The following is a 115,343-nucleotide window of genomic DNA, read 5'->3' on the forward strand; positions in this document are numbered from 1 at the left end:
CTGTTCTCCTCAGTTGCGAATACCAAATGGCTTGGCCCTTAAAAGTCCTGAACTGGAACATCAGTAGGAGGCACTATACTCACCGTTGAACTCGGCACAAGAAGGCAGATACGTGTCCATGAAGACCTCCAAACGAATAGCTTCGCAAGCCGGCGAGCAGCAACTCGCAGGCTTTATCAAGAAATTCGACTCGAAAAACGCAGCGTTGATTCATTCCGTGCGTAAAGTACTGCGCAAGCGTCTAACACAGCCAATGACCTCGTTTACGACAATTACAACTTCTTCGTGATTGGGTACTGCTCGACCGAGCGACCGTCCGATTGCATCCTCTCCATTGCTGCAGGCGCGAACGGAGTGGGGCTTTCGTTCTATCACGGAGCCACACTACCCGATCCATATAAATTGCTCCTCGGCAGTGGCATCCAGAACCGTTTTATCAGGATCGAATCGGCGGCGACGCTGGCGCGTCAAGATGTTGAGGAACTTATCGCAGCCGCCATCAAACAGGCTGGAGTGCCTCTAAGTGGGAGCGGCAAAGGCAAACTGGTCATTCGATCGATCTCGAAAAAACAAAGGCCACGCCGTAAAGCCTTCGGCTAACAGGCTAACACAATTCCGGGCGAGTCGTAGGCAATCCGGAAGTGATCCGCCCAAGCTCAGTGAATGACAAATCGCCGCGGAGCGTTTCCACGGACAACTCTCAAAGCGCGGTTTGGCCTGATCTCGTAAACCGGAATGAATCGGCGATCTTGAACTGAGTTCTTCGCATCTCCAACGGGCGCGCTGTGCCGCAGCTACTCCGTGATCACACGATCCGCCCACTCCACCAGTGAGAGAAAGATTGTCGGATTGCCAAACTTCGCTCCCCACGGATCCAGGTCGGTTTGTACAACCGACCGGGCTCGGCAGCAGGCACCGCACGCGTAGATGGGAACGCGTCGTCCAACAACCTTCGTGAGGGTCTCCTCAAGACGGCGGCATCGTACCGTCGAATCGCTCAATCAAAACCGGGTCACAGATATGCTGGCGTTCGTATCTCAGCAGTTCGCCCTCATCATCGTCCGATGCCACGGTCGCGATACATCGCAGACAAATGGAGTCCGTAGTTCTGTCCAGATTCGAACGATGAGCGAATTTCGGAGAATCTGCCATTCGATGTTGCCCCAAGTAGAAAGCGGAAGAATCCCTCCAATGTCATTAGCTTGTCACTATGCAGCCACAATATTGGAAGCTTTGGGTCTGTTTGCGAAACACACTCTGCACATTACAGGTCTGCCTTGCGTCGGCTTGAATGGGACGGTTGTTTGCCCCCCGCACTCCGAACAAGTAACGTGGGTTTCGACTCGACGCCGACCTGTCGTGGCCTGCCTCTTAGCCTTGCATTGCTTACAGTGTTTCGGCTCGTTGACAAACCCCTTCTCCCGAAAGAACTCTTGTTCTCCCGAAGAAAACACAAACATCACACCACAACCTGCACACAGGACATCTCGGTCAGCAAAAGGCATAGTCCCCTCCACACTCAGCAGATTCAGAGAAGGGTCAACGGGGTGGGGACAGCAGTCCCTCTGTGAAAACTGGATGCGTGTCCGGCATCTTATACCTTTTTAATCTGGATAGTATGCCAGTTACCGAACGTAAGTGTGAATTGCACCAATGAAAGGGCATTGGCACATCTAATCGGCACCTCTTCGGCTGTTCCAGCATCTCAACCGGTTTGGCTTGAAACCACTTCACGCGTTAAAGAGAGGTAGCCAAATTGATTAAATCGAATAGGGAGACCGTTACATTACTAGCGAAACTAATGGGTTGTGAAGTCTCGTCCACGGTCAGCGTCATCAAGGTATCCCTACCGGAGTTCAGAATCACGGGATTCGTCTGCTGCGAAGTTTCTTATGATTTACCAAATGAAGAATACTTCGTCATCCTCGGACGTCGCACCATGCTTGTGCGAAAGAAAAACGGTGACTGGGTCCAAGGTGGATTATGCGCATGGGCGGTCTTCACGTTGGAGAAAGCGATGGAAAAGCACTGCGATGAAGGAAGGGGTCTGATGGGGCAATACAAAAAGAAACTAAACGATTGGGGCTCAGCCGAGGTGAACAAGCGTGCAGCAGAGTTAATCGTTGGAGGAGTCGGGCACGCGGCATCGTCAGAGATTATGAAACGCCTTAAGGACGCGGAATATTCTCTCCACAAAGCGCGACAGATTTATGTACTGCATGTGGCGAACTGTCTTGCGTGCAGCCGGAAGCTGTTGGTGCCCATTTAGAGTGAATACCTCCTACTTCATTTGGTAATCCGTACTGCCAGATTGGTTATCACGCGCCTCTGACTTATCTGGTAATTACAATGGGTCTCCGTCCGGTCTCGGAAACAGTCGATGCACTTCGAGGAATGTTACGAGAATCGGAAGAGAACCTCGCCACTAGAAATGCCCAGTCCGTTGCGACCGAATTGGAAGACATCCTTCGGCAACGCATAGACGACCTAGAAGTCGGCGAATTCTCAACCCGGCCACGGCAGAGGGAACAGAACAGCCCTCTCCGGTAGCGAGTCCCGATTTCCTAGTGGACGAAAAAATGCAAATCGAGCCAATTGAAGCGTGGCGCTTGTTCACTGGATGTGGCAACCTCTCAGGGAATCTCCCCGCATCTAAATGTGGGTGTATCGCTGCTGCTCGAAGCTGTCGACTACGGTTCGGACAGCAGGACACAGACCCGGCTGCATCCTCGCAGCCGGGTCGCCAAGGCGCTATCCGCTACTCTAAGCCAACCCCCGGAGAGCATGACGGACAGCGCACTGACGGCCCTGTTCAATACCTAGAAAACTCTCCGAAATCAATAATGAAAGTTTGGTCTTGAAATAGTCCGCGCCTACCAGTTGGCGGGCTTGCTGGCTAGGGCAAATCCCGGCCTTGACCTCGGGGCATCCCGGATGTCTAAGCCCTGCATCGAACCGATTTTGATGCCTTCTCGCCTTTCTTCCGAACTCTTACGGTCTCTTCGTGTCACGTTGCAGAAGATTGACGAGGACTTTCCATCGCAAACGGACGAACTCGTTGTTGCTGCGCTAAAGCGTCTCCTGCTTTTGCGCGTAGCGGAACTTGAATCAGCCGGAACGGACGAGTCAAATTCAACCGATGAGCCTGAAGGCGTTGAGTCCGGTTCCGTCGTTTGGCTGCGTCTTCGCTCGGGTTGACGCCTCTTTAGGCGAACTTTACCCCCAGCATGGTCCCGGAGAAGCAACTGCTGAGCCGCATCATTGTACTTTCGAGCGTTCAAATCCTGGGAGTATCGATGACGCGAGACGACCGCCGCCCAAATTGAACAAGAAGTCCACCAGCGCGTCGAAGTTCCACTGAGTGAACCTAGACGAATCGGAGAACGACGCTCTCAGCGACCGGTACGTCACGATGGAGCAAGCTGGTCGCCTTGTGACTCTGTCACACCAGAGGAGAAGCGTCAGGCTTTTCGGAGAAGTTTGTCATCCGCGAACGCATCGAACGGGTGGAAATTATCAGCGACGTAGTACACAACGACTGTCCCAATGAGCGCATCCATCTCAGGAGCAGCAATCCGCCGATTTACCTGCTGCATTTGGACATACGTGGGCAGGTTCCTGTATGAAAATGGCGGCATGACCAACGACGAACACAGCCAGGCGCTTGAACGGCTGCACGGAAAAAGATGGGCGGGGTTTCTAGAGATGCTCGCCCGGACTGATTCCCTTTGGACGACTGAGGAGTTGGAACAGTTGAGATCCAGCACGGAATGGGTACCGGGTCTACTCGTTTGCCCCGGCCTCAGTTTCGCGAATATGCGGCTCGCGAAATCATCCTCTGGCCGGTCGATGTAGACATGCTGCGTATCTGACTGAAGCATGGCACGTTTGCCCGAATTCCAAATAACGGTCCAACCTCGGTCAATCGAGCCTTTGATGCCCACTCCACGGTCGGAGTTGGCGATCATTTTCAAGCTCGGTCAGTTCTAATGCGCTTCTTCCATCGTAAGAGATCAACGATGACATCGGTGACCATCGCACCGGGCAGAACTTTCATGAACGCCTGGCTCGCGAATGGGGCCTCGGGTTTAGGAATCTCAATTCGCTCCGCTCCACGCTCAAGGATCAGGAGTTCTCCCGAATTCGAGATGACCTTCCATGCCTCAGCCACAAATCACCCGTTGATAGATATTTTTTACATTGTATGGAGCCAAGCCTGTAGCTCGTTCGTGCGCGTGAAGGCACGAAGGTAATCGCCGCGCTCCTGCTTTCGTGCATCTCATGAGGCCAGGAAGGAATCATGGCCACTCCAAACAAGCCCCTCGCTCCCGATCCAGAGACCGACATCGACAGCCCCGAGATTCACGACATTCCGCTGAGGGATCTTGGGACCGGGGAAGAAGAAGCATTGGACCCCGAAGAAAGAAGAAGAGCTCGACGAAAACATCGAGCGTGGGGACATCTAGGACAACCGCTACTGCTCCCGCAGGATGACAGGTGCTTCGCAGAAGACGACGAATTTGCCGTCTTCCCGTTCCTCTACTGTGAAATCGTGGATCGCGTATCTTTCATTACTTGATTGCTTAATTATTTATGGATTCGAGGGAACAGAAAGGCTCTCGTCTTAGCCGCTGCCCGCCTCGAATGAGAGTCTTTATCTATTCCACGCCCACCAAAGGGAAGGATGCAGCTCAACAGAGATCACTTCGGCCGCTCCTTTTGTAGAGGAGTTCGTTAACCTGTGGTTGAGCCAACATGCCGCTCGACAATCCTTCCTAAAACCACAAATCTGGAACAGCAAATCGTTCTGGCATTCTCCCTGACAACCACTACTCACTCCGAAGAGCCACGATAGGGTCAATCTTCAGAGAGCGCCGTGACGGGATGTAACACGCCAAGAAGCCCACAAGACACATCGTCAACACGATACCAAAGAAAACACTCGTATCAGCAGCATTTACCTCAAACAAAAGAGAAGAGAGGAGCCGGGCAATGCCAAAGGAAAACGGAACACCAATGCCCAAGCCAACTAAAAGCAGGAGGACGCCACGCCTGAGAAGCAGATACAGCACGTCGCTCCGCTGCGCGCCGAGCGCCACGCGGATGCCGATTTCATGCACGCTCTCAATGACCGAATAGGACATAGTGGCATAGACCCCTGCAGTTGCCAAAACCAAAGCGATCACACCCAGAACACTCATCATCGCCGCGACGTATGAAAGTTCAATTACTTGGTTCGAGATGACTTTTCCGAGAGTCTGTACTTCGTAAACGGGCTGTTCAGCATCGAGGTTGGCCAACCGACGCCGCACAACCGGAGCAAGTTGCAAGACATCACGCAATGTGCCAATTGCCAGGTACGTAGATTGCATCGGGAACTGCTGGTAAGAGACATACATTGCAGGAGGCTCCTGCTTCGACCACGGATCGTATTTAATGTCGCCCACCACGCCTACTATCGTGAGCCAAGGATGTGCCGAAGCATCGTCCCCTTGCCGGATATGTTTCCCGACAGGATTCTCACCGGAAAAATATCTCTGTGCGAAGCGATTGCTTATCAGAGCGACAGCGGGCGTTTCGGAGCCGTCCGAGTCGGTAATGTAACGGCCCTGAAGCAAGGGCACCTTCATCGTTCGAAAGTTATCTGGACTCACCGATTCCAGGATGGCCGAACGGAAATCACCCGGCTGGAGCGGGCGCCCCTCGATACCGAATGTAGTAGTTACTCCGCCGTCTCCGAAAGGAACATTTGTTGCGAAGGCAACGGAATGGACCCCAGGAATGGATTGCAGGTCGTGCAGCACACGCTCATAGAATTCCGCTTGCTGCCGGGGAGCCGCCTACCTCGAACCAGACAGGTTGATGCGCATGGTCAAAATATTCTCCGCATCGGGAGGACCATCGCTTCCAATCAATGTCACGACTCCTTTAATCATCAGGCCCGCTCCAACCAGCAGAACGACAGACAAAGCGATCTCACTGACAACGAAGAGGCTTCGCAGAATATGCCAGGAGCGTCCAGCCGTGTTGCTGCGGCCACCTTCCTTTAACTGGTTCGTAATACCCATGCCAGCAGTCTGAAACGCGGGAGCCAACCCGGAAAGGATGCCGCGCCAATGGCGATCAAAAGTGTAAACAGCAGGCCCTCGGGTTCGAGGCGAACATGTTGCCACGCAGAGATGTAACGGCTGATCTCAGCGGGCATCTAGTGCCGAAGAAACTGAATTCCAATGACAGCGAAAAGCAGCCCAAGGATACTCGCTGCCATTGCCAGCAACACACTCTCCGTTAGTAACTGCCGGATAATGCTCCAGCGTCCCGCTCCCATCGCGCTGCGAATCGCAATTTCCCTTCTCCGGCCAGGCGCGCGGGCAAATTGCAGGTTGGCAACATTGGCACAGGCGATGAGCAACACAAAAGAGACAGCTCCGGAGCAAGAGGACGGCAAACCGATCCGTAAGATCAGTAGCTACGAAATGCCGTGTCATTCTATGATTTGTCAAATGGTGAGGTTCTCTGGAACAAATCGCGCGATGCGACTTCAACCTGCAACAAGCCCCTGACTCCTCCGGTGGACAGACGCAGGCACGCGGACCCCCAAAAAATTGACGTTCCGGACACGCGGGGTAACAGAAATTCCCCAGCGTAGATTGGCTCCCGAGAGTGCCTACGTTAAGGGTCGATCAGGTTCATCCGTTATGGCTCCACGGAACGCGGACCGCCTAGTTCTATGTGGATTTCGGGGCCATCCGCCACAAAACAACCAACGACACAAAAGTCGGAGAGCATCCGCAGCCAGGGCGTTCTCTCTCTCCCTTGCTTGTGCGGCCTCGGACCGATCAGAGCTTCGAGATTATCGCGGTAGCTTGCGCTGCGCAGATGGTCGAAACGCAAACGGTTCCAGTCCGCATCGTCAACCTCAGCGACGCCGAAGCATTAGAGGCGCAGCTAATTGAATTATCTATAGTCGTCAAGAAGTTTTTCTCTGGTGTAGCGCGGTTGCACGTTGTTTACATGTAAACAACGTGCAACGGTGATTCTGGCCCGTGGAAGAATCACCAACTCGACCCGAAGCGGCAAGCTGGGCCGGCTTGTGAGGTCAATAATTAAAAGCCGAATATGCTGAGGAATGGTTTGTACAAAGTAGATGGATATGCGGGCTAAAGCAATTTCATTGTAGACACCGATTTTTGTGCGAAGTAAGGCCTTGTCACTCTGCTCTCAATGCTCGCATCGGGTCCATAGACATCGCTCGTCGCACAGGGAGGAATCCTGCTACTCCGCACACCAGAAGTAAGAGAATGGCGCTTCCGGTGAACATCCATACTGCACTTCCACTCACGTTCGCCGTCCGAATCAGCAATCGCATTCCAGCCCATGCTAACGGTATTCCTGCTGCGATTCCAAACCCTGCCAGAGCAGCCAAACGGAGCAACACAAGCCTTGCAAGCTTTCCCTTATCTGCTCCCAGCGCGATTCTGATTCCCATCTCGCGTGTCCTCTGCGTCACAGAGAATGCCAGCACTCCATACAAACCAACAGCGCTCAGGAATAGGGCCAATCCAGCCATCGTCACCGCTAGTGTTGCCATCAATCTCTGCTCAAACAGCGATGAATCAACCTGATCCTGCATGGTTTGAAGTCCCTCGATGGGCAAGCTGTGATCCACGTTCATCACTCCTGACCGAATACGTGCGGTAAGGTCTTTCGGCTTGCCACTTGTGCGCACATAAAAGGTTGCAGGATACGAGTGTCTCATCTCCCAGATTTGATCATAGGGTATATAGAGAAACGGCGCCCCTGGGTTGCCTTGCAGGTTTACAGAACGAAGCACCGGCACAACACCTACAATCTGAGTATCAGGTTTAGAACTGCCTCCAAAGCCAACAAGTCGCCCAAGCGCCGCACCCACCTGCCCTCCGTAATAGCGCTTTACGAACTCTTCATCGACCATTGCCACCTTTTCCGACCCGGTGCGATCCTGTGGGGTGAAGTTGCGTCCGGCCAACAATGGAATTTGCATTGTTCCCAGAAAATCCGGCGTGATCCAGTTGAAATCCGGCACAATTTCTTCGTTCGGCTGCGCCGAATAGCCGCTAATGACAATATTGCTACCGCTCTGGTCGCCGGACAGCAAGGCCATAGATGAGTAACTCACGCCGCTCACTTCGGGTAGCCGGCGCAGCCTATCGACGATTGCCTCATATTCGTTTCGCACCTGCCCTACATGCTTGCCAAGAACAGACGCATCCACTGAAAACATGACCAGGTGCGTGGTCGAATAGCCCGGATCAATCGAGCGGAGTTGATAGAGGGTCCAGGCAAATAAGCCGGCACACGTCAACAACACCACGCTCAATGCGATCTCTCCAGCTATCAACACGTTGCGAAAGCCTGATCTCGCTGTCGTTGCGTTCCCTTCGGAATGCAAAGATTCGATCAGGTCTATCTTCATACTACTCAGAGCAGGCGCGACGCTAAACAAAACGCTCGTCACGACGCCCGAGACGCCAGCGAATGCCAGTACCTGCCAATCCATTTGGAATGTCAAGGCGTCTCGCAACGTGCTCGATGTAGGGATCATTCCCAGAATTACGCGCAAGCTGATGGCGGCGAGGATCAAGCCTGCGACGTATCCAATAAGACCGAGCATCATCCCTTCCACGAACACCTGCCGAAACAATTGCCCGCGGCTCGCGCCCAGTGCGCCTTGTAAAGCCAGCTCGCGCCGTCTTCGCACTGCCTTCACAGAAAGCAAAATCGCTAAGTTTCCACACGCGATTACCAAAACTACAAAAACCATCCAAAGCAGTACTCTGACAGGCTCGCCGAGCAGACTCTCCAGGAATGGGAGGCCTCGGGCACCACTACTCAGCGAAAGATGCGTTTGCATCCATCGCTCTTCAAAATCACCGCCCCGATGTTTTTTGGCCAGGACTGCTCTCCGCCAATCCAGCCAAATACCGTTTAGCTCAGCTTCGGCCTGTTGCTGCGTCACATCGGCCTTTCGTCGTCCGATCAGCGTGATCCATCGCCACAGTTCGTCCGGCAGTCGGTCGCTGCCGGGAATCATCTGGTTTTGAGTTGCTATCGGGACAAAAAGTGCCGGGATATATTGGTTGGTAAGGCCGCGATAGTTCACTACGCCTACGATCGTGAAGAGCTTGCCGTTCAGACGCACGATTCGATTTAGAATTGCCGGATCGCCTCCGAAGTGACTTTTCCAATAGGTTTTACTGACTACTGCGACGGGATTGCCTTTGTGATAGATATCATCTGCCGGCGTAATGGCCCTGCCAAGGATAGGACGAACTCCTAGGACATTGAAGTAGTTACCGGCTACGAATTCGGCGATAATGTTCTCTGCCGTATCTCCAGTCGTCAATGTAACTGAGTCAAATGCGGTTGCCGAGAGCCCTTGCAGCGTATGAGTTCCGTCACGCAAGGAGAGATATGCCGGGTAGGAAAAATAGAGCGAGTTATCGCCCCAAGAGCTCAACGATCCTTCTTCGGCCGCCGATTTCTCGCTCACTACGACCAATTGATTGGGGTTTTGAACCGGCAACGATTGCAGTAGCACTTGATTAAAGACACTGAAGACGGCGGTGTTCGCACCGATGCCAAGTGCCAACATCAGAATCGCTATGGCAGCAAAGAATGGATACTTCTTGAGTTGCCGAAACGCATAACACACATCTTGCCGGAGGCGGCCCACTCGCAGCCACCCCCACTGTTCGCGCGTTACATCCCTAACCAACATTACATTTCCAAACTCACGAAGTGCAGCCTGCCTTGCAGCATGTGGCGATTCGCCGCGGTCGACACGATCTTGTACGGCCATCCGGAGATGAGCTTCAATTTCATCCGATAGCTCCGACTTGCGAAACGTTAAAAGTCTGCTTAAGAACTTCATGCCTCATCTCCTTCCGGCTCTCGATGCATGATCGACCCAATCGCTTCTACCGTCCGCTGCCAGCGGCTAAGATCGGAAGCCAACTGCTTCTTCCCAGCAGCGGTGATCTGGTAGAACTTTGCGCGCTGTTTGCTTTCGGTATGTTTCCACGCCGAGCGCACCCAACCTTGTCGTTCCAGCCGATGAAGCGCGGGGTATAACGAGCCCGTTTCGACCTGAAGAGCCTCTCCAGAATGCAGGCGGAGAGCCTGCACTAAGCCGTAACCATGTTGAGGACCCCACCGCAAGGTCTGAAGGAGAAGCATGTCAAGCGTCCCCTGAAGCAACTCAATCCGATTTTGGTACCGACTCGCTCGTCCCATAGATGTAGGAATCCTACCTCCCATGGGAGTAGGTTGTCTACTGCCATATCGAATCCCCCGGATTATGATGCGCTGGGATACCCCTACCGGGTTTCTGTATAGATGCCTTAGTTCGCTGTTCGCTACGTTCAGAGTCGATGGTCTTCGATCGTGAACTTGAGACCAGGCGGATGACAAAGCCCCTGACACCCACTTCACGATGTTTAACGTAGCGACTGTGTTGAAAGCTTGCCGTAGGCGATTTCAACTTGTTCAGTGAGATCTCGATTCTTTTCTTCAAGAGCTTTTATGCGCTGACGCAGTGTGGCGATGACACGTTCCTGAGACAAGAGTCTGCGACCGCAAACGTTGTTTTCAGCATGGGCTGTTGATGGGTGTCGCAGCTTCATGATTCGATCACGAATTGTTTTGGCGCCGTATAACCACGCTGTGGAGACATTGGCCTGAGCAGCAACGCTGCGGAAGTTGATCTCAGCTTCCGTTGTTTGCATACGACGGATGGCGGTCTGGGCTCTTTCCATCGCCCCGTCGCTGCGCAGCTGGGTACTGCGTTTCAGCCCCTCTATATTTCTAGGCACGGACTCCCTCCAGAGAAGTAATTATGTTGACGAGGTTTGTTCGTTTTCGCTCGTTCATCTCACTTTGTCGCACCCATCCGTTCGCATCCGCTTTCGCGATGACTCGCTCCGTCTCGTGGAGCTCGGCTCGATGCACTTCGAGGAAGGTGGCGTCCGTTCGGAAGTGAGCGCAATTGATGCAGGCGTTCGGGTGAGGACACGGACCAGCCACGATTGGGATCGCGCAGTAGCCGTTCGTCAGAGCTTGAGCCAGGACGCTGCGAGTGAACCACTGCAGATCGGCCGTGTCGTTGGCCCCATCCTCTGCAACCACTTTGCCGAGACATCGATCAGCGTGCCCTTCAGATACTCCGACAGTTTGTCCTTCATGGTGGCGTCGTGGATATGGGCGTAGCGGCTCGTCATCTCCGGACCCTTGTGGCCGAGATAACGCAGGATGATGTGGTGTGGAACTCCGAGATTGACCATACGGGTTCCAACGGTGTGACGGAACTGATGCGCCTGGAAGCGGAACAGCTTGCCGTCCGCTCCGCGTATGTCGTGATCGTAGGCAAGGCGATTGATCCTGTGAGCGAAGCTGGCCTGCTTGAGAACCCCTCCTTTCGAGTTTGGGATGAGGAGCGCCGACTCTCGAAGCCTGCCGCAACAAGCTGATGTAGCCACTGTCGCGAGCGGTGATGCTTGGCTGTTGGTTTCCGTTCATCCTGTTGGTTGTGCCCGGTTTGTATATTCCCAGAGCCATCAGATATTTGCGATACATTGCCTGCCAGTCCGGGAAGCTGAGGCACATCAGAGACGCTGGCAAGTCATTCAGACTGTTCAGCCACCGGATCATCAGATGAACCTTAGTCAGCTCCTGTGTACCCCGCCACTCGCCACCGGAGAACTTTTTCCAGCACACATACTTCAGCTCACCGTAGCGCCGCCTTATGTCGTCAACAACATAACATTGCTTATGTTGTCCATTTTGTTTATGTGAAGATGGGGTCGGCCGAGAACACACTGGAGAACTTGACTCCGGTCTCGAAGCGTGAGTTGCACACGATTCGCTCGCCGAACTGCAGGCGCCTGAATTTCTGCCTCACCAATGAACGAACAACGAAGTACCCTCCAGCTTCCAAGGCTGAATCGACTGGGGACAGGATCAAGCGGCGGCTGGAAGCCCAAGCACCCTACATGTTGTCTTCCCAGTGGAACTGTGGAATACTCCTGTTGGTAGCCAAAATGAAAGATGCGAAGCAGAAAACGACCAGGAGCGTACACGCCAACATCTGCGGCTTGCGGAACTGATGTATAAATGAGGGAGAAATACTTCAGATTCACCCGCCGAACGGATTGGAAGATACAGTTGTTGGCGTTCTGGGAATTCTAGGAAAACTTTGTACGCGGTTTGTACGCAGATTTGGCAAACATAGCATTCTGCTCGTTTCTGGCATTCACAGAATCAGTAAGTTGAGCGTTTTCAATACTTATGACGGGTTCGACTCCCGCCGCCTCCACCATTCCTTTCAATACCTATGCCTAGTGTGGGCCGGGCTGGCAAGCCCCGCTTAACAGTTAATTGCCGACCTGCCGATACCGCACAATCAGCAGCGTGAGATCATCGGCTTGTCCTGCACCTCGAGAGAAGTCTTCGACTGCATCCAGAATTGTTTTCATCACCGTCTCGATCGAGGCCTGCGCACATTGCACCGTCACTTCGTTGAGCCGCTCGAAGCCGAACAATTCGTTCTGCGTGTTAGCGGCTTCCACAATGCCGTCAGAGAACAGCACCAGCACGTCGTTCGGTTCCAACTGGACCCGCGTCGCCTCGTATATCGCCTCGTCTGCCAGCCCAACGGGAAGCGTTCCTTCCGTGTATAGATCGCTCACCTTGCCGTCGCGAATCAGCAGCGGCGACGGATGCCCCCCATACAGGTACTCGAGCATTCCCTCTGCATCGATCCTGCCGAAAAACATGGTCGCGCAGCGTCCCACCGATGCGTGCTCGCACAGGAAGCGGTTCACGTGGTTGAAGACTTTCTCTGGAGCCACGCCAAGGCTCATGCCGCTCAGCGCCCCTTGCAGCATCGTCGTGAGCAGCGCCGCACCCAGTCCCTTGCCTGTCACGTCGGCAACCAGGAAAGCCGTCGACTCGTCGCTGAGCGGGAACACATCGTAGTAGTCACCGCCCACCCCGTGGCATGGCAGATGTATGCCTTTGACCTCCAGATAGGGAAATTCGCGAAGTCCCTGCGGCACCAGTCCTTGCTGAATTTCGCGGGCAATCGCCAGTTCCTGTTCCAGCCTTCGTTGTTCGCGTTCCTTCTCCACCAGGCGCGCGTTGTCTAGAATGCTCGCCGCCTGCGCACTCAGCGCGTCCAGAATCTGTCGGTCGACATTGGAGAACGCGGTCGTGCGCCGCGAGTCGAGATACAGTGCACCCAACAATCGTCCTGCCAGCGTCTCGCTCCCATCGGCATTGGCGTGGGCCACAGCATATAGCGGAATCGCGACTACCGCACGCAGCCCCTGGATCACCACGCTCTGCGCGCTCTTGAGGTTGAGATCGTCCAGGTTCAAATCGTCGGTGATCGCCGCCGCGCGCTTGCTCACCGCCTGCCGCAGCGCGGTCTGGCTTGGCGCAATACTCTGCGCCGCCAGCGTCGTGCCGCCGCGACCCCGCGCCAGCCGCACGGTCAGCACGCCCTCGTCGTCCGCCTCAAGCAATAGTCCCCGCTCTGCGTTGGTCACCGACATCGCGTGATCCAGCATGGTGCCAAGCACCGACTCCAGCGGCAATGCCGAGTGCAGCAGCGACGTGGCCTCGAGCAGCAGGTTGAGCCTGCTCAGGCCGCCGGCGCCGGTGGCCGTTTCGATGGCAGGCAGCGAGCCAAGCCGTGTCAACATGCTTTCTACATAGTGCTCCGCGGGCCGCCGGCGGAAAACGATCTTCGGACTGCTCTCCAGTCCGAACTCGATCATGTCGCCGTCCGTGAGCATGATCTGCACGATCCGGCGTCCGTTCACCCAGATTCCCGGCCGATGCCCGCGATCCTTGAGAAGGTAGCCGCCATCGACCTCCTCAATAACGGCGCAGCGCCTCGAGATACGTGGATCTTCGAGCACCACGTGATTCCCGGTATCGCTCCCGCGCCCGATGAGAAACGGCGTTCGCGAAACGACCACCGATTCAGCCGCGCTCTCCGGCCGCGACACTTCAAGAATCGTTTCGTATTCCTGGTTCTCAAGCATAAACTTGCCCAGCTTTTGATCTTAACCCTGCGGCTCGCACGTTGTTTTCGAGAATAGACGTCGGATCATGCGTCCCGCGCATGCTCAGGCAACGATTCAGCCGAGGCAACGCAGACTGCGAGTATGCGTCGCAGGTCTCCCCAATCGGTAACGGGGAGCGGTTACCAAAAATAGAATGCGCATTCTTAAACTTTACTTTTCAATAGATATTCCACACGCTAAACTTACGGCGCATCCACCATAGGCTCCACCTAGTCCCCAGGAGATCTCAAGTATGACGAACCAGTCCACTGGCTCGGCCTCTCGCGGGCCTTTCGCGCGTCTGTCACTGTCCTTTGAGAACTCCTTGAAATCTCAATCCAAAACTTCAAGGCGGAGCCTTGCGCGTGTGCCTGGCGTTGTCGCGTTGGTGGCGGCGCTTATGCTGGCCTGTGCGGTCGGCGCGTCCGCGCAGGCGCCGACTCTGTTGCCCAATTGGAATCAACTGTCGCCGGCGAACAACCCTGGCGGGCGTTTTCAATCCTCGCTTACGTACGACGCGGCGCGTGGCCAGATCGTATTGTTCAGCGGCAACGTCGAGCCCAATGACACATGGCTGTGGAACGGGACGAATTGGACACAGGCATTCCCGTCAACAAGCCCACCCCAGCGCTTCAACCCAGCGATGGTTTTCGATGCGGCGCACAACCAGGTGGTCATGTTCGGAGGAAGCGCAGACAACCTCGGCCTTTTAGGGGATACCTGGGTGTGGGACGGGACCAACTGGACGGAGGCAAGTACCACCGGCCCCTCTCCGCGTCATGGCTCGGTCATGGTCTACGATGCGGCACACAGCCAGGTGATCTTGTTTGGAGGGTCGGATGGCACCGGCGCTCAAAACGACACCTGGGCATGGAATGGAACCACATGGACGAGGCTGATTGCTTCAAGCCTCAACTTCCCGGGTCAGCCGTCTATGCGCGACTACTTCAGCATGGTCTACGATGCCGCGCATAGCCGGGTGGTCATGTTTGGAGGAGAGCTCAACAACACCAATTTCTATTCCGACACGTGGCTATGGGATGGGACAAGTTGGAGCCAGGCGTCGCCTACGAACCAGCCTCCTGGTCGTTACGGCCAAGGCATGGCTTACGACGCAGCGCTGGGGCAGACAGTCATGTTCGGAGGGGCGAACGGCACCTCCCAGTTCAATGACACCTGGGTATGGGATGGCACCAACTGGACTTCGGAACCGACTCCCACCGCTCTTTCTGCGCGTATCGTTCCCAACTCCATGACCTACGATGCGGCGCTGGGCCAGGTGGTTTTGTACTCCGGGTTCAATCCAGACACCGGCACATGGGCGTGGGGGTTCCCGGGAAATTTCGGCAACATCAATGTTTGTCCCGGTGGGTCGTCCACACCCGCCCCGTGCAGCAGCACGATCCCATTCACATTCAGTTTCTCTCATGATTCCTCAATCCTCTCGATAAATGTCGTGACGCAAGGCGCAACCGGCCTCGACTTCACCCAGGCCAATGGCGGCAACTGCTCCGGTACCCCTCTCGCAGGCAGTTCCTGCACACTCGACGTTACGTTCACCCCGCGCGCGCCCGGGTTGCGAACAGGCGCGGTGCAGCTTTTGGTCAACAGCCAAGGCGCTGATCAATTGACAACCATTCCAATCTACGGCGTTGGCCAGGGAGCAGTCGCTTCCTTCAGCCCGCTTTCGACCTTGGTTGAAAACGCCGGGACGTTGAATGGCCCGAAAGGCGTCCTGGTTGATGCTGCGGGCGATCTTTTCGTCTCCGACTACGAGGGCAGCAAGGTGGTCGAGGTCGGGCCCAGTACGAGCAACCAGATCGTGACTATAGCCCAGTTTCCAGAAGTTTCGAGGCCGCAGGGACTGGCGATGGATGGAGCGGGCAATCTTTACGTCGCCGATACCGGCATCCCCGGGGTAGTGAAGATTCCGTGGGGATGCACCAACTCGACCTGTCAGCAAGGGGTGCCGAATCCGCTGGGCCTGACCGGGCAATTTGGAGTTTCGGTCGATGCGCAGGGCGACGTTTTCGTGAGCGCTTATAACCAGAATGAGGTCGTCGAAGTTCCAGTCAACGGAGGCGCCCAGACCCCGGTGTACAGCGGCACCACGCCGATTGGTACTGCGGTGGATGCGGCGGGCGATTTGTTCGTCGCCGATGCTGGTGCCGCGGCGGTTGTGAAGGTCCCTGCAGGCTGCACAAACCCCGGTTGTTATGTACCGATTGGCAGCAATTGGTCCACGCCGCAAGCCGTGTCGCTGGATGCCGCGGGTGATCTCTATGTGGTGGACAGCGAGCTGCGTGAAGTCGTGGAGTTTCCTTCCGGCTGCATCAGCAACAACTGCCAGATCACAATAGCGAACGCGGCCGAAACCTCACTGGGCAGCGGATTCCAACCGTGGGACGCGGTTCCAGATGGCCAGGGCAACATCTACATCGCCGACCATGGCAATGTGCGCGTCGACGTGATCCTCCAGCAATTTGCAGCCTTGAATTTCTCTGCGTCTACCGTGAACAACATTAGTGGCGACAGCCCTCAGTCTGTTCTGTTTCAGAACATCGGCAACCAGACGCTGACAGCTGCCGGCCAAGGCCTGGTTTTCTCAGACCCCGACTTCACCCGGGTCGCCGGCCTGGGCTCCCCGGCCGACTGCACGAGTACCTTCTCGCTCGCGCCCGGAGCACCCTGCAATCTCAGCGTTCAATTCGACCCATTGAGCGCGGGACCGCTAACCGGCAACGCTATTTTCTACGACAACGCCCTCAATAACCCAGCTTCTTCCCAATCTCTCTCCTTCAACGGCACGGGGCAGGCTGCGATTCCAAGCTATACACTTCTTGTAAATGACCTGGGCTCGGGAGCCGGCACAGTAACGGACCAATTCTCGGCGATCACCTGCAGCGTTCCGGTCAGAAACAACACGGCATGTTCAGCAAGCTACCAATCCGGAACCCCAATAACTCTGACGGCAACGCCGTCGGCGGGCGCTTCATTCCTGGGCTGGGGCGGAGCCTGCTCGAGCTTTGGTACGAGCCCCCAGTGCACCTTGACCATGAATTCTGCGATGAATGTCAGCGCGAGTTTTGGCACGGCTAGCTTCGGCAACATCAACGTCTGCTTATCGGGAGGGCCGGCGCCGTGCAACACCACGATGCCTGTGATTTTCAACTTCACCGCGAGCAGTACGACGGTCGGATCGGCCAAGGTCGTTACGCAGGGCGTGAGCAACCTCGACTTCACGCTTGCTAACACCGCTGGCAGCAACTGCGCCGGCAACACATGGACCGCAGGCACTTCCTGCACGATACTCGTCACTTTCGCTCCGCGAGGTCCTGGATTGCGTTCGGGCGCAGTGGAGCTCTTTGACAATTCAGTCCCGGCCAATCTAGTGGCGACCGCACTGATCTCTGGGATTGGTCAGGCCCCGGAGGTCGTCTATGGCCCAGCATTCAGCGGCGCCACGATTCTCGGCGGCCCATCCCTCGAAAACGTGCTCACAACTACGGGCTTTACGCCCAACCCCCGCGGCATGACAACGGATGTGGCGGGCAACGTGTATATTGCTGACCCATCCAACGGGCGTTTGTTGATGCGGGCTCCGAACGGTACGACGACGACCGTGGGAACACTCAGTTCCCCGCAGGGTGCAGCGATCGATGGAGCAGGCAATCTCTTCGTTGCGGACACCGGATTGCGGGAGGTCGTGGAAATTCCAGCCGGTTGCACGATTGCCACCTGCCAGGTTCCCGTCTACGCATCGCCCTCGGCAAACCCGGTCGCCGTGGTGGTGGATGGGCCGGGCGATCTTTTCATCGCCGATGCGTCAGCCGGCGGGGTCGTGGAAGTTCCGGCCGGTTGCGCAAACAGCAGTTGCTATGTCCCGATTGGCAGCGGATGGCACACCGTGAACACCCTGGCACTGGATGCCGCTGGAGATCTCTTCGTCCCAGACACCTTCGCCGGATCCCTCTGGAAGATGCCGGCAGGCTGCACCACCAATAGCTGCCGGGTCACAGTTGGTCCCGGATGGACTGCTCCCCTGGCTGTAGCCCTGGACGCCGCCGGCGATCTCTTTGTGTCGGATAACACGGCGGCTGGCGGAATGGGCCAGTTGACTGAGGTTCCGGCCGGATGTTCCAGCAGCACCTGCGAAATCGCACTGGTCACCGGGATATTCGCCTACGACCTGACTGTGGATCAACTCGGCCAGGTTTATGCCGCAGATGGAGGCAATCATCGGATTCTGCAGATCAACCAGTCACAACCGCCGGCGGAGAGTTTTGCCACCACGAACGTGGGCTTCACGAGCACCGACAGCCCGCAATCGTTCACACTCTTGAATGCCGGCAATCAGACATTGAGCGCCGTGCTTCCGGGGTTCGCCGCAACAGGACCGAACTTCTACCAGGTGAGCGGCTCGGGCTCGCCGACCGATTGCTTTTCAAACTTCTCGCTGGCGCCGGGCGCAGGGTGCAACGTAAGCCTCAGCTTTATTCCACAGGTCGGCGGTAGTCTCACCGGCACTGCGACCGCGACGGACAACAATTTGAATGCTGCTTCAGCTACGCAGACCTTCAACCTCAGCGGCGTGGCGTTCGAGCCTGCAGAGCCGTTGAATCTGACGGGCGCTGGAACAGGCAGCGGATCGGTTGTGGCCAGTCCCACGGGGATCAATTGCAACATAATCGGCGGAGTTGTCTCCGGAACATGCACATCAAGCTACCCGGGCGGAACCGGCGTGTCGCTGGAGGAGGTTCCATCCGCGGGAAATACGTTCACGGGCTGGGGTGGCGCCTGCGCGACCGCAGGAACGGGCCAGTTCTGCAACCTGAACACGAACATAGGTTCACCGACAAATGTCACCGCGAGTTTCTCGCCGGTCGCCACCAATTTTGCGGTCACATTGACAGAAGTGGGCACCGGCGCCGGAACTGTATCTGACAATCAGTCGCAGATCAGCTGCATGAGAGCCAATGGAACTACCACGGGAACATGTTCGGGAAGTTATGCCGGCCCGGTGATTCTGACGGCCACTCCAACCGGCAACTCGATATTCGCGGGCTGGGGCGACGCCTGCGCGGGTTCTGGAGCGAACTTGACGTGCAGCCTGACGGTGAGTTCGCCGCTTAGTGTCACAGCGAGTTTTGTGGCGCCGGGGGCAACGCAGGCGGGATCGCTCATGCCGATTACTGCGGGATTGGTTTACGGGCAGGGCGGCAGCTTCACCAGCGTTGCTCCAAACAACGGCGGGGTCGCTAACGGCTTTTCTTTGCTGAGTAATGTCACCGTGGACGTCAGCGGCAATCTCTACGTGGCTGACGGCGGGAACAACAGAGTGTTGTTCTATCCGCGCGGCAGCACGACCCCGAGCAGGGTCTACGGGCAGAACGGCAGCTTCACGAGCAATTCCCCGAATATCGGCGGAGCAGTCAGCGCTAACGGCTTATCCAACCCACTCGGAGTAGTCGTGGACAGCAGCGGCGATCTCTATGTCGCCGATCAGAACAACAATCGAGTGCTGTTCTATCCCGCCGGCCAAATCACGCCTACGCGAGTCTACGGGCAGCCCGGCTTCAATACAGGCGGCCAGAATATTGGCGGGATCAGTGCCAGCAGCCTGTTTGACCCATGGGGCCTGGCTGTGGATGCCAGCGGCGGTCTGTACGTGGCCGACTACGCAAACAGCCGGGTGCTGTACTATCCCGCGGGCAGCACGACTGCCACACGCGTCTATGGTCAGAATGGCAGCTTCACGAGCAGTTCCGTGAACCTTGGTGGTGTCAGTGCCGATAGCTTGAGCCAGCCGACGGATCTTGCGCTGGACGCGAGCGGCGATCTCTACGTTGCTGACATCTTTAACAATCGCGTTCTGTTCTATCCCAACAACAGCACCACCGCGACACGTGTCTATGGACAAAATGGCAGCTTTATTTCCAACTCTGCGAACAATGGTGGGGTGAGTGCCAACAGTCTTAATAACCCGATGGGCCTGACCCTCGACAGCACAGGCGATCTTTACGTGATCGACCGCTCGAACAATCGGCTCTTGTTCTATCCCTTCGGCAGCACAACGGCGACGAGGGTCTACGGACAGGCAGGCAGCTTCACGAACGGCACGGCAAATAGCGGCGGAATCAGCGCGAACAGCCTATCTCAACCGCTTTCAGTCGCTGTTGATCCGAGCGGCAACCTGTACGTAACGGACTTCGCCAACAACCGTGTGCTCGAATACGGGACCTTCGGCAACGTCAATGTTTGCCCATCCGGTCATAGCACACCGGCGCCCTGCAGCAGCGCCGTCACACTGAGCTACTATGCTCCTTCGACCACGACGTTTGGCACGACCCCCCAGGTGGTCACGCAGGGCGTGTCCAATCTCGATTTCACGCTCGGCAGCGGCAGCACCTGCATTGGTACCACCTCTGCGGGCACTTTGTGTGTAGTCAATGTCAACTTCACGCCGCGCGCGCCGGGATCGCGCATGGGCGCAGTCACGCTTTACGACTTCACGAACGCTCCTGTTACCACCGCACTGCTTTCGGGAACCGGCCAGGCGCCACTAGCCGTCTTCGGCCCGGGCACGCAGAGCACACTCCCGCTAAGCGGGTTGGTTGGCGTATCCGGCGTGGCGGTGGATGCAGCGGGCAATGTCTTCGTCTCAGAGAGCGCGGGGGCGGTTAAGATTACGCCGAATGGGGTTCAGTCCACGGTGCCCACGAGCGGTCTGTCTCCGCACGTATACGATGTGGCTGTGGATGGATCGGGGGATGTCTTCCTCGCGGATACCGACAACAACCGGGTGGTAGAGGTTACACCCGGCGGCGTCCAGACCACGGTGCCCGCCACTGGACTGCTAAATCCAACTGGCGTGGCGGTAAATGGATCGGGCGATGTCTTCATTACGGATCGAGACAACAACCGGGTGGTAAAGGTTACGCCCAGCGGCGTCCAAACCACGGTACCCACCAGCGGAGTGATCCGTCCTTACTATCCGGCAGTGGATGCCGCGGGAGATCTCTTCTTCCTGGATTCTGGAAACGAGCGAGTGCTGAAAATTACCCCCGGCGGAATTCAGGTCCCCGTACCGATAAACGGATTGAATGAAGGCAACGGAGTGGCGGTCGATGCAGCAGGCGATGTCTTCGTCTCTGATCAAATCAACGACGTGATTCTGGAGGTTACCCCCAGCGGTGTCACGACGACGGTGCCCACCAACGGTCTGCATATTCCCGCAGGCTTGGCGGTGGATGCGGCCGGCAATGTCTACATCGCTGATAATGGACAGACCCTTGTGTACGAGGTCAACCGCTCGACGGTACCATCGTTGGGCTTTGCCAACACGAATCTAGGCAGCACGAGCAGCCCCCAGGCAGTCTCGGTTCAAAACATCGGCAACCAACCGCTGACAGGCTCGCTGGCCTTAAACCTTGGCGGGAATTTTACGGAAAACTCAAATCCCGATTGCTCAGGTGCATTTCCACTGGCCCCCGGCGCAACCTGCGGAGAGAGTTTCAGCTTCACGCCTCTGGCTCCCGGCTTGCTGAGCGGCACAGCGGTCTTCACTGACAACGCTCTGAACGTCACCTCTGCTACGCAAACCATTAACCTCGGCGGTGTCGGCGTACCGGTTGTACTGACCACGACGACTGTCCCCAACGTGGTTTCGCTGACGCAAGATGTGGCAACGACCTCGATCACCGCGGCAAGCCTGGTACTGGGAACGGTGAGCACTGCATCCAGCAGCACGATTCCTCTGGGCCGTGTGATCAGTCAAAACCCTGCGGCGACGACGATCGTCAATCTCGGAACTGCGGTGAACCTGGTCATCTCCAGTGGTGTCCCGGTGACTACGGGTACACCGAATCCGCTTACGTTGCAGAATAACTACTTCGTCACCGGGGATTACGTCGCTGCGGGAGTCACTCTGCGGGGAACCGGCACGGGCGGCATAGCCACCGGCAACATCAACATTCCCAACCAGGGTGTTCCCGATGGTGCGGATATTATTGAAGCTTTCCTGTATTGGGAGACGATCGAGAGTACGCCGACGGCTTCAGGCGGCAGCGGCACGTTCGATAAGTTTCCCATCACGGGACAGCAGATAGGCACCGACTTGCCGAATCCCGACGGTTCGGGGAATGGGACGCTGCGCGTCTATCGCGCCGACGTAAATGCCTACTTTGCGGCACAGCCGAACGGGATACGCTCCGTCACGAGCAGCCCTCATTCGGTTTCTCTGCCGGACAGCGGAGGAAACGGATTCCCGCTCACCGAAGGAGCCAGTCTCGTTGTCATCTATCGGGTCCTGTCTCCGAACTTCCCTCTCAAAGCCGTGGTGATCTATGACGGTTCGGCGCTACCCAGCGGTTCATCTACCCAACTGATGCAGGGATTCTATGACGCGCTCGGCGGAACAACGGGAGAGAATACAAATATCTTCACCGCCGGTGGAACTTGGAACACCAGCACCGGTTCTGTTCAGCTCCCGACGCATGCGAGCCAGTACTCAGCGACGCTGGGTTCCAACAGCGCCTATGCTGCGGTCATTCTCAGCACGCCTGTATCGAACAGCGATAATGACGGCATTCTGGATGCATGGAAGGTCGGCCCCGGTGCGCCTGATTTTCACACCGGGCAGCCGGGCTATTACGACGTGAAGACCGGGTTATGGGTACCATTGCCAGGCGCTGCGCACGGCCAGAAGGACCTGTTCGTTCAGCTCGACTACATGTGTGGCACCGTGAATCCAGACGGATCGTGCAGCGGGGAAAATCTGTTCCCCTCGCCAGACGCCACCACCGGCAAGGACCCGCTGGCGATGGTCCAGCAGGCCTTTGCCGCGAATGGCGTGCACCTGCATCTTGAGATTGGCAACGCCGTGCAGGAAGACATTTGCGCGGACAATGGATCGCAGCTTTGCCAGTTCCCCGGCCAGCCGGGCGTGATCAGTTGGAAGAACAGCCTGGAATTTTCGAAGCTGTGGCCGCGCAATCTTGCGGCGTGCGCGGCGGGTGGCGATTGCACCGCTCGTTTCCCCTATGGGCAGAAGGACAGCTATCACTACGTTCTATTTGGGCACTCGCTGGCGATCCCGGCATGGAACACGCGTTACGGGACCTTGACGTCGATCAACGTGGCAGCAGGGGGTGTAACGACGATTGTCACCGCCGACCGCGGCAGCGGGATTAACGCTTGTCCAAGCCGCATCACAATTTCCGGCGTACTTGGAAATCCGAGCCTCAACGGGGTGTACAACACTGCACGCTGTACCGATTCGAAGACAATTACCGTCAATACTCCTAACGTCCCCTCGTGGAGCTATCCCAACACAACATTGCCTGAGCCTGTCATTGGTTTAACCTCTGGCACCATTACCAGCATCTCCGGTTACTCCGATCTGGGTGGGGCTGATTCAGCTGTCACTCTGGGCCTCTGGTTGAGTGCTCCGAACCAGGACATGAGCAAACGCGCCAACGTCATCGCCGGCACGCTGTTCCATGAAATCGGACACACGCTTGGCCTGAGCCACGGCGGCCTCTACTACGACTCCAGTAATTACGTGCCCACGTTTGAAGCCAATTGCAAGCCGAATTACCAGAGTTCGATGAACTATCTTTTCCAGCTCGACGGAGTGGGACCGAATCGAGCCGTTGCTTTCTCCAACCAGACGCTCACCCAACTGGACGAGGACTCAGCGGGTTCAGTGACCCAGCTGACCGCCTCCAGTGCGGCCGCGACGTTCCCGACCTCGGCCTGGTACATTCCTTTCGTTTCCGGTGTGTCGGCCGGCAGCGCCGCCACGCTGCACTGTGACGGAAGCCCTATCACCGGTCCTCAAGCCTCCCGCGTGGATGCCTCGATTGCACCAATCACTCCTGCCTGGACGAATGGACAAGATATCAACTTCGATGGTCAGGACAATGTGAAGATGCGGGGCTTCAACGACTGGGCCAACATCGACCTGCGCCAGGTCGGCGCCACCGGTGGTGAATATGCATCGCTGGCAAGCGTGCTTTCGTTCGGATCCATAACGCCGCAGAATATTGGCGCGAACGGGACGGTAGCGCTTGGCAGCGGCGGCACGGTTACCCTGGGCAGCGGCGGAACGGTGGCCCTGGGCAGCGGTGGCACGGTGACGTTGGGCAGCGGTGGCACCATCACGCTTGGGAGCGGCGGGACCGTAGCGCTGGGTAGCGGTGGAACAGTCACACTTGGCAGCGGCGGAACGGTGACACCTGGCGCCCTCGGCACAGTTGCTTTGGGCAGCGGCGGAGTCGTGACGATCAATGGTAGCGGCACGATCACCGACGGCGGCACCACAACGCAGGTTTCCTCGGCAGGAGGCATCTACTCAATTGGCAGTGGTGGCATCATTGCGCTGGGCAGCGGCGGGACAGTCACGCTGGGCAGTGGCGGTACGGTTACCCTGGGCAGCGGCGGAACCGTAGCGCTCGGCAGCGGCGGAACCGTAACGCTAGGAAGCGGTGGAACCGTCACACTTGGGAGCGGCGGAACGGTAGCTCTGGGCAGCGGTGGAACAGTCACCTTGGGTAGCGGTGGCACAGTAACGCTCGGCAGCGGTGGCACGGTAACGCTCGGAAGCGGCGGCACAGTGTCCGGTAGCGGCGGCACCGTTGCGCTGGGCAGCGGTGGGACAGTCACGCTCGGTAGCGGAGGCACAGTGACGCTAGGTAGCGGTGGAACCGTGGCGCTTGGAAGTGGAGGAACCGTCACGCTGGGCAGCGGCGGGACGATCGCGTTGGGCAGCGGCGGGACGATCACGCTGGGTAGCGGCGGCACGGTGACACTAGGCAGCGGTGGCACCTTCACGCCCTCGGGCGGCGGGACTCCGACAGTCGTTGGCCCGGGCTTACAAACCTTCAGCAGCGGTGGAACCATCACGCTCGGGAGCGGCGGAACTGTCGCTCTCGGCAGCAGTGGCGGGACAGTGACCCTGGGCAGCGGCGGTACGGTCACGTTAGGCAGTGGCGGGACCGTGACCCTGGGCAGCGGCGGGACCGTGACCCTGGGCAGCGGTGGAACGGTGACACTGGGCAGCGGCGGCATTGTTGCGCTCGGCAGCGGTGGCACTGTCGCACTCGGCAGTGGCGGGACAGTCGCACTTGGCAGCGGCGGCACGATCGCACTCGGCAGCGGCGGCATTGTCGCCCTGGGCAGTGGCGGGACCGTGACGCTGGGCAGCGGCGGCTCCCTCGCCACCGAGTTGACCTACGAAACCGCCAACTCGATTGTTCGTCCGCCGTCCAACCCCACGGAGACGTCCACGCAGGCAGGTGTCAGGATCGACTGGACCGCGCCGGATTTTGGCGTCGTTGCCAGCTACACGATCTATCGCAGCTCTGATGGCGCCCTGCCCGTCGCGATTGGCACCGTCAGCGGTGCGAATGGGAATCCGCCACCGACGGAATTTCTTGACATACATCCGGACACAAAGGCTACGACCGTGGTGTACACGATTGCGACCAACCTCGCGTCGGTACCTATAGATCCGACGCCACGCCAGAGTGCGCCGTCTACCCCGGCAGTGCTTAAGAATGATCAGACCATCACCCTGGGCGCCTTGCCGGCTTCTGCCCTCGTTTCAACGCAAGCCACGGTCACTGCGACTGCAATGTCAAATGGCGTTGCGAATGGGCTGCAGGTGAACTTCAGCACGACGGGACCCTGCTCCATTGCCAACCAGTCGATCGCAAACGGTGTGTCCTTGGCGACCGTGGCTCTCACCAGCACGGGAAGCTGTACCATCGTCGCGTCGCAACCGGGCGCTACTACCTTCAACGCGGCCACGTCCGTGTCGGGAGCGTTCCCGATCCTGGGGCAGTCGCAAACACAGACAATTTCATTTACCAAGGCTCCTCCGGCAAGCGCACCCTTCAACAGCAGCTTCACGGTTGCGGCCACGGGCGGCGCCAGCGGAAACCCGGTGACTTTCACCAGCTCCGGCGTGTGTACCGTTTCTGGCGCAACCTACACCATGACGAACAGCACGGGAACATGTACCGTGATCGCGAACCAGGCAGGCGATGCGAACTTCGTAGCGGCGACCCCGCTAACGCAGAACGTGACCGCGACTGGACCGGTGGTCACCGTGTCTCCGTCCAATATCAACTTCGGCACGGTGAATTTGGGGAGCATCACTACGAAGAACATCACGGTGAGCAACACCGGAACGGGGCCCGTCACTATCAACCAACCCATCCTTTCGATCGTGCATGGAGGGACCTCCAACGAATTTGTCGCAGTGAATCTCTGCCCGACGCCACTAGCCGCTGGGAAGAGCTGCACAATCACGATTGCTTTCATCGCGGGACCGTTCTACACACCGCAATCCGCGACCTTGGAGATTATGGACAATGCTCCAGGCAGTCCGCAGCCGGTTACGCTGAGCGCGCTGGTTCTGATTCCGCAGTCGATCACCTTCACCACGAGCCCTCCAGCGAGCGCTGCAAACAAGAGCAAATTTACGGTGGTGGCGACGGGCGGAGCGAGCGGAAATCCGGTGACATTCACGAGTGCCGGAGCCTGCAGTCTCACTGGGACAACACCGGGCACGGCAACCTACATGATGAACAGCGGCACGGGAACATGCTCAGTGATTGCCAACCAGGCAGGCAATTCTACCTACGCGCCAGCGGCGCAGGTTACGAAGACCGTAACTGCGACTCTGACTGCGCAGACAATCACGTTCACCACCAATCCTCCGGCAAGCGCCGCCTACAAGACTAGCTTCACGGTGGCGGCCACCGGCGGCCCCAGCGGGAACCCGGTGAAATTTACCAGTTCCGGGGCGTGCAGCAATTCAGGCGCAACCTACACGATGACCAGCGGCACGGGAACGTGCTCGGTGATTGCCAACGAGGCGGGCAACTCGAGCTACGCGGCAGCACCGCAAGTTACCAAGACGGTGAACGCAACTCAGCTCGCACAGACAATCACATTCACCACGAATCCTCCGGCAAGCGCCGCCTTCAAGACCACCTTCACGGTGGCGGCCACGGGAGGCGCCAGCGGAAACGCGGTGAGCTTCACGAGTTCCGGAGCGTGCAGCAATTCAGGCGCAACCTACACGATGACCAGCGGCACGGGAACATGTTCGGTGATTGCCAACCAGGCAGGCAATTCTAACTATGCCGCTGCAACGCAGGTCACGAAGGCCGTAACGGCGACTTACTCTCAGGCAAACCTCAATCCAACGAGCCTGAATTTCGGGACGGTTAGTTCCGGAAAGAGCAGCTCACCCAAAACCGTAACTCTCAGCAACACGGGAACGACGCCATTGATCATCAGCAGCATCGGCTTCACGGGTACGAATCCGAGCAACTTTGTGCAGACCAACACTTGCCCGAGCCCGTCGAGTTCGCTCGCCGCGGGCAAGAGCTGCACAATCTCGGTGACGTTCAAGTCCGGCGGCAGGGCAGCCTCCGCCAACCTGGCGGTTACTGACAACACTCAGGCCGGCACGCAGACTGTTTCGCTATTGGGGGACTAGCTGTATCCACTGGCAGACAGTAGACGCGCATGCAGACGAGGCTCAAAGGCTGAGAACGACGGGTGCCGGTAAACGCCGGCACTCTTTCTTGTTGCCTCGTTGTCGGCTTTTTCGGGTCTGCTTCCAGTTGGTGGATTATTCGTATCCGTGGTTTATTGACCGATACGGTGTCGGATTTCGGGAACCAGCGGATCTTCCGTAGATTTCCCTCGGATGCTGAGATAGGTCTTATAAAATTCCGCGAACCCCTCGCTCTTCATCCCTTCTCGCACGCGCCCCTGATCGTAATACACAGGCGGAAAATAGGCGTAGGTCGGAACGTTATCCATAAACAGTTCGATCGCTTCGCCTCGCCGCTTCACACATTGATCAAACTCTGAGTCAGCCTCTGTGAACGCTCCCGCATCCAGATAGGCCCGTCCCAGTTCGAAGCGGCCGATCCAGGTATCCAGCAGGTTGTTTGCGGCTGTGATTTGTTTCACTGCTTCATTCGGATCTTTTCGCTTCAGTGCGATCATCCCCTCGATGATTTTCCCGTAAGCCTGCGACTCGCTTGTCAGTGCGGAGGAAAGGCTCGCCGCGAGCTTTTGCGCTTTGGCGAGATCTCCCGCATCGATATAGATGCTCGCCGCCAGGAACTCAATCTGGGTAGACTGGCTGCTTGCCAACGCGTTGCCAATGTCAGCGAGCGCTGCCGCATGGTGTCCTTGCAATTCATCCATGTTTGCAAGCGCCGCATACTTTCTTGCAGCGTTGTCGGCCATCTTCGCCGCTACATCGGCGGTGGCTCCTTGTGTGAGCATGAGCGCCGCCTCTTCATACTTTCCCTGATAGGCATCAAGATCGGCTAGTCCAGCGGTCGCGGTAGACACACCCAGCGGGCCAAACTTCTCAAGCTGATGGTAGGCTTCGGCCGCTTTCTCGATCTGGCCCTGCCCGAGTTCCGCTTCGGCGAGCACCAGGTAGCCCTGCGCGGCCGACGGACTGATCTCCAGCGCCGCGCGCGCCTCTTTTTCACTCGCCGCAAAATCGCCGGCAAAGGCACTGATGAATGCCAGGTTCAGCCGCGGCCCCACTCCCTTGGGGACAATCTGAACGGCGTGTTGCGCCGCTTCAAGCGCCTTCGGCGCGTTGCGCAACTGCACATAGCAACTGGCAAGGTTGTTCTGACCGACGCGATCGGCGGGATAGCGCGTGACCAACTGAGAATATTCTTGAACACATTTTTGCCAGTCGCCCGTGGTGAGGTAGTACAGTCCGCGGTTGCGATAGCGTTCCCGCTCGGTCATGCGGTCCACGTGTTCCATCGCCATCTTCATGTACTTCACTGCGTCCCCGGGCCTCCCCAGATTCTGGGCCATGGCTGCCATCCCCGTGTACGCCCGCGCAAACTTTGGATCCAACTCCGCGGCCTTCTGGAACGAATCGAATGCCTCCTGGAACTTACCCGCGAACTGTTCATCCACACCGAGAGCATCCTGGTGAACGGCCTCCAGCGATGCGGCCGTAAACCCTCCGCTGACTTCACCGAACTGAACCGAGGCGGGCGTAGTGTCGCCGAGAGCCTGGCGAAGTGGCGCAGCCAGCTTGGGAAGGTCGCTCAGGATCTCCTGCTTGTTGGCAACGGTGACATCCGCTTTACCGAGCACCTTGCCGCTTACGGCATCCAGTGCGATCGCCGAAATATCATATTGGTCGCCTCGCAAGCTGATGTCGCCGGTAATGACCGTGTTGACGCCTTGGTTCACGGCCACAAGCCGCGCCGATTGCTCGTCGAGCTTGTCTGAGGGATTGGGAAGTTTGCTCGCCAGCTTACGCGCATCTCCGCGACTGTAGGCGTTGATAAAGCTCGCGCCTTCCAGGGCCACACCCAGCATCTGCTCCAGCGTGTTATCCAATACCGGATCGCCGGTATGGTTCGCAAAGTCGCCAACCAGCACCGAAACCGGGGAATGTGCCACTGTTGTTGCGGACTGGTGCCTCCCGATAACGTACCAGGCAATTCCGGCAGCGATCGCCACAATTAGACCGCCCGCGATCGCGAGGCGAGGCCAGGGAAGCTCTCGAATGCGGTTCAAGCGCAACTGCGCCGAAGATGCGGAGACCTTCTTTCCTTCGCCTCTGCCTTGCCAGGCGCGGAGATCCGCATCCAGGGCTTCAGCATTTTGGTAGCGGTTTGCAGGGTCCTTCTCGAGACACTTGCTGACGATGTTGCTCAGCTTTCCAGGGATGTGCTTGTCGATATCCGCCAACGGAACGGCGCGTTGTTGCGTGCGCTTCAGTAAGCTTGCGATCGCGCTTTCGGCATAGAATGGCGTGACTCCGGCAAGCAACTCATACAGAATCAGGCCGAAGGTGAAGATATCCGAGCTGGCCTTCACATCGATGCCCTGCGCCTGTTCGGGAGACATATATTCGATCGTTCCCAACATTGCGCCGGCCCGCGTCATTCCATCGCCAGAGAATGTCCGCGCCAACCCGAAGTCCATGACCACCACGCGGCCGCTTTTGTCGCGCATGATATTGCCCGGCTTCAGATCTCGATGGATGATTCCTTCCCGGTGAGCGGCGGCCAACCCGCAGGCCACCTGTTCCATGATGCCGACCGCTTCCGCGATGTCCAGCTTGCCCCGTTGACTGAGGATCTGATTGAGGTTTTCACCCTCCAGATACTCCATCGTGATGAACTTTGTCTTTCCCGCTTCTCCGATATCGAAAATACGGATGACATTCCGGTCCGTGACCTGGCGCGCAAGGATCAGCTCTTGTTTGAAGCGCTGCAGAATCTCGGGATGATCCGCCATCTCCGGCCGGATTACTTTGAGCGCGACCTCCCGCTCCAGTTCAAGGTCGCGAGCTTTGTAGACGGCGCCCATGCCGCCTTCCCCGAGCAGTTGTAGAAGTTCGTAGCGTCCGCCCAGCAGTTCGCCAATCCTGGATTCGGCAGCACTGGCTTGAGGATTGGCAATCGTGCCGGGAGGAGTGGGCGCTCGCGGGGGAGGGGAAGGTCGAACCAAAGTTCCCGGCGGAATGGTGTCGTTGGGATCTACCACCTTGGCTTGGAAATCAAGAATGGTGGCGTCGGCGTCCACCGGCTTCGCGGTGGGATCAAATCGGGAGGAAGTGTCGATGATCGTAGCGTTGGGATCGAATTGTGGTCGCTTCTCCGAGAGATTTGGGATGTTTCCGGAGGAACTCTCACCGGCAAACGGAGTTCCGATGCCCGGAGGGCCGGGCTTTCTGGGGAAAGGCTTGTTATCGGGCCGCTTGGAGTCACTCATGTTGAGTTTTCAGAAACTGCCTGGAGCTAGAGGAAGAGACAACCCTGCCGGACGGGTCGTAGAAACGACCAAATGTTGACATCCCCTTAAAATCATATACCTTTTGCACTTAAACGAGGCTGTCCCGTACATGTGACCGCTATAGATGTCGATCTTCCATCAATGCCGGATCAGTCACTTCCGACAGTCCACCAGCGCATGGTTCGAGCGGACTGATAATTCTGAGGCGTCGCTCCTAGTTGGGATTGCCGATTACCACCGCACCCCAGGTGTTCGTATTACTCGATCCAGCGGTAATGGTGGTCGTCGCCCCGTCGACCTTGCATCCTGCCGGAATGGCTTGGTCGCTTTGAACTGTGGCGATACAGATTGGGGTTCCTGCAAAGGGCGAAGCGAGACGAAAACTACAGAAACGGGTGCCATTCATTGTGCACGTTCCGGCAAATCTTCCGCTTCCGGCTTGGTCGAGATGCCTGGCAGCCGTCAACTCCTGAGTCAGCACTCCCGGATGAACGCCAAAGAGCCAAGCAAAATCACACCGCAATGCCAACTCTTCCGACGGCATGAAACGCTGTGACTATCTTGCGCGACTGTTCTGCATCTCGCAAGATTGCAGGCGGAAACAGCACCAATTCCTGAGTATTACCGGGAAGGCGAAATGCGCGTGTATCATTTAGGTATCCAGGAACAGCAATGAGAATCCTGGTTCACGACATAGGTTTTTTGGACACGGTGGGGATGACTAATCGCGGTCTAGCGCCATCCGGTTATTACGACGAGTATTATTCTTCAAGGGATTGGCGATGGTACCGGGGACTCTTGGCATTTGCCATCCAGCACTCTGAGCCCGGCCCTATCTTGGACGTCGGCGCAGGTGTCGCCCAACTTCTCGAAGCGGCACATCGATGGAATCTGGAATGTCTTGGGCTCGAAGGATCTGCTGAAGCGATTGCCATTGCGCGGGGCCGCTGTCCATCTTTGAATCTAAAGCAGCATTTTCTCAGTGACCCATTCCCTTTGGGCGATTGCACATTTCAGACAATTTACCTGAACCAGGTTATAGAACATCTTGAGCCTGCCGTCGCCGAAGCCTGTGTATCTGAATGTTACCGGGTGCTGCGGCCAGGCGGATTGTTTATTGTGATGTCCCCGAGCAAATTCAACAAGCATGAACGCGATGCCGACCCTTCACACATCTGCTTATACTCCCCTAGTTCTCTTAAGAGTCTTCTCGCGTCGAGAGGATTTACAGACATAAGTCAGCTTGACACCCCGTTGGATATCATGGGGAAAAACGCTATAGGCAGGCTGATTATGAAGGTGATTTTTAGAGTAACCAAATGGGAGCGCCTGAGTTGCAGCGCAAATTGCATGGCGTGGAAGCCCGGTACGTCTCGGTGAAGACAACTATACGAGAATTCTTACGCTATAGCTTCATCGCCTCTCCGCGACTCCACGTGGTCCTGCATTGCGCTAAGATTCGCTGAGCGGCGTGGCCGTCCCAGAATGGAATCGGTTTCCGCTCACGTCTCTCGCCGCCAGCGATCAGTTGCAACACACCAGCGCGAAACTTCTTCCAGTCACCAGCGATGAGTGTGTTTGTGCCGCGTGTTAGTGTGATTGGCCGCTCTGTATTATCGCGCAAAGTAAAACAGGGAACGCCCAGGGCCGACGTTTCTTCCTGTAGACCTCCGCTATCCGTGACCACGCAGCGGGCATGGGCCAGCAGGCAAAGAGAATCGAGGTATCCGAGAGGATCGACGAGCCGAACCGATGCGGGGAAAGAAGCCTCTCCGGGGAGGTCTTCCAGTCTTGCACGCGTTCGCGGATGGACGGCAAATACTACGGGCAGACGCTCCGCCAGCCACTTGAGCTGGTCGCAGATCTCCGCCAGCGCTTGCGGGTCGTCGACGTTCGAAGGCCGGTGCAGGGTAACAAAGGCGTAAGCTCCCGGCAGCAGGCCGAAAGTCGACCAGGATCGCAATTCAAGGGCGCGCGGCAGCATGCGGAAGAGCGTATCGATCATCACATTGCCCACCAAATGAATCGCTTCTCTCTGGCGTCCCTCGCGCAGAAGATTCTCGACGCCGGATTCCTCGGTAACAAAGAGCAAATCTGCGATTGCGTCGGTGACGATGCGATTGATTTCCTCCGGCATAGTGCGATCAAATGAACGCAAACCAGCTTCGACGTGCGCTACCGGTATATGTTCCTTGGCTGCCACCAGTGCGCATGCCACGGTCGAATTTACGTCTCCCACGACCATGCACATGTCAGGGCGGTTGCTCTCAATCCAGGTGCCGTATCGTTCCATCACCAGCGCCGTTTGGGCAGCATGGGTGCCGGAACCGCTGCCGAGGTGAGTAATAGGCGTCGGCAGTCCAAGTTCCTTGAAAAAAACCTCAGACATGGCCTCATCGTAGTGTTGGCCCGTGTGCACAAGGCGGAGCAGGAGCTCGGGGAACTCGGATGCTACAGCACAAAGCGCCGCGACCTTCATAAAATTTGGGCGCGCCCCAGCGATAAGGTCAACCTTGATCAATTAGCTCTCCTTCTGACTCGAAACGCCATAGGTTCTACGGTAAGATTCTTCAGCTGCTTCGCGGCCGAGTCTGAGCGCCGCTCTCCGGCAAAGGTCTTCTCGATCTCCAGCGGACAAGGGCGCTAGGAATTCTGGCAGAGATCCAAGTTCAGTCACTAGAGCATTGCCCAGTTCGCGACCGATTTGTACAGATTGCTCGACCGCATCAGTCATGATAACGGGCAGACCTGCGAGACAGTATTCGGCGAACTTGACCGGCGAGGCAACACGGTTGATGGCATCTCTGCGGCGAAGTAGAATACCGAAATCGGCGGCATTCAAAAATCCATTTACATCCGCAATGGTTGCGGAAAGCACGCGCAGGTTTTGTTTGGGGATCCCATCCAGAGCATGATGAGCCGCCTCGCTGTTCGGCGTAACGATAAGAAAGACCGCGCCAGGATCGCTCGCCAGGACTCTTCGAAAAAGTGCAACCGACTCGTCAAAACACTGGAAGAACGAAATCGAACCTGAATAGATCAATACCTTGCTTCCGGGCGCAATTTCGAGTTTGTTGCGGACGGAATTGCGCAACTCCGACGAAAAATGGAAAAGCCGGGACGACGCCACACAGGGAATGATCTCGAATGGCATCCCGGAGGATGCGCCAACGCTGACTGAACGCAAAGCATCACTGACAAAGATAGCCCTCGTGCAGAGTTTTCGTACCGCTGTTCGCTGTACCCGCATGACCATGCACCGGAGGGTTACAAGAACACGTCTGAGCAGACTGGGATTGCTAAGGGAGAGACGATGCTCAGCGACGGTATCCCCGCGACAATCCCAAATCAGCTCAAATCCGAAAAACGGGCGTACCAAACCGCAGATAAAGGCTGAGTAATCCGTGCGCGCGTGGATGAAGCCAGGAGGAAATGAAGCCTTGCGCAATGCTCGCCATAAACGCCAGGTGTTGGCAGCGTCGGACAAAATCAGGCCAAAGCGGGAAGCACGAAAGACGCGGATCCCCACCCCATGCCGAGCAGCAAGAATTGGTGCACGTTCACAGGAGAGCTCATAGTCTTTCTGCGTTAGGGCAAATACCCAGACTTCCATCTCTACGCCAATCGCGCGCATGTCATGAACGTGAACCACGATCTGTGATTCAAAGATCGTTGGCGCAATTTCGTGGAAGACGACAAATAGGCCGCGATGCGTACATTGAACCACGGAGTTACTCTGTGGAGAGTCAGCGATTTGGGCATCAGGCTGCGTCATAACTCGGTCGAAACTCTCCAAATGACGGTTGGTTTAGGCACTCATGCCTTGCGCATGGCCAGATGCAGGGCATCAAGCAGTTGGCGGCGGTTGAATAGCCAACTGACCGCCGTGTAAAGTAGAACTCCCGTGAGCACCAGAAAGCCCAACAGAAGAGCGCGCGAATTAAGATGAAGGACTTTGTCGAGCAATAGAACCACCGCTGCCATGACCAGACTGGCAAAGAGCGGACCTGCCAAAGGCCTAAACAGTTCCCGCAGTCGCATCTTGAGAAGGCGAAGAGAAATGAGCAGGAAGGGAAGGGTCAGCAGGATTGAGGCGATGGCATACGCCGTGGTCACTCCCAAAAGTCCCCAGCGCAGACCTACAACGAAAGCAAAAAGAACAATCACGCCGCTAAACACGCCCCACTTAAACATGACGTCGGTGCGTCCCTTGGTTTGGAGAATGGCGCCGCAGGTGGCTGCCACGGACTCCACCATGCCTATAGGCGCCAGGATACGGATCAAGGGAATAACGCCCGCCCAGTGGGGGCCGAAGACAACAAGGATGAAGGGCTCCGCTAAGACACAGACGCCCGTCATCAGCGGAAACGTAACCAGTGCAATCAGGCCTCCGGTGCGCGCGAACGCAGCCCGGAATCGAGCGTCGTCGTCCTGCATGCATGAGTAAACGGGATACATTACCCGGCTAATTACGGTGGTGACACTCTGCAGTGGATAGAGCATGATGCGATAGGCCAAAGCGTAAATGCCGAGAGGAAAGGGACCCAGGAATCGTCCGATCAGCAGATTGTCCGCGTTACGTATGACGTAATTGAATACATTAAAGCCGGTAAGATTCAGGCTGAAGCTGGTAAGACCAGAGAGCGCGCGCCACGAAAAGGTCATGCTGGGCTTGAATTCCTCAAAAATCCACAGCAGCACCGTCATGAAAGTCGTGCTGGTCAATAGCTGGGCGACCAGAGCCCAAACTCCGAAGCCGGACTTAGCAGTGCTAATGCCGGCAACTGCCCCCGCGAGCACGCTCGTCAATTCCACGCCCGCCAGTATGCGAAACGCGAGCTTCCGCTCCAGAAGCGCCTTGTGAAGATTGCTTAAGCCGGAAATGAAAAAGCCAAGAGCCAGAGCGCGCATGATGCCCGTGAGGGTGGGCTCGCGATAAAAAGCTGCAACTGCGGGGGCAGTGAACACCAGGAGCAATGTACCAAGCATGCCCATGGCAACATTGGCCCAGAAAACGGTGGGGAGCAGCTCCGGGTCAAAAGCACGACTGCGTATCACGGCTGCGGCAGTTCCCAGGTCTTTGAAGATAGTGATGAAGCCGAGAATAACGGCAGCCATTCCCAGGAGCCCGAAGTCGCTGGGAGGCAGCAGACGAGCCAGTACCACCATCGTCAGCAACTGGGCGACCTGCTGTCCGCCTTGGGAGACAAAGTTCCACTTGATTCCCGAGCTGGCAGAAATTCCCAGATTGGATGAAACGGGTATCTCGGAAAGCGGGGGAGCCGGAGGGCTCATCGGGATCTCGGGCAGGTTGGGACGAGAGGTCATTTCTTTACCTGCGCGATCGACGATGCAGCACGCGTCGGAGATCCTGTCCGGTTCGATACGACCTGCGCATAAATCTGCGCCAGTCTCTGTCCCTGTATGCGTGCGTTGAAGTTTTCTTCTATATGCTGTCTGGCTTTTGCCAACTCAGCTTCCCAGTAGCCGGCGCTGTTCACCAGCCTGCGCAACTCGCTGACCAGACCCTCTACATCGTGCTCCGCAGCAAGACGGGTATCTTCAGGGAGAAGATTTGGGATATCGCAGTGGCGCGTAGCGACAATCGGCATACCGCTTGCAGCCATATGGAGGATGCTGACAGGAGCGCCGCCCTCGGTATCGCCATCATCTGCAGTTACACTGGAAGCCATAAAAACGTGATGGCTATATGCTTCCCGCATCAGCTCCGCATAGCTGAGATAGCCAGGCAGACGGGTCCGGGAACGCAACCCGTTCCGATCGAGTGCCTCAAAGATCCACCTCTTTTCATTCTGACTGTTTTCTTCGTGCGTAGCGTCGCCGACCAGGGTCAGATCCACGGCTATTTCGCGGTTTAACACACCAAGTGCGTCGATGGCATCGGGGATACCCTTCTTTTCGCGGAAGGTCGACGCGATCAGAACCGACAGCGGTTCTGCCCGTTTCCAAAGGCGTGGCCGATAAGCAATCTCTTGCACGCGTACGCCCAGGTGATGCACCTGCACTTTTTCTTCAGGGCAACCCAGAGCCGTAATGCAGCCAGCCATGTGCGGTCCCTCGCAGAGAATCCGATCTACGCTTGCGAACAGGTCTAGATAGCGCGTCTTCCAGCTAGGATCTACGGTGGGCAGGTGATTGACATCCAGTCCGTAAAACGTGGTGACGTGACGCACTCCCAGCTTCCTAGCCAATTTCCGATCAACCCAGCCAGTGTTGCCAAAGTGGGAGTGCAATACCTCCACTCCCGTCATTCTGCATATGGATTCTGCATAACCGTGATAGCGTCGTAATCGCATTTTACGTAACACGTCGTCCCAGGATCGGCGCAGTCCGCGAACTTGTTCGAAGCTGTGCAAATGCCCCTCGGGCAGCGGGAATTGATCCAGGTTGGAGACGATTTCACAAAAAACATGGCTGACAATCTCATCGGGCAGCAGGCTGACTTGATCGTAGAGCCAATTCTCGGTCTGAGGCAGCCAGCATGTCACAGATTGCCCAACCGTAAGGTTCGTCATCTCAACCGCGTTTTGCACTGATGTTTATTCTATGTGCTTAAACCGCCCTGCAGCTCGGCCGTCGGAAGTTGGAGATTTCGACTTGCTGCATTCTGTGTCTGGCTCTGTTCGCACGCACGAAAGGCGGTAAATGTAGCGATATGCCCCCCGATCGAGGATCTGAGGGCGTGAAAAGTGCTTCATGCTGAATCGCCTGGACATGAGGACAGCATTGATGCACTGTTGCCAACAGTCAAATGTGATCGAAACATCGTGTTCCGAAATGCATTGGCTGCATGGGTGCAACGTACTGATAGAATTACAAGATGGTGCGGCGACGGTTGGCCTCCGCCGTCCTGAGCGGCGCCTGTGAGGCTGCTACCTAGTATCCTCTAGCCAGCAGCCATCAACTTCCAACCATAGAATGGTCCATCCTCACCACGGAGGAGCTGACGAGATTTGATAATCGGAGAAGGCAATACAACGGCTGTAACATCGCCAGGTCTTTCCAGTGATTGCGATACGGGGCATCAGGAAGACCGCATATCCGTCCTCGATCTGCTCATTTTGTTCTTTGAGCGAAAGCTGGCCATTTTCTGTATAACAGCAGGATTTGCTGTTGTTGCAGTAGTTCTCTCGCTTGTGTGGCCGAAGAGCTACACCGCTACAGTGACCCTGCTTCCTCCGGATCAGAACTCTTCCCTGGAAACCATGATGGCCGCACAGATGGGCGGTGCAATTGGCAGCCTGGCCAGTATGGCCGGCAGCAGTCTTGGGCTCAAGAATCCCAATGACATGTACGTTTCGCTGTTGAGGGGGCAGACTGTGGAAGATGCGATGGTGCAACGCTATGGCCTCATGCAGGAGTTCCATCAAAAATACGTTTCTTCCGCGCGCAAGGTGCTTGATGGCCGAACGACAATCGACAGTGGTGCGAAGGACGGTCTCATCCGTATCTCGGTCGAAGATGCGGATCCGCACCGTTCTGCCGAACTCGCCAATGGCTTTGTCGAGCAGTTCCGCAACCTGTCGGAACATCTAGCCATCACCGCGGCGGCGCGACGCCGCCTTTTTTTCGAACAGCAACTTGGACAGGCCCAGGAGAAGATGACTGCCGCTGAGGAAGCGCTGAAGGAGATGCAGCAAAAATCGGGTCTGATTGAAATCAACAGCCAGTCCAGAGCCCTGATCGAATCAGCGGCTGCGCTCCAGGCCCAAGTCTCCGCGAAAGAAGTAGAGATACAGTCAATGGAAACTTTTGCGACGGGTCAAAATGCACAGTTGATCCAAGCGAAAGAAGAATTGGCAAGTTTGCAAGCGCAGCTGGAGAAGCTGGGGGGGACGGCGGCTGATCCTGATTCGCTGATTATTCCCAAAGGCGCAGTAAGCAAAGACAACCTCGAGTATGTTCGCAAGTTGCGTAATGTCAAATTTGGCGAAGAGGTCTACATGATCATTGACCGTCAGTATGAGCTCGCCAAGCTGGATGAAGCCAAGGAAGGACCGCTCGTCCAGGTGGTCGATCCTGCTCTGCCGCCGGATCTGCGCTCCTCGCCAAAGCGGGGCCTTATGGTTGTCGTGATGACGTTTTTCGGATTTTGGTCTGCCCTCTTCTTCGTGTATGGGCAGTACAGTTGGCAGCGCTGGAAGCTCGATCCGCGTTTTGCGTCCAAGATCGATCGCCTGCGTGCAGCAATTCCATCGAAACGACGCACCGCTTAGCCCGTCTGCCGCTATGAAGGAACATCAGGCTCCCGAAATCGCAATGCCCACCATGGCGGTTTCCTCATGCCTGGCCCCTCCGCACGCGAGAGTTGCGGCGGTCGTCGTTACTTATTTTCCGCAGGAACGCCTCTTGTACCGCCTGGTGAGCAGTATTGCCGATCAGGTAGACGTGATCCTGTTGATCGATAACACCCCGGGGTCTCAGGCACAAGATCCGCGCTCAGCACTGCCGTCATGCAGGGATTTGCGCTATCTCCCCCAGGGCAGAAACCTGGGCGTTGCGTCTGCTTTCAACGTGGGCATCGAAGTGGTCCTCAAGGCAGACTACACACACATCATGATGTTTGATCAGGACAGCATGCTGCCTGCGGGCGGGGTCAAAAACTTACTCCATGCCGAGCAATGTCTTCTCGATCAGGGGCGGCGGGTGGCTGCCGTTGCGCCGCTTTATGTCGACGAAAAGAGCGGTAAGCGCGTTACGCGGGTCTTCTGCAAAGGATTTAAGGTGCATCGGATTCCCATCGCCAGCACGGAAGAGAATCCCGTCGAAACAGATTCAGTCATTTCATCGGGGGCTTTGATCAAAACGAGTATCCTGCGCCAGGTCGGGCCCATGCTCGATCTGCTCTTCATCGATTTTGTGGATACCGAATGGGCGTACCGCGCCAGCGCTCTGGGCCTGTGCTGTTACATCGTCCCGCAGGTCATCATGACACACAGCATTGGAGATCATGCGAAAACCTTGATGGGGAAGACGTTTTATCTGCACAGCGCAACAAGGGACTATTACATCGTCCGCAATACTATCTACCTGCTTAGAGGAAACCGGATGAGCCGGGATTGGCGCCTGGCAAACCTGGTAGCTCTTCCCAAGTACATCATTTCTCGTCTCCTTCTCGCGCCCGGCAAGATGAAACGCTTCTTCTTAATGCTGCGCGCCTTCTATCAGGGTACAGCTGGGTCGATGAGGAACTTAATGTAAGATGACCCCCTACCTCGATCTGTACTTTGTCGTGCTCTGCGGAGTACCCATTGCCTGGATGGGCGACACAGCAACTCGGCGCGGACTTCAGAAGCTTTACTTTGTATTTCTATGGATCGTACTTTCTGTATTTGCAGGGAGCCGGTCGTTATCTGTGGATCGCGACCTGCAAACGTATTTCGAGTGGTTTCAGGCCATCGCCACCAACCAGGCCACTGCTGCGGAATGGCTGCGCGACCCCTCCTTTGGCGTCATCTCGTATTCTCTTTTTCATCTTGGCCTCGGCTTTCGAGCGGTCGTTCTGACGTATGATCTGCTGGCAGTTGGCGCGCTGATGGCGGTAGCGGTCTTCGGCGTCGCGGAACGCTGGAGTACGTTGGCCTTCTATCTCCTGTTCTGCCAGTATTATGCAGTTGCAGAAATGACCGAACTTCGGTCAGCTGTGGCCATCCCTCTCATGACGTTGAGCATCCTCGCAGCCTGCCGGAAGCGATGGCGACTCTCTGCAGTTCTTCTGCTGGTAGCAATTTTCTTTCATTTCTCTGCGATATTGGCCCTGCCGGTCTGCATATTTCTCTTGGCCGGGATACAGTTTCGCTCTCGCCTGTACATTGTGTTCCTGGTCGGCGCGGCTATCGTCGCATATATTGAGCTATCCCCTCTTCTTGCTCTTCTCTCGAATCTCTATCGGCTCTCGGAGTACCTGAATGGGGGCGAAGAGCAAAATGACCTGAAGGCCATCTCCTGGTATGCCTTGCTACATCTGATACCAATTGCAATCGCGGTCTATTCATGGAAAAAGCTGTCTCTGCAGATTCGTGTGGCGGCGCTACTGAGCAGCTTCGCCATGGCCTGTTTCTTTATGCTCAGTTGGAATACTGGCCTCGCCACCCGGCTGCTGTATTTATTCGACCTCTTTTGGATAGTATTGTGGGTCTATGATCTGGACAGGATTGAAGGGGCGCGCACTTATCTCTATACGTTCTTGATGATCGCACTCGGCTTGGCTCTGTACGTCAAATCCCTACAATATCTTTCTCCGTATTCGATCATTCAAATATGACCGTATCCGGGTGGCGGAGATGCGAGTAGCAGAGATGGTAGAACAGACCGATACGAGTCGGAGGCAGGGCATTACGATCGCGGCGGTCGTGGTCTTGTACTATCCCCACGAGGCGATCATTCGCAGGTTGTTGGGGAGCCTCGCTGACCAGGTAGATGTCCTCTATGCCATCGATAACACACCGGGATCAGAGGGGCTATGGCCTTTCGGGCCCGGGCAGAAAGCTTTCTCTGTCACCTATGTTCCCTTGGGGAAGAATCGGGGCCTTGCCGAAGCTCAGAACATCGGAATTGAGATGTGTTTAAGCGGTGGTTATTCTCACGTGCTGTTGCTTGATCAGGATAGCGCCTTGTCTCCTGACATGGTGAACAAGGTATTGGCTGCGGAGCAGACTCTTCGGAAAGCAAACCCAAAAATAGCCGCAGTCGTGCCGCAGATTCTGGATGGAAGAACGGGCCGGCGCCCATGTGCCTATAGATATGGATGGCTTGGCGCACGAAAGCTGTATCGTGATGTGGATTCGAGCACTCCAGTTCAAACGGATTTCTTTATTGCGTCTGGTGCCCTCATCAGGACGGCTGTTTTCCGAGAACTCGGCATGATGCGAAGTGACCTTCTGATCGATCATGTCGATACCGAATGGGCATTGCGTGCACATACTGCCGGATACCGGAGCTATTGTGTTCCCAACGCTACGCTGATCCACAGCCTTGGGGATGGATCCAAGAGGATACTGGGGAAAGATGTATACCTGTACTCGGAGATCCGCTATTACTACCGGCTTCGCAACGAAGTATATTTATCGAAACTCCCAACCATGGGATGGAACTGGAGAGTCTACATTGTTCCGATGATCCCGTACCACTTCGTTCTGTATTCGCTGCTATCGAAGAATCGTCTTCGAGTTGCCCGTCTCTTGATGAAGGCAATATGGGATGGCGTGAATGACAAATTAGGACCTTCACCTGGTTTCTAAATTTAGAAGAGGTACAGAGCCTTTGAATTCGTAAGACGCCAATTTCCGTATGTGCACCGAAGAGGGTTCTGTTGGAGCAGTTTTCCGAACTTGATGGGCCGCCAACCAAAATGAGCGGCGACCACGTGAGCAACAAGATGAAGATCGCGATTCTCGGAACGCGCGGTATCCCGGCTCGCTATGGCGGATTTGAAACTTTCGCTGAAAAGCTATCGATTGGACTGGTGGAACGCGGGTTTGACGTGACCGTGTTTTGCGAATCGGGCGACACTTCAGCACCTGCTACTCTTCACGGCGTGAATCTTCGATATGTGGTGGCTCCTGCGATCGGCTCACTGCAGACGATCCTCTATGATGCGCGGTGCCTATGGGAGGCTCGCAACGGATATGACGTCGCTTATATGCTTGGCTACGGAGCAGCACCTTTATGTTTGATTCCGCGAATTTGGAACACAGAAGTATGGATCAATCCCGATGGACTTGAATGGGCACGCACCAAATGGGGATGGATGGCGCGTACCTATTTCCGAATGATGGAGTGGGCCTCTGTGCGAGTGGCCAATCGCATCATCGCAGATGCCGAGGCAATCGCGGCAAGCATTTCAAGCCGTCATGGGGAACTCAAAGCGTGCAGCGTGATTCCGTATGGCTGCGAGGTCATCGAAATGCCTCCTCCCGTGAAGCCGCTGTTGGAGTGGGACCTTGAACCAAACAGCTATTATTTGCTCGTTTGCCGGCTTGAGCCTGAGAACCATGTGCGGGAGATTCTCGAAGCATTTCAGCGTTCGCATAGTAAGAGGCAATTAATAGTTTTGGGCAATCATCTCTTACAGACCCGGTACGTTGAACAACTGCGCTCTATGCAGGACCCGCGAATCCGTTTGATTGGCGCTGTGTATGATTCTGCAAAACTGACCTGCCTGAGATACTACTGCTTTGCTTATCTGCACGGACATTCAGTGGGGGGAACGAATCCCTCGCTGCTCGAGGCGATGGGCTGTGCCAACCTGGTCTTTGCACACGACAATCCATTTAACCGCGAAACGTTGGGACAATGCGGATTCTATTTTAGGGATCCCCTGGAACTCGCCCAAGCCATCGACCACGCCGAGCACGAAGAGGATGATATTAATCGACTCCGAGAGGCAGCCAAATCGCGCGCGCACACCTACTATCAATGGAAGGACATTATTGACAGGTACGCGACGATGCTAGAACGACCGTCCGCAGAATCCGGCGAGAACCGACATCAGCAACCATAGACCAAAAAGCTCCTTCGTTAATCGATATTTACTAATCCTGGGTTATCGCGAATCCGTCAACTCGTCCACGCGTTGAACGAATTGGCAAGTGCTGAGGTGCATTTCAGGAAAAATCCGGCTGTACAATTCGTTGACGAACTCTTCTTTTTGATTCCACGTGAGACGCTTCGATGCCTTCTGAGAGGCCATAGCCATCTTGTACCGACGGTTCTCATCTAGCCCTATTGATTCGATCGCACGGGCAAAATCGCGGGTAACCTGATCAATCCTGTTAGGGGCGATTTTGATTGCGCAATCGTCATTGACGGCATCTCTGAATCCCATATGGTCAAGGCAAATGACGGGTAGTCCGTGTGCCAATGCTTCGACAATCACAGTCGACGTTGCGTCATATAGACTCGGCTGTACAAAACAATGGCCTGATCTCATGACAGAAAGCACCTCTGAACGCGGAAGCCTTCCGAGAAAGCTGCAGCGTTCGCTAATTCCCAGCCTGTGAGCAAGTGCCTTCCATTCGCCTTGAAGGGGACCATCGCCCACGGCGATCAGTCGCCAATCAAGATCCGAACCTTCGAGTTGGCCAAGCGCAAGCAGTACAAGGTTTAGCGCCTTTCCGGGCTCACAATTCCCGCTCCATACGATCTGTAATGGCTCCCCGCTGATTCTGTGAGCCGGTGCCGCATCTTCCAGTTCCGGCGTACTCACTTCGCATGAGACCGCAACCTCTCTGCCACATAACATATGGATTCTACTCGCCACGCTCGTCGTCGCCGCAAATATGGCCCGAGCTCTGGAGGCCGCAAGTCTCGGTCGTCTAGCCAAATACATGGACCATGCTACCGAAAGATTCTTCAGAATAAAGAAAGGGCGCGCCCTAAATGGCACGGCATTCAAAAGGCGCAGAGGAAAGAACGTTAGTCCGCCAACGGGCCCCCACACAAAGGGCTTACCAAGCTTCCAAAGGTATCCTGGTTCACGGAATCCGATGCAGTTAAGTTGGTGAACCAGATCAAAATCGATTTGCTCGTCCAAGGTCCGAGCGAGACGGTATGCTCTTCGCTGCCAATTCCTGTATATCGCGTAGCCTCGAATCGGATCGAAAAGGAATTCTAATGGCCTGCATTTCCACGGGACGTAGTGAAAACTCACATTTCGCATCACGTCGGGATGTTCACGGAAATATTCCTCCGTGGCCTCTCTGACAGCTTTTCCTTCTCGTTCCGGACCTTCTGTAATCAGCCACACTTTGTGCCGCGACGCGATTGCACGCACATAGTTCCACCCAACCGCAGATTCGGAGCCCTTGAGCGGGCTAAACGCATGCGCGGACACCAGGACTTTGAGTGGTCTCGACTGGGTCACTGATGATCTCCGAAGTGTTGACTCCGCCCGTCAACAATCGTGAAGCTACTCCGACTCAAACCGGTCGCCAAGCACTCGCACAGAATCGGTGGCAAGGTCCCCATTGGAATATCCCGGTTGTTTCGAGAGATGATATTCTTCACGACTTTAGGTGAATGTCTTGATTTTTGTTTTGCTCCGATGAGGTTGATCGAAACGCTTCAGTATAACAATCCTAACCATTCGCTGCTGGAAGCCATGGGGTGCGGCAATCTGATCGATGCCACGATAATCCCTTCAACCGCGAGATCTTGGGTGAATGCGGCGTGGGCTTCGATAATATTGTCAGTTTGACCGAGCCTTCTCTGAACAAGTCCGATACCGACTGCCAGCTCGCGTGGCCTGAAACTGGATCGTCAATCTCGAAAAATTCGTCGTAGAGTGTGAGGGCGGGCGCGCCAGCGTGGGACTATCCATTCTTGAGTTCTGCATCACGTGTTAGTTATCGCGAACAGCCAGCGCGTACAGATCTCTAGGGCTTTCGACCGCTTCCTTTACGCCCAATCCAACATGAGTCAGCATCCTCACCATCAACTCCAAACTAAAAATATGATGATGGAGCGCCCGGTTCTGATAGTTATCAATGCTGCGCGCCCTGAAATCGTCCAAGGTTCCTGCCTGTGGGTCTCTGGACAAATCGTGTAATGCAAAAATCTCGTCAAGGTGGGTCAGGTCGTCCTCAGCTGTACTGTTCTGAAGATCCTGCAGAAGATGCTCAAAAGCAGTGACAGGGCGTCGGTGATCAAAGTTGCTTTTGGGGTTGGGGAGGATAAGAACGATAGCCCCACCAATACGCACGACTCTTTTCCATTCCAGTAATGCCTTCAAGGGATTGGCGATATGCTCCAGGCAATTCGAGGACAGCAGGAAGTCATAGCTTGCCGGTGGTAGGGCGGATAAATCCGTAGTATCGGATATATATTGAATTCCCTTGCGATTGCAAAAATAGTTATAAGTCCTTCCCGCAAGGATTCGTCCTTCCCAGAGGGTGTGCTGGAAAACGTTGACCCCGTCCAGATCGGAAACATAGGGATAGAGAGGTAGGGTAGTCCGAAATTGCGAACTGGGCCCTCCTATCTCAATCCCTCTTTTTCCCTTTACGTAGGATAGGTAGAGTTTGTGTGCGGGCAGGCGCTTGCCGCTATGTTTGAACAAGACGAAAGTGTCCAACATAGACTTTGGGAGCATGTTCCTTATGCGAGCCCTTATCGAAGTATCCACCATGGCATGTGCTCCAAGTTTACCCGACCGCAATGACATCAAGATTGCTTGGAGCGGGTTCAAGATGAGCAAGACCCTGGAGGGATATGTGCTCGCAAGGGAAGTCAGCTATTAAAGTGATCTCTTTCTCCCCGCGAGAATCGAGATTTCTTCTCCGACATCGGTGTAGGTTGAGATTCGCTGCAGATCGATAGAAGGAAACAGCGACTGATAGTAACTTGATGTTCGAAAGAACCAATACTGCCCATCAGGTTTTTGCGCTGTGTTCTCGACGAGAAACAGTAGTCCCCCCGGCTTGAGCACCTCTTCAAGACGTCTAGTTGTAGTTGTCAGCGCCGGTTCCGTTATTCCTCCGAGGACCAAACAAGCCCATACTGCATCAAACTCGATCAAATCCTCCGGGATGATGCCGACAGGTATGACTCGAAAAGTAACATTGGAGGCTGGATGTGCAAGTTGAATAAGTTTCTCGGAAATATCAACTCCCACCGCCGAGCCGTGAACGGTATTCGCAAGATCCTCCGTGAAACGGCCGGGTCCACACCCGAAGTCAAGGACCGTCCGCTCCGATCCCAGCAGTTGCTCCGAGAAAAGCGGGAGGAGAGTCCTCTTTTGCGAGTCGGTAACCTTATCGAACTCAGTTTCGTGATACGCCAGGTTGAGGACGCCATGTCTTCCATGCTTTTTGGCACGCGCTTCCCAATACTTCTTTCCATCGAAGTGCTGGTTATGGCTTGACGCGGGGCGAATTCGCGCAAGAAGGCGCTTAACGATAGAGTACCCGTCTCGTCTCTCGAATAACGTCTTCAACATCGTCGTCAGTCAACTTAGCGGAGAGGGGAAGGCTTACCGTTTCTCTTCCGACGCGGGTCGCTTGGGGAAATTCTTCTGGCTTCCATCCCAGAGTGTGCTGGTAGAAAGGGTGTTCTGTCAAGCTCAGGTAGTGGACACCAACGCCAATATTTCGGGCAGTCATGGCACTAAGGAAGGCATCGCGATCTATTCCGGTTTTCGCTTTATCGACGAGGATAGTATAGAGGTGAAATGCATGGCGAGTGTCGGCTTCCGGATCAGTTGGTAACCCAATTGGAAGGCTCTCGAACGCCGCATTGTAGCGTTGCCAGATCTCTCGGCGCCGTTGCCAATATGCGTCGATTCGCTGCAACTGGTGGATTCCAATCGCCGCCTGCATATCCATCATGTTGTACTTGAAACCGCATTCCACGACCTGGTAGTGCTTATAACCGGAATCGCCAAATCTCTTCCATGCATCTTTAGTCATTCCATGCAAACCGAGGATTTTGATGCGGGCGGCATCTTCCTCCTTCTGTGCTAATACCATCCCGCCTTCGCCCGTCACAATGTTCTTTGTTACGTAAAAACTGAAGCAGCCAAAATCGCCGAACGTGCCACATTTGCGCCCTTTATACTCGGTTTCGATGGCATGGGCGCAATCCTCGATAAGCTTCAGGTTATGGTGCCGCGCAATATCGCAGAGTCGATCCATGTCGCAAGGACGACCGGCAAAATGAACAGGCAATATCGCCCGGGTACGCGCGGTGATCTTGCGCTCCACTTGCTCTGGATCGATATTGAGAGTATCCGGATCGATGTCTGCCAGAACCGGAATTCCGCCCGCATGCAGGATTGCGTTGGCCGTGGCGCAGAAGGTCATGGGAGTTGTAATAACCTCATCGCCAGGCTTGATCCCCGCTGCAAGAATGCTCAGATGCAGCGCGGCCGTGCAGGAATTGAGTGCTACTGCGTTCGACACCCCTTTGTATGCGGCAAAGTCGTGCTCAAACTGCGCCACGCGAGGGCCGGTTCCTAACCAGCCGGATTGCATGACCGAAACCACTTCATCAATTTCAGCTTGTTCAATTAGTGGAGAGCCAAAAATAAGGAATTTTTCTCTTTTGCCATTCGTATGCATAATCGTCCCTATCCTACCACCGCGCTGTGTCCCCCTCTGTCTCTCACATAGCCACGGAGGCCATGAACTCCCAAGCTCAAAACGGAGAAGTTTCTGGGTAATTGGGTCGCACTCAGGCACACGGTATTTTCAACTCCACGGCCACGTGACAACCGAAGTTCGGCGAGCTGCGGCGCAGATCCGCTGCCACGTTCAAACTCACACCGCCGGAGTCGCGCACCCGCTTCGCCTGCGGCTGGGATGACCTTGTAGTGCTTGCCGCGCACAACATGCGTCGCCGAGTAAGGGGTAGTTATTCTTGATGGCCTGCCGGCCGGCGGTTCGCCCAGGTCAGGATTTCGCCTCGGGCCGCGGGGGCAAGCGGGGTTCCCGCCCGCAGATCAATCTCCTGAAGCGAGCGATTCATCCCCGGAAATGCTCAGAACGCTGGAGGGCAAAACGATGGGAGCGGGCGCCTTGGTCTTCAGCCGGCTGCTGTGCATTTCGGCTGGATCAATCTCCAGCACGCTGCAGATCGTTTCGCTATCCCAGCGGCGCATAATTGTGTCGAGAATAAGTTTCAGGTCAGACGTGAACGTTGCACGCGTCATATACTCCCGATCGAGCCGAAACTTGGCCGGAAGAATGACCGTGTGATAGAAGCCGTCCAGACGATGGTTGGGCAGCTGCACGAGAATATGCTCTTCGCGAGCGAATGCAATGGTGGCCGCGCCTGTGATTCCCGGCCGGCATCTGAGTTCGCCCAACTGATGCTCCGGCAGCTTGGGCCTTGGGCCCACCAAGCTCATATTCCCGATCAGCACATTCAAGAGCTGAGGCAACTCATCCAGCTTCCAACGGCGAAGAAAAGGGCCGATCATCGTGAAGGACTGATTGCCCGAGGTCGTAACCTTGCAACGAGCGCCGTTTGCGCGATGCTCCATGGTCCGAAATTTCAAGATCGTGAAGGTGCGGCGGTTCATTCCAGTGCGCTTCTGTTTGAACAGAATCGGCCCCCTCGACGTAAGTCGGACTGCCAGTCCAAGGATCAGAAAGACCGGGAGCAGAAGGGGGAGCGCGAGGAGCACACAACCGATATCGAAAATCCGTTTCAAGCCTGACTGAGACCAACGGCTTGCGCGGTCTTCGACAAGGCACAACGACAAACGAGCGGCAGCTTCCGGCTTTCCGGCAAACAACGCCTTCTGCGTTGTCTTTTTGCCCTCTTGCAGATCGATGGAGCCAGGGGACAGGTTCTTCGAACCGTTCGAGGCAATCACTACATTGGTGCTCAATTAACCCTCCGCAGGTTGAAAGCAATCGATCCAATGCGCAGGACACGCCAAATTGAGCGTGCCGCAAATGAAGTCGTGGCTATGTCGTCAGTTTCCAGCAATCCCGGAACGGGCGTTCCTTGGCCGGGTTAATCACGTAAGATCGGACTTGCACAGCTTCCATGACTGCGGACATAAGGACAACAACTTCCAAAATCTCTGGGTGATTCTACCGAGAGAATAACATCATTGAAGGAAAGATCAGTTACCAGTTTGCGAATATTCGTCCCCGTGGTAACGAGAATCGTGATAACCATCACATTTCAAATACTGGAATGCGCTTGATCGGCTGTTTACTCGCAAAGTACCTTATGCCGGCATAATCCGTACTTATCCCATTTCATTAACGGGACCGTCACAATGCTAAAAACTGTTGACAACCTTGGGTTTGCTGCTGTTCTCGAAATCGCTATTGAAGTTCGACGCGTCCCGCCGAAAGAGCTCGCGATGTGGCTATGGAAGCGTGAACTTTCACGCTGCATGTGCCACTCTGGGTTCCACGGAATCCACAATAAGACTCAGCACGCTTTCGAGCGCGATTTGAATAGCAGGCACCCACGAAACTGGCATCAAACCTGCCTCCTCCGCTACCGCTGGTAACTGAATGCCATGTTAGACTCATGACTATGGTTCCCTCACATCCTGGTGAAAGAAATACCCGGGATTCCCGCGCGATAATGACCATTTTCCGGCCCTTTTTGAGACACAAGATGTCGAGATTCCTTATCGTTTTTCTTCTGGTTGTCTCGCTTGCCGCCTGCCTGAACGCGCAACAGCAGCCGACACAGAGCCCCTATGCCGACCCGACGCAAAACCCGAATCTGGGGGCGCAGGTTCCCGGCTCAGTTGACTGCACAGATCCTTCACAGATCGGTGCGCCCGAGTGTTCTTCGCAAACGCCGGGCGCGGTCCCAAACCAGAATCCTCAAGTGCGTTTCCCCCAAACCGATAGGTTCGGCAATCAGCCTGCGCGACCCAACGGGAACTACTCCGACACGGAACAACTGAACCGGCAACAATTCCAAAGGGGTCAAACCCAGGAGCAGCGTCAGCTGGCGCCCCTCACGGAATTCCAGAAGTTCGTCGCCTCGACTACCGGTCAGGTCCTTCCCATCTACGGGGCAAACCTGTTCCAACGGGTTCCTTCGACCTTTGCTCCCGTTGATTTGACCCCGGTGCCTCCTGATTTTGTGATAGGCCCAGGAGACGAGCTTCGCATTCGCGTCTGGGGGCAGCTGAGCTTTCAGGCAAATGTTCGCGTGGATCGTTCCGGAGATATCTATCTTCCCCAGGTTGGTCCGGTTCATGTTGCTTCCGTTCCATTCGCTGAACTCGACGGTCATCTGCGATCCGCGATTGGCCGCGTCTTTCATAACTTTGACCTAACGGTCGATCTCGGCCAGATCCGCTCGATCCAGATATACCTTGCCGGAGAGGCGTTTACTCCCGGCGTCTATACCGTCAGTTCGCTCAGCACTCTGGTGGACGCGCTCTTTGCCGGCGGCGGACCCAATTCGCAGGGTTCTCTCCGCAATATTGAGCTACGCCGAGGCAGCCAGATCGTTACTCACTTTGACCTGTATGATCTGCTGGTTCGCGGCTATAACACGACCGATGCCAAGCTCCTGTCGGGCGATGTTATCTATATTCCGCCGGTCGGCCCGCAGGTTGCCATCACGGGCAGCATCAAGAGTCCGGCAATCTACGAGCTGCTTCCTGGGGAGCCCCTCTCCGCGGCTCTCAATAATGCGGGGGGCGTTTCGACGGTAGCTTCCGCGGCTCGCATTTCTGTGGAACGGATCGAGGACCACAACGAACGCCAGGCCATGGAGATTGCATACGACAAGAGTGGACTTGAGACTCCACTCGCCGACGGCGACATCCTGCGCATTTTTTCAATCGTGCCGCGCTATGGCAAAACCGTTGTCCTCCGCGGTAACCTCGCGACCCCAGGAAGATTCGCATGGCATCCCGGAATGCGGCTCAGTGAACTCATACCGGATAAGGACTCGCTGGTGACACGGGACTACTGGTGGAAGCGGACGCAGCTTGGTTTGCCAGCTCCGGAGTTTGAGCCGACGCCTGGATTCCAGAATCTTAGACAGCCCTTCGATGGCAACGCCGTGTCACTCAAGCCGCCTGTGCAGGACGAACAAAGATCCCCGAATGACATTCAGGATTCGCAGCAGGATCGGTCGGGTTATTCGCAACAGGATCGGTCGGGTTATTCGCAGCAGGATCGGAACCTGGCTGCTCAGCAGCGGGGGTCGAGTTCCTCGCTGGGAGCGCAGCAGTCCTCAATGCAACAGCCCCGGCCCGCGCAGCGCACGACCGTCCGCCTTCTCGCTCCCGACATCGATTGGGACTATGCGACGGTAGAGCGTATCGATCCAGAGACACTGAAAACAACGCTGATCCCCTTTGATCTCGGTGGCCTTGTCCTCAAACACGACGCCACACAGGATCTCGAGTTGAAGAGTGGCGACATTGTCTCTATCTTCTCCGAGGCTGACATTCATGTACCTCTCGCGGAACAGACAAAGCTCGTTACCCTGGACGGCGAGTTCGTGCACTCCGGCGTATACAGTGTGCGGCCGGACGAAACCCTGAAGGAACTCGTGGAACGCGCCGGCGGCATTTCGCCCAAGGCCTATCTCTACGGTTCAGAGTTCACTCGCGAATCAGTCCGCGCCATTCAGCAAGCCCGTATCGATGAGTACGTGCAGACTCTGCAGATGCGCATCCAGCGGTCGAACCTCGCGCTGGCATCGTCCTCCACGTCCACTCCGCAGGACATCGCCAGTGGCACAGCCGCGCAGAGCAGCGAGCGCGATCTGCTTTCCGCGCTTCGCCAGATCCGCGCCACGGGCAGAATCGTTTTGACGCTCAAACCCGACAGCACCGGCACGGGCAGCCTTCCTGAAATGACCATGGAGAACGGCGACCGCTTTGTCATTCCGCCGGTTCCGGCAGTCGTGAGCGTCATTGGCGCGGTGTATAACCAGAATTCCTTTTTGTATGTGCAGGGGCGACGCGTTGGCGCATACCTGCTGCAGGCCGGCGGACCGAATCGGGAAGCGGACCGAAAACATGCGTTCATCATCCGCGCCAATGGCGACGTTATCAGCCGCGATGCGGGCAAGTCTATCTGGGTTGATGAATTCGCTAAATTGCGTCTCGACCCCGGAGATACGATCGTAGTTCCAGAAAAGACTTTCAGACCGTCAGCCCTGCGCGGTGTGCTCGACTGGACGCAGGTTTTCTCGCAATTAGCACTGGGTGCCGCGGCGATCAACGTAATTCACTAGGGTTGAATCGGGAACTCTCTCGGATGGCGCATGATTCTTCCGGGAAGAACCTTTTTCGCGCTTAGTCCCTTGGCGTGCCTAGCGGGTGCGAGATATCGAACGTCGAGAATTGCCGGTTCTGTCCGGTGATCTCGGAGCGCAGTTCGAGCCAGAGCTCATTCGGAATCTTGAGGTAGACCTCAACCACCGCAGGATCAAACTGCGTGCCCGAGCAGCGGATAATCTCTTCCCGTGCGGCGTCAAAGGTGCGCGCCTGGCGATACGGCCGGTCGCTGGTGATGGCATCGAGCGTGTCAGCCACCGCAAATATGCGCGCGCCCACAGGGATCGCCGAACCCTTCAGCGAACTCGGATAACCCGTCCCATCGTAGTGTTCCTGGTGTGTGAAGACGATCTCGGCGGCTTCGGCGAGAAAAGGAATCTTGCGCAGCATCTGGTAGCCGCGCGCGCAGTGTTCGCGCATGACCTCCTGCTCCTCGGGGCTGAGCTTGCCTGGCTTGCGCAGAATGTCGTCGGGAATCGCCATCTTGCCAATGTCGTGGAGAAAGGCGCCGCGTGCAATAACTTTGATCTCGGCCGGCGAGATGCCCATCGCTCGGGCCAGCGCGATCGTGTAAGCCGTAACGCGCTTGGAGTGGCCCTCCGTCTCGGAATCCTTCAGGTCGAGCGCATCGCCGAGTGCCTCGAGCGTCACATCGTAGGAGTGCTCCAGGTCTTCCATCGCCTGGCGCAGCATCTCGGTTCGTGCCCTTACCACTTGTTCCAGATTCTGCTGGTAGGTGCGGCTCTCCTGCAAAGCCTGCCGATGCTCGAGCGCGCGCTGTACCGTGGCCACCAGGTGTTCGCGTTCGAAAGGCTTCAGAAGATAGTCGTACGCGCCGCGACGCATTGAGTCGATTGCCACACTGATGTCGTGAATGGCCGTGACCATGATGACGGGCAGATTCGGATTCTGTGCGTGAATGCGCTCCAGAAGAGCCAGTCCGTTGCCTTCCTGCATCACGATGTCCGTCAGGATTAGCTCAAAACCGTCCTGGTCAATTGCTTCCAGGGCTTCGCGTCCACCCGACGCCACCAGGACCTCGTATCCCTGACGCTCAAGCGTAGCGGAGATCATCGAGCGAACGTGAGCCTCGTCATCCACCACGAGGATGCGTGCCGACTTGCGCGCCTTCAGGTTCGCGCGGGTGTCCGCATTTGCCACAAGCCACGCCGACGGCGATGCGTCCTGCCCTTGCAGCTGCGACGCCAACCCTGCTTCTGTCCCGGTTTCCCGCCAGTGCTCAGTCCATCTGCGGCGGGGCAATCCTCTTAATTTAGGTACTAGCATTTCTCACAATGGGAAGCTCTCTCTTCAGAGAGATACATCGTCGCAGATCGCACGATAAATAGGAGATTTCCGAAAAATTCACGACGGAATCCTCCCGCGGAGGGATTGGTATCGGCCTATCCCGTATTCATTTCAACGCATCAACCGATAAAACTCTGTGAACGTAACAAAAACTTACGCTTACCCAGCCAGTGGCGCAAGTCCTCCGTTGCAAAGTACCAAAGTACTAAAGTGTTATACATTTCTGTAGAATCTGTCCGCTACCGTACACAAAACTTTGGGCCGGATCACAGTGAAGGTCTACGGGTCTCGCCGTCTCGCCCCCGCAGGTCTACTTCTGCTCCTCCTCCTCCCTGCGCGCGCGTCGGGCCGCGGCCCATCCTTCCTTGGTCACCTGCCGGGAACGTCCCACAGCCAGCGCCCCCGACGGCACATTTCGCGTGATACACGAGCCGGCACCAATATACGCTCCGTCGCCGATCTCGATTGGCGCCACCAGTGTCGAATCGCTGCCGATGAACGAGCCTTGGCCGATGCGCGTGACGTGCTTATGCACCCCGTCGTAATTGCAGGTAATCACGCCCGCACCGATGTTTGTGCCAGCGCCCACTTCAGCGTCGCCTAGATAAGTGAGGTGATTGGCCTTCGCGCCTTTGCCCAGTTTCGCCTTCTTCGTCTCGACAAAGTTGCCCACATGCGCGTCCTGTCCGATCTCGCTCCCCGGACGCAGGTGTGCGAACGGCCCAATCCGTGCTCCATCGGCCACCGTGCTTTCACTCAGAACACATCCTTGCCGAACCAGGACATCGTTGCCCAAAGTGCAGTTCTCAATTACGGAATAGGAACGTATGCGGCAATCCGTACCGATTCGTGTTGAACCGAGCAATTGCACAAATGGCTCAATGATCGTGTCCGGTTCGACCTGCACTTCGGCGTCGATCACGCACGTCTCCGGCCGAAATATGGTGACCCCTGCAGCCATCAAGCGATTGGCAGTGGCCGCACGAATGCTTGCGTCAAGCGCGGCAAGTTCAGCAATCGTGTTGACGCCCAGCACCTCCGTCGCGTTGACAGCCTTCAGTGCCGCGACCTTCTCGCCGGCCGAATGTAGCAGTGCCACCATGTCAGTAAGGTAGAACTCGCCATGGGCGTTGTTGTTGGTAAGTTTATCCAGGTGCCTCAACAGAGGACCCACCTTGAATGCATAAATTCCCGAATTGATCTCGCGAACTGATTCCTGCTCCGGCTTCAGAGCCTTCTGCTCCACGATGGCATCGACCTCCGCCCGATCCGGCGAGTGGCGAATAATTCGGCCATAGCCCGCTGGATCCTCCTGCACGGCAGTCAGAATCGTCATCGACGCACCTTCCGCCAGGTGAAGCGTCATCAGGTGCTGCAGCGTATCTGCCTGGATGAGCGGCACGTCGCCGGAAAGAACAAGGATGTGCTCGTATCCTCCAATCGCTTCTCGAGCGCACTGGATGGCGTGCCCCGTTCCGCGTTGTTCCTTCTGTTCGATGAAGCGCACATCGGTTCCCGATACCGCTTCGCGCACGCGCTCTGCCTGGTGCCCGATGATCGCGAAGATATCCTCGGCTTCCGCCAGCTTGCCCGCGGTTGCGATCACATGGCTCAGCAGGGGCTTGCCGCCAACCTCGTGAAGCACTTTCGGCCGACGCGATCTCAGCCGCGTGCCTTTGCCGGCGGCCATGATTACGACCGCCAGCTTCGGTGTTGACCGTTTTGACTTGCCCGCTTCCTTGCTCACTCTTGTCCTTCCGCCCCGCCGCTCTTGTTGTTTGGTGCGCCGGGAATCGTGATGTCAATCTTGTGCAGCGGTCCCATTTTCAATTCATCCAGCCCCGGCTTGATCTCCGGACCGTTGCCAACCACCAGCACAGCGTACGTATCCGGATGAATGTACTTCTTCGCTGCCACATTCAGATCGGCGACCGTGACCTTTTCCAGCGCTGCCTTGTAAGTCTCGAGATAATCCGGCGGATATCCGTAAAACTCCAAACGCACCCGCTCCGCGAGCACCTTGTCCTTGGTGTCATAGCGGAACAGGAACGAATTCAGGATATTGTCCTTGGCGCGCTTCAGTTCCTCCTCGGTGAACGGCTGCGTGGTCAAACCGTCGAGCACCTTGTAGGTTTGCTGAATTGCCTCGACCGTCGTTGCGCTCTGCGTCAATACCACCGCCTGGAAAGTAGCCGGATGATCCCAGCCGAACGCCAGCCCTCCCCCAACTTCGTACGCAAGACCGAGCTGCGTGCGCACTTTCTGGAAGAGCCTGCTCGCAAAGCCGCCCGCGAACACATCATTCATCATCGCGATGCTGGGCACATCAGGATCGTGCCGGTCGATTCCCAGCCCCACGATCTCAACATTGGATTGATTCACATCTGCTTTATCGATGAAATAGACGCCTGGAGTCGGCCCATGAAACACTTCGTGCCGCGCCGGATTGGGCCGCGCCTGCGGCAGGCTCTCGAACGTCGCCCGCAGCCTGGCTTCCATCGCGGCAGAGTCAAAGTCGCCGCTCACACTAATGATGAGCTTTCCGCCGATGGAGTGGTCGTGCCATGCCTGCAGATCGGCCACCGAAACTTTCCCGATGGTCGACAACTCCGGTTGCCGCGCATACGGGCTGTCGGCTCCATACACCAGCCTGGCAGCTTCGCGCCCCGCAATTTGTCCCTCGTCATCGTTGCGCCGTACGATTCCCGTCGCAGTTTGTTGCTGCGCTAGTTGCAGCTTCTGTTCGTCAAACTTCGGATGGAAAAGCAGGTCCATCGCCAGGTCATAGACCTGGTTGGTATCCGCCTTCAGCGAATCCCAGGAGACCGCGGTTGAATCTTCATCTCCCCCGGTTTCGACGTGCGCTGCCTTCGACTCCAGCAGATCGTCCATCGCGTCGCCGCTCATCTTCCCCGTGCCGCTCGTCCGCCATGTCTGCCCGTAGAGATCGATCAGCCCGCACTTCGCCGCATCTTCGTCGCGCGAACCTCCGGGAATCAGGACCGATCCGGAAACAAATGGCAGTTCATGATCCTCTTGCAAAAAGAGCACGATGCCATTCTTCAACTCGATCCGCTTCGGCTGTTGCGGTTTGAAATCATGCAGGCGCGGAATGGGAATCTTCTCCCAGGGCTTGCTCTGCTGCGCGCCAGCAAGAGCCGGAACGAGCGGCAACAGAATTGTCACGCTAAGAAATGCAATTCTCCCAAAGGATATTTTGGATCGACGCGACTCTACTGGTGCGATATGCCGGGAGCCCAACTCTTCACTGTTCACTGTCGACTGTCCACTGTTGAGCCTCACTGTGCGCCTCCGTCGTTCTTCGCCGGCGCTGCCGGAGCCTGCGTCTCGATCTCGGCCGAGGTCCGGTTTGAGGCGACGAACACCTCGTTCGCAACGCGCCGGATATCCGCCTTCGTCACCTTGTCCACGCGATCAAGCTGCCGAAAGAGTTCGCGCCAGTCGCCGTAGCGGGTCTGAGACTCGGCAAGAGCATTCGCCAGGCCCTGGTTGTCCGCGAGTCCGCGCAGTAGATCCGCCCGCGTGCGTGTCTTGTACATCGCAAGCTCGGCATCGGTGACATCGGCCGTCTTCAGCTTTTCAATCTCCTTGTGAATTGCGCTCGCCATCTCCGCATCGGTGTGGCCGGGGAGCGGGAGTGCGCCGAATGTGAAGAGATTGGGGTATTTGTCGCCGGGATAATTACTGGATCCCGCTGCTGCTGCGGCAATCTGCTGGTCGCGTACAAGACTTCGATAGAGACGCGAGACCCGGCCGTTTGACAGGATGTCGCTGATCGCGTCATACACTGCATCGTCGGGGCTGCGATAGTCCGGACGATGATACGCCTCAAAATAAATGGGCTGGCTGGGATCCCTGATGATGACCGACTTTTCGGCAAACTGCTTCGGCTCGACCGTCGTCATCTCCAGCGGCTTCGGTCCAGCGGGAATCTTGCTGAAGTACTTCTCCAGGATGGGCATCGCCTCCGTAGCTTTTACATCGCCCACCACGGCAATCACGATGTTCGATCCCACGTAATACTTCTTGTGAAAAGCCATCGCCTCCGACGCTGTAATCTGGCTGACTTCGCTAGGCCAGCCGATCCCGGTCCGCCCGTAGTTGTGCGCGACATACGCAGTTGCAGCCAGCTGTTCGAGTAGCCGGCCCTGGGGGTTGGAGTCGATACTCATCCGCCGCTCTTCCAGCACTACCGATCTCTCCTTGTAGAACTCGCGCGGAACCGTGTCTGCCAACCGGCTGCTCTCCAGCCACGCCCACAGCTCAAGCCGATTCTCCGGCATCGACCAGTAGAACATCGTGTCGTCCAAACCCGTTTCGGCATTCAGCCCGTGTGCGCCGTTGCGCTCCGCTACATCGGTGAACTGGTTCGGGACGACGAATTTCTCCGCTGCCGCCTGTGCCTTGGTGAAGGCCGCTTCCAACTCTTTCAGTTTTTCGGGGTTGCTTCCCTTTGGATTGCGCTTTTCTGTTTCGACCGCGTCGTCCGCTGTTTCCACGTTCGCCAGGGCCGCCTTTTCCGCCGCATAATCCGTAGTCCCGATCTGGCTTGTGCCCTTGAACGCCAAGTGCTCAAACATGTGCGCCAGCCCGCTCTCGCCGAAGGGATCGTTCACATCACCCGCGTCCACAAAAGTGCTGTAACTGAAAACCGGCGCCTCCGGTCTCTCGCAGATCAAAATTGTGAGTCCATTCGGCAGCACTTTCGTCGTGATCCGCTGCTCGAAACTTTTCAGATCCTGCGCCGTACTGGCCAGGCAGGCCAAAAACAAGGCCGCAAAGACGGCTGCCACCGCGAGCCGTCCCGGCAAATTCCTTGACATCGTTACTCCTCCGGGTGGGGTGCGAACGCACTTACCCCTGCATCCAAGCTAGTTTGGCGCGCAGGTTGAGTCAAACCGCGATCCGCGTGAACCCGTCGTACGCGCGCCGCGTATCATCTCTCAACGGATGAGGTTTGCTTATGCGTCGGTGGCTGTTTCTTCTCTTTTCTGCGGTATTGATTGTCTTTGTCGTTGCCTGCGCCGCAATCTGGTTGATCGAGTTCTATCCCCGCCACGGATCGCATCCCCCACTCCAGCTTGCCCGTGGCACCCTGGCCATTGAACACGCAAAAATCTACGTTTCGCCCACCGCTCCGCCCATCGACGACGGTACCGTGCTGGTGCGCGACGGCCTCATCGCGGCTGTAGGCAGCCAGGTCGCCGTTCCCGCCGACGCCACTATCATCCCTTGCGACCACTGCGTCGTAACCGCCGGCTTCTGGAACACCCACGTCCACTTCACCGAGCCCAAGTGGACAATGGCGCAATGGAAATCCGCCGACACCCTCAATCCGCAGCTTGCCGACATGTTCCTCAGCCGCGGCTTCACCACCGTCATCGATCTCGGTTCCAATCCAGCCGATACCTTCTCCATCCGCCGCCGCATCGAGAAAGGCGAGCTGACCGGCCCCTACATCTACACCGCCGGGACTGCGCTCTATCCGCCCCACGGCGCCCCGTTCTATCTGCGCGAATCCATGCCCCGGTGGATGGTCATGATGCTACCTCAGCCCGAGATGCCGCAGGACGCAACGCGTATCGTTCGCCGCAACCTCGCCTCGGGCGCAGACGTCACCAAGCTCTTCACCGGCTCATGGGTCGCGCGCGGACATGTGCTGCCAATGCCCTTGAACATTGCCCGTGCCGCAGTCACCGAGAGCCACCTGAACGGCAAGCTGGTCTTCGCCCACCCCTCCAACCTCGCCGGTATCCAGGTCGCAATCAATAGCGGAGTCGACGTGCTGGCCCACGCCGCCGACGACACCCAGGGTGTGGATGCAGCCCTCCTCAGCACAGCCATCGGCAAAAACATGGCCATGATTCCCACGCTCAAGATGTTCACCACCACCGTCACCACCGACCCGCATTACATGGACCCGATCTGCGCTGAGGTGCAGCAGTTTCATCAGCTCGGCGGAACCCTGCTCTTCGGAACCGACGTCGGCTACATGGCCGACTACACCACCGATGGAGAATTCGTGGAGCTCGGCAGAAGCGGCCTCGACTGGAAGACCGTGCTGGCGATGCTGACCATCAATCCCGCCACTCGCATGGGCGTCTCCGACAGCAAAGGGACACTACGCCCCGGCGAGCTCGCCGATCTCACCATCCTCGATGCCGACCCCGCTGATACGCTCACAAACTTCTCCCGTGTGCACGCCGTAGTGCGCTCCGGACGCGTGGTCTGGCAGCGATAGCGGCGCGAATCATGCCCGGATCCATGTCCTATACTGAATACTGCGCTTCCGGCGGCTCCGGCCTGCCGGGAGTCTTGTTGTTATGAGGGTTTTGTCTTTGAGCAAGAACCAAAAATCCGCCGCCTCCAACCCTCGCCGCATTCGCTCCACCACCGTCATCTGCGTGCGGCGCAATGGAGTGGTGGTGATGGCCGCCGACGGGCAGGTCACAATGGCCGACCACGTCCTCAAGCACTCCGCCAAGAAGATTCGCCGCCTCTACCAGGAAAAGATTCTAGCCGGATTCGCCGGATCGACCGCCGATGCCTTCAACCTGTTCACGCGCTTTGAGACCAAACTCGAACAGTACGCCGGCAATATCAATCGTGCCGCCGTCGAACTTGCCAAGGACTGGCGCACCGACAAGATGCTCCGCAACCTCGAAGCGTTGCTGGTCGTCGCCGACAAGGGCCAGACGTTCCTGATCTCCGGCTCCGGCGACGTGATCGATCCCGACGAGCCTATCGCCGCCATCGGTTCCGGCGGAAGCTACGCCACCGCTGCCGCGCGCGCACTGATGGAGAACACCGAACTCGACGCCCATGAGATTGCCGCCAAGGCCATGAAGATTGCCGCCGACATTTGCATCTACACCAACGACAGAATCACGTTCGAGGAGTTGAAGGGCTAGGCGCCCACTCATGGCCATTTACCTTCCCGCATCCGCCGAAGAACAGGACCTCTCGCTTGACGAACTGACTCCGCGCGAAATCGTCGCCGAGCTCGACAAGCACGTCGTCGGTCAGCGTCCGGCCAAGCGCGCCGTGGCCATCGCGCTGCGCAATCGCCAGCGCCGCCAGAAGCTTCCCCCTGACATCGCCGACGACATCATGCCCAAGAACATCATCATGATTGGGCCCACCGGCGTCGGCAAAACCGAAATCGCGCGCCGTCTCGCCAAGCTCACCAATTCGCCGTTCCTCAAGGTTGAAGCCTCGAAGTTTACCGAGGTAGGCTACGTCGGCCGCGATGTCGAATCCATGATTCGCGACCTCGTCGAAATCGCCATCGACATGGTGCGCGAAGAGCGACTCGAAGAGGTGGAAGACAAGGCCGAGATGAACGCCGAAGAGCGCCTCCTCGACATCCTTCTGCCGCCGCCACCAGCCACACCGCCGGCACAGGAAGGCCAACTCACACTCCCTGGTTCCGACAGCTACCAGCGTTCCCGCGAAAAGCTGCGCCAGCAGTTCCGCGAAGGCAAACTGGACGACCGCACCGTGGAACTCGACGTTCGCGAGCGCAATTCGCCGCAATTCGGCATCATCTCGAACCAGAACCTTGAAGACATGGAGATGAACCTCAAGGACATGCTGCCCAACATCTTTGGCGGCGGCTCGAAGAAGCGCAAAATGAAAGTCGCCGACGCCTTTGACTACCTCGTGCAAGAGGAAGAAGGGCGCCTCATCGACATGGACCAGGTCAATCGCGTTGCTGTTGAGCGTGTCGAATCCAGCGGCATCGTCTTCCTCGACGAAATCGACAAGATCGCCGGACGCGAAGGCGGCCACGGCCCCGACGTCAGTCGCGAGGGCGTCCAGCGCGACATTCTTCCCATCGTTGAAGGCACCACCGTCAACACCCGCTACGGCATGGTGCGTACCGATCACATCCTGTTCATCGCCGCCGGCGCCTTCCACGTCTCCAAGCCCAGCGACCTCATTCCAGAACTGCAGGGACGCTTCCCGATCCGTGTCGAACTCAAGTCGCTCACGGCCGAGGATTTTCTCCGCATCCTCACCGAGCCGAAGTCTTCGCTCACCAAGCAATACTCCGCTCTGCTTGAGACCGAGGGCGTTCGCCTTGAGTTCGATCCCGAAGCCTTGCGCGAAATGGCTGAATTCGCCTTCAAAGTAAACGAGCAAACTGAGAACATCGGCGCCCGCCGCCTGCACACCATCATGGAGCGCGTGCTCGAAGATGTCAGCTACCTCGCACCGGATGTAGCCCGCAATGCCGGCACCCCCGAGCAGGCCGCAGCCCTCACCAAGGATGGCGCCAACGAAGCCATCGCTCCGCTCCCTTATCACGAACGCGCCACCGCCTCCGGTCCGGAAAAGGTCTTCACCATCTCGCCAGAATACGTGCGCCAGATGGTAGCTGCGGTCGTTAAAGACAACGACCTGAGCCGCTACATCCTCTAGGGCTACTTTAAGAATTCACATCAGAACGAGGGTGCCCCATCCAAGCTCCGCCTGGGTGGGAAGGCGCGACCCAATATCACTGAAGACTGAGTGCAAAAATGAGATCAAAGGTGAGCTTTTTGCCTGTTTGAAAGGGGGTCTTCGGGTTCAACATGATTGGGGAAGTTGTTACGCGATAAGATCTCCCATTTACGAAAATAGAATTCAACTCAATTTGATGCCCATGTTGCGCATCACCACTCACGAGCCCGGCACCCGTCGCTCCCGCAGGGATGACGAGGACTCCGTTGATTTGCACGGGTTCGCTGAAAGTGACCGTGAAATCCCGCCCTTTCGTCATGTTCGCGCTCACTACCTGATCAAGCTGCACTGTAAATATCGTCGTCGCAGGGATCGTAGTCTTGCTGCTTCGGGTGGGACCATCCTTTGCAAGTGCCAATCCCTCCTGTGCCGTCGCGCAAACGAAAAGAAAGAGCATGGGGATGGCGCAAAAAGGTGTGCGTAACGTTCTCATCATGATCTCTCTTTCAGGGCTTATGCGCGTGGCACTGGGAGACGGCATCCACCGAACCGTGGTCCCTTATGAGCAAATGGGATCATGCATTTCGAACGCATTGCAAGTGACTTAGGTCTATGCTACCTCCGCTCCTGCTCGGCACGCGCGCTCAAACCAAGATCAGCGAGTTCTACCTGCACACTCCTGCATCCTCGCTTGAACCCTGCCAGGAACAGTGAGACGATGGCAATCACGAGTGACTTGGGAGAGATTGTGGATGGAGGCGTTCAGACGCACACCGGGAGTGGAACGAGACCTGTAAATGGTTCACCGCCTTCCATTGTCGACACTGCTGTCGCAGGTGCTCGTCGCCTTCACCATCGAATTCGACAATGAATTCGAGCATCGCGTTCCCCACCGCACCGCGAACTTCGGTGGATCGCGGCCCGACCCCTACCTCGTCTCAATGGTCATGTGGCTCATGGTGCTGCGTTACGTTCCGGAGCAGGGAGTTACCGCCGGCGAACTGAAGCATCAATCCGGCCTTTCCAAGAAACAGCTTCGTCAACTCCTCGAACGCCTGAGCAAATGGTGGGGATACGTAACGATCCATCCCGCCGCCAATCAACCCGAATCTGCGTGGATCGTCCGCCCCACCGCCGGCGGTCTCAGAGCCATCGCCGTCTGGCGAGACTTGACCGCTATCATCGAGCAGCGGTGGCACGAGCGCTTCGGCCACGACTCCACTCGCGATCTCATCCAAGCCCTCGAAGCAGTAGCAAACCAGCTTCATCCGGATATGCCGGACTATCTGCCAATCCTCGGTTACGAGTTAAAGAACCACATCTCCGAATATTCTTCATCACCGCTCCTCGCCGACAACCAATCCTGCTCGCTGCCGATCCTTCTGTCCAGAATCCTGCTCTCCTTGGCGATCGAGTTCGAAACCGAAGCCGACTTCTCGCTCGCCCTCTACGCCAATTTTCTGCGCATCGCCGCCGAACAGGAAGTTCGCGTCAAAGACATCCCTCGTCTTTCCGGCGTCTCAAAGGAAGCCACCGCCATGGCACTCGATCGCCTGCAAAAGCTGGGCTTGGCCGAAGTCAAAAACGAATCATCCGCAAGCCGTTTCAAGGGCGTCGCGGTCAATGCCGAAGGCCGCGACATGGCCGCTGCCTGCGCACGGCATCTACACATGATCGAGAACCGCTGGCAAGAGCGATTCGGCGCAGTGCACATCACGAGGCTGCGGGCATCGCTCGAATCCGTGATTCAAGCCGAATCCACCGAGGGCCCCACACTTCTCATGCAAGGCATCGCTCCATACCCTGACAACTGGCGCGCGATGGTGCCACCGCGCGAAATCCTGCCGCACTATCCGATGGTGCTCCACCGCGGCGGCTACCCCGACGGCAGCTGACCGCCCCTCAGATCCGGCCAATCCTCTGCAGCATGGTTTTCGTTGCGAGACACCAAACTCCTGTGCTAATTTCGTCTCGTACCTCGGCAGTCCGCGCCGTAGAAACAATCAGCGGGCTCTACCTGCACTCTCCTGCTCTGAGGGATTGTGGATGGAGGCGAATCGAGCACCTGGGAATGGTGTGCTTGCGCTCCGCGTTCGCGTCATCGTTCCTTCGACTCCACGCATCCCAACGCAGAGGAGAGACGCATGAGCCCATCCGCGCAGCACCACGCCATCAACTACATCGAGTTCACCACCACCGACATCGCCGGCACCAAGGCCTTCTACGAGAAAGCCTTCAGCTGGAATTTCCAGGATTACGGACCCGATTACATCGCCTTCGACAAGGACCATGCCGGCATCGACGGCGGATTCCGCAAAGGCGAATCTCCGCAACAGAGCCCCAGCGAGACCGCCCCGCTCATCGTCCTCTACTCCCAGGACCTCAAAGCCACACAGGACGCCATCATCGCCGTGGGCGGTTCCATCACTGTCCCCACCTTCGACTTCCCAGGAGGAAAACGCTTCCACTTTTCCGATGGCCAGGGCAACGTCCTCGCCGTCTGGTCTGAATAACTCCGGTAAAACAAATGCCCCGGCGGCCAGCCAGCCCCGGGGCAATTTCTGTTCACTGTCCACTGATCACTGTCTTAATTCAGTTCCGGCGCCGGCAACGCCTTCCGCTTTCTCAGTTCCTCGCGCACCAGCGACAACCCCAGAATGCATCGTTCGAATCCATCCGACAATCGCGCGAAGAGCGGGGCCTCCTTCTCGTACTCGAACATGTTGAATTGACTCACGATGAAGTAGCTCTCCTTGCCTGCGTGGATCAGTTCCGAAAGACTCGGATGCGGCACACGGCGTCGCGTACCCGCAACGTTGGCCTCGGGGTACATCCCGCCGACAAACAGCGCATAATCGCCGATGTACTTGCGCATGGCGCGCTCCGCATCGAACGAGGTCGCAGTGCCATTCACCGGATCAGCCGCCAGAATCATCGTCTCCAGCTCTTCAATCGGATGCCCCTCGGCATCGCGCACCTGGTAGAGCCTGTCGGTTTCTGAGAATTCGCAGAGCAGCTGCGCTACGTATCCCGTCACGTCGGGATCATGCAATCCCAACTTGCCTTCGTAGCTGTTGCGAACAACCTGCTGAAAGAACGGCTCAAGTGGATGACGCTGGCTTTGCATACAAACCTCCCATAAGGCGCTCGCGCGCAATCGGCACTGCCTGTTGTGCAATGGCCGGTCGCGGTCAACGTGCAGCCGGAGAAACCAGCCACCACCCGATTTACATAGTGTTGACACAGAGATTAGCCGAAATGTTGCTACGACTAAAGAGGGAACCCAAGTTTGTTGGCAGAGTGGAATGTCAATTGCAACCGGCCGTAACACAGATCGTTGACCCCAGGGACATTGTGCCTGTCCCTGGGGCTCGAACCACCAGACCACTATAGGACTGCTTCTTTCAAAAATTAAGGCTAATGTACAGGTGCTGGTGGATTTATCGTTCGCCACAATTCCCTGCGGGCAATGGCGAGACCAAGAATGCAATGCTCAAACGAATTGGAAAGTTGCCCGTACAATGCAGCTTCTTTCTCATACTCAAACACGTTGAACTGGCTGACGATGTAGTAGCTTTCTTTGCCCACGCGAATCAGTTCGGCCAAAGTCGGCTTCTGCGAATTGCTGTTCGGATCAGAATCGATCGCCTCGGGACACATCCCGGCAAGAAAAAGCGTGTAGTCGCCGATGTACTTCCTGATCGAGCGCTCGGCGATGAACGATCGCGCCGTGCCATGAACCGGGTCAGAAGCACGCACCATCTCTTCAAGCTTCTCGATCGGCCGCCCCTTCGAATCGTGCAACCGCAAGAGGTTGTCCGTCTCCGTGAATTCGCAAAGCATGCGAGCTACATAGCTGGTGATTTCCGGACCAAGCCCAAGCCGGCCTTCATAACTATTCCGAACTGCCTGGTGGAAGAACGGTTCGAGAGGATGAGATTGCACCTGCATGCGGGTCCCCAAGTATCGCGATGCTCGGAAACAATAGGGTTCGGATGCAACGTGCGCAGCCCGGAAACCCGCCCGGCCATCGCTGGATTTTTCTTGCTTGAAAAGAACTTTAGCGGAATTGTAGCACCGGATATGTGAGGTAAATCACTTCACCAGCGGTGAAGCATCCGTTGGTAACCATTCATAGAACTGCTCGTGTAAACGGGGTGTTGAGCACCCTCTGGGGGCGCGTGCCGTCAGATATAAACCGCAATTTGGATGTTCACAACATCACCCGCACCATCAGAGACAAACCGCGCCTTGAAAGGGCATGACTTCAGTCATGCCGTAAACGCAGCCGCATGAATGGGGGCTTTAGCCCCTGAGAGAAGTTCCGTCAACCCGTAACCGCCGCAGCCCTGCTCTAAGCAATCGGTAGCGCAACGCGAAACTCCGTCCGGCCGCGCTTCGACTCGACCTCAACTGTTCCGTCGTTATGCCGCACCAGGCGGCGGACAATATCAAGCCCAAGACCCGTCCCATGTCCCATCGGCTTGGTCGTAAAGAACGGATCGAAAACCCGCGCCAGGTCCTTCGCCGATATCCCCGGCCCATCATCGATGATGCTGACAATAACGCGATGCCCTTTAAGGCTCGCGTGCACAGCCACGCGGCCTCCGTGGCTCACTGCGTCCAACGCGTTGTCAATCAGGTTTCCCCAAATCTGGTTCAGCTCGGCAGCAAAGCCAAGCACCGGTGGCAGGTCGACCTCAAGTTCGACGGCCACCTCAACCGACTTCTCCCGCGCCTTCGACTGCAGCACTATCACCGTGTTGTCGAGGCTCGGCCCCAGGTCGACAGACTGGGCCACAATCGCCTGATCCATGTTTGTGAAGCCCTTGATCGCCATCACCAGGCCGGAAATGCGCATCGCGGCGCCCTGAATTCCAGAAGCCAGCCGTCGAGCGGCGCAGCCAACGGCAGCCCACCGCAGAACCGCATTCAAGGCGGATCCTGACACCACTGTAGCGAGCTGATCGAGTGCCTCGAAAGTCACTTCAGTGTCGGCCAGCATCGCCGCATTCGCGACGTCCAACTTGTGGCGTACAAGCCAATCGACAATTGCCTCTTCGCGATCCGACTGCTCCAGGCACGTCCGCACCGCCTGTGTCTGCGTAGCCATGCACGACGCGAGAATCGCATCGACGGCAGCCAGTTGCGCATCGCTCAGCCTTGCCGCGCCGAGCGCGCGCGTTGCCTTCTCGGTGTCTTCCAGTCGGTCCTCAAGCAGTGCGGCACTGCGTTCAATCGCCGATGCGGGATTATTCAATTCGTGGGCCAGCCCCGCCGAAAGCTTTCCCAGCGAAATCATTTTCTCGTTAAGCAGGTCGCTGGACGTAAACAGTCGCGCGCGATCGAGCATGGTTCGCACCAGGATCGACGTGATTTCAAAGCATTCGTGCGTCAGGGCGCGAAGGTGCTCCCGGTCGAGCGCCAGAATCTCCGTGGGCTCCTGCGCAACTGCATCTCCCGGCGGGTTCACCAGCCGCGAGTAAGGCAGCACCCCCGACACATCGCCCGCCCGCCATTCAATGATCTTCTGCATGCCGGAGCCCCGGTCGGCCGACAGCGAGACATGCCCCGACAGCACCACGTAGAGTCCGTCAACCTGCATGCCTTTATGTGACAGCACTTCGCCGGCTTTGAGGTGGCGAAGAAACCCGTGCGCAGCCAACCAAGCCAGCTCTTCGCGGGGCGCTGTTCCCAGCGTCTTATGTTCTGCCAACCGATCGATGAGATCGCTTGCGGTCATGCTCATGCCGTCTCTTAATGCAATTCCGATTATTCCTAATCAAGGTACCAGATACCAAGCGGAAGCAGCCGGAGCAGGTTGAAGCAATAAGGCAGGGTGCCCCAGGTCTGGATTTTTCAGACCTGGGAAAGCAACCAGGTTCGCGCCATCGCCAACAAAAAAGGCAGCCCGAAGGCTGCCCTTTTTTATCACAATTTCATTTGGCTTAGACCGTAGCCGGCGCCCTCGATTCCAACTCCGCCAGTCGCTTCGCCAGCAGTTTCTCCAGGTTCACCAGCGCTGCCGAGAACCCGTCGATGCCTTCCTTCAGCTTGTCCGTCGCCATTCGATCTTCCGCATGCATCTTCTTGAACGTAGCCTTGTCCATGACGATCCGCTCAATCTGCATCGACTTGGCCGCTGCCGGATCGAGCTTGCGCGGCAAATCGCCCTCGGTCTTTTCCAACTCTGCCAGGAGTTGCGGCGAAATCGTCAGCAAGTCGCATCCGGCCAGTTCCTTGATCTCGCCGATATTGCGGAAGCTCGCGCCCATCACCTGCGTCTTGTAGCCGAACTTCTTGTAGTATTCGTAAATCTTCGTCACCGACTGCACGCCCGGATCATCGGCGCCCTGGTAGTCCTTGCCCGTGTCCTTCTTGTACCAATCCAGAATGCGGCCCACGAACGGCGACACCAGCGTTACGCCCGCTTCGGCAGCGGCCACCGCCTGGTGAATGCCGAACAGCAGCGTCAGGTTGCAGTGGATGCCTTCCTTCTCCAGCACCTGCGCCGCCTGAATACCTTCCCACGTCGACGCGATCTTGATCAGCACATGATCGCGGCCGATATTCGCCTTGTCGTATTGCGCAATAATGCTGCGCGCCTGCGCAATCGTGGCTTCGGTGTCGAAGGAGAGGCGGGCATCAACTTCCGTCGAAACACGGCCCGGCACGATCGCCAGGATTTTCTTGCCGAACGCAATGGCCAGCCCTTGAAATGCCAGGTTGGCAACATCCTTGTCGCTCGCGCTATCGCCCAGCTCTTTCTTGGCGTCCATGATGACGCTATCGACTATCGGCTGATACTGCGGCATTTGTGCTGCCGCGGTAATCAGCGAAGGATTTGTGGTGGCATCGGTGGGGCGAAACTTCTCCATCGCTTCGATATCGCCGGTGTCGGCAACAACGGTCGTGTACCTGCGCAGTTGTTCTAGCAGATTTTGTGGCATTTTTCCTCCTGGGGAAGGGGCCCCAGCGCATTCGTGCGCCCGGCTCCAGTGTACCGCTCTTTAGGATGCCGATGCAGCCTCCCAAGTTTCGTCCCGAAAGCCTACTCTATTCCGTGCAACTCCTTGATGAATCGAGAACCTTTGCAGCCGTTTTTGCGAATTTCATGTGAACAGGTGGGTAAGATGGCTGCCAATGGCGATGGGATTGAAGAGGATGAAAAAGAGCCGGGAGGAACTGGACCAATTTCACTCAGACTGGAATCGAGGGACGAGAGTCAGATTCTTGCGCCTCAAATCTTGGACAAAACCACCGTAAGAAATTCGTAGAAAACTCGCGCCGGAGGCGCAAAAGGTCGTTAGCCCCGTGCTTCAGCATGGGGTTAACGACGATTAAATCGAATCGAGTCCCGTAGGGACGATGCCCGATCGGATTTCAAGGGCGAAGCCCTTGGCTAGTCTTTCGTCTCACGCTGCCGCAAACGTATTTGTCAAAACACCCAGCCCACCAATCGACACGTCCACGCGATCACCATCCTTCAGCGGCCCCACTCCCGCCGGCGTCCCCGTCAGCAGCAAATCCCCCGGCTCAAGCGTAATTGCCGCCGTGATATACGCAAGCAGCTCCGGAATCGAAAAGATGAAATCCAATGTCGACCCGTGTTGCTTCAATTCGCCATTGACGCGCGTCTCCACCGTAAGGCCTTTTTCCGGATCCACCTCGCTCGCCACCACCGGTCCCACCGCGCAGAACGTGTCAAACCCTTTGGCGCGCGTCCACTGCCCATCCTTCTTCTGCAAATCCCGAGCCGTCACATCATTGGCAATCGTGTATCCGCGCACATAGCTTCGCCAATCGGTACCCGCCTGCAGCCTGCTCGCCCGCTTGCCGATCACCAGCGCCAGTTCTCCTTCAAAATCCACCCGCTCCGCTTGCGGCGGCATCAGCACTGTGCCCTTGTGCGCCAGCAATGACGAGAGCGGCTTGAAAAACAGAAGCGGTTCCGTCGGGACTTCGTTTCCCAGTTCCTTGGCATGGTCGCGATAATTCCGCCCCACGCAGAGTATCTTCGACGGCGTCACCGGCGGCAGCAGATCCGCATCGTTCAGCGGCAACGGTTCAAAATCGAATCCCGCCGGATCGGTCACCAGTTCCTTGGCTGCAAAGGCGCGCGCATGCGCCAGGTGAAACGCCAGATCCTCCTCCGGCGCTGGCGCCAGATCCACGATCCATTCCTCGCCGCCACGGTCCTCCACGAACCCGTACATAAGGTGATTCTCAAATCGAAAACGGCAATACTTCATCTTGTCTCCTTGCGTTCTACTGCCGAGGCACCGTCTCCTCGGCCTCAACTGAACGCGCGCTCTCGCGGCCGTTCTTGTCCACCGCGCTCACAGCATAACGATACGAGTGCCCCGGTTGAACATCTGCGTCATGAAACGCCGGAGCGATCGACGGAGTAGCCGGAGAAACCCGTTGCCATTCCCCATCGCCCTCGCGACGATAAACAACATAGCCCGCCAGCGCCGTATCAAGCTCCGGCTGCCAGCTCAAATCGATTGCCGGTCCTCCGCCATTTTCTCCCGCCGTCGCCACCGCCGCCAGTCCCGCGGGCACATCCGGCGGAAACACATCTTTCGCATCAACATCGAATGGCGCGGAAATCTCCCCCGCCAGTTCCAGAGTCTTTCCCTCCACATCCACGCGGCTCACGCGTTGTGCCCGATATTCATAGCTCTCGCCCATACGAATCGTCGTGTCCATCGCGCGTCCCTGCGCCGCGCCTTCCTCCACCAGCAGCGTCGCGTTGATCGCCTCCGGCGCTGGCGCCAGTGCATCATGCTGCGTTTTGGTCGCTGGAGGAGTCAGCAATTTCCTCTGCAGCCTCACCGCCGCTGTTTCGCCATCCGCGGTCCAGGTCAGCACCAGGCCCTGCTTGTGCATCTCCGCCTTCAATCCTTCAACAGAACGCGGAGCCTCGCCCGCCAGCACCCTTGCCCCATTCGACAAACCCGCAGACCGGCCCTTCTTATTGCGCAACTCCACAAAATAGCTGACCGGCCGCGCCGAACCGCTCGTGAGCGATCCCGGCAGAGCATCCGTAAAACTCCCCGGCTTACCCGCGGCGACACTCAAGTCCGTCCCCACCTGGTTGCACGCTCCGCTTCCTTCACGCCTGCAGATACGCACGGCCGCGTCGGCTTTCAATGCAGTTTTATCGGTGTTGCGCTTCGGCATCGTCCACGTCAAGGCAACGTGGTCGCCCGTGCGTATCGCCGACAGGTCTTCCACGGGAGCCGCCAGGTTGAGCGATGGAGGCTGCGGCGCACCTGGCGTTCCACACCCCGAAAGCAATGCGCACAACATTAACGCCAGCACAGCCCAGGACTTGCGCTCAAACAAAATCATCGCTTTCAGTTTAACGGAGCAACATAGGGTGGCACTCGGAGGTACAAAGGCATGCCGCCATCAGATTCCGAATTACTTCGCGGCGGCGGAATTCACCCATTAACTCCCTGCTAAGATCACTGGAATCTCGGCCGTCTGTCAAAGCTAGTCCAACGGACCGTGCAGGCCGCGACAATCCATAGAGAATGGACTGCCGCCGCGCGTGACAGGGATTTTCCGCGCCAACAAGTCGATCACTTTTCTCTTAGGTTCGCGGGCAACCGCCAGCCGGCCATGCGTTCCGACTTTAATAGCAGATAGAAGTCGTAGCTCTCGTCGCCCAAGCCTGTGCGGTTTCCAACTCTGGCCAACTCTATGGCCTTACCACTGTCGATCTCAACCCTGCCGCCGCCTTGCAACGCAGAGGTGACACTCGATGTGCATGACTCAGTGGGAGACTCGGCAATCACTGGCAAGGCCGGCACAGACGTGTCCTCCACACTGAAGGCCAGTGCGGAGGCCAAATTGGCCACTTCGTTTGAAGCGTCTCGGGCCGTCAGCGGTTCCAGCCCCCATCGCCATTCGATCAGCTTGAGCACCGAGGTGTGATCGTAGAGCAGTGAGTTGACGCGCGGGCTGGCTGGATTGCCGCGTGCAAACGGAGAAACGATCAGTGTGGGAACCCGGCAGCCCAGCAGCGCCTTGCCGTCTACCAGGTCTGTGTCCACCGCGTTAGGCGCAATCACGCGCGGCGGTGCAACGTGGTCAAAGAACCCTCCCCATTCGTCGCGATTGATCACCAGCACGGTGCTCTTCCAATGAGGGCTTGCGGCAAGCGTGGTGATTACGTTGCGCAGAAAAAGCTCTCCATTGCGCATGTCTGCGTGAGGATGATCGTCGGCGCCCGTGCCGTCATCCAGAAGCGTGAATGCCGGGTCGACGAATGACACAGCCGGCAGCCCACCGCTGGCCGCATCCACCGTGAACTGTTCGTAAAGGCTCGATATGCCCAGATACTTTGTTCCCCATACCGCGAGATACGGGACATTCGAGTAGTAGTAATGGCAACTCACGCCGGCAGCCAGCAATCGGTCCCAGATCGTTGGCAGCGTACAAAGGTCGTTTGTGTTGCTCAACCGATCGGTTTGAGCGGAATGTTGAAAGATACGATTGGGAGTGGTTGAGGTAAGAATCGACGAGAAGTAGTTATCAAGGGTGGTGAAATTCCGCGCCAGCGCTGCGAAGAGCGGTAGATCCGCCTCTTCATAGTAGCCAATGCTGAAACTGTCGTTGGCGCCGGTGCGCAGCCAGCCGTCCATCTTGCCGCCGTTAATCCCCGTCCGCCCTCCGGCATAGGTGTGATTGGGGTCGGGATGAGTGCAGCCTACGTAGAAGTCGAGCCGCTCAGTGGGCTGCGCATTGCCATTCTTGTCTGGAAAAGAGAGCCCGGCCTGGCGCCCATTGGCGTTGGGCAACCAGCCCAGCATGTGATCGAAGCTGCGGTTCTCCATCATGACCACAACCACATGCTCGATGCCGGAGAGTTCCGGGATCGGCAAGGTGCCATCGCCAGCATTGATATGCACCTTGCTGCATGAAACGGTGCTTGCCAACGCAGCGGCTGAAACGCCGGCCGCGCCTCGCAGAAATTCTCGGCGGTTCACGCTCATCGGTCCCTCACACCGGACCCGATAGCCGCGACCGGCCACCGGACGCAGCGGGCGTGCTTCGATCCGAAGACAATTGGGGGAATTGTACCCCGAATTGAAATGAGAGTTGTAATTGGGTAGTGACAAGGTTTCGCAAACCTTGTCACTACCTGTAATTGGGGATCAATTATTGCCGCAAGCCGTCAAACACCGGCTCATGCTGTGCCTCGCAAAATGGCGATCTGTCTTCCAATCAGCTACAGGAGCGGTGCATCCCGACAACTCATCGTCAACCCCGGTGCTGCGCCTTGAATCGTCGCGCCTTCATGCGATTGCCGCAAATCTTCATATCGCACCAGCGCCGCGTGTGGTTCTTGCTCGTATCGAGAAAAAGCCACCGGCATTCCGCATTGCCGCACTCGCGCAGGCTGTGCATCTCGTCCGAAGTCATGAGCTCCGCCGCGCGAAGCGAAAGCAGCCACAGCAGCAGTTCCGCAGGGGCAGGGGATTGGGTCAACTCCCACGCAAGCTTGTTCCCGTTCCAGTGCAAATGTTGAGATTCCCTCGCTTCTCTGAAATAGCGCTCCAGCAACTTGACCGACGAAGCAGAAGGGTCTTTACCGTCCAACACCGCATACAACACCCGGGCAGCAGCCTCTCGCAATTCCCGCACCGACTCGATGACCTGTCCGCCCTTGTTCGCACTCACATTGCGCAACATCCGCCGTACCTGCACATTGCTCATCAAGCCCGACTGCTCCACAAAATGCGCCAGATCGTCGAAGTCATTCAATAGCTCTTCAGGCGGAGGCTCCTCGCGAAAGCGCCAGTCCAGCGTGTTGATCAGGTCCAGTGCTGGATGTCCTGCAATGAGCTCGAAGCTGGGCTTTGCCGTCCGAAAACCTGCTCCATTTGCCGAGCTGTTCGCCACAGATAACCTCTCAAACCATGTTGACAGGTTATCTCGAAGATGTAAACATGGTAACTGTCTATGGCTAATTCAACGGTTACCATTCGCGCCGAAGACAAAGGATCTCGAGCCTACCGGATTCGACTGCTCCTCTCCTTCTTCGCCATCTATATTCTCTGGGGCACCACGTTCCTCGCGATCCGCATTGCCGTCGAAGAACTTCCCCCGCTCTTCGCCGCAGGAACTCGCTTCTTCACCGCCGGCGTGCTGCTCTACGCCTTCATGCGCGCCAAGGGCGAAGCCAAGCCAACGCTATTGCAGTGGCGCAGCCTCACCATCATGGCGCTCCTCATGTTCGTCGCCGAATACGGCCCGCTCTTCTGGGCAGAGAAGTACGTGCCCTCCGGCGTCGTCTCCGTGCTCGCCGCCACCCTCCCCATCCTCACCCTGATCATCGAGATGATCATTCTCCGCCAGCAGCGCATGCGCCCCATGCTGGCTATTGCCACCGTCCTCGGATTCGCAGGTGTTGCCGTTCTCCTCATCCCTGGCGGCAAGCAGCATCTCGCCCTCGTTCCCTGTCTCGCGATTCTCGCCGGCGCCACAACCTGGTCACTCGGCTCCGTGCTCACCCGCTCCATGAACCTGCCCCAATCCCGCCCCATCACCGCTGGCGCAGCCATGATGCTCGGCGGCGCAATGCTCCTCGCGCTTTCTGCCGGCTTCGGCGAAATGCATCCCTTCCCGCACATCTCCCTGCGCGCCGTCGGAGCCTTGCTTTACCTCATCGTCTTCGGATCGCTGCTGGCCTTCACGGCCTTCGTCTGGCTGCTTGCGCACATGCCCGCCACGCGCGTCTCCAGCCACGCCTACGTCAACCCCATCGTCGCCGTGGCTCTCGGCTATTTCATGGCTGGTGAAGTCATCACCGGCCGTATCCTCGCCGGAACAGCCCTCGTCCTCATCAGCGTCTTCCTGATCCTGCGCCGCGACTAAGCACAAATCTGGGTGCCCCAGGTCTCGCGTCTGAGACCTGGGAAGGGAAGTCTCGAGCTACAAAGAATTTCGAGCTACAAAGAATCCATTCACTCCACCCGCAGCGCCATCATCGGTTCCACGCGCGATGCCCTCATTGCGGGCAGCCACACCGCCGCCAGCGCCACTGCCGCCAACACCAGCGGCACCGCAATGAACGCCGTCGGATCCCACGTCTTCACGCCGAACAGAAAGCTTGCAATCAGCCGCGTCAGTCCAAACGAAGCGCCGATCCCCAGCACCATCCCAATCAGCGTCAGCCTCATGCCGTCCCATACCACCAGCCTGCGAATCGTCGCGCGGTCCGCGCCCAGTGCCATGCGAATCCCGATCTCCTGTGTCCGTTGCTGCACCGAATACGCGATCAATCCGTAGATCCCGATGGCCGCCAGCACCAGCGCAATCGCTCCGAAAATCGACAGCAGCATCATGTTGAAGGTCTGCCGCGATGTCGTCCGCGACACAATCTCCTCCATGGAGCGGATGTGCGCCACCGGAAACCCTCCGCTGGCCTGCCGCAATTGCTCCGAGATCGCCGCGCTCAGCTGCTTCGGGTCTCCATGCGTGCGAACAGCCCAGCGCAGCGGAACGATCTTCGCATTCAGCGCCGTCATTGCATCCAGAACCTGCGAGTCCGGCACAATCATCAGCGGAGGCGTGTCCTGATCCAGCCCGCCATCATGCGTGTTCCCCACCACGCCGACAATCAGCCGCGCCGGCTCTTCAAACGGTGGCCCCATCCCCTTGGCGATCAGAATCTGCTGTCCGATCGGATTCTCCTTCGGGAAGTACTGCTTCTCGAACGCCTCATTAATGATCACCACGCCCGGCGAAGAGCCCGTGTCAGCATCGGTGAATTCGCGGCCGCGCAACACCGGAATCCGAAATACTTTGTAGAAATCCGGCGAAGCCTGCATCCATCCCGCGCCCTGTTGTCCCTTCGAGGGATCGACGGGGCGTCCCGCAATTGCGAACGGCAATCCGAACTGCCCATCCACCGGCAGGCAGCATGTGAATGCCGAGCTCTCCACTCCCGGAATGGCATCCAGCCGCTGACGCCCATCGCGCGAAAGCTGCGCAATGGCCGCGGTCTTGCTGAATCGGTCGCCATTCATCGACATCTCCATCGTCAACACGTTGTGCGGATCAAATCCGGCATTCACGGCCCGCAGCGCAACAAAAGTGCGAATCAGTAACGCCGCTCCCACCAGCAGAACCAGGGCCAGAGCAACCTCCGTAATCACCAGCAACGATCGCGTCTTCCCCTGTCGAAATCCCGTGCCCGCCCGGTTGCTGCTCTCCTTCAGCGTTGAATTCAGATCGGTACGCGAGACGCTGAACGCCGGGAAGAGTCCGAACAGGATTCCCGTCGCGCAAGCCATCGCGAGCGTGAAGCCAAGCACACGCCAGTCCACCGCCACAGCCGCGCCGTCTTCGCCGATTCGTGGCAGTCCCGCGGGACTGATCGCGAGCAGCCACCGTACTCCCAGGAATCCCAGCGCGAGCCCCAGAACCCCGCCCCCCAATGCCAGCAGAACGCTCTCCGTCAGCAGTTGCCGGATCACGCGCACCCTGCTCGCACCCATTGCCGCGCGAATTGCGAATTCGCGTTTGCGCCCCGTCGCCCGCACCAGCAGCAGGTTGGCCACGTTCGCGCAGGCAATCAGCAGCACCAGGCCCACCGCTCCCAGCAGAATCAGCAGCGACGTCCGCGCATTCCGCACAATCGAGTCGCGCAACGGCTGGACGGCAAATCCTCCTTTCGGATCCGCCGTCGGAAACTGGCGCCGGAAATCAGCGTAGGCCAGCTTCATCTGCGCGTTGGCCTGCGCAACCGTCACGCCGGGTTTCAGCATCGCGGCTCCCAGAAAGAAATGTCCCTGGTTCGTGCTGTTCGGTTCAAACTGGAACGGAATCCAGATATCTGCCTCCGGATCCGACGCGAAATCCCGTCCCAGCACACCAATAATCGTGTACGGCTCACCGCCCAGCGAAAGTGCCCTCCCAACGACATTCGAATCTCCGCCAAACCTTCGCTGCCACAAGCCGTAACTCAGCACCACCACGTGCCCGCCGTTCGGCGAGTCTTCCTGTTGCGTGAAAGTCCGGCCGAGCATCACCGGCGCGCCGAACACGCGGAAGTAGCCCTCCGTTACGTGGATCCCATGGATCAGCTCCGGCCGGTCTCCCGTGAGGTTGAACCCCGGTCCTGCAAAATCGTAGGCCGCCACATCCTTGAAGATCGAAGTCTGGCGCTGCCACTCCTGGAACTTCGGAATCGACGCGCCCGGGCCGCTCCCCTGCGGAGACGTCAGCAGGATCTGCATCATCCGATCCGCGTCCGGATACCCAAGCGGCTTCAGCAGCACCGCATTCACTACGGTAAAAATCGCCGTGTTCGCCCCGATCCCCAGCGCCAGCGCGGATACGGCGGCAATCGTGAATCCCGGACTCTTGATGAACAGATGCAGTGCATGTTTGACGTCATTCCAGAGGTCGCTCATATTGACAACTCCGTTTCGTGATTGCCAGAGATCAACTTACCGGGGGAAATGCGGACACGTTCTAGACGTGCAACTATAGCTCCTGGTTAACCGCAAAACAGCTGATTTGTGACGGATGGGCCACCCCCATGCCGTATCCTTGCCTACGTTATTGAAAGGGTCCCGGCTCAGTGCTTATCTTCGCCGCAATTCTGGCCATTTTTGTCTATGGAATGATTGCCGCCATGCTCGGCACCATTCTGCCCGAGCTGTCTGAACGCTTTCACCTCACCCCCACGCAAAACGGCACCATCGCCTTCGTGCAGGCTCTAGGCCTCATCGTTGCCTCGCTCGGGGTTGGCCCGCTACTCGATACGCAGGGCGACAAGCTCGGCCTCATTCTCGGCCTCGCCTGCATCGCCGTCGCACTCTTTCTTCTCCCGCGCTCTACTGGATTCCGCCCGATCCTGCTGCTGATGTTTCTCCTCGGCATGGGTGGCGGCATCGTCGTCACCGGCGCCAACTCGCTCGCCAACAGCGTCGGCGGCGAACACAGCGCCATCGCCCTCAACCTCGTCAATCTCTTCTTCGGACTGGGCGGCCTTACCACTCCCTTCATCGCCGCCAACATCTTCAAAAAGAACTGGGTGCGTCTCTGCTACACGGTCGCCTCACTCACCGTCGCAGCGCTCGTCGTGCAGGCGTTCTCGAAAATGCCTGCCCCCAGCGGCAACGCTCAATTCCTTCTCGCCGACGTAGGCCCGATCCTCGGACGCCCGTTGCTCTTTATGCTCGGCCTTTTCCTCTTTCTCTACATCACCTGTGAAGTCGGCGTCTGGAACTGGCTCCCGCGTCACCTCATCGCCCAGGGCATTCCCGAGTCGCGCGCACTCAATATCCTCTCGCTCGGATTCGCGCTTGGCCTCCTCATCGGCCGTGTCGGTGTCTCGCCCATCCTGGCTCACGTGTCCCCGATCAACGTCACACTCGGGGCATCCATCGCCATGGCCATCACCACGTTTCTGATGCTACAGACCAACAAGCCAGGTCCGGCCTTTGCCCTCGTATTCATCGCCGGCCTGTCGATGGCCCCAGTCTTTCCAACCACGCTCGCCATTACTGGCGCTGCGTTTCCGCGCATGACCGGAACCGCATTGGGCTTCGTCATTACCTGCGGATGGGTCGGCCTTGCGATTAGCTCCTGGATCATCGGCGCCATCGCAGGCGGCGACCCCAAGCGGCTCAAGAAGGCATTGTTGCTTTTTCCCGCCTCCGCCGTCCTGATGGTCGTGCTGAATCTCGCAATCCGGTCGGCATTGCGGTGACCATTCATAGGGCAAAGAACGCGGGCGCCCCATCCATGGCGCAGTATTATCGCGGCATGGGTGGGAAAGCACGAACTGACCTCCGGGAACGGTTCCGCCCATGTTCACTACGTTCGAAATACAATTAGGGCACATTCATGACAGCCAGCACTTTTCCCGATTCGCTCGCATCGTCCAACGATCGCACCCGCCGGCGCTACAACCTTTTCCTGCTTCTCGTCGCCGGTCTCGGCGGCCTCCTCTACGGCATCGATGTCGGCATCATCGGCGGCGCACTTCCGTATCTTGAAGCCACATCCAAGCTCGATCCGTCACAGCTCTCCATCATCGTGGCCGCGGTACTGCTCGGCAGCGTGTTCTCCACGCTCTTCGCCGGCATGCTCGCCGACTGGATGGGCCGCAAGCCCATGATGATTCTCAGCGGACTGTCCTTCATTCTCAGCATCCCGGTCATCGCTCTCTCGCAGGGATACTCGTCGCTCTTCTTCGGACGGCTCCTCCAGGGCATGAGCGGCGGCCTCATCGGCATCGTCGTCCCGCTCTACCTCGCCGAGTGCCTCTCCGCGTCGACACGTGGCAAAGGAACTGGCGTCTTCCAATGGCTGCTAACCTTCGGCATCGTCGCTGCCGCCCTGATTGGCATCTTCTTCAGCTACCGCGTTCAAGCAGTCGCCCACCTGGGCGATCCGGCGGCGCTTTACAACTTTAAGAACCATGCCTGGCGCAGCATCTTCTGGGTATCTCTGCCTCCCGGCGCGCTCTTCGTCATTGGCGCCTTCATGGTGACCGAATCGCCCCGCTGGCTCTATCGCCGCAACCCCGAAAAAGCACGCACCGCGCTCCTCCGCTCCCGTTCTCCTGAACAGGCAACCATTGAGTTGCACGAGATGGAGACCGCCTCAAAACCGACCGCTCCCGCCGGAGCAAAAGTCCGCGATTCACTTCTGCGCCGCAAATACGTCATCCCCTTCCTGCTCGCCTGCGTCATCCTCGCCTGCAACACCGCCACCGGCATCAATTCGGTCATCGGATTCAACACCAACATCCTTCTCCAAAGCGGGCTGTCCGACCTCCAGGCACATTGGGGATACGTCCTCTTCACCGCATTTAATTTCTGCTTCACGGCGATCGGCATGATGCTCGTCGACCGCAAGGGCCGCAAGTTCCTCTTTGTTCTCGGCACCAGCGGCATCATCCTGTCCATGGTCACCGTCGGAACCTTGTTCAAGCGCACCGAACGCCAGACTGTCGATTGCCGCAGCCAGATTCAATCCCTCGTCACTCCGGACCAGCAACTGACATTCCAGTTCAACCAGGCCGAAGCTCAACGCCTGCTCGCAGCCAGCGGCTCTACCAGCGACGACATTCAGCCCGGCCGTGCATCCTTCGCCATCATCTTTTCCTATGGAGACTTTACCGGCACCACGAGCTACGTCCGTTCCGACGATCCCGCAACCCCGCCGCTCAAAATCTCACGCGACGTCGCGGTCCCAGCCAACAAGGTACAGGCCCTCTTCAGCAATCCCTTTGGCGACTATGAGGCCGCGAAATTGGCGCCCCTCAAAATCGAGAAGGCAATTCTCGGCCCCGTCCCCAGCGAGAATCACGGGTGGCTCGTTGCCATCTTCATCTATCTCTTTGTCGCCTTTTACGCCACCGGCCCCGGAGTCTGCGTATGGCTGGCTCTCTCTGAACTCATGCCTACCCGCATTCGCTCCAACGGTATGAGCATCGCACTGGTCATCAACCAACTCGTCGCAGCGACCTTGCAGGCCATCTTCCTGCCCTTCGTCAGCAAACACAACTACTCCTCGATGTTCTACTTGTTCGCCGGATTTACAGTCGTCTACTTCCTGACCGCCGCATTCCTGCTCCCCGAAACAAAGGGCAAGACCCTCGAAGAGATCGAGGCCTTCTTCGACAAAGGCGCCGCGCATTAGGCCGTCAACGCCCGCTCTAAGTTGGAGATCCGATGGAAGCAGAACAATCTCAAGCCAACAACCGTGGCGTGTTGAGAGCGTACGGTCTGGTTATTCTGATCGAGCTCGCTGTTGTTGCGCTGCTTTGGGCGTTGCACGTTGCCACGACGGTCCTGATTGCGATACCCGTGCTTGTCCTCATAGCTGCTTCGTTTGACCGACAGCTCACTGGCCCCACTGAGTATATTCAAATCACTTCTTCTGCGTTTGAACTGCGGATCCGAGATCGATATCGCTCTGAATGCAGCCAATTAGCGAACTCAGGTTTCAGTCCACTGTTTTTTTGGCATAAATATACCTGTAGTTCATTGAAAGCAAAACCTTTACCCTAAGAGACGGGATAATAGGGGTACCTCTCAATCACAACTTTCGCGCACCATCTCGATCGAATCGGAAGGGCGCGGCCATCGCTATGCGAAACTCAAAGGGCAATTGCGAAGCTCCAAGGAAACAGAACTGACTTTCCGTATCATCCTCGAGAAGCCTCCGGGCGGCGTTGACTTCGCCCTGCAAAAGGGCAAAGGCAACAACTACGAAACCGTCCAGAAGCAAAGATCCGGAGCCCGCGATCTGCGCTTCGACTTTACGGCCCGAGCCGTACCCGGCGCCAAAGGTGACGATCCGAATCTCCTCGGCCCCTTCGTTCAAGGCCCCTCCGGCGCACGATTTGTCTACCTCAATATCGGCACCGCTGCCGGTCAAATCGATTCAAACTGGAGTAGACGCCTCAAGATTCCGCTCACCGGCGTCACGGCCGAAATCCTCAAACGCGTAGAGAAAGATCCGACGTTGATCCTGGAAACCCGCGTTCCCGGCACCGGCAAAGACGGCGGCCCCAACTGCGCCACCGTAAAACCCTTCGCCGGCTGGAGGTTAGTCGAGTCCTCGCGAAAGTGATGGAGTGCGCGAAAGGCACCCTTGTTCGGAAGAGAGGCTGCAAAGCCTTCAATCGAAGCCACAAAAAGCGACTGTCATGTTGAGGGGAGCGAAGCGTATTCGAAATATCTGCTGTGAAAATTCAGACATCGGCACAACCGAGGGTGCCCCATCCAAGCTCCGCTTGGGTGGGAAAGCACAAACGTACCAGCGCTGATTTTCATTCCCTCGGTCTCTGGTTCCCCGCCCTACGCTTCAATCACAGCCTTCGAAAGATTTCGCGGCCGGTCCACATCGACCCCGCGCTCCAGCGCCATCGCATAGCTGAAAAGCTGCAGCGGAATCACTTCCGGAATGGGCAGCAGGTGCTCACTGGCCGGCTCAACAAATACGCAATCCGTTGCCAGCGATGCCACGTCGCGGTCGCCCGTGTTCGCAATCGCAATCACGCGCGCCCCCTGCTTCTTCATATCGGTCAGCAATTGCAGCGTCTTTTCGTAGCGAAGTACCGAATCGTCCACGTCATGATCCACCGTCGCCAGCGCCACCAGAGGCACGTGCTCGCCGACCAGCGCATTGGGTCCATGCTTCAATTCGCCCGTTGGATAGCCCTCGGCCTGCACGTACGAAGATTCCTTCATCTTCAGCGCGCCTTCACGCGCAATCGCATAATGCACGCCGCGCCCCAGGTACAGGAAGCTTCCGGCATCGTTGTACTTGGCAGCCAGCGCCGTCATCCGCTCCCGCCAGCCCTCAAGCTGCCGCTCGATCACGCCGGGCAAAGCGCAAAGCTCCGCGATGCGCGCCTTCAACTGCGCGCCATCAAACGTGCCAAGGCGACTGCCCTCAAACAGCGCCAGCAGATATAGCGCCGTAAGCTGGCAGGTAAAGCTCTTGGTCGCCGGAATCGCCAGTTCCTTGCCTGCACCCAGCTGCATCGCGGCTCCGGCCTCGCGCAGCATCGTGCTGCCCACCACGTTGGCAATGGCCAGTGTCTGCTGTCCGCCATTCTTGGCGAATCGCAGTGCCGCCAGCGTGTCTGAAGTTTCGCCCGACTGCGAGATCACCAGCACCGACGGCCGACGCGGATTCACCGCTGGCCTGCTGCTGTACTCGCTCGAATACTCCACATCCACTGCCAGTCCGCAAAGGTCTTCAAAGATGATCTCCGCTGCCAGCCCTGCGTGGCGGCTCGACCCGCTCGCTGCGATCAGCACCTCGCCCCGTGCGTTCAGCCAGCCCTCGTAAGGAGCGAATGCTTCAGCCTTTAAAGTTTCGCCCTCCAGATACAAATCGAGTGTCCGCCGGATGGCGGCCGGCTGTTCAAAGATCTCGCGAAGCATGGCATGAGGGAATTCGTTCACGACGTCAGGACCTTTCCAGAAAACGCACTTGTCGCGCAATGGTTTATAGCTCGATTTTAAGCCCTTGGATCGCTATTCAATTGAACTGCTCAGAGCCGGCGAAGGCGTGCGCACGCCTCGTCCAGATCAGCGTCCTTCTTTGCAAAGCAGAAGCGCAGCAGATCTTCTCCGCGTCCCGGACGGAAAAACGCCGATCCGGCCACGGAAGCAACTCCGGTTTTCGCCAGCAGATGCCGCGCCTTCAAAGCAGCCGTTTCGCCGGGCAACCGGCCAGCCCGCGCCAGCACGTAGTAGGCGCCCGCCGGCACGCTCGGCTCCATACCCGCATCGCGCAGTGCAGCCACGATCCGTTCCCGCTTCGACTGATGATCCGCCGCAAGCTGCGTGTAGAACGTGGGCGGCAACTGCTCCAACCCCGCCGCCGTACCGTGCTGCAGCGCAGAAGGAGCGCACACATACGTCAAATCGTGGAAATACCCCAATGCGCCCATCCACTTTGCATCGGCAGTTACATAGCCCAGCCGCCAGCCCGTCACGCTGAACGTCTTGCTGAACCCAGACATCACGATGGTCCGCTCGCGCATGCCGTCCAGCGTCGCCATGCAAATATGTTTCGCACCGTCGTAGACGAAGTACTCATAGATCTCATCGGTAAGGACGAACAGATCGTGCTCCCGCGCCGCGTCCGCAATCGCTTCCATTTCCGGGCGCGAAAACACCTTGCCGCTGGGATTCGCCGGCGTGTTCACGATGATGGCGCGTGTGCGCTCGGTGATCGCCGCGCGCAGTGCATCCGTGTCCAGCACCCAGTCCGGCTCCGCAAGCGCCACCAGCACCGGCTTCACGCGCATCGACTTCAGCGTCGTCACGTGATATCCGTAGAACGGCTCGAAGACCAGCACCTCGTCCCCGGGGTTCAACAGAGCCATGGCCGCCGCATGCAGCCCTGCCGTGGCTCCGCTCGCCACCATCACTTCGGTTTCCGGGTCGTAGGTGAGCCCATATTCGCGTTGCTGCTTTTCTGCAATCGCCTTGCGCAACGGGGCAATTCCATCCTGCCGCGTGTAGATGTTGTGGCCGCCAACGATTGCTGCAATGGCTGCGGTCTCTACCGGCATGGGAACCGGCGTATCGCAAATGCCCTGGGCCAGGTTAATGCCGCCAATACGTTCGCACTCCACGCTCATGGCGCGGATCTCCGATTGCATGGCTCCGGGGGCAAGCTCGCTCAGCGCGAGACGGGACGCGGTATGCGGATGAGGCGCAAGGGTTTTGCTCACAGGGAAGGGGCTCCGACCTCTCCTTTCATTTTACAAGTCGAGTGCCGTTCCGCACACAAGCCGTGTCATCTGCGGGGTAGAATCGTCCTTTCAGGCGAGGGTACGTGCACGAGCTTTCCATCGTTTCCAGCATTGTCGATTCCGTAACGCAAACGCTCGAAGCGTACCCCGGCGCGCGTGTCAAAGAGGTGCGCTTGCGCATTGGCGCGCTCGCCTCCGTGGTCGAAGACTCGCTGCAGTTCTGTTACGGCATCGCCACCGATGGCACTCCTCTCGAAGGTTCCAAACTGGTCGTGAAGATCCTGCCCGTAACGATGCATTGTGACTCCTGCGCTTCAGACGTCGAGATTGCAAGCCTGCAAAGCTTCCGCTGCCCGCGCTGCGACGCACCTGTGTCGGATTTGCGGCAGGGGCGTGAACTCGAGATTGAATCCATTGAGATTGACGAAGTCGAGGAAAAGGTATGACCACCCGGATTGTTGAACTGCGGCAGGGAATCCTCAAAAAGAATGACGAACTGGCGCGAGGCCTGCGCGGTCGCTTCCAATCCGCGGGCGTGCTTGTGCTCAACCTGGTTTCCAGTCCGGGCACCGGCAAGACGGCCTTCCTTGAACGCACCCTCCGCGAATTGCGTGCCGGAGGTGCCAGGGCCGCCGCGCTGGTCGGCGATCTCGAAACCGACAACGACGCCCGCCGCCTGGCCGCCAGCGGAGCCCCTGTTCGCCAGATCAACACCCACGGCATCTGCCATCTCGAAGCCGAGATGATCGGCAAACATCTCGAAGGTTGGGACCTCGCCGACCTCGACTACCTCTTCATCGAAAACGTCGGCAACCTTGTCTGCCCCTCGAGCTACGACCTTGGCGAAAAGATCCGCGTAGCCCTGCTCAGCGTGACCGAGGGTGAAGACAAGCCGCTCAAATATCCCACACTCTTCAACTCCGCCGATGCCGCCATCCTCACCAAGATCGATATCGCCGAGCCGTGCGGATTCGACCGCACCACTGCGCTCAAAAACATCAATGAGATTCGTCCTGGCATCCGCATCTTTGAGACCTCCGCCAAGACCGGCGCCGGTATGTCCGATTGGCTTGCCTATCTCGCCGACGAGAAATCCCGCAAATCCTAACGCGTCTGAACTCCCATTCGCTTCTCCTCTCAACTCGAAAATCTGCTGCCAACATTCATGATGATGTGGCAGAATGGCTCCTGCCCGAAGTGATCGCGCTTCTCATCTTTCTTACGGGCCAAGCCATGGTTCCTGCGTTTTCAAGGATTCCACGGAGGAGACAGACAACAATGAAGGCTTTTGCTACTCTCTGCACCACATCCCTCATCGCATTGTCGCTCGCGGCATGCAACCCCGCTCCAACACCAGCGCCCGACACGCACGATGCCGACGTAAAGGCCATCACGGATACTGAGGTGCAAGCGAACCAGGCGTGGGCCGCCAAAGATGCAGACAAGGTCATGACCTTCTATGCAGACGACGCGCTCTTGATGACACCCGGAGCGGAAGCGGTTCACGGGAAGGATGCAATACGGGACGAGCTGAAGCAGATGCTTGCCGATCCCGCGCTCTCGCTTACCTTTCAGTCATCGAAAGTGGACGTTGCCAAATCTGGCGATCTCGGCTACACCGCTGGAACCTACAAATTGACTGTGACCGATCCGGCGACCCATAAGCCGGTCACTGACCATGGCAACTATGTAACCAGCTTCCGCAAGCAGGCTGACGGCTCGTGGAAAGCGGTTGCCGATATCGCGTCGTCGGCTGTTCCTCCCATGCCGCCCCCAAAGAAGAAGTAGCCGGTTGTTTTGTGCCACGCGCGGTGGCGCCTGAAACCGCCGCGCATCGGCATGGCATCGGCATCTTCACACAACCCCTCCACGAGGATCCATGAAGAAGGCGACCCGCAGACCGGCAGTCAAGTCCAAATCCGCGGCCGGCGATGTGGGCGCGTATCTTGCCAAGGTGCCCGAACCGGCACGCACAACTCTTGAGAAACTCCGCGCAACCATTCGCGCCGTCGTTCCATCCGAAGCCACAGAGGGGCTCAGCTACGGCATCCCCGCTTTTCACTACAAAGGCGGCCTTGTCGCCTATGCGGCATTCAAGAACCACTGTAGTTTCTTCCCAATGCAGGCTTCGCTCATTGACGAGATGCAGGAAGAATTGAAGGGCTACCGAACCGCCAAAGGCACGCTGCAATTCCCTCTGGACAAGCCCCTTTCGGCGTCCCTCGTGAAGAAGATGGTGAAGAGGCGCATCGCTGAGAATGAGCGTAAGATTGCCAATCGCGGGAGGAAAGTGATCTAAATCACTTTTGGACGCCTGCCCGCCCCGGTATAAGAGGTCTACTATGTGTCTCGCCATTCCCGGAAGAGTCGAACAAATCACTGAAGGCGACGTCAGGATGGGCCGCGTGAACTTCGGCGGCGTCGTCAAGAACGTCTGCCTCGATTATGTCCCCGAGGTCGTTGTCGGCGACTACACGATTGTGCACGTTGGCTTTGCGCTCTCAAGGATCGATGAGAAAACCGCCCTGGAAACCCTCGACCTCTTCGAGAAAATGGGCGCTCTTGAAGAGGAACTGGCCGGCGAGGAGGAGATCTTTGCCCGCGCCGCCAGTGCGCAACCTTCGCCCTGCCCCGATGGAAGTTGCGAGCCGTCCGCAGAGGACGTTCGCTCGGTCGACCAGGCTGGGAGACCTGTATCCAAATGAAGTACCTCACTGAATTCCGCAACGGCGAAGTCGCCCAGCGCATGGCCCGCGAGATCCACCAGGTCACCACCCGTCCGTGGAGGATCATGGAAGTCTGCGGCGGCCAGACCCACTCCATCATTCGCAACGGCATCGACCAGATGCTGCCCGCAGGGATCGAGATGATCCATGGCCCGGGCTGTCCTGTCTGCGTCACGCCGCTGCAGCTCATTGACAAGGCTCTCGCGATCGCCGCGCAGCCGGGCGTCATCTTCTGCTCCTTTGGCGACATGCTGCGCGTGCCCGGCACTGAACGCGATCTCTTTCAGGTGAAGGGAAGTGGCGGCGACGTTCGCATCGTCTATTCGCCCCTCGATGCGGTAGAACTGGCCGTCAAGAATCCCCACAAGCAGGTCGTCTTCTTCGGCGTGGGTTTTGAGACCACCGCTCCAGCCAATGCCATGAGCGTGCACCTGGCCAAGCGGCGCGGCCTCAAGAACTTCTCCGTGCTCGTCTCGCATGTGCTTGTCCCGCCCGCGATCGAGGCCCTGATGAGCTCGCCGGGAAACAAGGTGCAGGCCTTTCTGGCGGCTGGACACGTTTGCAGCGTGATGGGCTTCTGGGAGTATCCGCCGCTCGTCGAGAAGTACAGGATTCCAATCGTCGTCACCGGCTTTGAGCCGCTCGATCTGCTCGATGGCATCCGCCGCGCAGTCATCCAGCTCGAAAAGGGCGAGTACCGCGTCGAGAATGCCTACGAGCGCATCGTCACATACAAAGGCAACTTGCCCGCGCAGAAGCTGCTGGCCGAAGTTTTTGAAGTTACTGATCGGGCATGGCGCGGTATAGGTGTGATTCCCAAGAGCGGTTGGCGGCTCAGCGAGCCTTATCGCGAGTTCGATGCCGAGGAGCGTTTCCACATCACGGGCATCCATACCGAGGAATCGCCCATCTGCATGTCGGGCGCTGTCCTGCTCGGAGCCATCAAGCCCGCCGAGTGCCCGGCGTTCGGCAAGGAGTGCACGCCGCGCCATCCGCTGGGCGCCACCATGGTTTCGAGCGAAGGAGCATGTGCAGCCTACTACAACTATGGGCGCTTCCTGTCGGCTGAAGATCTGGCACACGCCGGAGCCGCACTGACCGGAGCCATGAATGGCTGATGGTTCGAGCACGCCCGATTTCTCGAACTGGAGTTGCCCGCTACCCCTCGCCGACTACCCCACCATCGTGATGGGACACGGAGGCGGCGGCAAGCTGGGCAACGAACTGGTCGAGCACCTGTTTTTGCCCGCCTTCCGCAATCCGGCGCTTGAGAATCTGGGTGATGCCGCAGTTTTCGAACTCAATTCAGGCCGTCTCGCGATGAGCACCGACTCTTTTGTCGTGCAGCCGCTGTTTTTTCCGGGCGGCTCGATCGGCGCACTAGCGATAAATGGGACCGTCAACGATCTCGCTGTCTCGGGCGCCGAACCTAAATTTCTCAGCGCGAGCTTCATCCTTGAAGAGGGCTTTCCGCTCTCGCAGCTTGCTGCGATTGTTCGCGCCATGGCTGACGCGGCTGCCACCGCCGGCGTGCGTATTGTCACGGGCGACACCAAGGTAGTGGAACGCGGCCACGGCGATGGTTGCTACATCAATACCGCCGGCGTCGGAGTGCTGCGGCCGGGCGTGAACGTAGGTCCGCATCGGGCGCAGGCCGGCGACGCAATTCTGGTTTCCGGCACCATCGGCGACCACGGCATGGCGATCATGAGCGTGCGCGAGGGACTCGAATTTGAAAGCCAGATTCGCTCGGACTGCGCCGCACTTAACGGGCTGATTGCCGATGTGCTCGATGCGGTTGGAACCGGAGTCCATGCCATGCGCGATCCCACGCGCGGCGGTCTGGCATCGACGCTGAACGAGATTGCGGCCTCTTCCAAAGTAGGCATGGAGATCGACGAGGCCCGGCTGCCCATTCGCACTGAAGTGCAGTCGGCGTGCGAACTGCTTGGGCTCGACCCGGTGTACGTGGCCAACGAGGGTAAGGCGGTTTTCTTTGTCGCGGCGGAGTCGGTCGATCAGGCCCTGGCCGCGCTGCGCGCGCATCCTCTCGGAGCCGATGCCGCACGCATCGGCCATGTCACGGCGCAGCATCCCGGAATGATTGTGGCCCGCACGGGCATGGGCGCCAATCGCGTGATCGCTCCCCAGATAGGCGAGCAGCTGCCGCGGATCTGCTGAGACCGTTGTCGGTTTCGGCATGCTTGGCGAAGGATTCGGATCGGGACGGCAAGGTGCTTCGGAACATTCGCGCCAATGACCCCGTATATCGCGCATATGCGGGACCGCATTGTTTCGATGGTTCTCATTATTTTGACTCTCGCCCTTTTCGCGGGGGGCGCGTGCCACGCTTCCGATCTGGCCTTAATCGGCGCAAAAATCTATCCGTCCCCGACGGAGCCGCCCATCGAAAACGGCTCAATTCTGGTGCATGAGGGCCAAATCGTTGCCATCGGCCCGGTCTCCGCGATCAAGATTCCTCCCGGGGCCACCGTAATCGACTGCAAAGGGCTGGCTGTCACCGCCGGTTTCTGGAACAGCCATGTTCATATCCTTCCACCCGGTCTGCTGCGGGCGCGCGATTCCACCGCCGCCGAACTCGATGCGCAACTCGACACGATGTTCAACCGGTGGGGCTTTACCACCGTCTTCGACATTGCATCGGTGCTCGACAACACGCTCACACTGCGTCGCCGCATCGAGAGCGGCGAACTGCGCGGCCCGCGCATCCTCACGGTCGGCGAGCCGATTTGGACGATCGAGCCGGTGTATGTGCGCGATTATTTGCGCGACAACAACATCCACATTCCAGACACCGAAAGCTCCGTTCAGGCAATTGCTCTTGTGCGCGATCATGCCGCGAAGGGCGCGGATGGCATCAAGTTGTTTACCGGGTCGGCGCAGGCCGGGGGTAAAGTCGCAGCGTTGCCATTGGACGTCGCCAAGGCCGCGGTCGAAGAGGCGCATCGTCACGGCATGCCCGTCTTCACGCATCCTCAGAATCTTGAAGGGGTCGAGATTGCGATCGATAGCGGCGTAGACATCCTGGCCCATACTGTTCCCGATTCACCACCATGGACCCCCGAGTTTGTGGCGCGATTGAAGAGCGCAAACATCGCGTTAATACCCACCTTGACACTTTTCGATTTTGTAGCACGCGGGAGCCAAGGCACCAACCAGGAGCGCGATGCCTGGGTCGACAAAATGGTCGCGGAACTCGCTGCCTACTCGAAGGCGGGCGGGGAAGTCCTGTTTGGCACGGATATTGGCTACACAGATCATTTCGATACAATGCTGGAATTCACGCTCATGGCGCGGGCGGGGATGACATACCGGCAAATCCTCGCCTCACTTACCACGAATCCGGCGAGGCGCTTCAAATCCTCCGGGCATAGCGGACGTATCGCGAATGGCATGGACGCCGACCTGGTGGTCCTGGGAGCCGATCCAGCGAACGACGTGACGGCATTTTCCAACGTGCACTACGTCATCCGGAGCGGGAAACTCGTCTTTCATGCGAGGTGAAAGACGAGGGCACCAATTGAGGTTGGGATATCGGGCTCCTATTGTTGTGGACTGGATGGCGTAGGCAGATCCTGTCTGGGGGCGTCGCGCTGGACGAGCATGATGCGCTTGATGCGGTTGCGGTCGAGATGCTGGAGATTGCCGCCTACGCGTATCTCCACGTCCATCCCCGAGATAGAGACAAGATCGCCATTGAGCACGCTGCCGTCGCGCAGTTCGATGGAATCGAAGAAAGCGGCGCCGAGTTCATAGCTGATGCTGCCACCGGAGACGTCGTCGCGCCCAATTTCGAGGGGAAATTCTCCAGCCTTGAAGCCCTCTTTGCTGAAGGCGAGAGCGTGCTTGCCGGCTCCGACGGTGATGAGACGCGGCGTGACGCCCGCTTCCACACCATCCACCTTGAGCAACGCGCCCTGGGGCGTGGAATTCACAGTGAGGGAAACGGTTTTGGCAGCGTCGGTCTTTTCGTTGATCGAAACCGAGACGGGCTGACCGGAGGCCATGACGGTGGTCTGGAATCGGACGGTTTCGCCGGGGCCTACATTGCTGAGCGAGATGGCGTCTTCGCCGACGCGCACTTTGGCCTTGTCGAAGAGATAGACTGAGAATCGGGCGGAGGGAATGACGCGTGCAGAAAGATTCTCCGCCGTCGTCTCCATGACGTATCCGTGAAGGCTGCCCATACCGGGTAGCGTCTTGAATTTGCCGAAGGTGAAGCGAACGACCGGAGTCCCGGTCAGCGGCCAGTCGATGACAGCGAGTGGAGCGTCTTTGGCCAGTGCGGGAATCGCGCAGAGCAGAAGCGCAAGAGTGCACAGGAACCGTTGAGACTCATTCTTTCCAGGAACCATGACGGCCATGATAGCGCATAGGCAAATGGTTAACTTGTGCGGCGGCCTACGGCAGACTCTTTTGCACCAAAGTAGAGGTACAGATACCTAAATTCTGAGAGGTGCTGCCGGTCTTCACAGAGACATTTGCCTTGAAGGTCTGCGAGGAAGTTGATCCGGTTATCTTTCCAAGTGCTGATACCCAGAAAAACCCTCCAACGCCGCAGCCTGTGAAGTCTGCATCATTTTTGGCGTGCAATTCAGGCACGAGTGAACTCGTGCCCTCACGCGATCCTGACGGGCTGCCGAGGTCTGGGAGATTGCGGATTCGTGCCCAGCCAAAAGCGGAGGCGGCGATCAGGCGAGTTTTTCGAAGGATTGCTGGATGCGCTCAGGGATGACGGCAGACGCGTCGTTGAGGTCGTATCCGATTTCGAGCACGGCGGCGGGCGCAGTGGGCAGAGCCTTGAGGGCTTCGAAGGTGGCGGGCCAGTCGATGGTTCCGTCGCCGGGCCAAAGGTGCTCGTCCTTGAGGCCGTGGTTGTCGTGCACGTGGAGTTCGGCGATGCGCTTGCCGAGGGTGCCGATGGCTTCGGCGACACCGGGCGCGATGTGCGCGTGTCCGAGGTCGAGGCAGACGCCGATCTGGTCGAGGTGCGCCATCTCCAGAATGGTGACGAGGTTTTCGGGCGTGGTGGCGTCGCTGGTGAGGTTTTCGACAAGCACACCGACCCCGAGGGGACGGGCAAAGGCCCCGAGGTGTTCGAGAGCGGTGGTGGCGTACTCCATGGTCCGGAGCGACCACGATTCGTATTTTTCGCCGAGATGCATGACGAGCTTTTTGAAGGGAATGTGCTCGGCGGCTTCGAGGGCGCGTTTTATCTCGTCCATTGCGTCGATGCGGCGGGATTTCTCAGGGTGCACGACATTCACGGCGGGAGCGCCGGCGCGGCCCATCTCACGATCGGGGAAGAGTGGCGCGTGCATGGAATAAGGTTCCAGCGGATTGGAGGCGAACCAGGCGGCCAGTTCCATGACGTGTTCGCGGCTGGTGTAGTCAAAATGCTGGCGCGCAGCAAAGAGCTCGACGCCCCGTGCACCGGAGCGCGCTGCAATTTCAAGCAGACCGGGGTGCAGCCGTTGCTTCAAAAAGATATGTGTGGAAAGAATTGGCAGCATGCTTTTGACGGTCCGTGCGCGGGCAGCGGGCCAGCGTTGCCTTCTATTGTCTCATTCTCTAAACAACTTACCGGGAGAGGGTGGGGGGACGTGGCCGGCGCATACGGAAATTCCCGATGACCATGGCGACCCCTGGCGACATCGGCATACTGGACACCCGCTGAGATTTTGCCTATCCTACCCACACTGATATCCCCTGGGCCCCTGCCAAATAGAGCCTCAGTTACGAAGCTCCTTCGCGTGTTGCGCGCAAGCGGGCTGAGTGAGAGAACATCTGAGATTGCCGGGCAGCGAGACTCACGAGCGTGGTTGCGGAGGCTGTGTGCATGGCAATTAGCTTTCCCAGTTCCGAGAGGATGGGCCGGCTGCCGTGGTTCGTGCGTTTCCCGTTGGGCTGCCTGCTGGCCTGCGGAGCGATCGAGATCACCTCAAGCATTGCGCCGCTTCGCTCCTTTCCGCTGCTGCTTTCGTTTCCGACGGTGATTCTTGCGGCGTGGTTCCTGGGCATGTGGGGCGCTACCGGGTGTGCGCTGATGGATGTGGCGCTGGTGGATGCGTTTCTGACCCGTTCACAGTTTCGATTCTCAACCGGAAACGTCTCGCAGGAACTGCGCATGGGAATGTTCTTGGTAGTGACGTTGCTGCTTGGCTGGTCAGTGCGGCGACTGGCACAGCAGAAGGCCGAACTGGCAGGTCAGGAACTGAAACGGCGACTTGAACTGGCCGAATCGGAACGGCAACTGGCCGAAGAGCGCGCCCGCGCAGGCGAGGAGTTGCGCTATCGGGACAACGTGTTGCAGGTTGCCTTGAAAGCCAGCGGGATGGGGCTTTGGGTGTGGGACGTGGACAAGGAAGTTGTCCATCGCTCGGACGAGGTCTACCGCATGGTGGGGTGCGAACCCGGCGCATTCGGCTCGGAGCCTGAGGCGTGGTTGAGGTTTGTCGTTCCGGAAGACGTTCCCGCGCTGGATGAGGCATTTGCGAAGGTGCGGACCGAAGGCGCCGACTACCGTATGCAGTATCGCGTTCGCTGGCCGGACGGTTCCCTGCATTGGTTGGAATCGCAAGGGAAGAGCGAGATGGATGCGCAGGGCAAGGTGACGCGCATTTTCGGCGTGATGGCCGATATCACGCGTCGGAAGCAGGCGGATGAGGCGCTGCTGCGCGCGGAGAAGCTTGCGGTGGCGGGACGGCTGGCGGCCTCGGTGGCGCACGAGATCAACAATCCGATGGAAGCCGTGGCGAACATGCTCTACCTGATTTCCATGACGGACTCGCTCGAGGATGCGCGGATGCAGGCGTCTAGCGCCCTCGATGAGCTGATGCGGATCGCGCTGGTGGCGCAATCGACGCTGAAGTTTCACCGCGAGATCGGGACGCCGAAGGACACCCTGCTGAGCGAGGTGATGGAATCGGTGCTGGCGGTGTTCCGCGGGAAGTTGCAGGCGATGGAGATCGACGTCGAGACGAAGGTATATCGGGAACGCCCGATCAGCTGCATGCTGAGTGAGACGCAGCAGATTTTTGCGAACCTGGTTGCCAACGCAATTGAAGCCATGGATCAAAATGACCGGCTTGTGATTCGCATCCGGCCTTCGCGCGACTGGCGGGATCGGATCACGCAAGGGATGCGCGTGACGATCTGCGACACGGGCGCGGGAATCGATCGCTCGAATTTCGGACGCATTTTCGAGCCCTTTTTCACGACCAAGACCGAGACCGGAACGGGGCTTGGATTGTGGGTGGTGGCGCAGTTGCTGGAGCGGCATAAAGGAAGCGTGCGCGTGAGGAGTTCGCAGCGGGAGGGATCGAGCGGCACGGCGTTTTCAGTATTTCTGCCCTTCGGCGAGACCGCGGAAGAGCGGCCATCGAGTGACGATGCAGCGGGCACCGCAACGGGAGAGCCTACTGAAGCGAGCTCGGAAACCTGCGTGTCCGGGCCATTTTTGCAACATCACTACGCGTGAATCTTGCTATAGCCTGGCAGGCGTTAGTAGCCTGACGCTTTGCCGTAGTGGCTGCGGTGATCCTGCCCGCCGGAGAGTTCGCCGGTTTTGGGATCGACGGCAATGCATTCTCCATTCGACCAGTGTCCATCCCTTATGGACAGCGTGTAGCCCATCGCCTTGAGTTTGCCGAGGACGTCGGGGTTGAATCCCGGCTCGAGGTAGAGTTGGTCGGGCAGATCCTGATGATGAAAGCGCGGAGCGTCCACGGCCTCCTGGATATTGAGGCCGCCTTCGGCAGCAGATAGAAAAATGTTCCCGACGGTGGTGATGATGCGGGCTCCGCCGGGTGAGCCAAGCACGTAACGGAGCTCGCCGTCTTCGAGCACGATGGTTGGTGTCATCGAACTGAGTGGGCGCTTGCCGGGCGCAATGGCGTTTGCGGGCCCCTGGATCAGGCCGAACATGTTGGGTACGCCCATCTTTGAAGCAAAGTCATCCATTTCGTCGTTAAGCAAGAAGCCGAGCGACTCAGACGTCACGTGGGAGCCGAAGCTGTTGTTCAGGGTTGTGGTGACGGAGACGGCGTTTCCTTCCGCATCTACAACGGAATAATGCGTGGTGTCGGGCGATTCGTGACGCTGACCGGCGGTGGTTGGGGCGGGAGGCAGAAAGCCTTCGGGGCGCTTGAGGTCGGCGCTGGGGCTGGCTTTGTCTGGCAGGATGTTTGTGCGCCATGCTTCGGCGTACTTCTTCGCGGTGAGTTCGGCGACGGGGATGTGGTTGTAGTCGGGATCGCCGAGGTAGTCGGAGCGGTCCATGTAGGCGCGACGATACGCTTCGGTGGCCATGTGTATCCAGTCGGCAGAGCGATCGCCGAGGCTGGCCAGGTCGTAGCTTTCGAGGATATTTAGCGCGCTCACGAGCACGACTCCGCCAGAAGAGGGAGGTGGCGCGCTGATGATGGTGTAATTGTGAAATGTGCCGATGATGGGCTTGCGCTCGACCACGGTGTATTGCGCGAGATCGTCGAGCGTGATGAGCGCGCCACCCTTTTTGAGTTCGTCGACGAGCTCATGTGCCATCTTGCCGTGATAGAAATCGTCGGGGTCGGCGGCGATCCGCTCGAGCGTGCGCGCCAGGTCGGGCTGCTGGAAGGTTTCGCCGGCGCGGTAGTAGGTGCCACCGCGCTGAAACAGAGCGCGCGATTCAGGGAAGCGGGCCAGATCGTGGTCGGTCAGCTCGTGCGCTTCTTCGGGGGTAAGCGAGAAGCCGTCGCGCGCGAGTTTGATGGCTGGGGCCATTACGCGCTTCAGGCCAAGCTTTCCGTACTTCTTTTCCGAGTACACCAGTCCGGCGACGGAGCCCGGGGTTGCGATGGAGCGGTAGCCGATGACGCTGGCGCCAGGAATGATATTGCCGTGCGCGTCCTGATACATCGCTTCGGTTGCGGCCAGTGGAGCTTTCTCGCGGAAGTCGATAAAGGTTGCGTTGCCGTCGTGGGTGCGCAGCAGGAGGAAGCCTCCGCCGCCGAGGTTGCCGGCAATGGGATGCACGACAGCCAGCGCAAATCCGGTGGCCACGGCGGCGTCGACCGCATTGCCTCCCTGCTGAAGGATCTGCACGCCCGTGTCAGAGGCGAGGTGATGCACACTGACCACCATGCCGTGTTGCGCTCGAACTGGTTGCTCGCCGCGATAAGAGAGGGCATTGGCCGTGCCCTCCTGCGCGGTGGAGGCGGTGGGAAGAGCCAGGAGAGAACACAGCGATCCGAGAAAGACGGCGGTGGCGGGGAAGCGATACAGGGATTGCATGGCTTTGGACAGGATAACGCCGCGCACTCGAGCTAATCGCATGAATGAGGCACCCGGGCTGTGAGCGGGCCACCTGACGGAAAAGAAAACGGGCAGAACGCTTACTGCGTGTCTGCCCCATAGATGCTTGGAGGTTGAATCGTGCCCCTAAAGATGTTCGGCGATCTTCCGGATTGCGTCGTCTTGCTTCACCGGCACCAGGGCCTTGGAAGGCACGCCGCCCGTTGCGTTGAGCCTCGGTAGGAGCCCGAGTTCCATCAGAACCGCGAGGCTGACTTCGTCGCGGGAGCTCATGGCGCGGTACTCAGGGTGTTGATATTTCTCCCAGTTTTCCGAGAGGTTGGCAACGATGGTTTCGCGTGTCGAGTCCGCGCTGACGATCACCACCATGTTGAGCAAGGAGAGTTCACGGTCGGTCAACCGCACCACCGGCGCTCCCTTCTTGAGATCGTGCGTAAATTCCGGCATCTGCTTTTCGAATTGCGCCTTAATGTCCATCCAGCGCGCCAATCCAAGCCAGGTCGGCGGATCGTCGGGCATGGGGATGATAAGCCTGTGCAATTGTCCGATCAGGTAAGGAATGCCGGACGTCAGGTTATAGATGTCGTCAATTTGCTTGTCAGAAAGCGCGATGCGAAAGACTTCGCTGAACCACGCTTTGAGATGATCGGGCGTGAAGCGCCGCACTGCGGCAACGCCCTGGAAGTTTCGTTCAGACGGCTGCAGCAATCCCCAGCGGAGGAGGTCGGCTCCGCCGGTGAGAAGCGGCAGGCCGTCATCCTGTGCGATGAACTGCATGACATCGCTGGGAGAAACATACGTTGGTTCAGAGGTGATGGGGTAGCCGGTGAGTGCGCGAATGCCGCACTTGGCATGGGTCATCGGGTTCTGATCGCGCGGCTCGATCCAGTGCGAGACTGCGAGCAGTGCGCGAATCGTGCGCGCGTCCTTCCGGACGACATCCGCTGTTTCGATGCGGCGCGTGAATTGGTCAACCTGCTCCCAGGGAAAAAACGAAATGACGCCATTCCGGTTGGGATTGAGCGACTCAAGCGGGAGTTCGACGGCCTCTTCGTCTGATGGGGCTTCGACGGAAGCTGAATTGAGAACGGGTGCATCGGCCGGGATATCGTCACTGAATGCGATGGGAGCCGCCCCTGCAACCGGAGCTGCTTCGACGGCTGTTTCAGGCTCGACGACTGTCGCAGACTCAGCGGGAGCGGGCGCATCAGCAGGAGCCAGTGCGACCGGCTCTTGTTCAACTACAGGCTGCTTGAGAGCACCATTGCGATTGCCATTGGAATGCGAACCGCTTATCGCGGCCAGAACTGCAAGAGCGGACTTGCGCTTCTCGGCCTTTTCGGGCGCCGGGCCTTCGTGCCACCAATCGATCTCCAACTGGCGAACAAAGTCATCGAGCCGCGGGAAGCCATTCTTGAGCTTGTGGAGTTCGATTTCGTTGGTGTCGTCTTCAAGGCTGCAAGCCCATTCGAGCCAGCTCTCGGCGGACGGACCGGGAAGCTCTGGCGGCGTGGGCTGCTCAGAGATCTCCATCAGCTCGGCGACAGCCTTGTCGCGCAGCGTCAAACGCTCAAGGCGTGTGCGCTCGCGCCTGTGCGTGATGGTTCCCGTCGCCAGTACCTGGGCCAGATCGAGATAGCGGCGTCTTTTGGCGGCAACGTCGTCAAGCCGCTGGACCAGCGCGCTCAATTCGCTCTTTGTCGTCCAGTTCGCCCCACCATCTTCTGAGAGGATTGCGTCACGGAGGTTCTGGCATGCATCGAGCAGCTTGCCGACTTCGGCGAGCACATCGGCCCGACTAAAGCTTTGACCTGCTTCGGCTAAATCAATTTTTTCGTGGCAGACTTTCGCCTGCTCGGAAAGGCTGCGCAGCGTCTCGGCAACTACGCTGGGCCCTACTTTCGTGTCTTGAGAAGCATTCACGGCTTGGCTCCATCTCACTAAGGAAAGGATTCTGCGGCTTCGAAACATCGTATCGCGATTTGGGTACCAGAATTAAGCTGTGGTGAGACTTTGGTAACACCTATGTCACATTACTTTGGGTGTGCAGGCGGGCCGGTTTCACGGTTCGGCCTCATTTGCGATCACTGCGTGACGGACGACTCACATAGCGGGCTCGCGGCTGCTCGAATAGCTCATTCATTCAGCCAATTTATCGTTTGGGAACTCCTGCAGTATGGCAGCATCATTCAGGTCCTGGTGGACCGGGCACCGACGTAAATGCAATGGACCAGGGGCTGCATTCACCCTGACGTATGCGTTGCAGATGGACGATCACAAGTGGGCCGATTTGCTCAAGAAGCACGGAGCGCACGAGTAAACTGCGCCGCCCCGGTTCGCTGCCTGATAATTGCCTGCGGAGGTGGAGTCGCGTGCGCGTATCCCATTCTGGTGTGGTCAGGTCGTTCTTGATTTTTGGTGCGCTGTTTGTTTTGGCAGGCGCGACGTCGTTGTATGCGCAGGGCGCGCTTCCGCCCGCGCCGCATGACAAGCAGGTGCACGTGAAGCACGTGCTGGTGATCGGACAAACCAAGGGCTTCGAACACGACTCGGTCACGGCGGCCATGGTTGCCATCTACAACATGGGTCAGCAGAGCGGGTTGTGGGATGCAACACTACGGACGGACAGTGAACTCCTGACGAAGAAGGAACTGGGCAGGAACGCGAAGAACCTGAGTTACTTCGATCTGATTGTCTTTGCCAGCACCACCGGTGAACTGGACATGGATGCCGACCAGAAGCGCGACATGATGGAGTTCATCCACGATGACGGCAAGGGATTCGTCGGCATTCACGCTGCGCTCGATACGAATTACAACTGGCCGGAGTATGGCGAGATGATTGGCGGCTGGTTTGATCAGCACCCATGGATGACGTTCACTGCGCCGATCCTCAACGAGGCGCCGGATTTTCCGGCGGTGCGCCACTTCCCGAAGGAGTTTGTGAAGTTCGACGAGATTTACCAGCCGAAGGCCTGGTCGCGGGACAAGGTGAACGTGCTGCTGAGCCTCGATGCCTCGCGGCTCGATTACAGCAACAATCCGCGCATCCACCGCACCGATCATGATTTTGCGGTGGCATGGAGCAAGATGTACGGCAAGGGACGCGTCTTTTATTCAACGCTGGGACATACTGAGGAGGCGTGGCAGGATCCGGACATCCGCACCATGTATTTCGAAGCGATCAAGTGGGCGCTGGGGATGACAGAGGGAAGCACAGAGTCCCATGCCAAGCCGGCGGCGAGTGCGACTCCCTGAATTCCTGGTGTAGTGTCTCAGTAATCGCAACTGTTTTCAGCTACAGGCGGCAAGAACAGTTTCTGGGTCCGAAATTTCCGCATTGGGTGACACTGCCACTGTTGCAAAGTTTCGCCTTCTGGCTACCATCCGCGCTTGCATCGTGTTGATATCCCCGGTCCCCAAATGCGAGGGACCGGGGGCACCCTCGTCTGATCTAGAAAGACCACCGAACCCGGGCCACCCGGCCTCTCAGTGATTGGCGATCAGCATCATCGGATCGGGTGTGACGCGGCAGACACTGTCAGCGCCGATTCTCCACACGCGGCCATCCTCGTAGGAGACTTGAATCAACTCGATGGAGTTCACCGCGGTGAAACCGGGAATGTAGAGATCGCCGGTAACGCCGCCCTTTTGGCTCACGGCAAAGTTGACCTTGATGGTTTTTGTTGCTTCCCCGGCGGCAGCAGCTCCAGGAGCGGTCTGAACCACGCGGTTTTTTCCCGTAAGCCCGTTTACTCTCACGGTGGCAGCAATAATCGTGGCAGAGTTGGCATCGCTCAACGTGAGGAGTATCCGCTGACCGAAGGGCTGAGCCTTCTCCCGCTGTCCCTGACGAACCCTCAGGGTATGGTCCCAGACACCCTGATTTGCGATCATGCCGATGGGGCAGCCATTGGCCATTTGTGAGGCCTTGAGTAAGAGGACCTGGTCCTCGGGCCTGGCTGCATTTTGCGCGACGAGCGAGATGCTACTAAGGAGCAGAAGAACGGCGGCGACGGCTGTTTTCATGGCAGACTCCTGGGTACTGGAACCCCGCATACACAAACAAAATACCCCCGGGCGACGGAGAACGCAATCTTCAGATCGAAGCTGCCAAGCGGGGGTGCCGGGGTCGGTCCGGCCACTGTGTTACCGTTTGAATACGGCGTCCCTGAGCTGGTGAAGCGGCAGAAATTCGGGGGCAGCTTCACAGGCTCTGGAGAATGTCGAACCAGCCGGAATTCATATTAATCAGCATGACTCCTAACCCAGCGCCGACCCCCGAAAACTTGATCCGTCCTACACCGGACCCGAATGTCCTGCAGCCGGCAGCGGAATTTGATACCAAGCAGCGCATTCCTCACTGGCTGGTGCGCACTGAGCTGTATCTGCGCGTTCTGCTGAGGATGTACATCGGGTTAGCCATCTGCTATGCTCCGTGGTCGCAACTTTTCTGGGATCAGAATCCAATCTTTGTGCAGTTTCCCACGCTGTCGATTTACGCGGCCAACGGCGGAGTGCGCGGCCTGATTTCAGGATTGGGATTGCTCAATATCTGGATCGCCGTGCAGGACGCCATCCGGCATCGAAATGAGTAAGGCATGAGCGCGGAAGAAAACAAACAGGTGGCAGAGGACTCGAACAAGGCAAAGGCCAGTACAGGCACTGCGGCCGAAGCCGGCAAGACAGCATCCAGCGACGAAACAGCCGTGCCCGTGGACGATATGGATGCGCACGAGGGGCCACCGCCGCTTGGCTCGGCGCCACTGGCCTATGAGAATTCCGCGTTTCTGAATGGCCCGGATGGGCGCCTGATGCGGATCGTAGCCGAATATATGGAGCCGCTGGCGCGATTCCGTCACGAGCGCATCCAGGACACAGTGGTTTTCTTCGGCTCGGCGCGTTTTCGCGGACGGGAAGAGGCTGACCATGCGCTCGAACTGCTCGACAATACAGGTTCGCGAAACCCGGCTCCCAGTGAAGAACAGCCTGCCAGCGTGCCGGATATCGCCGCGGGCAAAGCGACGGATCTGCAGCGGAAGCGCGCAGTGGCGGCCGTGGCCATGGCTCGCTACTACGAAGACGCACGCCGGCTGGCGCAGATGCTCACGCGCTGGGCGGCGAAGATTCCTTCGCGGCGGAGCCGCTTTGTGGTTACTTCGGGGGGTGGTCCCGGAATTATGGAGGCGGCCAATCGCGGCGCGTATGAGGCTGGCGGCAAGACCATTGGCATGAACATCCGGCTGCCCTTCGAGCAATCGCCAAATCCTTACATCACGCCTGCGCTCAACTTCGAGTTCCACTACTTTTTCATGCGCAAGCTGTGGTTTGCGTACCTGGCGAAGGCGCTGGTTGTCTTTCCCGGCGGATTCGGCACGCTCGACGAGATGTTCGAGATTCTTACGCTGGCGCAGACGCAGAAGCTGGCCAAGAAAATCACAGTCGTGGTCTATGGATCGGATTACTGGAAGAAGGTCTTTAACCTCGATACGCTTTCAGATACCGGCGCCATCTCGCCGAAGGATCTTGATCTGTTCAAATACGCGGACACTCCGGAGGAAGCCTTCGAGTTGCTGCGTGACGGGTTGACGGAAAACTACCTCATCCCTGAAGCCAATGCCGCCGCCACCCAGGCGCCGCAGGAACAGATGCACAAGACAACTTTCGAAGATTTTCTGGGCCCCGAACTGGCCAAGACGAATAAGTAACGAGAGTCTCAATCCTGCAAACAACTAGTTGCTTATCAAGCGCTTGGAGTGAACTCCGTGCTCCGTTACTGCGCTGGTACAGTGCACTAATTGAAGTGCAATTGTTCACCCCTTAACCTCCCATTGACAGCGAAAAAACGATACTTGGGTGTAAGAATCCAGCGCACCATCGCGAATGAGGAGGAGAAATGGCCACATCGACCGTTTCGTACCTGTGGCGCGACCAGGATGCACCGAAGGGGTTCCGTACCGGCGTTTCGTTGCACAGCCATACCAACCAATCGAAAGAGACGCTGGATTTTCTGGCGAACCTGGGCAGCAGGTATGCTGCGATCCGCCCTCTGCTTGCTCGCCTCGAGAGCCGAGCCGAGGCCATGCATGGCGTTCGGGTGAATTACGCGGCAAGCTACTGGACCCCGCCGATGACGCCGAAGCTTGCGTTCGATCTGGAAAGCGGACAGATCGAGAACCTTGAGCTGCACTCAATGGTTTCGATTACCGACCATGACACGATCGCAGCTCCCATGCTGCTCCGCACCATCCCCAGTGCGCGCCGAATTCCAGTTTCGGTGGAGTGGAGCGTGCCCTACGGGGGTGTACAGGATTTCCATCTTGGCGTGCACAACCTGCCATCAGGCCGTGCGAAGGAGTGGATGCGCACGCTGGCCGCTTACACGGCCAGCCCGAAAGAGGAGAGGCTCAAAGATATCCTGGTGGCGCTCAATGATGAGCCCGACGTCCTGCTCGTCTTCAATCATCCCCTGTGGGATCTCTTCCTTGTTGGCGAAGAGAAACACGGCTTCCTGGTGAACGAATTCCTGCAGAAATATGGCGGACTGATGCATGCCCTCGAACTGAATGGGTTGCGCAACTGGGAAGAGAATCGAGCTACCCGCCGGCTTGCACAGCAATGGAACATGCTGCTGATCAGCGGCGGCGACCGGCATGGCGTAGAGGCCAACGCCAACATCAATCTGACCAACGCAGTGAGCTTTACGGAGTTCGTGCACGAGATTCGCCGTGAGAGGGTGAGCCACGTGCTATTCATGCCGCAATATGCGCAGCCGTGGAAGCACCGCCTGCTGCAATCCACGCTCGATGCAATCCGCGATTATCCAGATTTTCCCCAGGGTTCGCGCACCTGGGATGAGCGCGCTTATCATCCCGATGCGAATGGCGTGGTTCGGCCCCTCCGCGAAATCTGGCCGAACGGGCGCGTGCCGTTTTCCATCCAGTGGGTTATCAAAGCTGTGCAGATACTCGGCAAGGGACCAGTATCCGGCGGTCTGCGCATTGCGTGGAACGACGACGGTCAACGACGTCTTGCCCTTGGCGAGCAAGAGGGCTGATCGTCATCCTCGAGCAGGAATCCATGAAGACTCACTCGCCGCGTGTTGCGTATTTTCCCGACTCATTCCACGAGATCAATGGGGTGGCCCACACCAGCCGCCACTTTGAGGCCTTTGCACGGCGTCACGATGCACCGTTTCTCTGCGTGCGCGCGGGGCGTCGCAAGCAGGTGTTGGTAGAAGAGGGCAATCTCTGGACGCTGGAGTTGCCGCGGGGCGCTCTCTCCATCCCGCTCGAAAAGGATCTGAGCTTTGATCCGGCCTATCTGCGCCACCTGCCGGTCATCGAGGATGTTCTAGCGAGGTTCGAGCCAGATGTCATCCACATCACGGGCCCCAGCGAAATCGGCTTTCTTGGTGTTGCCATTGCGCGCCATACCAACCTACCCCTGGCCGCGAGTTGGCATACCAACGTGCACGAATATGCGGCGCGGCGGTCCGACCCGCTGCTGCGGATGCTGCCGCATTCGGCAGCAGCGGGCCAGACCATCGAAGATCTCGCATTAGCCGTTGCCACCGGCTTCTACTCGAATGCGGATGTGCTTTTCGCGCCAAATCTTGAACTATGCCGGATCCTCGAAGAAGCGACGGAACGCCCGTGCCATCTGATGCCTCGTGGCGTTGATTCCGCGCTGTTTCATCCGCAGAAGCGGAGCCGTCGCGAAGATGATCGCGAATTTGTGCTGGGCTTTGTGGGGCGGCTTTCAGTGGAGAAGAATGTGACTCTTCTGGCGGAGGTGCAGCGCGAACTGGAGCAGCTGGGATTCGACGCATTCCGCTTTCTCATCGTCGGTCACGGCGCCGAGGAACCGTGGCTGCGCGAGCATCTGCCGCGCGCGGAGTTTACGGGAGTCCTGAGGGGAGAGGCGCTGGCTGCGGCCTATGCCAACATGGACCTCTTCATCTTTCCTTCGCATACCGACACCTTCGGCAACGTCGTGCTCGAAGCGCTCTCGAGCGGTGTTCCTGCAGTCGTCACTCCCGATGGAGGCCCATGCACGATTGTGCGCGACGGACTGACTGGCCGGATCGTGCCAGACGGCGAGTTCGCTAGCGCCATAGCCGGAATTTTGAAGGACCCGAATTTGCACGCGAAGATGCGTCGCGAAGCACGTGCTTACGCACTTACGGCCAGTTGGGATTCGGTCTTTGAAGATGTGTACGCGGCGTACGAGTCTATCTGCGCCGGCACCCGAATTCTTACCTGACTTGCTCGCCGCTCTGCAAATCCAGTGTGAACGGAGTTTCCTTGTCGGTGATCAGGTTCCAGCCCAGGCCGCGCAACATTCCGCCTTCAATGCTGGTGATTGTCACACCCTCGTCCGACAACTTCTTCGTCTCCCACGCCTCGCCGGCCACACCCCACGCCAGGATTCCGCGGTGCCCGACGAAGAGCAGCAGGCGCTGATCGACAACTGGACGCACCTCGAGCACCGGGCGATAGGGCAGCATGGTGAAGCGTTCCGGCGCTGATGTATCGATGATGTACGTATATCCACCTGCAACGGCGCACAGTTCCTGCGGATTCGGCGCAGACCATACACCGGTGGGAACTACTGGATCGCGAAACCCGAGGGCGCAGGTAGCCAGAAACGGCGACGTGCCGGGCTCATCCGTCCGCACCAGTACCTCAAGCGCGCCGCGTTCCACTTCTTCCACGTCGCGTGGATAGACGAAGTGACGTGCGGGCAGAATCACCGGGCGAGCAGGCAGAATCTCTGCTTTCCATGCGCAGGGGAAGGTGAAGTCAAGCAGCGCATTCACCGCTGCTCAAACCCCGATGAACGCGTCGAGGCGCTCGCGTACGCTGGGGATGCCAAGATTCAGTTCCACGCCCTGCTCGATGAGGGGAATCAGCTTTTCGAATTCAGGTCCGGAGTGCGTGCCGGTCAACGCGATGCGGATGGGATGGAAGAGTTCATTTCCCTCGACGCCGGCTGCTTCCTTAATCTGGTTCATCCACCCGGCGAAGTCCGAGGCAGAAACCGGGCCGGCGTGAGCTCTTGCGTGGTTCGCGAGCTCGTTGAGCACGGTTTGTGCCGAGCCGGCAGCTAGCGCTTCCGCGTTTTCCTGGTCAGTGCGCGCCAGGTTGGGGTCCATGTGGAAGATGAAGGCAGCCTTCGCGGGTATCTCGTCAAGGTGACTGACAGATGGAACAAATAGGCCGATCACATGGAAGAACCAGACGAGCACAGCGTCGGAGGCTTCCTCTTTCTCGGGAAGCAGGCCACCGAAGTAGTCCCAGCAGAGGGAGGCGAGGCGGCCCGGCGGAGCCTCCTTCATGTAGTGCCGGTTCATCCAGTTGAGCTTTTCAAAGTCGAAGATTGCGGGGCTCGTCGTCACGCGCTGGAGAGTGAAAGCCTTTACGAGCTCGGCAGCGGTGAAGGTTTCGGTTTTGCCGTCTTCCGCACCCCAGCCGAGCAGCGATAGATAGTTGACCATTGCTTCGGGGAGGTAGCCCATCTCGCGGAAGCTCGACATTGAGGTGGCGCCGTGGCGTTTGGAGAGCCGCTCATGATCGGGGCCCAGAATGGTAGAAAGATGCGCAAACTCGGGCACCTTCCAGCCGAGGGCTTCATAGATGGCGACTTGCTTCGGGGTATTGGAAATATGATCGTCGCCCCGAATCACGTGGGTGATGCCCATCAGCGCGTCGTCGACCGTGACCACGTAGTTGTAGACCGGCACCCCAGGACTCGCTCCCGCTGTTCCACCTTTGGCCGAGCGCACCAGGATTGGATCGCTGATTGTGTCAGCGGCAAACTCAAGGTCGCCGCGCACGATGTCGTGGAACTTAATGGGGTGATCGGGAATCTTGAGGCGCACCGCATAGGTCTTGCCCCGCAGCAGGTTCTCCTTGATCTCCTGCTTGGAGAGCTTACGGCATTTTCCGCTGTAGATCTGCGGCCGATGTTCGTCAGCGGCACGGCGGCGCTCCTCGTCCAGTTCTTCTGGCGAGCAGAAACAGCGATACGCCTTGCCCTCTGCCAGCAACTGGGCGGTGTGCGAGGAATAGAGGTCAATCCGCTTCGATTGGCGATAGGGGCCAAAGTCTCCGGTCTCGCCGGGATCGTTTTCGTTCGGGCCTTCATCCCACGTGAGGCCGAGCCACACGAGGTCCTCGATCAACTTCTTCTCGTAGGCGGATTTCGAGCGTTCGAGGTCCGTGTCCTCGATGCGCAAAACGAACTTTCCCCCCATTCGCCTGGCGAAGAGCCAGTTGAAGAGGGCGGTTCGCGCATTGCCGACATGCAGAAGGCCGGTCGGGGAAGGCGCAAAGCGCACGCGTATGGTTCCGCTCTCCATAACACTCTCGATCATAATCTGCTATCTCAAAGAAAGTTAGTGATTAAGAAGACTCGTGCCACCGCGGATATCCCTCAGAAGAAATGCTGCCAGCCGCCGGGAAGTAGGGGGCGGCGAAGGCCGGATTCGTCGATCAAAACAACTGAGGGCTGTCCGCTCCGTCTCCTTGCAATAGTTCCAATCTGCGTGACGGCGACCCCGGCGATGCCGCGGGGAAGCACGACATTCGGGCGCGCTGTGAAGAGGAGTTCGTAGTCCTCGCCGCCATGCAATGCCTGCTCAAGCGTTGCGCCTGGATGAAGGGGCAACGCCGCAGCATCGATTACTGCCGTGACGCCGGACTCCGCGCAAAGATGATCGAGGTCCGTCGACAAGCCGTCGCTCAGGTCGATCGCGGCGGTCAGTGCGCGGTTGCGGCGCAGCCACAGCCCTTGTGCAATACGCGGCTGCGGCCACAGGTGCGGCGCCAGTGGATTGTCTGCCTTTGGCGCGTGCACGGCCGCGCGCGAAACCGGCGCTCCGCATTCGCGCAAGAGAGCGAGCCCTGCTGCCGAACCGCCAAGGGCTCCGGTGACATAGAGGAGATCGCCGGGCTGCGCTCCGGAGCGCAGCAAAGCCTTTCTCTGCGGAACGGCACCCAGCAGCACGATGTCGGCAACAGCGAGGGACGATTCGGCCAAGTCCCCTCCGGCAAGGGGAGTTTGATAGACGTCGGCGAGAGCCAGAAAGCCTGCTAGAAAGCGGTCGGCCCAGGAGGGGCTGCGACCACGAGCCACGGTCAGTTCACGGGGCAAACCCAGGGAAAGAAAGGCAGCTACGGGCCTGGCTCCCATGGCGGCAATATCGCTCAGTCCCCGGGCCAGGGTACGGTGTCCGATAGCCTCCGGGGGGTGCCATTCGAGGTGAAAATGCCGCCCGGCGATGGACAAATCGGTGGTTACGGCCATTTCTTCGCCCGGCTTCAACCGCAAAAGCGCGCAATCGTCGCCGATCCCGAGTCGCAACTCGCCGGTTGCAGGGCGGTTTGCCTGCCGGCGGATCCGCTGAAGAAGCGCCAACTCGCCTCGGCCGTCCTTTGCGATCAACTTACCCTGTTTGCCGCGCATCTTATTGAGAATATGGCAAGCCGACGAAACGTGCGAAATAGGGCAGTTTCGGAATAAATGTAGACTCTATGAGCGCAGTGAAAGGTGGACTCTCTCTTGATGATGGGCCACTTAAAGGGCAAACATTCCGTCTACACCAATTCCGAAACTGCTAAAGAGCATTACTTATGGCCAGTCTGAAGTTGGACCTAAATCGAATTTCAAGCCGGATTTCCGCGTCAAATTCTTGACCCCGCGCGGGGGGCACTGCTAGCCTATACGAACGTTCAACCATAGGCGCCTCTTCATGGGCGTGTACAGATAGGGCGGGGCTCCCCCCAGCACCTGCATTCGTAAGGAGTTACTGGCTACGCGGCAAGTAGCAACCTTGCAAATTTGTTGATCTGAAAGCAGGACCATGCTGCGAAAACGCTATTACATACTTTTTGTTGCCAGAGATGAAGATGGCCGGGTTAGAAAGATTCCACTTCCTCTGCGCTATGTGTACGGATTTGTTGCCGCCGCGCTGGTGGGAGCTTTCACCATTGTTGGGCTGGCCGGCTCGTACACGCGCATGCTGCTCAAGACCGAGCGCTTCAACCAGGTCAGGCAAGACAATCAGAATTTACGCAAGGACTACAAGCAACTTGCCCAGGTCGCGCACGATCGCGATGTGCAGGTCGCCTCGCTGGGAGCACTAGCCAGCGAAGTGACCGCTCTCTACGGCCTGCGCCAGCACAAGGTGATTCCTGCAAAGGCTTCGGCCGCTACAGCCGCCGCCACTCCCACGCCTCCGACCCTGGCGGTGAAAGACGACGTCAGCGCGCAGGATGTGAAGATGAGCTTCGAGCAGTTTTATTCATTGCGCGATCAGGCCATGTCGGGCCAGGTAACGCGAGCACTTGAAGGCGGTCTTGCTCCCGGTTTCACAGGCGACTGGACGCAATTTGCCGCTGCGCCTTCCATCTGGCCCGTCGAAGGCCGTATCGGATCGAGCTTCGGCCAGCGTGAGGATCCAATCAATGGAGAAGGGGCGTTCCATCCCGGGCTCGATATTGAAGCGCCTTACGGAACGCCGGTGCGTGCCGCGGGCGATGGCGACGTCCTGAATGAGAATATGGGCGCCGGATATGGCCGCCAGGTGGTGCTCGATCACGGCCACGATCTCATCACGCTCTACGGGCATCTCTCGGCTGTTTCTGTCGTGCCGGGCCAGCATGTGATGCGGGGGCAAGTCATCGGATACGTGGGCCAGACGGGCCGTGCCACCGGACCGCACCTGCATTATGAAGTGCGCATCCACAAGGTTCCCGTCAATCCGCACAAGTATCTGCGGAGCACGTACGAGCAGGCCCTGGGCAGCGATATCTCGACGCGCATCGCGAGTAAATAATCCTTCAGATCAGATACCGATGAGCGGCTCCCCACGGAGCCGCTTTTTGTTTTTGCCCGAGGTTCGGCCAGGGTCCGACGCCGAAAAGATTGTTGTGGGGCTTCAAGTCTTCTTAGTATCGTGCCAAGTGAGATTCATTTCCGCCTTTCGGTGCAGAGAGAGTCAAGACATTATCTGCAAGCTTGAATCTGAAGTTCCCGGGAGTGGGAGTAAAGGTCGGAAAGCTGAAATGAAGCGCGGAACCGGAGACTGTGTATGAGCCGTGATGAATCGCGAATGGCATGACAAACAGCATCTTCCCACCGTCGTATACCAACCAGTGAGCCACTAAATTGCGCCCTGCCATATCCCGGTTTTCAATCCACTCGCCAACTATAGGATTGCGGACATCGACACGATCACCGACGCGTGTGAGTTCAATGACACTAGCTTCGTCTTCCAATCTGAGTTTATTGCCGCCGAGCCATTTCAGATCTGTTTTCCGTTCAGCACCGCGATCCGTCGCGGGGGGCAATATAAGTTGACCATTCTCGATGCGCCACGGCCCCTCCACCACGGCACCCGGGCTGAAATCGGCGGTGCCGTCCGAGCGAAACTCAACTATTGCCCCTAGTCCGCCTTTGGATGTTTCCAACGAGCGCCAGCGCCCTACAATGCTTCCGGAAAACGGCTGTTGGGCAGAAACGCAACATGCAAAATCCAAGCTGACGCAAGCCAGAAGTGCTACGGAAGCTGCGAAACGAAGCACGCGATTCGCCTTTCGGAAAATTGACCTCGACTTTGAATTGTGTAGATGAATCGTGCGAATAGTGGCGTCCCCGATGGATCTTCCCGTTCCGAGATTCATGCGTGGAGACTAATAGCAGTCGACTTGTATGGCGGTGACAGGAGGCACACAAACACCCGTGCCGGGCATTCAACCGCGATGGTGAGCGTATCGTGAACCAACCGGACATTTCACTTGCTACCAAAGGCGGACATTTCTACCTGCTAATGACATCAGATCGGCGGTCACACTCCCGGAAGCCAGATCCTCGGGCGTATTTGAGGCTGTTTTCACCCTGAGGGAATGACACAGGTTGTATTCAGAATCACATCCGAGTCATGCCGTCGTTCGTAGGATGTCATTCGAATCGACGAACAGACCGAAGTACCAAGAGAATCAAGTAAACATGACGACAAAAATGAGAATGGCACTACTGCTCTCAGCCGCTCTTGCGTTTTGTGCGGTTGGTATTGGCCAGGTTGGGAAGCCGCAGCCAGACGAGAACGGGGTCTACGCGGGGAACGGCGTATGGGCGGCGGCTCTCGTCCATCCTGTCCCGGCGATCGCATCCGATGATCCGCGATTGAAGGGATCGAAGTCCGTGTGCGGTCTACTTGTCGAAGCCGGAGCGGACGGAGTGCCGGAAACGGTCGCCGTGGCGAATAGAGTTGCAAGCCCTTTTGATGATGCGGCGATCCTGGCAGTGCGACAGTCACGGTTTGAGCCGGGCACTTTCAAGGGAAAACCTGTGCCTACGCGATTCATGGTGTGGGTGCCATTCATTGACGGGCATCCTGCTGTGCCAGTGGGCGGAGGCTCGGCCCCATGGAAAAAGCCCGCAGGTCTGAAGACGCTGACGAACCCGGTGCCAATTAGCACACCTCCGGTGGAACTTTCCGACGAGGCACGCCGGGGGCACTACGCCGGGTATGTGGTGATTCAGGTCCTAATCGACGAAGACGGTTCGCCAACGCACGCGAGACTCCTTGTTCGTGCTGGAAAAGGGATGGACGACAACGCGCTTGCGGCGGTGAGCAAATGGAGATTCAAACCGGCAACTCTTGAGGGAGTACCGGTGCCGTTTCTAATGAATGCCGAAGTCGCTTTTCGATAGGTGGTCCGTCGCACATAGCATCTGAGGGGTCACAATGGGTAAGCAGAAACTGCCAGACGCGGCTGTACTCGGCATGGTGATGGGCGCAGTCCTATTCCTCTTGGGATTCATTTTTGCGTTCTACTTCATGCACTCCCCGCCCTTTGACCGAATGTGACACTTCCGGAATCAAAAGCCATGTATACCCCAAACTCACCGCTATTTCTGGTGCTCTGATTTCGGGGTTCCGAGCCTGTGGTGGGCAACTCTTCCTTATCCCCGAATCTTCGCCAGCCGAGCGGAGACGTAGTATGGTTACCTGTTGGATTTCAACCATTCAACCTGGGAGATGAACCTTGTCGCTTCGTTCTCGTTTTTGGTTTGCCTTGCTTGTTGTTGCATTGCCCGCTGTCGCGCAAGACCGCAGCGCTAACGTCAAGACCGCCTTCGCCCGTGCACAGCATTTGCGTCATGGCATCAACGCGTCGGAGTGGTTTGCGCAGACCGGCAACTACTCTGCCGCGCAAACGAACAGCTATACGGATGACGCGGATATTGCGCTCATGGCGCAGATCGGATTCGACAATGTGAGGCTCAACATCGATGCGGCGCCGCTCTCACGAGCGTTCTCCGGCAGGGATAGCACGGGCTTTCTGGGCCGGCTGGACCACGCCGTCGACCAGATGCTCGCGAAGGGCATGGCTGTACAGATCGATATCCATCCGGAGAGCGACTACAAAAAGAGCGTCAGCACGACCAGCGACGGCGTTGATCGCTTTGCGATGCTGTGGCGCAAACTGGCCGCGCATTATGCCGATCGCAATCCCGACCTGATCTTTTTCGAGATCATGAATGAGCCGGAAGAGCGCGATCCGTATCGCTGGGCGGGCGTGCAGGCGCGCGCGGCGGAGGCCATTCGCGACGCTGCGCCAAAGAACACCATCATTGCCACCGGGCCGAACTGGTCGTCGATTGCGGACCTGTTGACGCAGCATCCTCTGCCCGACGGCAACGTGATTTACAACTTCCACTTCTATGAGCCGCACGAGTTCACACACCAGGGCGCAGGCTGGGGCGGCGTTTGGTGGATCTACACGCACGATATTCCTTATCCCGCGACCGAGGACAGCATGCAGAAATCGCTGGCCGAGGTGCCGGATGCGGCGAATCGCTACGCGCTTGAGCACTACTGGCTCGACCACTGGGATGCGCATCGTATCCGGCTGCAGATAGACGCGGCGGCTGCGTGGGGCAAGGAGCACACCGTTCCGCTGATCTGCAACGAATTTGGCGCGTACCGCGAGCATACCGATCCCGCTTCGCGCATGAACTGGATTCGCGATGTGCGCACGGCGCTCGAAGCAGACGGCATTGGCTGGACGATGTGGGATTATCGTGGCGGCTTCGGCGTGGTGTGGAAGCAGGACGGCCAGCCGGCGAAGGTGGATCCGGCAGCTGTGGAAGCTTTGGGGCTGAAGAAATAGCAGGCGGAGAAGGAAAATATTGCCGACCATTCTGATTCCGCAGTGTGCGGAATAACGCCGATTGCGCGGATTCGTGTAAACTTCGACAACGCCTGGCCGTCTTTCTGATTGTCCCCGCACCGTGAGGTTCGCTGCATGGTGAGTCCCTGCTTCCCCCAAAAACACTTCGCGAATGCGATGCTGTTCTCGCTGGTCTTGATAGCGGAACTCGTGCCCGCTGCAGGGATCGCCCAAGGGATACAGGCGCCAGCATCTGGAGATACGTCGCAGGTGGCGAGTTCGCAACTGTCGCCTGAGGATCAGACTCGACTGGCTCAGCTGCAGGCAGATCTTAAATCTGCAATCGCAGCGCGCGATGCCCGAGCCGTGGCAAAAGTACAGAACCAGATGGGCGCGTTGTGGTTCAGCGCCGGCGATATGCAGAATGCGCTGGCAGCGTACAACCGCGCTGCTGCCGCAGCCAACCTGGTGAAGGACGCAGAGCAAGGCGTGGCGGCGCTGAACGGGCTGGGGAACGTGGCCGTCAAGAGCGGCCAGGCCCAGGAAGCAATGCAGGCGTTTCAAGAGGCACTCGGGATTGCCACGGCGCAAGGGATTACGGGAGGCAAGGCAGACGCGCTGAATGGGCTTGCCATTCTCAACGCGAGTCAGCGTCAAGCTGGGAGTGCTCTCGATTACGCGAACCAGGCTTTGGCGATTAGGCGAGAGATGGGCGACCACGCGGGAGAGGCCGTGATCCTGGCGGAAATCGCAACAGGTTACAACGCCGCAGGAGACCAAACGAATGCGCTCAAATATGCTCAGCAGGCGGACGACGCTTTTAAGGCGGCAGGGGATCGAAAGGGCGAGGCCAATGCGCTGCTCGGAATCGGCGACATCTATGCGAGTTTGCGGGATAAAAGGGCGCTGGACTATTACGCGCAGGCGCTGACTGTTGCCCGCCAGTCGAACTCTCCGCGCGTTCTAGCGACGGCACTGAACAAGGTCGGGCTCGGCGACTATGCTCTCGGAGAGAACCAGAGAGCGCTCGAGAACTACAACGAAGCGTTGCCGATCATTCAAAGCCTGAACATGACGGATGGGACCGGGTTGATGCTGAGCAATATCGGACTTGCCTGGTCCGGCCTGGGGGAGAAAGAGAAGGCGCTCGACTATTTGAACCAGGCGCTGCCCGTCTTGCGTATGGCAGGTGACCGCGGCGGCGAGGCCCTGGTGCTGAACAATCTAGGATCGATCTACCATGGCTTGGGCAGCATCCAGAAGGCACTGGACTACTACAATCAGGCATTGCCTGTCCTGGACGCAGTGGGCGACCGTGCCTCGGAGGTCATGACGCTCAACAACATGGGTGCTGCGTACCTGCAACTCGGCGAAAAACCGAAGGCGGTCGAGGTTCTGAACCAGGCGATCACAACCCAGATGGGGGCGGCCAATCGGCGTGGCGAGGGCATCGCACGCGCGATTCTGGGTTTGGTGTATCACAAGATGGGCGATGACCAGAAGGCGCTCGAGTCAATCAACAAAGGTATCGACATCCTGCACCAGGTGACTGACCGCCAGAGCGAAGCGAATGCTCACATCGCGCTGGCCAGGATTTACTTCGATGAGGGCGACAGGGCGAAGGCACTTGCGAGCCTGAATCAGGCGTTGCCACTGGCCAAAGCGGTCAACGATCCACTGGTCCTGTCGCTGGTGCTTTACGGCATGATGCACTTGCACAAAGATCAGCCCGCTCTGGCTATCTATTACGGCAAGCAGGCGGTGAATCTGCTGCAAAAGGTGCGCAGCAACATGCAGGGGCTGGACAAGGCGGTGCAATCGACATTTGTCGCGTCGAAGGCGGACTTTTATCACGATCTGGCCGCTCTGCTGATTGCCCAGGGCCGGCTGCCGGAAGCGCAGCAGGTCCTGGATTTGCAGAAGCAACAAGAATACTCAGACTATGTGCGCGGGGCAGCCAGCGACACGCTCAGTCCGTTGACGCTTACGGCAGCGGAGCAGAAAGCGGAGCAAGACTACGAAGTATCCACGAAACAGCTTGTGGCGGCGGGCGAGCAGTGGGCGAAACTGAAAGATCTGAGCACGCGCACACCGGAGCAGCAGAAGCAATTGAGCCAACTCTCCGATCAACTAAGCGCGGCGAGCAAGGCGCTGGAAGATTACTACGCCCGGCTTTATGTGCTGTTTGGAAAAGACAGCACGGCGAACAAGCAGGTGGCGGACGTGAAAGGGAACGTGAGCGCCTTGGAAGAACAGATCGCGGAGTCGCCTCTGACGGTGGCGCTCTACACCATGGTGACCAGCGATCACTATCGAGTGATTTTGATTACATCGGCAGCAACCGTGGCGCGGGAGTTTGCGATCGCCGAAACGGAGTTGAACAAGAAAGTCGCGGAGTTTGAGCAGGCACTGCGCGATCCGA

General features: G+C 57.8%; 85 protein-coding genes (1 of these 85 only partly in view). 42 read left to right on the forward strand and 43 right to left on the reverse strand.

Annotation, left to right across the window (positions count from 1 at the left end; all coding sequences use genetic code 11):
* Positions 1 to 354 precede the first annotated feature (354 nt).
* Complete coding sequence (locus VK574_RS13885; RefSeq protein ID WP_472800443.1) at positions 355 to 600, forward strand: hypothetical protein; 246 nt, start codon at positions 355 to 357, stop codon at positions 598 to 600.
* A gap of 194 nt (positions 601 to 794) precedes the next feature.
* On the opposite strand, the gene VK574_RS13890 is transcribed toward VK574_RS13885, so the two are convergent.
* Positions 795 to 1,001 (reverse strand): DsrE family protein, encoded by a 207-nt coding sequence (locus VK574_RS13890; RefSeq protein ID WP_472800444.1) that lies wholly within the window; start codon positions 999 to 1,001, stop codon positions 795 to 797.
* A 207-nt stretch (positions 1,002 to 1,208) separates the two neighbouring features.
* Positions 1,209 to 1,505 carry a zinc-ribbon domain containing protein gene (locus tag VK574_RS13895; protein WP_472800445.1) on the reverse strand — a complete coding sequence of 99 codons (297 nt, stop codon included), beginning with the start codon at positions 1,503 to 1,505 and terminating at the stop codon, positions 1,209 to 1,211.
* A gap of 251 nt (positions 1,506 to 1,756) precedes the next feature.
* On the opposite strand from VK574_RS13895, the gene VK574_RS13900 reads away from it, so the two are divergent.
* Both VK574_RS13900 and VK574_RS13905 read left to right on the forward strand, forming a co-directional pair.
* Complete coding sequence (locus VK574_RS13900; RefSeq protein ID WP_472800446.1) at positions 1,757 to 2,269, forward strand: hypothetical protein; 513 nt, start codon at positions 1,757 to 1,759, stop codon at positions 2,267 to 2,269.
* A gap of 353 nt (positions 2,270 to 2,622) precedes the next feature.
* Positions 2,623 to 2,823 carry a hypothetical protein gene (locus VK574_RS13905; protein WP_472800447.1) on the forward strand — a complete coding sequence of 67 codons (201 nt, stop codon included), beginning with the start codon at positions 2,623 to 2,625 and terminating at the stop codon, positions 2,821 to 2,823.
* A 2,006-nt stretch (positions 2,824 to 4,829) separates the two neighbouring features.
* Here VK574_RS13905 and VK574_RS13910 read toward each other — a convergent pair.
* On the reverse strand, positions 4,830 to 5,804 hold the full coding sequence (locus VK574_RS13910) for an FtsX-like permease family protein (RefSeq protein ID WP_472800448.1): 975 nt from the start codon (positions 5,802 to 5,804) through the stop codon (positions 4,830 to 4,832).
* 401 nt (positions 5,805 to 6,205) lie between these two features.
* Positions 6,206 to 6,415 carry an FtsX-like permease family protein gene (locus VK574_RS13915; RefSeq protein ID WP_472800449.1) on the reverse strand — a complete coding sequence of 70 codons (210 nt, stop codon included), beginning with the start codon at positions 6,413 to 6,415 and terminating at the stop codon, positions 6,206 to 6,208.
* 407 nt (positions 6,416 to 6,822) lie between these two features.
* On the opposite strand from VK574_RS13915, the gene VK574_RS13920 reads away from it, so the two are divergent.
* Positions 6,823 to 7,020 carry a hypothetical protein gene (locus VK574_RS13920; RefSeq protein WP_472800530.1) on the forward strand — a complete coding sequence of 66 codons (198 nt, stop codon included), beginning with the start codon at positions 6,823 to 6,825 and terminating at the stop codon, positions 7,018 to 7,020.
* 190 nt (positions 7,021 to 7,210) lie between these two features.
* Here VK574_RS13920 and VK574_RS13925 read toward each other — a convergent pair whose 3' ends face one another.
* The 5 genes from VK574_RS13925 to VK574_RS13945 form a co-directional block, all read right to left on the reverse strand.
* Positions 7,211 to 9,913: an ADOP family duplicated permease gene (locus VK574_RS13925; protein ID WP_472800450.1), complete on the reverse strand. Its 2,703-nt coding sequence runs from the start codon at positions 9,911 to 9,913 to the stop codon at positions 7,211 to 7,213.
* Positions 9,910 to 10,299, reverse strand: coding sequence for a PadR family transcriptional regulator (locus VK574_RS13930; RefSeq protein WP_472800451.1), 390 nt, complete (start codon positions 10,297 to 10,299; stop codon positions 9,910 to 9,912). Before VK574_RS13930 ends, VK574_RS13925 begins: the two co-directional genes overlap by 4 nt.
* 179 nt (positions 10,300 to 10,478) lie before the next feature.
* Positions 10,479 to 10,853 (reverse strand): DUF6262 family protein, encoded by a 375-nt coding sequence (locus tag VK574_RS13935; protein ID WP_472800452.1) that lies wholly within the window; start codon positions 10,851 to 10,853, stop codon positions 10,479 to 10,481.
* A gap of 237 nt (positions 10,854 to 11,090) precedes the next feature.
* Complete coding sequence (locus tag VK574_RS13940; protein WP_472800453.1) at positions 11,091 to 11,516, reverse strand: tyrosine-type recombinase/integrase; 426 nt, start codon at positions 11,514 to 11,516, stop codon at positions 11,091 to 11,093.
* 894 nt (positions 11,517 to 12,410) lie between these two features.
* Complete coding sequence (locus VK574_RS13945; RefSeq protein ID WP_472800454.1) at positions 12,411 to 14,087, reverse strand: SpoIIE family protein phosphatase; 1,677 nt, start codon at positions 14,085 to 14,087, stop codon at positions 12,411 to 12,413.
* Between the two features lie 388 nt (positions 14,088 to 14,475).
* Between VK574_RS13945 and VK574_RS13950 the strand changes: the two genes are divergently transcribed.
* Complete coding sequence (locus tag VK574_RS13950; protein WP_472800455.1) at positions 14,476 to 27,621, forward strand: choice-of-anchor D domain-containing protein; 13,146 nt, start codon at positions 14,476 to 14,478, stop codon at positions 27,619 to 27,621.
* A gap of 152 nt (positions 27,622 to 27,773) precedes the next feature.
* Here VK574_RS13950 and VK574_RS13955 read toward each other — a convergent pair whose 3' ends face one another.
* Positions 27,774 to 30,902: a protein kinase domain-containing protein gene (locus tag VK574_RS13955; protein ID WP_472800456.1), complete on the reverse strand. Its 3,129-nt coding sequence runs from the start codon at positions 30,900 to 30,902 to the stop codon at positions 27,774 to 27,776.
* Between the two features lie 738 nt (positions 30,903 to 31,640).
* Between VK574_RS13955 and VK574_RS13960 the strand changes: the two genes are divergently transcribed.
* On the forward strand, positions 31,641 to 32,303 hold the full coding sequence (locus VK574_RS13960; RefSeq protein WP_472800531.1) for a class I SAM-dependent methyltransferase: 663 nt from the start codon (positions 31,641 to 31,643) through the stop codon (positions 32,301 to 32,303).
* A 25-nt stretch (positions 32,304 to 32,328) separates the two neighbouring features.
* Here VK574_RS13960 and wecB read toward each other — a convergent pair whose 3' ends face one another.
* The 4 genes from wecB to VK574_RS13980 are packed head-to-tail and all read right to left on the reverse strand — an operon-like array spanning position 32,329 to position 37,459.
* Positions 32,329 to 33,444: a non-hydrolyzing UDP-N-acetylglucosamine 2-epimerase gene (gene wecB / locus VK574_RS13965; protein ID WP_472800457.1), complete on the reverse strand. Its 1,116-nt coding sequence runs from the start codon at positions 33,442 to 33,444 to the stop codon at positions 32,329 to 32,331.
* Positions 33,445 to 34,698 (reverse strand): glycosyltransferase family protein, encoded by a 1,254-nt coding sequence (locus tag VK574_RS13970; RefSeq protein ID WP_472800458.1) that lies wholly within the window; start codon positions 34,696 to 34,698, stop codon positions 33,445 to 33,447.
* 41 nt (positions 34,699 to 34,739) lie between these two features.
* Entirely contained in the window at positions 34,740 to 36,251 is a 1,512-nt protein-coding gene (locus VK574_RS13975) for an MOP flippase family protein (protein WP_472800459.1), read from the reverse strand.
* Entirely contained in the window at positions 36,248 to 37,459 is a 1,212-nt protein-coding gene (locus VK574_RS13980) for a glycosyltransferase (RefSeq protein WP_472800460.1), read from the reverse strand. The genes VK574_RS13975 and VK574_RS13980 overlap by 4 nt, the downstream gene beginning before the upstream one ends.
* A gap of 438 nt (positions 37,460 to 37,897) precedes the next feature.
* Here VK574_RS13980 and VK574_RS13985 point away from each other — a divergent pair, with 438 nt between their 5' ends.
* The 5 genes from VK574_RS13985 (at position 37,898) to VK574_RS14005 (ending at position 43,446) form a co-directional block, all read left to right on the forward strand.
* On the forward strand, positions 37,898 to 39,160 hold the full coding sequence (locus tag VK574_RS13985; RefSeq protein ID WP_472800461.1) for a GumC family protein: 1,263 nt from the start codon (positions 37,898 to 37,900) through the stop codon (positions 39,158 to 39,160).
* A 43-nt stretch (positions 39,161 to 39,203) separates the two neighbouring features.
* Positions 39,204 to 40,145 carry a glycosyltransferase family 2 protein gene (locus VK574_RS13990; RefSeq protein ID WP_472800462.1) on the forward strand — a complete coding sequence of 314 codons (942 nt, stop codon included), beginning with the start codon at positions 39,204 to 39,206 and terminating at the stop codon, positions 40,143 to 40,145.
* Between the two features lies 1 nt (position 40,146).
* Positions 40,147 to 41,208 (forward strand): EpsG family protein, encoded by a 1,062-nt coding sequence (locus VK574_RS13995; protein ID WP_472800463.1) that lies wholly within the window; start codon positions 40,147 to 40,149, stop codon positions 41,206 to 41,208.
* Between the two features lie 34 nt (positions 41,209 to 41,242).
* Entirely contained in the window at positions 41,243 to 42,184 is a 942-nt protein-coding gene (locus VK574_RS14000; RefSeq protein WP_472800464.1) for a glycosyltransferase family 2 protein, read from the forward strand.
* 71 nt (positions 42,185 to 42,255) lie between these two features.
* Complete coding sequence (locus VK574_RS14005; protein ID WP_472800465.1) at positions 42,256 to 43,446, forward strand: DUF1972 domain-containing protein; 1,191 nt, start codon at positions 42,256 to 42,258, stop codon at positions 43,444 to 43,446.
* Between the two features lie 42 nt (positions 43,447 to 43,488).
* Here VK574_RS14005 and VK574_RS14010 read toward each other — a convergent pair whose 3' ends face one another.
* Positions 43,489 to 44,151: a glycosyltransferase gene (locus VK574_RS14010; protein WP_472800466.1), complete on the reverse strand. Its 663-nt coding sequence runs from the start codon at positions 44,149 to 44,151 to the stop codon at positions 43,489 to 43,491.
* Positions 44,152 to 45,285: 1,134 nt separating this feature from the next.
* Positions 45,286 to 46,020 carry a methyltransferase domain-containing protein gene (locus VK574_RS14015; protein WP_472800467.1) on the reverse strand — a complete coding sequence of 245 codons (735 nt, stop codon included), beginning with the start codon at positions 46,018 to 46,020 and terminating at the stop codon, positions 45,286 to 45,288.
* Positions 46,021 to 46,042: 22 nt separating this feature from the next.
* Here VK574_RS14015 and VK574_RS14020 point away from each other — a divergent pair, with 22 nt between their 5' ends.
* A complete protein-coding gene (locus VK574_RS14020) occupies positions 46,043 to 46,183 on the forward strand; it encodes a hypothetical protein (protein WP_472800468.1) in 141 nt (46 codons plus the stop codon).
* Here the strand turns inward: VK574_RS14020 and VK574_RS14025 are convergent.
* From VK574_RS14025 to VK574_RS14035, 3 genes are all read right to left on the reverse strand, one after another.
* Positions 46,180 to 46,881 (reverse strand): class I SAM-dependent methyltransferase, encoded by a 702-nt coding sequence (locus tag VK574_RS14025; RefSeq protein WP_472800469.1) that lies wholly within the window; start codon positions 46,879 to 46,881, stop codon positions 46,180 to 46,182. The two genes, VK574_RS14020 and VK574_RS14025, sit on opposite strands and share 4 nt — an antisense overlap.
* Positions 46,835 to 48,001 (reverse strand): DegT/DnrJ/EryC1/StrS family aminotransferase, encoded by a 1,167-nt coding sequence (locus VK574_RS14030; protein ID WP_472800470.1) that lies wholly within the window; start codon positions 47,999 to 48,001, stop codon positions 46,835 to 46,837. Before VK574_RS14030 ends, VK574_RS14025 begins: the two co-directional genes overlap by 47 nt.
* 380 nt (positions 48,002 to 48,381) lie before the next feature.
* On the reverse strand, positions 48,382 to 49,275 hold the full coding sequence (locus VK574_RS14035; protein ID WP_472800471.1) for a sugar transferase: 894 nt from the start codon (positions 49,273 to 49,275) through the stop codon (positions 48,382 to 48,384).
* A 749-nt stretch (positions 49,276 to 50,024) separates the two neighbouring features.
* Here VK574_RS14035 and VK574_RS14040 point away from each other — a divergent pair.
* Complete coding sequence (locus VK574_RS14040) at positions 50,025 to 52,622, forward strand: SLBB domain-containing protein (protein ID WP_472800472.1); 2,598 nt, start codon at positions 50,025 to 50,027, stop codon at positions 52,620 to 52,622.
* A 61-nt stretch (positions 52,623 to 52,683) separates the two neighbouring features.
* Here VK574_RS14040 and VK574_RS14045 read toward each other — a convergent pair whose 3' ends face one another.
* From VK574_RS14045 to VK574_RS14060, 4 genes are all read right to left on the reverse strand, one after another.
* On the reverse strand, positions 52,684 to 53,928 hold the full coding sequence (locus VK574_RS14045) for an HD domain-containing phosphohydrolase (protein ID WP_472800473.1): 1,245 nt from the start codon (positions 53,926 to 53,928) through the stop codon (positions 52,684 to 52,686).
* A gap of 355 nt (positions 53,929 to 54,283) precedes the next feature.
* Positions 54,284 to 55,720, reverse strand: coding sequence for a bifunctional UDP-N-acetylglucosamine diphosphorylase/glucosamine-1-phosphate N-acetyltransferase GlmU (gene glmU / locus VK574_RS14050; RefSeq protein ID WP_472800474.1), 1,437 nt, complete (start codon positions 55,718 to 55,720; stop codon positions 54,284 to 54,286).
* Positions 55,717 to 57,159: a M16 family metallopeptidase gene (locus VK574_RS14055; protein ID WP_472800475.1), complete on the reverse strand. Its 1,443-nt coding sequence runs from the start codon at positions 57,157 to 57,159 to the stop codon at positions 55,717 to 55,719. The genes glmU and VK574_RS14055 overlap by 4 nt, the downstream gene beginning before the upstream one ends.
* A gap of 113 nt (positions 57,160 to 57,272) precedes the next feature.
* Positions 57,273 to 58,817 carry a M16 family metallopeptidase gene (locus VK574_RS14060; RefSeq protein ID WP_472800476.1) on the reverse strand — a complete coding sequence of 515 codons (1,545 nt, stop codon included), beginning with the start codon at positions 58,815 to 58,817 and terminating at the stop codon, positions 57,273 to 57,275.
* Between the two features lie 140 nt (positions 58,818 to 58,957).
* Here VK574_RS14060 and VK574_RS14065 point away from each other — a divergent pair, with 140 nt between their 5' ends.
* From VK574_RS14065 to VK574_RS14085, 5 genes are all read left to right on the forward strand, one after another.
* Complete coding sequence (locus tag VK574_RS14065; RefSeq protein ID WP_472800477.1) at positions 58,958 to 60,235, forward strand: amidohydrolase family protein; 1,278 nt, start codon at positions 58,958 to 58,960, stop codon at positions 60,233 to 60,235.
* A gap of 97 nt (positions 60,236 to 60,332) precedes the next feature.
* A complete protein-coding gene (gene hslV / locus VK574_RS14070) occupies positions 60,333 to 60,905 on the forward strand; it encodes an ATP-dependent protease subunit HslV (protein WP_472800478.1) in 573 nt (190 codons plus the stop codon).
* A gap of 10 nt (positions 60,906 to 60,915) precedes the next feature.
* Entirely contained in the window at positions 60,916 to 62,418 is a 1,503-nt protein-coding gene (gene hslU / locus VK574_RS14075; protein ID WP_472800479.1) for an ATP-dependent protease ATPase subunit HslU, read from the forward strand.
* An 818-nt stretch (positions 62,419 to 63,236) separates the two neighbouring features.
* Positions 63,237 to 64,334: a hypothetical protein gene (locus VK574_RS14080; protein WP_472800480.1), complete on the forward strand. Its 1,098-nt coding sequence runs from the start codon at positions 63,237 to 63,239 to the stop codon at positions 64,332 to 64,334.
* 249 nt (positions 64,335 to 64,583) lie between these two features.
* Positions 64,584 to 64,952 carry a VOC family protein gene (locus VK574_RS14085; protein ID WP_472800481.1) on the forward strand — a complete coding sequence of 123 codons (369 nt, stop codon included), beginning with the start codon at positions 64,584 to 64,586 and terminating at the stop codon, positions 64,950 to 64,952.
* Positions 64,953 to 65,026: 74 nt separating this feature from the next.
* On the opposite strand, the gene VK574_RS14090 is transcribed toward VK574_RS14085, so the two are convergent.
* From VK574_RS14090 to VK574_RS14125, 8 genes are all read right to left on the reverse strand, one after another.
* Positions 65,027 to 65,566, reverse strand: a complete 540-nt coding sequence (locus VK574_RS14090; protein ID WP_472800482.1) for a hypothetical protein — start codon at positions 65,564 to 65,566, stop codon at positions 65,027 to 65,029.
* Between the two features lie 290 nt (positions 65,567 to 65,856).
* Positions 65,857 to 66,390 carry a hypothetical protein gene (locus tag VK574_RS14095; protein ID WP_472800483.1) on the reverse strand — a complete coding sequence of 178 codons (534 nt, stop codon included), beginning with the start codon at positions 66,388 to 66,390 and terminating at the stop codon, positions 65,857 to 65,859.
* Between the two features lie 403 nt (positions 66,391 to 66,793).
* Positions 66,794 to 68,188: a sensor histidine kinase gene (locus VK574_RS14100; protein WP_472800484.1), complete on the reverse strand. Its 1,395-nt coding sequence runs from the start codon at positions 68,186 to 68,188 to the stop codon at positions 66,794 to 66,796.
* 199 nt (positions 68,189 to 68,387) lie between these two features.
* On the reverse strand, positions 68,388 to 69,389 hold the full coding sequence (locus VK574_RS14105; protein ID WP_472800485.1) for a transaldolase: 1,002 nt from the start codon (positions 69,387 to 69,389) through the stop codon (positions 68,388 to 68,390).
* A 465-nt stretch (positions 69,390 to 69,854) separates the two neighbouring features.
* A complete protein-coding gene (locus VK574_RS14110) occupies positions 69,855 to 70,691 on the reverse strand; it encodes a fumarylacetoacetate hydrolase family protein (protein ID WP_472800486.1) in 837 nt (278 codons plus the stop codon).
* A gap of 16 nt (positions 70,692 to 70,707) precedes the next feature.
* Positions 70,708 to 71,796 (reverse strand): fibronectin type III domain-containing protein, encoded by a 1,089-nt coding sequence (locus VK574_RS14115; RefSeq protein WP_472800487.1) that lies wholly within the window; start codon positions 71,794 to 71,796, stop codon positions 70,708 to 70,710.
* Between the two features lie 233 nt (positions 71,797 to 72,029).
* Positions 72,030 to 73,445: an alkaline phosphatase family protein gene (locus tag VK574_RS14120; RefSeq protein ID WP_472800488.1), complete on the reverse strand. Its 1,416-nt coding sequence runs from the start codon at positions 73,443 to 73,445 to the stop codon at positions 72,030 to 72,032.
* Positions 73,446 to 73,713: 268 nt separating this feature from the next.
* Complete coding sequence (locus tag VK574_RS14125; protein WP_472800489.1) at positions 73,714 to 74,355, reverse strand: CGNR zinc finger domain-containing protein; 642 nt, start codon at positions 74,353 to 74,355, stop codon at positions 73,714 to 73,716.
* A gap of 60 nt (positions 74,356 to 74,415) precedes the next feature.
* Here VK574_RS14125 and VK574_RS14130 point away from each other — a divergent pair, with 60 nt between their 5' ends.
* Positions 74,416 to 75,330 (forward strand): EamA family transporter, encoded by a 915-nt coding sequence (locus VK574_RS14130; RefSeq protein ID WP_472800490.1) that lies wholly within the window; start codon positions 74,416 to 74,418, stop codon positions 75,328 to 75,330.
* A gap of 89 nt (positions 75,331 to 75,419) precedes the next feature.
* Here the strand turns inward: VK574_RS14130 and VK574_RS14135 are convergent, their stop codons facing one another.
* Positions 75,420 to 77,873, reverse strand: coding sequence for an ABC transporter permease (locus tag VK574_RS14135; protein WP_472800491.1), 2,454 nt, complete (start codon positions 77,871 to 77,873; stop codon positions 75,420 to 75,422).
* A gap of 170 nt (positions 77,874 to 78,043) precedes the next feature.
* Between VK574_RS14135 and VK574_RS14140 the strand changes: the two genes are divergently transcribed.
* From VK574_RS14140 to VK574_RS14155, 4 genes are all read left to right on the forward strand, one after another.
* Positions 78,044 to 79,177 (forward strand): MFS transporter, encoded by a 1,134-nt coding sequence (locus VK574_RS14140; protein ID WP_472800492.1) that lies wholly within the window; start codon positions 78,044 to 78,046, stop codon positions 79,175 to 79,177.
* Between the two features lie 137 nt (positions 79,178 to 79,314).
* Entirely contained in the window at positions 79,315 to 81,117 is a 1,803-nt protein-coding gene (locus VK574_RS14145) for an MFS transporter (protein ID WP_472800493.1), read from the forward strand.
* A gap of 32 nt (positions 81,118 to 81,149) precedes the next feature.
* A complete protein-coding gene (locus VK574_RS14150) occupies positions 81,150 to 81,488 on the forward strand; it encodes a hypothetical protein (RefSeq protein WP_472800494.1) in 339 nt (112 codons plus the stop codon).
* A gap of 100 nt (positions 81,489 to 81,588) precedes the next feature.
* A complete protein-coding gene (locus tag VK574_RS14155) occupies positions 81,589 to 82,053 on the forward strand; it encodes a DUF5990 family protein (RefSeq protein WP_472800495.1) in 465 nt (154 codons plus the stop codon).
* A gap of 227 nt (positions 82,054 to 82,280) precedes the next feature.
* Here VK574_RS14155 and VK574_RS14160 read toward each other — a convergent pair whose 3' ends face one another.
* Positions 82,281 to 83,396, reverse strand: a complete 1,116-nt coding sequence (locus VK574_RS14160; protein ID WP_472800496.1) for an SIS domain-containing protein — start codon at positions 83,394 to 83,396, stop codon at positions 82,281 to 82,283.
* Positions 83,397 to 83,485: 89 nt separating this feature from the next.
* Positions 83,486 to 84,676: a pyridoxal phosphate-dependent aminotransferase gene (locus VK574_RS14165; RefSeq protein WP_472800497.1), complete on the reverse strand. Its 1,191-nt coding sequence runs from the start codon at positions 84,674 to 84,676 to the stop codon at positions 83,486 to 83,488.
* Positions 84,677 to 84,780: 104 nt separating this feature from the next.
* On the opposite strand from VK574_RS14165, the gene hypA reads away from it, so the two are divergent.
* The 8 genes from hypA to VK574_RS14205 all read left to right on the forward strand — a co-directional run bounded on the left by hypA (position 84,781) and on the right by VK574_RS14205 (position 90,948).
* The gene (gene hypA, locus VK574_RS14170; RefSeq protein ID WP_472800498.1) at positions 84,781 to 85,143 is read left to right on the forward strand and encodes a hydrogenase maturation nickel metallochaperone HypA; all 363 of its coding nucleotides are present in this window, start codon (positions 84,781 to 84,783) and stop codon (positions 85,141 to 85,143) included.
* Positions 85,140 to 85,805, forward strand: a complete 666-nt coding sequence (gene hypB / locus VK574_RS14175; RefSeq protein WP_472800499.1) for a hydrogenase nickel incorporation protein HypB — start codon at positions 85,140 to 85,142, stop codon at positions 85,803 to 85,805. The genes hypA and hypB overlap by 4 nt, the downstream gene beginning before the upstream one ends.
* A gap of 170 nt (positions 85,806 to 85,975) precedes the next feature.
* Positions 85,976 to 86,485: a YybH family protein gene (locus VK574_RS14180; RefSeq protein ID WP_472800500.1), complete on the forward strand. Its 510-nt coding sequence runs from the start codon at positions 85,976 to 85,978 to the stop codon at positions 86,483 to 86,485.
* Between the two features lie 91 nt (positions 86,486 to 86,576).
* Positions 86,577 to 86,996, forward strand: coding sequence for an iron chaperone (locus VK574_RS14185; RefSeq protein ID WP_472800501.1), 420 nt, complete (start codon positions 86,577 to 86,579; stop codon positions 86,994 to 86,996).
* A 43-nt stretch (positions 86,997 to 87,039) separates the two neighbouring features.
* Positions 87,040 to 87,402 carry a HypC/HybG/HupF family hydrogenase formation chaperone gene (locus VK574_RS14190; RefSeq protein ID WP_472800502.1) on the forward strand — a complete coding sequence of 121 codons (363 nt, stop codon included), beginning with the start codon at positions 87,040 to 87,042 and terminating at the stop codon, positions 87,400 to 87,402.
* Positions 87,399 to 88,541, forward strand: coding sequence for a hydrogenase formation protein HypD (gene hypD, locus VK574_RS14195; RefSeq protein ID WP_472800503.1), 1,143 nt, complete (start codon positions 87,399 to 87,401; stop codon positions 88,539 to 88,541). Before VK574_RS14190 ends, hypD begins: the two co-directional genes overlap by 4 nt.
* Positions 88,534 to 89,604 carry a hydrogenase expression/formation protein HypE gene (gene hypE, locus VK574_RS14200; protein ID WP_472800504.1) on the forward strand — a complete coding sequence of 357 codons (1,071 nt, stop codon included), beginning with the start codon at positions 88,534 to 88,536 and terminating at the stop codon, positions 89,602 to 89,604. The genes hypD and hypE overlap by 8 nt, the downstream gene beginning before the upstream one ends.
* A gap of 75 nt (positions 89,605 to 89,679) precedes the next feature.
* On the forward strand, positions 89,680 to 90,948 hold the full coding sequence (locus VK574_RS14205) for an amidohydrolase family protein (RefSeq protein WP_472800505.1): 1,269 nt from the start codon (positions 89,680 to 89,682) through the stop codon (positions 90,946 to 90,948).
* 38 nt (positions 90,949 to 90,986) lie between these two features.
* Here VK574_RS14205 and VK574_RS14210 read toward each other — a convergent pair whose 3' ends face one another.
* Together VK574_RS14210 and VK574_RS14215 are read right to left on the reverse strand one after the other, a co-directional pair.
* Complete coding sequence (locus tag VK574_RS14210) at positions 90,987 to 91,808, reverse strand: PEGA domain-containing protein (protein WP_472800506.1); 822 nt, start codon at positions 91,806 to 91,808, stop codon at positions 90,987 to 90,989.
* A 327-nt stretch (positions 91,809 to 92,135) separates the two neighbouring features.
* Entirely contained in the window at positions 92,136 to 92,957 is an 822-nt protein-coding gene (locus tag VK574_RS14215) for a sugar phosphate isomerase/epimerase family protein (protein WP_472800507.1), read from the reverse strand.
* A gap of 326 nt (positions 92,958 to 93,283) precedes the next feature.
* On the opposite strand from VK574_RS14215, the gene VK574_RS14220 reads away from it, so the two are divergent.
* Positions 93,284 to 94,924: an ATP-binding protein gene (locus VK574_RS14220; RefSeq protein ID WP_472800508.1), complete on the forward strand. Its 1,641-nt coding sequence runs from the start codon at positions 93,284 to 93,286 to the stop codon at positions 94,922 to 94,924.
* 23 nt (positions 94,925 to 94,947) lie between these two features.
* On the opposite strand, the gene ggt is transcribed toward VK574_RS14220, so the two are convergent.
* The gene (gene ggt / locus VK574_RS14225; RefSeq protein WP_472800509.1) at positions 94,948 to 96,759 is read right to left on the reverse strand and encodes a gamma-glutamyltransferase; all 1,812 of its coding nucleotides are present in this window, start codon (positions 96,757 to 96,759) and stop codon (positions 94,948 to 94,950) included.
* A 105-nt stretch (positions 96,760 to 96,864) separates the two neighbouring features.
* On the reverse strand, positions 96,865 to 98,661 hold the full coding sequence (locus VK574_RS14230) for a hypothetical protein (RefSeq protein WP_472800510.1): 1,797 nt from the start codon (positions 98,659 to 98,661) through the stop codon (positions 96,865 to 96,867).
* A 449-nt stretch (positions 98,662 to 99,110) separates the two neighbouring features.
* Between VK574_RS14230 and VK574_RS14235 the strand changes: the two genes are divergently transcribed.
* Positions 99,111 to 99,995 carry a ThuA domain-containing protein gene (locus VK574_RS14235; protein ID WP_472800511.1) on the forward strand — a complete coding sequence of 295 codons (885 nt, stop codon included), beginning with the start codon at positions 99,111 to 99,113 and terminating at the stop codon, positions 99,993 to 99,995.
* 231 nt (positions 99,996 to 100,226) lie between these two features.
* Here the strand turns inward: VK574_RS14235 and VK574_RS14240 are convergent, their stop codons facing one another.
* Positions 100,227 to 100,766 carry a hypothetical protein gene (locus tag VK574_RS14240; RefSeq protein ID WP_472800512.1) on the reverse strand — a complete coding sequence of 180 codons (540 nt, stop codon included), beginning with the start codon at positions 100,764 to 100,766 and terminating at the stop codon, positions 100,227 to 100,229.
* Positions 100,767 to 100,993: 227 nt separating this feature from the next.
* Between VK574_RS14240 and VK574_RS14245 the strand changes: the two genes are divergently transcribed.
* From VK574_RS14245 to VK574_RS14260, 4 genes are all read left to right on the forward strand, one after another.
* Positions 100,994 to 101,335: a hypothetical protein gene (locus tag VK574_RS14245; RefSeq protein ID WP_472800513.1), complete on the forward strand. Its 342-nt coding sequence runs from the start codon at positions 100,994 to 100,996 to the stop codon at positions 101,333 to 101,335.
* Between the two features lie 126 nt (positions 101,336 to 101,461).
* The gene (locus VK574_RS14250; RefSeq protein ID WP_472800532.1) at positions 101,462 to 102,445 is read left to right on the forward strand and encodes an LOG family protein; all 984 of its coding nucleotides are present in this window, start codon (positions 101,462 to 101,464) and stop codon (positions 102,443 to 102,445) included.
* Between the two features lie 188 nt (positions 102,446 to 102,633).
* Entirely contained in the window at positions 102,634 to 103,794 is a 1,161-nt protein-coding gene (locus tag VK574_RS14255; RefSeq protein WP_472800514.1) for a hypothetical protein, read from the forward strand.
* 23 nt (positions 103,795 to 103,817) lie between these two features.
* On the forward strand, positions 103,818 to 105,002 hold the full coding sequence (locus VK574_RS14260) for a glycosyltransferase (protein ID WP_472800515.1): 1,185 nt from the start codon (positions 103,818 to 103,820) through the stop codon (positions 105,000 to 105,002).
* Here the strand turns inward: VK574_RS14260 and VK574_RS14265 are convergent.
* From VK574_RS14265 to thiL, 3 genes are read right to left on the reverse strand one after another with little or no spacing between them, the layout of a single operon-like run.
* A complete protein-coding gene (locus VK574_RS14265; RefSeq protein ID WP_472800516.1) occupies positions 104,995 to 105,558 on the reverse strand; it encodes a hypothetical protein in 564 nt (187 codons plus the stop codon). The two genes, VK574_RS14260 and VK574_RS14265, sit on opposite strands and share 8 nt — an antisense overlap.
* 6 nt (positions 105,559 to 105,564) lie before the next feature.
* Entirely contained in the window at positions 105,565 to 107,115 is a 1,551-nt protein-coding gene (gltX, locus tag VK574_RS14270) for a glutamate--tRNA ligase (protein ID WP_472800517.1), read from the reverse strand.
* Positions 107,116 to 107,174: 59 nt separating this feature from the next.
* The gene (thiL, locus tag VK574_RS14275) at positions 107,175 to 108,158 is read right to left on the reverse strand and encodes a thiamine-phosphate kinase (protein WP_472800518.1); all 984 of its coding nucleotides are present in this window, start codon (positions 108,156 to 108,158) and stop codon (positions 107,175 to 107,177) included.
* Positions 108,159 to 108,606: 448 nt separating this feature from the next.
* Between thiL and VK574_RS14280 the strand changes: the two genes are divergently transcribed.
* The gene (locus tag VK574_RS14280) at positions 108,607 to 109,578 is read left to right on the forward strand and encodes a M23 family metallopeptidase (RefSeq protein ID WP_472800533.1); all 972 of its coding nucleotides are present in this window, start codon (positions 108,607 to 108,609) and stop codon (positions 109,576 to 109,578) included.
* Between the two features lie 112 nt (positions 109,579 to 109,690).
* Here the strand turns inward: VK574_RS14280 and VK574_RS14285 are convergent, their stop codons facing one another.
* Positions 109,691 to 110,326, reverse strand: a complete 636-nt coding sequence (locus VK574_RS14285; protein ID WP_472800519.1) for a hypothetical protein — start codon at positions 110,324 to 110,326, stop codon at positions 109,691 to 109,693.
* A 424-nt stretch (positions 110,327 to 110,750) separates the two neighbouring features.
* On the opposite strand from VK574_RS14285, the gene VK574_RS14290 reads away from it, so the two are divergent.
* From VK574_RS14290 to VK574_RS14305, 4 genes are all read left to right on the forward strand, one after another.
* Positions 110,751 to 111,458: an energy transducer TonB gene (locus tag VK574_RS14290; RefSeq protein ID WP_472800520.1), complete on the forward strand. Its 708-nt coding sequence runs from the start codon at positions 110,751 to 110,753 to the stop codon at positions 111,456 to 111,458.
* Between the two features lie 34 nt (positions 111,459 to 111,492).
* Positions 111,493 to 111,615 carry a hypothetical protein gene (locus tag VK574_RS14295; protein WP_472800521.1) on the forward strand — a complete coding sequence of 41 codons (123 nt, stop codon included), beginning with the start codon at positions 111,493 to 111,495 and terminating at the stop codon, positions 111,613 to 111,615.
* Between the two features lie 178 nt (positions 111,616 to 111,793).
* Positions 111,794 to 112,921, forward strand: a complete 1,128-nt coding sequence (locus VK574_RS14300; RefSeq protein WP_472800522.1) for a glycoside hydrolase family 5 protein — start codon at positions 111,794 to 111,796, stop codon at positions 112,919 to 112,921.
* A gap of 135 nt (positions 112,922 to 113,056) precedes the next feature.
* Positions 113,057 to 115,343, forward strand: partial view of a CHAT domain-containing protein gene (locus tag VK574_RS14305; protein WP_472800523.1) — the 5' portion only. The gene runs 953 nt beyond the window's last position; only the first 2,287 of its 3,240 coding nucleotides appear in the window; it begins with the start codon at positions 113,057 to 113,059; its stop codon lies beyond the right edge, outside the window.

Source organism: Occallatibacter sp., from assembly GCF_035317045.1.
Classification (GTDB): domain Bacteria; phylum Acidobacteriota; class Terriglobia; order Terriglobales; family Acidobacteriaceae; genus Telmatobacter.

Bases quoted from the DNA above. Each gene is read 5' to 3' on its own strand.
- VK574_RS13895 (WP_472800445.1), bottom strand. From the start codon at position 1,505: ATGCCTTTTGCTGACCGAGATGTCCTGTGTGCAGGTTGTGGTGTGATG.
- VK574_RS13925 (WP_472800450.1), bottom strand. From the start codon at position 9,913: ATGAAGTTCTTAAGCAGACTTTTAACGTTTCGCAAGTCGGAGCTATCG.
- VK574_RS13930 (WP_472800451.1), bottom strand. From the start codon at position 10,299: ATGGGAGGTAGGATTCCTACATCTATGGGACGAGCGAGTCGGTACCAA.
- VK574_RS13945 (WP_472800454.1), bottom strand. From the start codon at position 14,087: ATGCTTGAGAACCAGGAATACGAAACGATTCTTGAAGTGTCGCGGCCG.
- VK574_RS13955 (WP_472800456.1), bottom strand. From the start codon at position 30,902: ATGAGTGACTCCAAGCGGCCCGATAACAAGCCTTTCCCCAGAAAGCCC.
- VK574_RS13960 (WP_472800531.1), top strand. From the start codon at position 31,641: ATGACTAATCGCGGTCTAGCGCCATCCGGTTATTACGACGAGTATTAT.
- VK574_RS13970 (WP_472800458.1), bottom strand. From the start codon at position 34,698: ATGACGCAGCCTGATGCCCAAATCGCTGACTCTCCACAGAGTAACTCC.
- VK574_RS13975 (WP_472800459.1), bottom strand. From the start codon at position 36,251: ATGACCTCTCGTCCCAACCTGCCCGAGATCCCGATGAGCCCTCCGGCT.
- VK574_RS13980 (WP_472800460.1), bottom strand. From the start codon at position 37,459: ATGACGAACCTTACGGTTGGGCAATCTGTGACATGCTGGCTGCCTCAG.
- VK574_RS13990 (WP_472800462.1), top strand. From the start codon at position 39,204: ATGCCCACCATGGCGGTTTCCTCATGCCTGGCCCCTCCGCACGCGAGA.
- VK574_RS13995 (WP_472800463.1), top strand. From the start codon at position 40,147: ATGACCCCCTACCTCGATCTGTACTTTGTCGTGCTCTGCGGAGTACCC.
- VK574_RS14000 (WP_472800464.1), top strand. From the start codon at position 41,243: ATGGTAGAACAGACCGATACGAGTCGGAGGCAGGGCATTACGATCGCG.
- VK574_RS14015 (WP_472800467.1), bottom strand. From the start codon at position 46,020: ATGTTGGACACTTTCGTCTTGTTCAAACATAGCGGCAAGCGCCTGCCC.
- VK574_RS14020 (WP_472800468.1), top strand. From the start codon at position 46,043: ATGCGAGCCCTTATCGAAGTATCCACCATGGCATGTGCTCCAAGTTTA.
- VK574_RS14025 (WP_472800469.1), bottom strand. From the start codon at position 46,881: ATGTTGAAGACGTTATTCGAGAGACGAGACGGGTACTCTATCGTTAAG.
- VK574_RS14030 (WP_472800470.1), bottom strand. From the start codon at position 48,001: ATGCATACGAATGGCAAAAGAGAAAAATTCCTTATTTTTGGCTCTCCA.
- VK574_RS14040 (WP_472800472.1), top strand. From the start codon at position 50,025: ATGTCGAGATTCCTTATCGTTTTTCTTCTGGTTGTCTCGCTTGCCGCC.
- VK574_RS14060 (WP_472800476.1), bottom strand. From the start codon at position 58,817: ATGTCAAGGAATTTGCCGGGACGGCTCGCGGTGGCAGCCGTCTTTGCG.
- VK574_RS14065 (WP_472800477.1), top strand. From the start codon at position 58,958: ATGCGTCGGTGGCTGTTTCTTCTCTTTTCTGCGGTATTGATTGTCTTT.
- hslU (WP_472800479.1), top strand. From the start codon at position 60,916: ATGGCCATTTACCTTCCCGCATCCGCCGAAGAACAGGACCTCTCGCTT.
- VK574_RS14080 (WP_472800480.1), top strand. From the start codon at position 63,237: ATGGTTCACCGCCTTCCATTGTCGACACTGCTGTCGCAGGTGCTCGTC.
- VK574_RS14085 (WP_472800481.1), top strand. From the start codon at position 64,584: ATGAGCCCATCCGCGCAGCACCACGCCATCAACTACATCGAGTTCACC.
- VK574_RS14090 (WP_472800482.1), bottom strand. From the start codon at position 65,566: ATGCAAAGCCAGCGTCATCCACTTGAGCCGTTCTTTCAGCAGGTTGTT.
- VK574_RS14095 (WP_472800483.1), bottom strand. From the start codon at position 66,390: ATGCAGGTGCAATCTCATCCTCTCGAACCGTTCTTCCACCAGGCAGTT.
- VK574_RS14100 (WP_472800484.1), bottom strand. From the start codon at position 68,188: ATGAGCATGACCGCAAGCGATCTCATCGATCGGTTGGCAGAACATAAG.
- VK574_RS14105 (WP_472800485.1), bottom strand. From the start codon at position 69,389: ATGCCACAAAATCTGCTAGAACAACTGCGCAGGTACACGACCGTTGTT.
- VK574_RS14110 (WP_472800486.1), bottom strand. From the start codon at position 70,691: ATGAAGTATTGCCGTTTTCGATTTGAGAATCACCTTATGTACGGGTTC.
- VK574_RS14115 (WP_472800487.1), bottom strand. From the start codon at position 71,796: ATGATTTTGTTTGAGCGCAAGTCCTGGGCTGTGCTGGCGTTAATGTTG.
- VK574_RS14120 (WP_472800488.1), bottom strand. From the start codon at position 73,445: ATGAGCGTGAACCGCCGAGAATTTCTGCGAGGCGCGGCCGGCGTTTCA.
- VK574_RS14130 (WP_472800490.1), top strand. From the start codon at position 74,416: ATGGCTAATTCAACGGTTACCATTCGCGCCGAAGACAAAGGATCTCGA.
- VK574_RS14135 (WP_472800491.1), bottom strand. From the start codon at position 77,873: ATGAGCGACCTCTGGAATGACGTCAAACATGCACTGCATCTGTTCATC.
- VK574_RS14145 (WP_472800493.1), top strand. From the start codon at position 79,315: ATGACAGCCAGCACTTTTCCCGATTCGCTCGCATCGTCCAACGATCGC.
- VK574_RS14150 (WP_472800494.1), top strand. From the start codon at position 81,150: ATGGAAGCAGAACAATCTCAAGCCAACAACCGTGGCGTGTTGAGAGCG.
- hypB (WP_472800499.1), top strand. From the start codon at position 85,140: ATGACCACCCGGATTGTTGAACTGCGGCAGGGAATCCTCAAAAAGAAT.
- VK574_RS14180 (WP_472800500.1), top strand. From the start codon at position 85,976: ATGAAGGCTTTTGCTACTCTCTGCACCACATCCCTCATCGCATTGTCG.
- VK574_RS14185 (WP_472800501.1), top strand. From the start codon at position 86,577: ATGAAGAAGGCGACCCGCAGACCGGCAGTCAAGTCCAAATCCGCGGCC.
- VK574_RS14190 (WP_472800502.1), top strand. From the start codon at position 87,040: ATGTGTCTCGCCATTCCCGGAAGAGTCGAACAAATCACTGAAGGCGAC.
- hypD (WP_472800503.1), top strand. From the start codon at position 87,399: ATGAAGTACCTCACTGAATTCCGCAACGGCGAAGTCGCCCAGCGCATG.
- hypE (WP_472800504.1), top strand. From the start codon at position 88,534: ATGGCTGATGGTTCGAGCACGCCCGATTTCTCGAACTGGAGTTGCCCG.
- VK574_RS14205 (WP_472800505.1), top strand. From the start codon at position 89,680: ATGACCCCGTATATCGCGCATATGCGGGACCGCATTGTTTCGATGGTT.
- VK574_RS14210 (WP_472800506.1), bottom strand. From the start codon at position 91,808: ATGGCCGTCATGGTTCCTGGAAAGAATGAGTCTCAACGGTTCCTGTGC.
- VK574_RS14215 (WP_472800507.1), bottom strand. From the start codon at position 92,957: ATGCTGCCAATTCTTTCCACACATATCTTTTTGAAGCAACGGCTGCAC.
- VK574_RS14220 (WP_472800508.1), top strand. From the start codon at position 93,284: ATGGCAATTAGCTTTCCCAGTTCCGAGAGGATGGGCCGGCTGCCGTGG.
- ggt (WP_472800509.1), bottom strand. From the start codon at position 96,759: ATGCGATTAGCTCGAGTGCGCGGCGTTATCCTGTCCAAAGCCATGCAA.
- VK574_RS14240 (WP_472800512.1), bottom strand. From the start codon at position 100,766: ATGAAAACAGCCGTCGCCGCCGTTCTTCTGCTCCTTAGTAGCATCTCG.
- VK574_RS14245 (WP_472800513.1), top strand. From the start codon at position 100,994: ATGACTCCTAACCCAGCGCCGACCCCCGAAAACTTGATCCGTCCTACA.
- VK574_RS14250 (WP_472800532.1), top strand. From the start codon at position 101,462: ATGGATGCGCACGAGGGGCCACCGCCGCTTGGCTCGGCGCCACTGGCC.
- VK574_RS14255 (WP_472800514.1), top strand. From the start codon at position 102,634: ATGGCCACATCGACCGTTTCGTACCTGTGGCGCGACCAGGATGCACCG.
- VK574_RS14260 (WP_472800515.1), top strand. From the start codon at position 103,818: ATGAAGACTCACTCGCCGCGTGTTGCGTATTTTCCCGACTCATTCCAC.
- gltX (WP_472800517.1), bottom strand. From the start codon at position 107,115: ATGATCGAGAGTGTTATGGAGAGCGGAACCATACGCGTGCGCTTTGCG.
- VK574_RS14290 (WP_472800520.1), top strand. From the start codon at position 110,751: ATGACGACAAAAATGAGAATGGCACTACTGCTCTCAGCCGCTCTTGCG.
- VK574_RS14295 (WP_472800521.1), top strand. From the start codon at position 111,493: ATGGGTAAGCAGAAACTGCCAGACGCGGCTGTACTCGGCATGGTGATG.